At 63.2% G+C, this 115,343-nt stretch carries 98 protein-coding genes, 4 tRNA genes and 1 pseudogene (2 of these 103 running past the window's edge); 75 read left to right on the forward strand and 28 right to left on the reverse strand.

Features of this window, described 5'->3' with window-relative positions; genetic code table 11:
• Positions 1-492: the 3' portion of a stage II sporulation protein M gene (locus BLT92_RS18265; RefSeq protein WP_197679644.1), read on the forward strand. The gene continues 330 nt to the left of window position 1, outside the view; only the last 492 of its 822 coding nucleotides appear in the window; its start codon lies off the left edge, out of view; the stop codon is at positions 490-492.
• 186 nt (positions 493-678) lie between these two features.
• Here BLT92_RS18265 and BLT92_RS18270 read toward each other — a convergent pair whose 3' ends face one another.
• On the reverse strand, positions 679-1,074 hold the full coding sequence (locus BLT92_RS18270) for a RidA family protein (protein ID WP_092107909.1): 396 nt from the start codon (positions 1,072-1,074) through the stop codon (positions 679-681).
• 69 nt (positions 1,075-1,143) lie between these two features.
• On the opposite strand from BLT92_RS18270, the gene BLT92_RS18275 reads away from it, so the two are divergent.
• From BLT92_RS18275 to dxs, 3 genes are all read left to right on the forward strand, one after another.
• Complete coding sequence (locus BLT92_RS18275; RefSeq protein WP_092107911.1) at positions 1,144-1,518, forward strand: winged helix-turn-helix transcriptional regulator; 375 nt, start codon at positions 1,144-1,146, stop codon at positions 1,516-1,518.
• A gap of 202 nt (positions 1,519-1,720) precedes the next feature.
• Positions 1,721-1,897: a hypothetical protein gene (locus BLT92_RS18280; protein WP_172802630.1), complete on the forward strand. Its 177-nt coding sequence runs from the start codon at positions 1,721-1,723 to the stop codon at positions 1,895-1,897.
• Positions 1,898-2,988: 1,091 nt separating this feature from the next.
• Positions 2,989-4,929, forward strand: a complete 1,941-nt coding sequence (gene dxs, locus BLT92_RS18285; protein ID WP_092107916.1) for a 1-deoxy-D-xylulose-5-phosphate synthase — start codon at positions 2,989-2,991, stop codon at positions 4,927-4,929.
• A gap of 100 nt (positions 4,930-5,029) precedes the next feature.
• Here dxs and BLT92_RS18290 read toward each other — a convergent pair whose 3' ends face one another.
• Both BLT92_RS18290 and BLT92_RS18295 read right to left on the reverse strand, forming a co-directional pair.
• Positions 5,030-6,205, reverse strand: a complete 1,176-nt coding sequence (locus BLT92_RS18290; RefSeq protein WP_172802631.1) for a ribonuclease D — start codon at positions 6,203-6,205, stop codon at positions 5,030-5,032.
• Positions 6,202-6,816: a DUF3000 domain-containing protein gene (locus tag BLT92_RS18295; protein ID WP_092109606.1), complete on the reverse strand. Its 615-nt coding sequence runs from the start codon at positions 6,814-6,816 to the stop codon at positions 6,202-6,204. Before BLT92_RS18295 ends, BLT92_RS18290 begins: the two co-directional genes overlap by 4 nt.
• Before the next feature lie 200 nt (positions 6,817-7,016).
• Here BLT92_RS18295 and hemE point away from each other — a divergent pair, with 200 nt between their 5' ends.
• The 4 genes from hemE (at position 7,017) to BLT92_RS18315 (ending at position 11,161) form a co-directional block, all read left to right on the forward strand.
• On the forward strand, positions 7,017-8,063 hold the full coding sequence (hemE, locus tag BLT92_RS18300; protein WP_092107918.1) for a uroporphyrinogen decarboxylase: 1,047 nt from the start codon (positions 7,017-7,019) through the stop codon (positions 8,061-8,063).
• A 4-nt stretch (positions 8,064-8,067) separates the two neighbouring features.
• Positions 8,068-9,465, forward strand: coding sequence for a protoporphyrinogen oxidase (hemG, locus tag BLT92_RS18305; protein ID WP_092107920.1), 1,398 nt, complete (start codon positions 8,068-8,070; stop codon positions 9,463-9,465).
• Positions 9,466-9,536: 71 nt separating this feature from the next.
• Complete coding sequence (hemQ, locus tag BLT92_RS18310) at positions 9,537-10,247, forward strand: hydrogen peroxide-dependent heme synthase (RefSeq protein WP_092107922.1); 711 nt, start codon at positions 9,537-9,539, stop codon at positions 10,245-10,247.
• A 143-nt stretch (positions 10,248-10,390) separates the two neighbouring features.
• Positions 10,391-11,161 (forward strand): class I SAM-dependent methyltransferase, encoded by a 771-nt coding sequence (locus tag BLT92_RS18315; protein ID WP_092107924.1) that lies wholly within the window; start codon positions 10,391-10,393, stop codon positions 11,159-11,161.
• An 82-nt stretch (positions 11,162-11,243) separates the two neighbouring features.
• Here the strand turns inward: BLT92_RS18315 and BLT92_RS18320 are convergent, their stop codons facing one another.
• Positions 11,244-11,456 (reverse strand): hypothetical protein, encoded by a 213-nt coding sequence (locus BLT92_RS18320; RefSeq protein WP_231938908.1) that lies wholly within the window; start codon positions 11,454-11,456, stop codon positions 11,244-11,246.
• 128 nt (positions 11,457-11,584) lie between these two features.
• Here BLT92_RS18320 and BLT92_RS18325 point away from each other — a divergent pair, with 128 nt between their 5' ends.
• A complete protein-coding gene (locus BLT92_RS18325; protein ID WP_092107926.1) occupies positions 11,585-12,067 on the forward strand; it encodes a MarR family winged helix-turn-helix transcriptional regulator in 483 nt (160 codons plus the stop codon).
• A 17-nt stretch (positions 12,068-12,084) separates the two neighbouring features.
• Here the strand turns inward: BLT92_RS18325 and BLT92_RS18330 are convergent, their stop codons facing one another.
• Positions 12,085-12,603 carry a GNAT family N-acetyltransferase gene (locus BLT92_RS18330; protein WP_092107928.1) on the reverse strand — a complete coding sequence of 173 codons (519 nt, stop codon included), beginning with the start codon at positions 12,601-12,603 and terminating at the stop codon, positions 12,085-12,087.
• The gene (gene msrB / locus BLT92_RS18335; protein WP_172802632.1) at positions 12,600-13,025 is read right to left on the reverse strand and encodes a peptide-methionine (R)-S-oxide reductase MsrB; all 426 of its coding nucleotides are present in this window, start codon (positions 13,023-13,025) and stop codon (positions 12,600-12,602) included. Before msrB ends, BLT92_RS18330 begins: the two co-directional genes overlap by 4 nt.
• Before the next feature lie 182 nt (positions 13,026-13,207).
• On the opposite strand from msrB, the gene BLT92_RS18340 reads away from it, so the two are divergent.
• Positions 13,208-14,407 (forward strand): alpha/beta hydrolase family protein, encoded by a 1,200-nt coding sequence (locus BLT92_RS18340; protein ID WP_092107932.1) that lies wholly within the window; start codon positions 13,208-13,210, stop codon positions 14,405-14,407.
• Positions 14,408-14,415: 8 nt separating this feature from the next.
• Here BLT92_RS18340 and BLT92_RS18345 read toward each other — a convergent pair whose 3' ends face one another.
• Positions 14,416-17,124: a penicillin acylase family protein gene (locus tag BLT92_RS18345; protein WP_092107934.1), complete on the reverse strand. Its 2,709-nt coding sequence runs from the start codon at positions 17,122-17,124 to the stop codon at positions 14,416-14,418.
• A 21-nt stretch (positions 17,125-17,145) separates the two neighbouring features.
• On the reverse strand, positions 17,146-18,021 hold the full coding sequence (locus BLT92_RS18350; RefSeq protein WP_092107936.1) for a DUF817 domain-containing protein: 876 nt from the start codon (positions 18,019-18,021) through the stop codon (positions 17,146-17,148).
• Between the two features lie 65 nt (positions 18,022-18,086).
• On the opposite strand from BLT92_RS18350, the gene BLT92_RS18355 reads away from it, so the two are divergent.
• Positions 18,087-18,734, forward strand: a complete 648-nt coding sequence (locus BLT92_RS18355; RefSeq protein WP_092109615.1) for a Rossmann-fold NAD(P)-binding domain-containing protein — start codon at positions 18,087-18,089, stop codon at positions 18,732-18,734.
• Positions 18,735-18,779: 45 nt separating this feature from the next.
• On the opposite strand, the gene BLT92_RS18360 is transcribed toward BLT92_RS18355, so the two are convergent.
• Positions 18,780-19,328 carry a hypothetical protein gene (locus BLT92_RS18360; RefSeq protein ID WP_092107938.1) on the reverse strand — a complete coding sequence of 183 codons (549 nt, stop codon included), beginning with the start codon at positions 19,326-19,328 and terminating at the stop codon, positions 18,780-18,782.
• A 10-nt stretch (positions 19,329-19,338) separates the two neighbouring features.
• Entirely contained in the window at positions 19,339-20,154 is an 816-nt protein-coding gene (locus tag BLT92_RS18365) for a L,D-transpeptidase family protein (protein ID WP_092107940.1), read from the reverse strand.
• A 60-nt stretch (positions 20,155-20,214) separates the two neighbouring features.
• Here BLT92_RS18365 and BLT92_RS18370 point away from each other — a divergent pair, with 60 nt between their 5' ends.
• From BLT92_RS18370 to BLT92_RS18395, 6 genes are all read left to right on the forward strand, one after another.
• Positions 20,215-21,495 (forward strand): DUF6636 domain-containing protein, encoded by a 1,281-nt coding sequence (locus tag BLT92_RS18370; RefSeq protein ID WP_157691502.1) that lies wholly within the window; start codon positions 20,215-20,217, stop codon positions 21,493-21,495.
• Between the two features lie 234 nt (positions 21,496-21,729).
• Positions 21,730-23,502, forward strand: a complete 1,773-nt coding sequence (leuA, locus tag BLT92_RS18375) for a 2-isopropylmalate synthase (RefSeq protein ID WP_092107944.1) — start codon at positions 21,730-21,732, stop codon at positions 23,500-23,502.
• Positions 23,503-23,958: 456 nt separating this feature from the next.
• On the forward strand, positions 23,959-24,687 hold the full coding sequence (recO, locus tag BLT92_RS18380; protein WP_092107946.1) for a DNA repair protein RecO: 729 nt from the start codon (positions 23,959-23,961) through the stop codon (positions 24,685-24,687).
• The gene (locus tag BLT92_RS18385) at positions 24,684-25,460 is read left to right on the forward strand and encodes an isoprenyl transferase (RefSeq protein ID WP_092107948.1); all 777 of its coding nucleotides are present in this window, start codon (positions 24,684-24,686) and stop codon (positions 25,458-25,460) included. The genes recO and BLT92_RS18385 overlap by 4 nt, the downstream gene beginning before the upstream one ends.
• A gap of 312 nt (positions 25,461-25,772) precedes the next feature.
• Positions 25,773-26,321 (forward strand): winged helix-turn-helix domain-containing protein, encoded by a 549-nt coding sequence (locus BLT92_RS18390; RefSeq protein ID WP_157691503.1) that lies wholly within the window; start codon positions 25,773-25,775, stop codon positions 26,319-26,321.
• A 2-nt stretch (positions 26,322-26,323) separates the two neighbouring features.
• The gene (locus tag BLT92_RS18395) at positions 26,324-27,631 is read left to right on the forward strand and encodes an MFS transporter (protein ID WP_092107952.1); all 1,308 of its coding nucleotides are present in this window, start codon (positions 26,324-26,326) and stop codon (positions 27,629-27,631) included.
• Positions 27,632-27,794: 163 nt separating this feature from the next.
• Here BLT92_RS18395 and BLT92_RS18400 read toward each other — a convergent pair whose 3' ends face one another.
• Complete coding sequence (locus BLT92_RS18400) at positions 27,795-29,561, reverse strand: DEAD/DEAH box helicase (protein ID WP_092107954.1); 1,767 nt, start codon at positions 29,559-29,561, stop codon at positions 27,795-27,797.
• A 338-nt stretch (positions 29,562-29,899) separates the two neighbouring features.
• On the opposite strand from BLT92_RS18400, the gene BLT92_RS18405 reads away from it, so the two are divergent.
• Positions 29,900-31,279, forward strand: a complete 1,380-nt coding sequence (locus BLT92_RS18405) for a glycine--tRNA ligase (RefSeq protein WP_092107956.1) — start codon at positions 29,900-29,902, stop codon at positions 31,277-31,279.
• A 199-nt stretch (positions 31,280-31,478) separates the two neighbouring features.
• On the forward strand, positions 31,479-32,732 hold the full coding sequence (locus tag BLT92_RS18410) for a YibE/F family protein (protein ID WP_157691504.1): 1,254 nt from the start codon (positions 31,479-31,481) through the stop codon (positions 32,730-32,732).
• Positions 32,733-32,931: 199 nt separating this feature from the next.
• Here the strand turns inward: BLT92_RS18410 and BLT92_RS18415 are convergent, their stop codons facing one another.
• Positions 32,932-34,323 (reverse strand): aspartate aminotransferase family protein, encoded by a 1,392-nt coding sequence (locus BLT92_RS18415; RefSeq protein ID WP_092107960.1) that lies wholly within the window; start codon positions 34,321-34,323, stop codon positions 32,932-32,934.
• Positions 34,320-34,805 (reverse strand): Lrp/AsnC family transcriptional regulator, encoded by a 486-nt coding sequence (locus tag BLT92_RS18420; RefSeq protein WP_092107962.1) that lies wholly within the window; start codon positions 34,803-34,805, stop codon positions 34,320-34,322. Before BLT92_RS18420 ends, BLT92_RS18415 begins: the two co-directional genes overlap by 4 nt.
• A gap of 192 nt (positions 34,806-34,997) precedes the next feature.
• On the opposite strand from BLT92_RS18420, the gene BLT92_RS18425 reads away from it, so the two are divergent.
• A complete protein-coding gene (locus BLT92_RS18425) occupies positions 34,998-36,326 on the forward strand; it encodes a M24 family metallopeptidase (protein WP_092107964.1) in 1,329 nt (442 codons plus the stop codon).
• Positions 36,327-36,397: 71 nt separating this feature from the next.
• On the opposite strand, the gene BLT92_RS18430 is transcribed toward BLT92_RS18425, so the two are convergent.
• Positions 36,398-37,786 (reverse strand): L-lactate permease, encoded by a 1,389-nt coding sequence (locus BLT92_RS18430; protein ID WP_092107966.1) that lies wholly within the window; start codon positions 37,784-37,786, stop codon positions 36,398-36,400.
• A 72-nt stretch (positions 37,787-37,858) separates the two neighbouring features.
• Between BLT92_RS18430 and BLT92_RS18435 the strand changes: the two genes are divergently transcribed.
• The 9 genes from BLT92_RS18435 (at position 37,859) to BLT92_RS18475 (ending at position 48,879) form a co-directional block, all read left to right on the forward strand.
• On the forward strand, positions 37,859-38,407 hold the full coding sequence (locus tag BLT92_RS18435) for a helix-turn-helix domain-containing protein (protein ID WP_092107968.1): 549 nt from the start codon (positions 37,859-37,861) through the stop codon (positions 38,405-38,407).
• Between the two features lie 157 nt (positions 38,408-38,564).
• Positions 38,565-40,208, forward strand: coding sequence for an ATP-binding cassette domain-containing protein (locus BLT92_RS18440; protein ID WP_092107970.1), 1,644 nt, complete (start codon positions 38,565-38,567; stop codon positions 40,206-40,208).
• A gap of 75 nt (positions 40,209-40,283) precedes the next feature.
• Positions 40,284-41,462: a tRNA dihydrouridine synthase DusB gene (gene dusB, locus BLT92_RS18445; protein ID WP_092107972.1), complete on the forward strand. Its 1,179-nt coding sequence runs from the start codon at positions 40,284-40,286 to the stop codon at positions 41,460-41,462.
• A gap of 2 nt (positions 41,463-41,464) precedes the next feature.
• The gene (locus tag BLT92_RS18450; RefSeq protein ID WP_092107974.1) at positions 41,465-42,772 is read left to right on the forward strand and encodes a deoxyguanosinetriphosphate triphosphohydrolase; all 1,308 of its coding nucleotides are present in this window, start codon (positions 41,465-41,467) and stop codon (positions 42,770-42,772) included.
• A 3-nt stretch (positions 42,773-42,775) separates the two neighbouring features.
• Complete coding sequence (gene dnaG, locus BLT92_RS18455; RefSeq protein WP_092107976.1) at positions 42,776-44,887, forward strand: DNA primase; 2,112 nt, start codon at positions 42,776-42,778, stop codon at positions 44,885-44,887.
• Positions 44,888-44,977: 90 nt separating this feature from the next.
• On the forward strand, positions 44,978-45,616 hold the full coding sequence (locus tag BLT92_RS18460) for a TetR/AcrR family transcriptional regulator (RefSeq protein WP_092107978.1): 639 nt from the start codon (positions 44,978-44,980) through the stop codon (positions 45,614-45,616).
• A gap of 11 nt (positions 45,617-45,627) precedes the next feature.
• Positions 45,628-47,373, forward strand: a complete 1,746-nt coding sequence (locus tag BLT92_RS18465) for an MDR family MFS transporter (RefSeq protein ID WP_231938909.1) — start codon at positions 45,628-45,630, stop codon at positions 47,371-47,373.
• Entirely contained in the window at positions 47,315-48,280 is a 966-nt protein-coding gene (locus BLT92_RS18470) for a D-2-hydroxyacid dehydrogenase (protein WP_092107982.1), read from the forward strand. Before BLT92_RS18465 ends, BLT92_RS18470 begins: the two co-directional genes overlap by 59 nt.
• On the forward strand, positions 48,277-48,879 hold the full coding sequence (locus BLT92_RS18475; protein ID WP_092107984.1) for a hypothetical protein: 603 nt from the start codon (positions 48,277-48,279) through the stop codon (positions 48,877-48,879). The genes BLT92_RS18470 and BLT92_RS18475 overlap by 4 nt, the downstream gene beginning before the upstream one ends.
• Before the next feature lie 137 nt (positions 48,880-49,016).
• Here BLT92_RS18475 and BLT92_RS18480 read toward each other — a convergent pair whose 3' ends face one another.
• Both BLT92_RS18480 and BLT92_RS18485 read right to left on the reverse strand, forming a co-directional pair.
• Positions 49,017-50,444 carry a glyceraldehyde-3-phosphate dehydrogenase gene (locus BLT92_RS18480; protein WP_092107986.1) on the reverse strand — a complete coding sequence of 476 codons (1,428 nt, stop codon included), beginning with the start codon at positions 50,442-50,444 and terminating at the stop codon, positions 49,017-49,019.
• Between the two features lie 52 nt (positions 50,445-50,496).
• Positions 50,497-51,537, reverse strand: coding sequence for a YhjD/YihY/BrkB family envelope integrity protein (locus BLT92_RS18485; protein WP_092107988.1), 1,041 nt, complete (start codon positions 51,535-51,537; stop codon positions 50,497-50,499).
• Positions 51,538-51,640: 103 nt separating this feature from the next.
• Between BLT92_RS18485 and BLT92_RS18490 the strand changes: the two genes are divergently transcribed.
• Positions 51,641-52,426, forward strand: coding sequence for a DedA family protein (locus tag BLT92_RS18490; protein WP_407922864.1), 786 nt, complete (start codon positions 51,641-51,643; stop codon positions 52,424-52,426).
• A 58-nt stretch (positions 52,427-52,484) separates the two neighbouring features.
• On the opposite strand, the gene BLT92_RS18495 is transcribed toward BLT92_RS18490, so the two are convergent.
• Complete coding sequence (locus BLT92_RS18495) at positions 52,485-53,522, reverse strand: glutathione S-transferase family protein (RefSeq protein ID WP_092107990.1); 1,038 nt, start codon at positions 53,520-53,522, stop codon at positions 52,485-52,487.
• A gap of 186 nt (positions 53,523-53,708) precedes the next feature.
• A complete protein-coding gene (locus tag BLT92_RS18500) occupies positions 53,709-55,517 on the reverse strand; it encodes an AMP-dependent synthetase/ligase (protein ID WP_092107992.1) in 1,809 nt (602 codons plus the stop codon).
• Between the two features lie 190 nt (positions 55,518-55,707).
• Here BLT92_RS18500 and leuS point away from each other — a divergent pair, with 190 nt between their 5' ends.
• Positions 55,708-58,632: a leucine--tRNA ligase gene (gene leuS / locus BLT92_RS18505; RefSeq protein ID WP_092107994.1), complete on the forward strand. Its 2,925-nt coding sequence runs from the start codon at positions 55,708-55,710 to the stop codon at positions 58,630-58,632.
• Positions 58,633-58,671: 39 nt separating this feature from the next.
• Positions 58,672-59,499 (forward strand): NAD(+) synthase, encoded by an 828-nt coding sequence (gene nadE / locus BLT92_RS18510; protein ID WP_092109617.1) that lies wholly within the window; start codon positions 58,672-58,674, stop codon positions 59,497-59,499.
• 78 nt (positions 59,500-59,577) lie between these two features.
• Here nadE and BLT92_RS18515 read toward each other — a convergent pair whose 3' ends face one another.
• Positions 59,578-60,273: a hypothetical protein gene (locus BLT92_RS18515; RefSeq protein ID WP_231938910.1), complete on the reverse strand. Its 696-nt coding sequence runs from the start codon at positions 60,271-60,273 to the stop codon at positions 59,578-59,580.
• Between the two features lie 94 nt (positions 60,274-60,367).
• On the opposite strand from BLT92_RS18515, the gene BLT92_RS18520 reads away from it, so the two are divergent.
• The 5 genes from BLT92_RS18520 to holA all read left to right on the forward strand — a co-directional run bounded on the left by BLT92_RS18520 (position 60,368) and on the right by holA (position 66,959).
• Positions 60,368-61,675, forward strand: a complete 1,308-nt coding sequence (locus tag BLT92_RS18520; RefSeq protein ID WP_092107996.1) for a UDP-glucose dehydrogenase family protein — start codon at positions 60,368-60,370, stop codon at positions 61,673-61,675.
• Positions 61,672-62,547, forward strand: a complete 876-nt coding sequence (locus BLT92_RS18525) for a DegV family protein (protein ID WP_231938911.1) — start codon at positions 61,672-61,674, stop codon at positions 62,545-62,547. Before BLT92_RS18520 ends, BLT92_RS18525 begins: the two co-directional genes overlap by 4 nt.
• Positions 62,548-62,738: 191 nt before the next feature.
• A complete protein-coding gene (locus BLT92_RS18530) occupies positions 62,739-63,626 on the forward strand; it encodes a helix-hairpin-helix domain-containing protein (protein WP_092108000.1) in 888 nt (295 codons plus the stop codon).
• Positions 63,627-63,636: 10 nt separating this feature from the next.
• Positions 63,637-65,892: a ComEC/Rec2 family competence protein gene (locus BLT92_RS18535; RefSeq protein ID WP_231938912.1), complete on the forward strand. Its 2,256-nt coding sequence runs from the start codon at positions 63,637-63,639 to the stop codon at positions 65,890-65,892.
• Positions 65,893-65,975: 83 nt separating this feature from the next.
• Complete coding sequence (gene holA, locus BLT92_RS18540; protein ID WP_092108001.1) at positions 65,976-66,959, forward strand: DNA polymerase III subunit delta; 984 nt, start codon at positions 65,976-65,978, stop codon at positions 66,957-66,959.
• A 112-nt stretch (positions 66,960-67,071) separates the two neighbouring features.
• Here the strand turns inward: holA and rpsT are convergent, their stop codons facing one another.
• The 3 genes from rpsT to BLT92_RS18555 form a co-directional block, all read right to left on the reverse strand.
• A complete protein-coding gene (rpsT, locus tag BLT92_RS18545) occupies positions 67,072-67,332 on the reverse strand; it encodes a 30S ribosomal protein S20 (RefSeq protein ID WP_092108003.1) in 261 nt (86 codons plus the stop codon).
• Between the two features lie 262 nt (positions 67,333-67,594).
• Entirely contained in the window at positions 67,595-68,173 is a 579-nt protein-coding gene (locus BLT92_RS18550) for a type II toxin-antitoxin system PemK/MazF family toxin (RefSeq protein WP_092108005.1), read from the reverse strand.
• Between the two features lie 11 nt (positions 68,174-68,184).
• The gene (locus BLT92_RS18555) at positions 68,185-68,952 is read right to left on the reverse strand and encodes an endonuclease/exonuclease/phosphatase family protein (RefSeq protein WP_092108007.1); all 768 of its coding nucleotides are present in this window, start codon (positions 68,950-68,952) and stop codon (positions 68,185-68,187) included.
• 172 nt (positions 68,953-69,124) lie between these two features.
• Here BLT92_RS18555 and lepA point away from each other — a divergent pair, with 172 nt between their 5' ends.
• Both lepA and hemW read left to right on the forward strand, forming a co-directional pair.
• Positions 69,125-70,996, forward strand: a complete 1,872-nt coding sequence (gene lepA / locus BLT92_RS18560; protein ID WP_092109623.1) for a translation elongation factor 4 — start codon at positions 69,125-69,127, stop codon at positions 70,994-70,996.
• Complete coding sequence (hemW, locus tag BLT92_RS18565) at positions 70,997-72,229, forward strand: radical SAM family heme chaperone HemW (protein ID WP_092108009.1); 1,233 nt, start codon at positions 70,997-70,999, stop codon at positions 72,227-72,229.
• Positions 72,230-72,337: 108 nt separating this feature from the next.
• Here the strand turns inward: hemW and BLT92_RS21075 are convergent, their stop codons facing one another.
• Both BLT92_RS21075 and BLT92_RS18575 read right to left on the reverse strand, forming a co-directional pair.
• Positions 72,338-73,138: a DUF4870 domain-containing protein gene (locus BLT92_RS21075; protein ID WP_092108011.1), complete on the reverse strand. Its 801-nt coding sequence runs from the start codon at positions 73,136-73,138 to the stop codon at positions 72,338-72,340.
• A 107-nt stretch (positions 73,139-73,245) separates the two neighbouring features.
• On the reverse strand, positions 73,246-74,109 hold the full coding sequence (locus BLT92_RS18575; RefSeq protein ID WP_092108013.1) for a DUF3097 domain-containing protein: 864 nt from the start codon (positions 74,107-74,109) through the stop codon (positions 73,246-73,248).
• Positions 74,110-74,249: 140 nt separating this feature from the next.
• Here BLT92_RS18575 and hrcA point away from each other — a divergent pair, with 140 nt between their 5' ends.
• The 8 genes from hrcA to zapE all read left to right on the forward strand — a co-directional run bounded on the left by hrcA (position 74,250) and on the right by zapE (position 82,207).
• Positions 74,250-75,320, forward strand: a complete 1,071-nt coding sequence (gene hrcA, locus BLT92_RS18580; RefSeq protein ID WP_092108015.1) for a heat-inducible transcriptional repressor HrcA — start codon at positions 74,250-74,252, stop codon at positions 75,318-75,320.
• A gap of 94 nt (positions 75,321-75,414) precedes the next feature.
• Positions 75,415-76,533 carry a molecular chaperone DnaJ gene (gene dnaJ, locus BLT92_RS18585; RefSeq protein ID WP_092108017.1) on the forward strand — a complete coding sequence of 373 codons (1,119 nt, stop codon included), beginning with the start codon at positions 75,415-75,417 and terminating at the stop codon, positions 76,531-76,533.
• Positions 76,530-77,318, forward strand: coding sequence for a 16S rRNA (uracil(1498)-N(3))-methyltransferase (locus BLT92_RS18590; protein WP_092108019.1), 789 nt, complete (start codon positions 76,530-76,532; stop codon positions 77,316-77,318). Before dnaJ ends, BLT92_RS18590 begins: the two co-directional genes overlap by 4 nt.
• Positions 77,319-77,457: 139 nt before the next feature.
• Positions 77,458-78,399 (forward strand): PhoH family protein, encoded by a 942-nt coding sequence (locus BLT92_RS18595; protein ID WP_407922892.1) that lies wholly within the window; start codon positions 77,458-77,460, stop codon positions 78,397-78,399.
• Positions 78,396-78,884 (forward strand): rRNA maturation RNase YbeY, encoded by a 489-nt coding sequence (ybeY, locus tag BLT92_RS18600; protein ID WP_092108022.1) that lies wholly within the window; start codon positions 78,396-78,398, stop codon positions 78,882-78,884. The genes BLT92_RS18595 and ybeY overlap by 4 nt, the downstream gene beginning before the upstream one ends.
• Before the next feature lie 3 nt (positions 78,885-78,887).
• The gene (locus tag BLT92_RS18605) at positions 78,888-80,141 is read left to right on the forward strand and encodes a hemolysin family protein (protein ID WP_092108024.1); all 1,254 of its coding nucleotides are present in this window, start codon (positions 78,888-78,890) and stop codon (positions 80,139-80,141) included.
• Between the two features lies 1 nt (position 80,142).
• Complete coding sequence (era, locus tag BLT92_RS18610) at positions 80,143-81,078, forward strand: GTPase Era (protein WP_092108026.1); 936 nt, start codon at positions 80,143-80,145, stop codon at positions 81,076-81,078.
• A gap of 118 nt (positions 81,079-81,196) precedes the next feature.
• Positions 81,197-82,207, forward strand: a complete 1,011-nt coding sequence (gene zapE, locus BLT92_RS18615) for a cell division protein ZapE (RefSeq protein WP_092108028.1) — start codon at positions 81,197-81,199, stop codon at positions 82,205-82,207.
• Between the two features lie 37 nt (positions 82,208-82,244).
• On the opposite strand, the gene BLT92_RS18620 is transcribed toward zapE, so the two are convergent.
• Entirely contained in the window at positions 82,245-82,721 is a 477-nt protein-coding gene (locus BLT92_RS18620) for a PGPGW domain-containing protein (RefSeq protein WP_231938913.1), read from the reverse strand.
• Positions 82,722-82,857: 136 nt separating this feature from the next.
• Between BLT92_RS18620 and BLT92_RS18625 the strand changes: the two genes are divergently transcribed.
• From BLT92_RS18625 to BLT92_RS18705, 17 genes are all read left to right on the forward strand, one after another.
• Positions 82,858-82,930, forward strand: a tRNA-Gly gene (locus tag BLT92_RS18625).
• 26 nt (positions 82,931-82,956) lie between these two features.
• A tRNA-Cys gene (locus BLT92_RS18630) sits at positions 82,957-83,027 on the forward strand.
• 34 nt (positions 83,028-83,061) lie between these two features.
• Positions 83,062-83,133 (forward strand) — tRNA-Val (locus BLT92_RS18635).
• A 36-nt stretch (positions 83,134-83,169) separates the two neighbouring features.
• Positions 83,170-83,241: transfer RNA gene (locus BLT92_RS18640), tRNA-Val, on the forward strand.
• Positions 83,242-83,511: 270 nt separating this feature from the next.
• A complete protein-coding gene (locus BLT92_RS21080) occupies positions 83,512-84,840 on the forward strand; it encodes a DUF4352 domain-containing protein (protein ID WP_269457374.1) in 1,329 nt (442 codons plus the stop codon).
• Positions 84,841-85,025: 185 nt separating this feature from the next.
• Complete coding sequence (thrS, locus tag BLT92_RS18650) at positions 85,026-87,032, forward strand: threonine--tRNA ligase (protein ID WP_092108032.1); 2,007 nt, start codon at positions 85,026-85,028, stop codon at positions 87,030-87,032.
• Positions 87,029-87,628 carry an HIT family protein gene (locus tag BLT92_RS18655; protein WP_092108034.1) on the forward strand — a complete coding sequence of 200 codons (600 nt, stop codon included), beginning with the start codon at positions 87,029-87,031 and terminating at the stop codon, positions 87,626-87,628. The genes thrS and BLT92_RS18655 overlap by 4 nt, the downstream gene beginning before the upstream one ends.
• A complete protein-coding gene (locus BLT92_RS18660) occupies positions 87,625-89,664 on the forward strand; it encodes an alpha/beta hydrolase family protein (RefSeq protein ID WP_092108036.1) in 2,040 nt (679 codons plus the stop codon). Before BLT92_RS18655 ends, BLT92_RS18660 begins: the two co-directional genes overlap by 4 nt.
• Before the next feature lie 224 nt (positions 89,665-89,888).
• The gene (locus BLT92_RS18665; protein ID WP_231938914.1) at positions 89,889-90,368 is read left to right on the forward strand and encodes an NUDIX hydrolase; all 480 of its coding nucleotides are present in this window, start codon (positions 89,889-89,891) and stop codon (positions 90,366-90,368) included.
• Positions 90,369-90,410: 42 nt separating this feature from the next.
• Positions 90,411-91,163, forward strand: a complete 753-nt coding sequence (locus BLT92_RS18670) for a YebC/PmpR family DNA-binding transcriptional regulator (RefSeq protein ID WP_092108038.1) — start codon at positions 90,411-90,413, stop codon at positions 91,161-91,163.
• The gene (ruvC, locus tag BLT92_RS18675; RefSeq protein WP_092108040.1) at positions 91,163-91,759 is read left to right on the forward strand and encodes a crossover junction endodeoxyribonuclease RuvC; all 597 of its coding nucleotides are present in this window, start codon (positions 91,163-91,165) and stop codon (positions 91,757-91,759) included. Before BLT92_RS18670 ends, ruvC begins: the two co-directional genes overlap by 1 nt.
• 140 nt (positions 91,760-91,899) lie before the next feature.
• Positions 91,900-92,496: a Holliday junction branch migration protein RuvA gene (ruvA, locus tag BLT92_RS18680; protein WP_172802634.1), complete on the forward strand. Its 597-nt coding sequence runs from the start codon at positions 91,900-91,902 to the stop codon at positions 92,494-92,496.
• 35 nt (positions 92,497-92,531) lie between these two features.
• Entirely contained in the window at positions 92,532-93,575 is a 1,044-nt protein-coding gene (ruvB, locus tag BLT92_RS18685) for a Holliday junction branch migration DNA helicase RuvB (protein WP_092108044.1), read from the forward strand.
• Between the two features lie 81 nt (positions 93,576-93,656).
• Positions 93,657-94,256, forward strand: coding sequence for a preprotein translocase subunit YajC (locus BLT92_RS18690; RefSeq protein WP_231938915.1), 600 nt, complete (start codon positions 93,657-93,659; stop codon positions 94,254-94,256).
• A gap of 33 nt (positions 94,257-94,289) precedes the next feature.
• Entirely contained in the window at positions 94,290-96,614 is a 2,325-nt protein-coding gene (gene secD / locus BLT92_RS18695) for a protein translocase subunit SecD (RefSeq protein WP_231938916.1), read from the forward strand.
• Entirely contained in the window at positions 96,611-97,627 is a 1,017-nt protein-coding gene (secF, locus tag BLT92_RS18700) for a protein translocase subunit SecF (protein ID WP_092108050.1), read from the forward strand. Before secD ends, secF begins: the two co-directional genes overlap by 4 nt.
• Before the next feature lie 34 nt (positions 97,628-97,661).
• On the forward strand, positions 97,662-99,959 hold the full coding sequence (locus BLT92_RS18705; protein WP_092108052.1) for a RelA/SpoT family protein: 2,298 nt from the start codon (positions 97,662-97,664) through the stop codon (positions 99,957-99,959).
• 11 nt (positions 99,960-99,970) lie between these two features.
• Here BLT92_RS18705 and BLT92_RS18710 read toward each other — a convergent pair whose 3' ends face one another.
• The gene (locus BLT92_RS18710; RefSeq protein ID WP_231938917.1) at positions 99,971-100,525 is read right to left on the reverse strand and encodes a hypothetical protein; all 555 of its coding nucleotides are present in this window, start codon (positions 100,523-100,525) and stop codon (positions 99,971-99,973) included.
• A gap of 119 nt (positions 100,526-100,644) precedes the next feature.
• A complete protein-coding gene (locus BLT92_RS18715; protein ID WP_092108054.1) occupies positions 100,645-101,997 on the reverse strand; it encodes a DUF349 domain-containing protein in 1,353 nt (450 codons plus the stop codon).
• A gap of 119 nt (positions 101,998-102,116) precedes the next feature.
• On the opposite strand from BLT92_RS18715, the gene BLT92_RS18720 reads away from it, so the two are divergent.
• Positions 102,117-102,761, forward strand: a complete 645-nt coding sequence (locus BLT92_RS18720) for an MBL fold metallo-hydrolase (protein WP_092108056.1) — start codon at positions 102,117-102,119, stop codon at positions 102,759-102,761.
• Between the two features lie 66 nt (positions 102,762-102,827).
• Complete coding sequence (gene hisS / locus BLT92_RS18725) at positions 102,828-104,162, forward strand: histidine--tRNA ligase (RefSeq protein WP_092108058.1); 1,335 nt, start codon at positions 102,828-102,830, stop codon at positions 104,160-104,162.
• A gap of 27 nt (positions 104,163-104,189) precedes the next feature.
• On the opposite strand, the gene BLT92_RS18730 is transcribed toward hisS, so the two are convergent.
• Positions 104,190-104,564: an ArsR/SmtB family transcription factor gene (locus tag BLT92_RS18730; protein WP_092108060.1), complete on the reverse strand. Its 375-nt coding sequence runs from the start codon at positions 104,562-104,564 to the stop codon at positions 104,190-104,192.
• Between the two features lie 119 nt (positions 104,565-104,683).
• Here BLT92_RS18730 and aspS point away from each other — a divergent pair, with 119 nt between their 5' ends.
• The 9 genes and pseudogenes from aspS to BLT92_RS18770 form a co-directional block, all read left to right on the forward strand.
• Positions 104,684-106,468 carry an aspartate--tRNA ligase gene (aspS, locus tag BLT92_RS18735; RefSeq protein ID WP_092108062.1) on the forward strand — a complete coding sequence of 595 codons (1,785 nt, stop codon included), beginning with the start codon at positions 104,684-104,686 and terminating at the stop codon, positions 106,466-106,468.
• A complete protein-coding gene (locus BLT92_RS18740) occupies positions 106,468-108,003 on the forward strand; it encodes a replication-associated recombination protein A (protein WP_092108064.1) in 1,536 nt (511 codons plus the stop codon). Before aspS ends, BLT92_RS18740 begins: the two co-directional genes overlap by 1 nt.
• A 118-nt stretch (positions 108,004-108,121) precedes the next feature.
• A pseudogene (locus BLT92_RS20985) lies at positions 108,122-109,112 on the forward strand (cation:proton antiporter domain-containing protein); the annotation flags it as partial.
• 192 nt (positions 109,113-109,304) lie between these two features.
• Positions 109,305-109,712: an NAD-binding protein gene (locus tag BLT92_RS21160; protein WP_231939178.1), complete on the forward strand. Its 408-nt coding sequence runs from the start codon at positions 109,305-109,307 to the stop codon at positions 109,710-109,712.
• A gap of 215 nt (positions 109,713-109,927) precedes the next feature.
• Positions 109,928-110,527, forward strand: coding sequence for a 30S ribosomal protein S4 (gene rpsD, locus BLT92_RS18750; RefSeq protein WP_172802701.1), 600 nt, complete (start codon positions 109,928-109,930; stop codon positions 110,525-110,527).
• 239 nt (positions 110,528-110,766) lie between these two features.
• The gene (alaS, locus tag BLT92_RS18755; protein ID WP_092108070.1) at positions 110,767-113,421 is read left to right on the forward strand and encodes an alanine--tRNA ligase; all 2,655 of its coding nucleotides are present in this window, start codon (positions 110,767-110,769) and stop codon (positions 113,419-113,421) included.
• Positions 113,418-113,894, forward strand: a complete 477-nt coding sequence (gene ruvX / locus BLT92_RS18760) for a Holliday junction resolvase RuvX (protein ID WP_092108072.1) — start codon at positions 113,418-113,420, stop codon at positions 113,892-113,894. The genes alaS and ruvX overlap by 4 nt, the downstream gene beginning before the upstream one ends.
• Entirely contained in the window at positions 113,891-115,033 is a 1,143-nt protein-coding gene (mltG, locus tag BLT92_RS18765; protein WP_092108074.1) for an endolytic transglycosylase MltG, read from the forward strand. Before ruvX ends, mltG begins: the two co-directional genes overlap by 4 nt.
• Positions 115,030-115,343: the start of a shikimate dehydrogenase family protein gene (locus BLT92_RS18770; protein WP_092108076.1), read on the forward strand. The gene runs 640 nt beyond the window's last position; the window shows 314 of its 954 coding nt (coding positions 1-314); it begins with the start codon at positions 115,030-115,032; its stop codon lies off the right edge, out of view. The genes mltG and BLT92_RS18770 overlap by 4 nt, the downstream gene beginning before the upstream one ends.

Consider the following 115,343-nt stretch of genomic DNA (forward strand, 5'->3'; position numbering starts at 1 on the left):
CTTTTCACCGACTTGCACGCCGCCCGGCTGACCTCGACGGGACGATCGACCTGGTCGTGTCGTTGCCCGAACGCGTGGTTGTTCGCCGCGACCATCCTGGCAGTCAACACGCTGACGGTCGGCCTGGCCTCGATCCTGGTGCCTTCGATGATCGTGCCCTTCGCGGGCATCCTGATCTGCGCATACCGCGCGTTCACCGGTCTGACGCTCGCTCCGGCCGACGAGACCAGTGCCATCACCCCGATCCCGCACTTGTTGACGCTCGCCCTCGAGTTCCAGGCCTACATTCTCCTCGTGCTCAGCTCCTACCTGCTCGGGAAGTCCTGGCTGCGCCCGAGGAACATCGACGCTCAGAATCGCCGCAGGGGATACGTCCTCGGGCTGCGGCGGATGGGCTGGCTCAGCCTGCCCGCGCTGGCACTGCTCATCGTCGGCGCGATCTACGAGGCGTTCTCGCTCATCTATCTGGTTCCTCGGCTGATCGCAGGATGAGGCCCTGTCGACGGCCTGCTCGGCCGCCGTGGGCTCCGCAGCACCGCCAGCCACTGCGACCAGTTGCTCGTGGCGTGGATGCGTCGCAATCCACTCGACGGCTGCTGGATCGAGCTCGATCACCACGACGCCGGCATCGCCGGCGAGCAGTAGTTCGACGATCGCGCGTCCCACGCCGCGGCCCCTTCAGTCGATGACTGCGGTTGCCTCGACCTCGACCAGGACGTCGGGTTCGAAGAGGCACTCTACGCCGATCAGCGATGCCGGCGGCATCGGCTGGGGGAGTCCGACATCGGGTGCGACGGCGTCGATGCCTGCCATGAAGTCGTTCATCTGCTCGGGGTTCCACCGGGTGACGTAGAAGGTCAGCCGAACAACGTCCGCGAAGCCTGCTCCCGCGCCGGCCAGGCCGTGTGCGGTGTTGCGCAGTGCCTGGGCGACCTGCCCGGCGAGGTCGCCCGGGTTCGAGGAGTCGCGGCCGATCTGGCCGGCCACGTGCACCTGGCGGGTGCCGGTGGCGATGGCCACGTGGTGGTAGGGGGCCGGCTGCATCGGCTCGGGTGTCGTCAGGATTACGCTCATAATTCCTCCTTGGTTGGGTAACTCATGAATACTTGGTCACCACAGGCAACTTCAAGGAGACCAGGTGTCATGCCGGAAACCACCCGCCCACCCTCGGGGCATGTAGAGATCGTCCAACCGCACCGCGAGCTGCTTGACCAGGTCCTCGACAAGTGGTCGCTGCAGGTCCTCGACGAGCTGTGCGAACGCCCGCTGCGCTTCAACGAGCTCCGCCGGGCAATCCCAATCGTGACGCAGAAGTCGCTCTCGGCAACGCTGCGGCGGCTCGAGCGCAACGGAGTGGTCGTCAGGCTCGTCATAGACTCGAGGCCCGTCGCCGTCGAGTACCGCATCACCGCGCTGGGCAAGACGCTGCGCGAGCCGATCGACGCCATCCTGCACTGGGCTACGGCGCACCTGCCCGAGATCGAGCAGGCGCGCGACCACTTCGACACCCGGCCGTGACGGCGTCGCCGACAGTCAGTGGTTCGTCTGTCCCGCCAGGCCCTCGCTCATGACGGAGCATCGCCGCGGTCCCGCCCTGGTCCTGATTAACCTCGGTCCGCGAGCCAGTACGGCCGGGTCACTACGCCACGTGATTTAGGGGAAGAGCCTGCTGCTGATCGCCGCCGCGCCCATAGTGGTCGTGCTGGGACTGCTGCTGCGCGTGCCACTCTCCATGTGGGCCGGCGTCAGCGGCATCCCGGTCGCCGTGACCGGCGCGTCATGGGCGTTCCCGCTCGACGGCGAAGGGATCTCGGCGAGGGCTGCCACAATAGGCCCGACGGTGATCGAGGTGGCCGCGATCCTGGTGGGCGTCGGCGTCTTGGGAGCATCTCCTTGAGACGAACCCTGATCCCGGACGCTCCAGCGGAGAGCGGTCCTCGAGACCGTGTCCCTGAAATGACTCGCCCGAGACCGGCACTCCGAGACACTTAATGATGAGGACCAATGGTCGAGCATCGTCTTTGCGACCCCAGCGTTGTTCGAAGTCACAGGTACATCAACCGCGAAGCCCGGTCCTGCTGTACATGTGATGCTCGCAGTGTTTCGCCTGGCCATGCGGGGGTTGCAGCACCATGTATAACTATCGGTATCCCGTATTCCACCGGGAGGCGGCAAGACTATGCTGGCCGCGCAGCTCCATCGAGTACCGAGCTTAACGAGACTGAAAAATCGACTCGAATACCGCGAGCGAAGCATGTCGGACGTAGGTATATCGCAGCTGCAGGTAGCCCCGTCGCGCCCTATAATATGCACCTGACCAGGTGATTTGCCGACAGAGAAGTGCAACTACCGCACAGTTCAGCGAAGCATGTCTCAGTACGTGCTGCGTCAGCTCGCAACTGCCTGATCCGGATGAGTCGTCTCAGCGACGGCGCCTCTGATCAGCGACTTGCTGATCGACAGCGTGTCTGATCGATATCAGTTCCATCGCTGTCAGCACTGATCGACGAAGGCCGGTGGGTTCGCCCCACCGGCCTTCGTCGTACCCGCATGTTCTCCGCGTCGGTGTGCGTGGATGTTCAGGGCATACCGCAAGCGCCACGTCCTACCGCGAGCAGCGCCCCCTTCCGCGAGCAGCGCCTCCTTCCGCGAGCACCACGTCCTACCGTCGCGGCTGATGTTCACCATTGCTCCCAACTCAGACCTTTGTCTGTGCAATGTTCGCCGTCAGTGCCACAAACAACCTCTGCAGGGGTTGTTGTTGCGAGCAACGGTGCCAGGTGCCGTTGGGGACGGCTCGTGGCAGTGATGAGAGTCGCCAACCACCCGCTGGTCTTCGTCGTGTCCTGTGATTCGGGAGTGGATTCGGACACACCTAGAGCCCGCTGAACTCGGGGGAGGACCAACTCTGTGCCATGAAGCGTTAAGATGATTCGAGCGGAAATTGCAGTACCAGACCATCTATTTTGCATTCAGGAGCGAGGCCGAATGACATTCCTCGAGTCGATCAACTCGCCATCACAGCTGCGTGACCTCGATGACGCCGAATGCGAAGTTCTGGCGAAGGAGATCAGGGACTATCTGGTGACCACGGTCGCCGGCACAGGTGGACACCTCGGCCCCAACCTCGGCGTGGTCGAACTCACGCTCGGACTGCACCGCATCTTCGAGTCCCCACACGACACCATTCTCTTCGACGTCGGCCACCAGACCTACGTGCACAAACTCCTCACCGGTCGGATGGACGATTTCTCAAGCCTGCGCCAGCGTGACGGCCTCTCGGGATACCCCAGCAGGGCCGAGAGCGAACACGACGTGATCGAGAACTCCCACGCCTCAGCATCACTGTCGTGGGCCGATGGAATCGCCAAGGCCCATCAGCTCAAGGGGGAGAGCGACCGCCATGTCGTCGCCGTCATCGGCGACGGGGCACTGACCGGCGGAATGGCCTGGGAAGCCCTGAACACGATTGCGGCCGACAAGTCGACTCCGCCGCGCAAGCTCATCATCGTCGTCAACGACAACGGCCGCTCCTACGCGCCGACGGTCGGCGGGTTCGCCGAACACCTCGACGAGCTGCGCATCACCTCGGGCTACGAGAAGCTGCTGTCCTGGGGAAAGTCGACTCTGCAACAGTCGGGTGCACCGGGACGAGCCGCGTACAGCGCCATCCACGGGGTCAAACGAGGTCTCAAGGACATGGTCAGCGCGGAGCAGGCCGGAATGTTCGACGAACTCGGGATCAAATACCTCGGACCGGTCGACGGGCACGACCTGCCGACCGTTGAGAAAGCATTCCAACGGGCCAAGCAGTACGACGGCGGACCCGTCATCGTGCACATGATCACTCAGAAGGGTCAGGGTTACGATCCGGCTCTCAACGACGATGCCGATCAGTTCCACTCCGTCGGCGTCATCGACCCGCGGACGGGCAAGTCCACCCCTTCGAAGCAGACCTCATGGACGTCCGTCTTCGGCCAAGAGGTAGTGCAGCTGGCACAGTCGCGTGATGACATCGTCGCCGTCACCGCTGCAATGCTGCTGCCCGTGGGGCTCGCGAAGTTCGCCGAGGCGTACCCGGAACGGGTCTTCGACGTCGGCATCGCCGAACAGCACGCCGTGGCATCCGCGGCAGGACTTTCTTATGGCGGACTGCACCCGATCGTGTGTCTCTACGCGACATTCCTCAACCGTGCCTTCGATCAGCTGCTCATGGACGTTGCCCTGCACGGCCAGGGAGTCACCTTCGTCCTCGACCGAGCCGGGATCACCGGACCGGATGGCGCCAGCCACCACGGTATCTGGGACATGGCCATGCTGCGGATCGTGCCCGGACTCAAGCTCGCAGCTCCTCGTGATGGCGCGCGTCTGACGGAGGAACTGGCCGAAGCCGTCGCCATCGAGGACGCACCGACCGTGATCCGGTTCCCCCGCGGAAGCGTAGGCGCGGACATTCCGGCGGTGCGCCGCCTCGACGATGGCGTCGACGTTTTGCGGGAGGTGCCGACAGGCGCCGCCAAGGACGTGCTCATCGTCTCCGTCGGGCCGTTCGCCGGACGCGCTCAGGAAGTGGCCGAGGACTTGGCCGAACAGGGCATAGCCTCGACGATCATCGACCCGCGTTGGGTGCTGCCCGTGCCAGGCAGTGTCATCGACATGGCGATTGAGCACAGTCTTGTGGCCGTGATCGAAGACGGCGTGAAGATCGGCGGAATCGGTTCGCAGATCCGCAGCGATCTGCGGGCTGCCGACTCACGCATCGGAGTCCTCGAGCTCGGAGCTCCCGATGAGTTCCTACCGCAGGGCACCCGCGACGAGATCCTCGAATACGCGGGACTCGACGTGGCCACGATGGTATCCGAGATCGTCCATATTCTGCCTGCAGAAGTCAGGAACCGAGCTCAGCAGGGATCGCGCAGAGCTGTCTGATTCGCGGAGGAATCTGCCACTCTGCGCCATCCGAAAGCCTCAGGCCCTCGAACAGAGGCCCACACAGTGGTAGGGGACCCCACGCCGTGGGCAGGAGACATCAGGCCGCGGGCAGAGACTCCAGCGTGTCTTGGAGCACGGGTGCACTCAATTCGACCTGCCACTGCCTGGCGCCTCGCCCGACGAGGAACTCCTCGACGTCGCCCCGTGGCTGGGCTCCGAGTGCCTTGACGATGGCAGGCTGGAGCAGCACGTCGTGGGGAATCGCATGTGTTTCGGCCAGCTCTGCCATCGCAGCCTTGAGAGCGGCGACTCTGTCCTTGAGGTCTGCGTGGCTGAAGGGCGTCCGCGCCTGCACTGCGTTCGCATCCTTTCGCCTCGGCAGCTCGTCGACCGTGAGCCGAGTCGCTTTGCGGTAGGCCCGAAAGAGCCGACCGGCGTCCGCGCGGGCCAGTTTGGGCCACTTCACCATGACATCATCGCTCGACTGCAGCCGAGACTGGGCCAGGGCGACAAGATCCCGATCGCGCAGAATGCGTGACGGCGCAATGTCGGCTTCGGCGCCCATGTCATCACGAGCAGTCCACAGTTCCCGCACCTTGGCGATGTCCCTGCGTGACTTGAGTTTTGTCAATCCGTGGGTGCGGCGCCAGGGCTCGTCGTAGTGCTTGGGCTGGAAGTCGAGGAGATTCTCGAACTCCTGTCGTGCGAATTCCCATTTGTGGGCTTCGATGAGCGATTCGTGGAGAATGTCGCGAATGGGCAACAGGACCTCGACGTCCAGGGCGGCATAGTTGAGCCATTCCTTCGGCAACGGTCGCCTCGACCAGTCGGACGCGGAATGCTCTTTGGCCAGGCGAATTCCGAGAGTCCTTTCCGCCACAGCCGCCAGACCGAACTTCTCCCACCCGAGCATCCGTGCCGCGAGTTCGGTGTCGAAGAGCGCCTTCGGGCGCATGCCCCGCTCCTGCAGGCAGGGCAGGTCCTGAGTCACGGAGTGGATGACCCATTCGTCTTCGCCGAATGAGGAATTGAGCGGACTGAGGTCCGCGAGCACTTCCGAGTCGAGGAGGACGGTGCCGGCACCCGCTCGTCTCAGCTGCACCAGAAACGCGCGTTGGCCGTATCTGATGCCCGAAGCGCGTTCGGCATCGATGGCGATGGGGCCGGATCCGTGTGCGAGCTCTCGACATGCCATGGAAAACTCGTCCGAGGTGTCGACGAGGGGCGGGACGCCGTGAGCGGGTGTGGCCAAGAGCGGTAGTTCGGATGTCATCGACGTCGCCCGGGCAGGGCTGAAACTCCTTCAGGAAGCGGTGGTAATCCAGCAACTGTGCACAGCAAATCGATCCATGCTTCGAAGTGATCGCCGATCAGTTCCGGTTCCGCGATCACGGGGGTCCATGAAGCGCGCAGCTCCAAGTCTATCGTGGAGGGCCGGTCGGCGAGGGTGCCGAAACTCTCCGAGAGCACACGGGTGGTTGTGCCACCGGCGGCGGCGACGTCGCAGTCGTTGGCTTCGAGGGCCTCCTCGAGCCAGGTCCAGGCGACAGGGCCGAGCATCGTCTCGTTGCCGAGTTCGTGTTCGAGCTCGGCGCGGATGTAGGACACGACTCGGTACTTGCCCTCCCACTCGTCGGGGGAGCTGGGGTCGTAGAGGACGACGATGCGGCCGGTGGCCAATTCGTCGATCGCCTCACCACTGGCACGCAGAAAGGTGTCATCGGCGCTGACTTCCGCGCCCAGAGCATAGGAGTACGGGGCCAAGCGGGCAGGCGCCGGTATTTCCGAGATCGAGACGTTATTCGTGTTCCGCGCTTCGCGCAGAACCGAGGTCACGACGGAGAACTCCGACGGAATGCGGTTGAGAGGTGAGGTGTTGACCACACTCGCCACGATAGATCAGGCCACGGTGGAGGTGAACCGTCCACGCCGAGGCGGGGCGAAGAGATTTCGCCCCAAACCTCACATGGCCTCCCATCAGGATCCCGCGGGTCTGCCGCCAAGACGGGCCCGCCGCCAAGACACAGCGTCTTGAAACCGGAACCCGGTGGGCAGCGGTCCGTCCGGGGTGGGAGGATGGGGCCATGACATCAACCTTGTTGCCCGCCCTGCGCGGAGAGCCGATTGCGCACACTCCGGTCTGGTTCATGCGGCAGGCCGGCCGATCCCTTCCCGAATATCGCAAGCTGCGTGCGGGCACTGCGATGCTCGATGCCTGTCGTGACCCGGAGCTCGTCTCGGAGATCACTCTGCAGCCGGTGCGTCGCCATGGAGTGGACGCCGCCATCTTCTTCTCCGACATCGTGGTGCCGCTGCAGGCGGCCGGCGTCGATGTGGAGATCGTCCCTGGCACAGGGCCCGTGATCGCGAACCCGATCCGCAGCCGTGCCGACGTCGAGGCGCTGCCCGGGCTCGAGCCGGAGCAGATCCCCGACATCGCGGAATCCATCGGCCGGATCCTTGAAGAGCTGGGCCAGGCGACTCCGCTCATCGGCTTCGCAGGCGCTCCGTTCACGCTGGCCAGCTATCTCATCGAGGGTGGGCCGAGCAAGAACCACGAGAAGACCAAATCCCTCATGGCCTCCGAACCGGAGACCTTCTCACTGTTACTGAGCAAGCTCGCTCGGATCTCATCGACATTCCTCGACGTTCAGCTGGGCGCCGGGGCCTCTGCCTTTCAACTCTTCGACTCCTGGGCCGGATACCTGTCCCGACGTGACTATGAAGCCCACGTCCTCGAGCACTCCAGTGCCGTCTTCGAATCGCTGCGTCACCACGAGGTGCCGAGCGTCCACTTCGGTGTCCAGACCGGTGAGCTCCTGACTTCCATGTCACGGGCAGGCTCCACTGCCGTCGGCGTTGACTTCCGGGTCGACCTGGCCGATGCCTCGACCAGAGTCCAACCGGGTCAGCCGCTGCAGGGCAACCTCGATCCGGCATTGCTCTTCGCCCCCTGGGAAGCGCTGGCACCACGCATCGAGGAGATCGTGAGACAGGGCCTCGAGCATGAGGCAGGCTTCGTCTTCAATCTCGGTCACGGAGTCCTTCCCGACACGGACCCGGACGTGCCCGGACGGATCGTGGCCGAAGTCCACCGTGTCTCCGAAGAGATCCTGGCCGCACGGGGATGAGGCGATGAGTCACATCACGATCGTCGGGGGAGGCATCTCCGGTCTCGTCGCCGCCTATCGCCTTGCCCCCGATCATCAGGTCACTGTTCTCGAAGCCGATTCCCGCCTCGGCGGGTGCCTGAACTCGACGACTCTGGGCGGGGCAGTGCCGGTCGGTGTGGACACCGGTGCCGAAGCCAGCCTGTACCGGCGCAGGGAGACGAAGGACCTTGCCGCAGAACTGGGCTTGGACGTGGAGTTCCCCTCCACTGCGCACAGTTCCCGAGTCTTCTCGGGTGGACAGCTCCAGGCGATTCCCAAACGCACTGTGATGGGTGTGCCAGGTGACCCTGCCGAGGTCAGAGACCTTCTGGGCGCGGCAGCCAGCGACAGGATCGCACACGAGGTCATCACGCCGGCGATCGCCGGCGAGGATACGTCGTTGGGGGACTTCCTGACAGACCGCCTCGGCGCGGATATCGTCGATACGCTCATCGATCCGCTGCTGGGGGGAGTGTACGCAGGACGATGCCGAGACCTGTCATTGGCGTCCACCGTGCCTGCTCTGCTGCCGGCTGCAGAGCAGGGAACCTCGGTGCTCGAACTTGTTCAGAGTCTCCTCGCCGCGCGTGATGCACAGTCTGCGGCGCGTACAGACGGTCAGGGTCCGGAACCGGTATTCATGAGCCTCGTCGGCGGGATCAATCGCCTGGTCTCGGTGCTCGAGGAGCACATTCGCTCCCGCGGCGGTACGATTCGCACAGACACGCACGTGAGGTCCGTGCACGCCGACAACGACCGCTGGACCGTGAGCACCGACGACTCCACCGTCGAATCCGAGGCCCTCGTGCTGGCCACCCCGGCACACGTGACGAAGGACCTCATCGCCGAGGCGGCTCCCGAGTCCGCATCTCTGCTGGCTTCCGTGCCCTATGCGACCACCGCGCTGATCCCGGCTCTCATCGAGAGCGGGGATTCGGAGCTCGAAGGATCCGGTTTCCTCGTCCCACCGACGGAGAGATCCTTCATCAAGGCCTCGACGTTCGTGTCGAACAAGTGGCCGTGGCTGCGGGAGCGCATTCCCGAGGGCACCGCTCTGATCAGAATGAGCATCGGCCGCTACGGGGACGGACCCGGAGGATGGCAGGACTGCGATGACGAACAGCTCGTCGCACGTGCCTTCGAGGACTGGCAGAGGATCAGCGGTCGAGGATCGGATCGACTGATCGCGGCCGAGGCCCACCGGTGGGAACGTGCTCTGCCGCAATACCTGCCAGGGCATGGCGAAACGGTCGCGAGAATCGATGAGGAGATCGCCGGCATCGGCGGCCTCGAACTGGCAGGTTCTGCCTATTTCGGTGTGGGCATCCCCGCCTGCATCGACCGTGCCGAGACCATCGTTGCGAGAATCGCATCCACCTGAAGACGACCACCGAGAACTGACCACCGAAACACCGTGCGCAGGCACCGACAGACACAGAAGAAGGAGCAGGAATGAGCGAATACTCCAAGCCCACCGAGGAGCAGATCGAACAGGCGAACAACGAGACGCGTTATATCGCGTATTCGGTATTCGCTTCGGCAGGCGAGCTGGGCGATGCCAATCGTGCCGAGCTTGCTGACGAAGTCCATGCATCTCTGGCCCCGTTGAAGGACCAGGGCCTCGTCGTGCGCGGCATCTACGACGTCTCCGCGCTGCGCGCCGATGCCGATGTGATGTTCTGGTGGCATGCGCCGACCATCGAGCTCGTCCAGGCCGCCTATTCGGCAGTGCGTCGCAGCATGCTGGGCGGAGTCCTCGAGCCGATCTGGTCGGTTGTGGGACTGCACCGTCCGGCCGAATTCAACAAGGCTCACCTCCCAGCTCTGCTGACGGACGACGAGCCGGGCAAGTACATCTGCGTATACCCATTCGTGCGCTCCTATGACTGGTATCTCCTCGATCCGGCGGAGCGCTCGAAGATGCTGCGCGACCATGGCATGGCCGCCGCTGGCTACAAGGACATCAAGGCCAATACGATCGCCTCCTTCGCCCTCGGTGACTACGAATGGCTGTTGGCCTTCGAAGCCCCTGAACTTCATCGCATCGTCGACCTCATGCGCGATCTTCGCAACACCGAGGCACGTATGCACGTGCGCGAAGAAGTCCCGTTCTACACCGGACCGCTTCGCGAGCTCGTCGACATCATCACCGACTGGCGCTGAGTGTGACTGTGGGGCCGTGGCAGGGCACATCGCCTTGGCGCGGCCCCACTGTGGCGCACAGGCGGTTCGCTGTCAGGGAAGGCCGCTCAAGCACCACCGCAGTGAGAGCAGGCTCGAGCCGGTGGTTCGGATAGCCTGTGAGCATGACGACAGCAGATGGATCGGCCGGGGACGCCGATTACGGCGTAATCGGATCAGGCTACCGTCAGTACAGACGCCCAGAGCCGGAATTCGAACGTGCGATCGTGGCTGCGCTCGGTGACGCTCGGCGGGTGGTCAACGTCGGCGCTGGAGCTGGCTCCTACGAACCTGACAACCGTGAGGTCACGGCTGTCGAACCCTCGGCCACGATGCGAGCGCAGCGACGCGCTCACCAAGCACCGGCCATCGACGCCAGCGCAGAATCGCTGCCGTTCGCCGATAGTTCCTTCGACGCGGCTCTGTCGACGTTCTCGATTCACCAATGGCAGAACCTCGAGGCCGGTCTGTGTGAGATGCGCAGGGTCTCTCGCGGGCCCGTTGTCATCATGACTTGTGATCCTGTGCAGGTTGAGAAGTTCTGGCTCCGAGATTACGCGCCGGAAGTGATCGAGACCGAAGCCAGGCGATATCCGAGTCTTGAGCGGATCCAAGCGTGTCTTGGCGGCACTGTCGAGATCGAGACGCTGCCGATTCCCCTCGCCTGTGCCGACGGGTTCGCTGAGGCTTATTTCGGTCGACCGGAGATGTTTCTTGACCCCGGAGCTCGCAAGGCGAACTCCGCGTGGAGCTTCGTCTCACAGGATTCGGCGCTTCGCTCGGTCGAGAGCCTGCGACGCAGCCTGGACAATGGTCGGTGGGACGAAGAACACGGCGGACTGCGGGCGTGCTCGCACTTCGAGGGGTCCTTGGTCCTGATCAGAGTAGAGGACTGAGTCGGTCAGAGAACACAAGTCTGAGCCAGTCAGAGAACACAAGTCTGAGCCGGTCGGGGAGCAGGGGAGACCAGCCGGATGGTCACTCGGGTTTCTTCTTATCGACCACATAGGAGTGGCCATTGGCATCCGTGCGCATCTCCAGGCCCATGGCGTCGAGCCGCTCGTGTCGCAGGTGCTCATTCTCGTAGTAGCCGCCGGGCCGCGAATTGTCGACGTGTGCAGGCCCGACGATCTTGCGAAAGAAGCGGTTGAGCCAGGCAACGCGCCGTTGGGGGTCCTTCGGGTCTGACATGCGATTCCAATCGGGGGTGTCGGGCCGGGCACGTGGTGCTCGGCTGAGGCGATCACGATATATCCAGTGTACACTAATCATTAGTGCACTAATTGATTGGTCATTCTCGCTGAAGGGACAAGGTAGCAATGTCGACCGCTCACGATCCGCTGGCTCTGGAGAGTCAGATCTGCTTTGCCCTGGCGATCGCCTCACGGGGAGTGGTCTCCGCGTACCGCTCGGTTCTCGAACCTATTCATCTCACTCACCCTCAGTACCTGGTCATGTTGGCGCTGTGGCAGCACGAGAGGCTGTCGGTGAGGAAGATTGCCGAGATGCTGCGGCTCGAAGCCGCAACGGTATCGCCTCTGATCAAGAGACTCGAATCTTTGGACTATGTGGAGAAGCAGCGCAACGCCCATGATGAGCGGGTCGTCGAAGTCTCATTGACCGCCACCGGTGCGAAGCTGCGGGAAACGGCCGAGGCGATCCCGGGGCAGATGATGGCCAAGCTCGATATGGGCGAGGCGGAACTGCGCGATCTGCACTCGACGATGACGCGGATCATCGCCGCGGTCGACGCCTCCAACGCCGACAGTTCAGTTCCTCGCACCGACATCGCGGCGTCCTAGGAGGCGCCGGAGACTTCTCAGGCGTTCGCCGGACGTGACATCGGGGTGTGCTCGATCCCGTCTTCGAAAAACCGCGGTCCGTTGGGGCTGAACCCGAAGCTCGTGTAGAACGCCTCGAGATAGGACTGAGCATTGAGCGTCAGCAGCCCCTGCCCGTGGCCGGCGACGAGTTCGCCGATGAGGCTTCGCCCCCAGCCGTCACCGCGCACGTTTGGATTCGTTGCGACGCGACTGATGCTGCGGGCCCCTATCTCGGACGCCGGACCGTCGGGAAAATCGGGCGGCAGAATACGGGCATAGGCCTTCGGCGCAAGACTGCGACCCACCTCGGCGCCGTGGGTGTCCGGCGTGGTCCGGACGCCGTCGGGATAGAAGGCGTGCAGGGTCTGCGGAAAGGTGTCCACACCGTCCTGGTCGAGGAAGACGCAATTCTGCTCGACGACGAAGACCTGGGATCGCAGCTGCATGATCCCGTATAGCTCCTCGATCGTCAGCTCGTCGAATGTTTTGACGACGAGCCGCGATCCGTGGCTCACTCCTGGCCGTCGATGAGCCGCAGTGAGACGGAGTTCAGGCAATAACGCTGGTCGGTGGGGGTGTCGTAACCTTCACCCTCGAACAGGTGGCCCATGTGTGAATCGCAGTTCGCGCACCGGACCTCGATGCGCTCCATGCCCATCGAGGAGTCGCGGAGGTAGCGGACCCGGTCCTCGGCCAGGGGAGCGTAGAACGAGGGCCAACCGCAGTGCGAAGAGAACTTGGTGCCTGAGGGGAACAGATCCGCTCCGCAGGCACGGCACTGGTACATGCCCACCGTGGTCGTGTCGACATATTCGCCGGTGAACGGACGCTCCGTGCCGCCCTGGCGCAGCACCGCGAACTCTTCGGGGCTGAGCACATCCTGCCAGCGGACTTCGTCGGAATTGGCTTCTGCATTGACGTTCGGCGACTGACTCATCGTGACCTCCGGTACTTGTCGATTTCTGCTGCAGCCCATTGTCTCACCGCTGCCTGACACGCAGAGCCCGTGCCCGGCTGCAGCCGATGCGGCAGCACGTGGACTCAGAGAGCCCTCTGACCTGCACAACAGCGTTTGGAGACTTCTCATTCCTTGGGTGACAATGAAGTCAGGAGGTATTCATGGTTCGCGACACTAAATTCCCGACTCGCCAGCTTCTGGCTTCGGTGGGTGTCGGTGCTGGGATCGGCGCCGTGATCTCGGTGGCGTCCTCGGGGCTGGCCGTCTATTTCGCACGCAAGATCGTCGTGCCCGAGAATGCGCCGGAGGAGCTGGACATCCTCCACATCGACGGATTCCCTCCCAACATGCGCATCCATCTGCCTGCGAATGAGGAGACGACGGTGCGCGGCACCTACGGTCTCTACTTCAATCAGGGCGCCGGCCATGCCGTGATCGGCGATATCGTCGAATACGACCCACGCTCGAGAACCGTGTCCCGAGAGATCCTCTCGGTCACCCGCGGAGACATCAAACGCGCATGGCGCGGCCGCTGGACCGGAATCGTGTACCCCGAGCCGCTGGCGGCAGGAGTCAAGGCCGAGGACATCGAGATCGAATCCGATGCGGGCCGACTGCCGGCGTGGCTGCTGCCCACCGATCATCCCGAACCACAGGACACCTGGGCGATCCTCGTCCACGGTCGTGCCAGCACCCGGGCCGAGGGCCTGCGGGCCGCACCGGTGCTCAACACCCTGGGCGTTCCGGCGATCGCCATGTCCTATCGCAATGACGCCGAAGTCCGAGTCGAAAGCACCTCCCGCTACGGACTCGGCGACACCGAATGGATCGACGTGGACGCCGCGATCGACGTCGCTCTCGCCCATGGCGCCCGCAACGTCGTCCTCTTCGGCTGGTCGATGGGCGGAGCCATCTCACTGCAGGCAGCATCCCGCGGGCGGAACAGGCGGTTCGTGAAGGCACTCGTCCTCGACGGACCCGTGGTCGACTGGGTGAACGTCCTCGATGGTCAGGCCCGCCGCAACATGCTGCCGACACCGATCGCGAAACTCACTCTGGAGATGATCACCCAACCGTGGGCGCGCCCGATCACCGGACTGCAGACGCCCCTGGACCTGGGCCGGCTGGACTGGGTGACACGGGCCGCGGAGCTCGACGTTCCGGTGCTGCTCATCCACTCCGACGACGACGAATTCGTCCCCTCCTCACCGTCCCACGCTCTGGCTTCGGTGCGCCGTGATCTGGTGACGATGCCCGTCTATGACAAGGCCCGCCACACCAAGGAATGGAACATCGACCCCGTCCGCTGGGAAGATGATGTGGCGAACTTCCTCGAGGCGAAGGTCCTGCCCAAGACCTGATCCGGGACTCAGGGCCGCAGCACCAGCGTGTCTTCGGTGTGCCTCTCCAGCGCATCCGGTGTGTAGGGCCAGGGCCGGGTCGCGTTGGCGGCCCAATCATCGGTCTGATCCGCATAGTGCGGGTGGAAGGCGTGTCCCGAGGCACCCGTGAGGTTGATCCACCTGGACTGATTGAAGTTCTCAAGGTCGACGATCTGGCGCATCGACGGCACCCAGTTCGTCTCGAATCCCACAGAGGCGTCCCAACCGGTGGCATTGACTTCTCCCGACCCGCCCGAGACCTCATAGGGGCCCCGATTGAACAGCCTTTCGACGGCCTTGATCCCCGATTCGCCGAGGCTGGCGTTGCGGATGGTCAACCTGTGCAGTATGCCCCACCGCCAGGTGACGGGTTCGGGGCCGAGCAGATCCTCGGTCGTCTTCCACGCCGAGTCCATGGCCCGGGCCAGCGCTTCGTCCCGATCATCGACCTCGCCGTCGGCCCACCAATCCGAGTTGGGCTCCTTCAGCAGGTTCTTGATCACGAGGGACCAATGCGATCCGCCTGCCGGGGGCACCGCATCGGGCATCTTCGGAGCGAAGACTTCATCGAGGATCGTCTTCGAGAGCACGTTGAAGTACGCTGCGGCGGCACTGTGGGCATCATCGTGGCCGTTCCACGGCTTCAGCAGATCCTGGGCGGCTGCGATGTCGCTGCCTTCCTCGGCTTCGATATCGAGCAGCAGGGGAATGATCGTCAGCGCAAGAGGGTTGAGATCGTCGCCCTGGATGCGCGACATGTCCTCGGTCGTGACATCGCCGTCTTCGATCGTGTCCTGGAGCAGCTTCGTGATGCGCCGAGCTCGGTCCCCGTCATCGAAGTCGTTGCTCAGCTGCACCGACTCTCCCGGGCGGGTGACCGGGTTGTTCGCCGTGACGATCCACCCGCGGTCGGGGTTGTACAGACTCGGCAGGTCGTCGAAGTCGAGGTAGCCCTGCCAGTCCTCGTCGGTCTTCCATCCGTGCCGGGGCAGCATGCCGTCGCCGTCGCCCCGTTTGGGAATCTTGCCCGGCGCCTGGTAGCCGATGTTGCCATCGGTGTCCGCGTAGATGAGGTTCTGGGCGGGCACGTCGAAGAGCGATGCGGCCTGCCGGAATTCTTGCCAGTTCGTTGCCGCATTGAGCCCGAAGATCGCCGAGGCTGTGTTGCCGGGCTCCAGTGCGGTCCATTGCAGCGCCAGCTGATAGTTCTCGTCAGCCGCCCCTGATTTCGTGTCCCCGGTGTCCGCTCCGGTCGATGCGTCGAGCACATCGCGGTAGGGGCCGGTGAGGTCCGAGATGATGGGCCCGTTGCTCGTTGACCGGATCGTGATTTCACGCGGTTCCTGCTTCGCGATCTTCACTGTCTCCGTGCGCGTGGTCACGGGTTCGTTCCCGGAGTCACGGACCACTTCGCCGTCGCGGACCTTTTCGACGACGAGGTCGGCGACGTCGGGTCCCAGGTTCGTCAGTCCCCAGGCGATGGTCTGATTATGGCCGATGATGATCCCGGGCAGTCCGGAGAACGAGAACCCTGACACGTCGAAGGGGCATTCGGCGGTGACCTCGGTGCAGCGCAGGCCGATCTGATGCCACACGGAGGGCATGGCAGGGGCCAGATGCGGATCATTGGCCAGCAGCGGGGCGCCCGTAGCGGTGTGCTCACCGGAGACCACCCACGAGTTCGACCCGATGTCGTGACTGTTCATTCCCAGGAGCGTCGGCAGCGATTTCAGATGCTTCTTGAGCTCGCCGAGGTTGCCGGGAGTCTTCGTCGCCGCATCGTCTCCTGCCTCCCGCGCACTCGTGGCAGTCACCTCGCCGCCGGCCTGTGCTTCGTCCCCGTCGGCAGCGGGTTCGCCACTCGGGTCGTCGCTGTCGCCGTCGTTGCCGCCGTCCCCGTCTTTGCGCTCAGCCGTGCTGGCTTTGGCGCCGGCTTCGCCGCCGATGATCGTCGGGCGGGTGTCGTACGGGTAGTCGGGAAAGACCTCGGCCATCTGCTTGTCGTCGAGCGTGGTAGTGCTGATCGCCCGGTCGATCTCGTCTTCGACGTTCGAGCGCAGGTCCCAGGCCATAGCCTTGAGCCAGGACACACTGTCGACAGGAGTCCACTCCTCGATCTCGACGCCGCCGGTCTGGAGACCGACGATCCCATACTCAAGCGACACCTCGGTGGGGGACTTGTCCTTGAGGTAGGCGTTCACGCCCTCGGCATAGGCCTCGTAGTACGCGAGTGTCTTGTCGTCGAGTGCCGCGACCTCCTCCTCGGCGACCTTCCTCCATCCCAGTGTGCGAATGAACGAATCGGTGCCGAACTGAGACTCTCCGAAGAGCTCCGAGAGTCGACCCGCGGTGACATGCCTGCGGAAGTCCATCTCCCAGAATCGATCCTGTGCGTGGACGAAGCCCTGGGCCATGAAGAGGTCGTGGGAGGTGCTCGCCTCAATGGTCGGGATTCCCGCGTCGTCGCGAGTGACGCTGACCTCCGCATCGAGACCCGGCAGAGAGATATCGCCGTCCGTGGTGGGAAAGGACCGGTGAACGAGGAAGATTCCGAGCAGCGTGAGGATGAGGAGGAGGACGAGGATTGCCGCGACGATGCGGATGAGGACCTTTTTGCTCACGAAGCGATGCGAAGCGGACGGCGGTCGGACCGCCGCTGCCAGCGCGCCGGAATCCTCTGAATCCGCGTCTGCCATGAGTCTCCTTCGACAGTGTCGTCAGTTTAAGTTCAGATTATCAGGTGACCCGTTTTCATCAGGGGGTTTGGGCCGGTAGACGAAGGTGACGAGGACCACGGAGATCATCATCAGCAGGAACCACGCCACGAGCTTGGTCAGCGGCACCATCTGCCAGCCCTCGACCTGGGACGGGTACAGCCACGCTCCGGTGGCGGTGCCGATGTTCTCAGCGATCCAGATGAAGAAGGCCACCAGCACGAACGCCAGGAGGACCGGCATGCGCAGAGTGAGTCTGTGCACATGGAAGTGCATTCGACAGCGGAAGAAGGCCACCACGACGGCCAGAACGAGGACCAGGCGCACATCGATCACATAGTGGTGGGTGAAGAAGTTGAGGTAGATCGCTGCGGCGATGACTGCGGTGATCCACCTCGGCGGATAATGGCTGAACCGCAGGTCGAAGAGGCGATAGACGCGCACGATGTAGGAGCCGACGGCGGCGTACATGAACCCCGTGAACAGTGGGACGGCGGCGATGTGGAGGACACCGCCGGCCGCATAGTTCCACGAGCCCACCGACGTCTTGAAGATCTCCATTCCGGTGCCCACGATGTGAAACAACACGATGACCCACAGTTCCCGTCCCGTCTCCAGGCGCAGCACGAGCATCGCCGTCTGGATCAGGACGGCCAGGACCACGAGAAGGTCATTGCGGGCCAGGCTCGCGTCGTCCGGGTACCACCAGGCTGTGGCGATGATCGCCAGCAGCATGAGAGCCCCGAACAGGCAGGCCCAGGCCTGTTTGATCCCGAAGACGAGGAACTCCCGCACCCCGGCGGGAACCGAAGCCAGATGCCGATTGGCGAATCGGTCGAGGAACCGCTCGAGCCGAGTGAGTGCATGCTGGTCGGCCATGGGGTCCTTCGGCAGAGGGGAAGCGGTCGTGACAGCACCCTATCGTGGCCGAATACACTCAGAACATGCACATCCTCATCTTCGGAGCCTCCGGCCATGTCGGCACGGGCCTGGCCCACCACCTGGCCGCTGAACATCGCATCACCGGCGTCGTCCGCTCACGGCCGAACGGCGAGACCGCCTACGAGCCTGTCGTCGTGCCCGATTGGGTGGACCGTCCGCGGGCCGTCAACGAGGAGCTGGCCCGCACGGGCGCACCACCGGTCGATGCGGTCATCGCAGCCGTCGGCGGGTGGTACGTCGACGCCCCATTGATCGATCGCGGGATCGCCGCCTTCGATCAGGACTACTCCTCCTACCTACGCGGTCATTTCGCCGCCTGCACCGTGTCGGAGGCGCTCGCCGAGGAGGGAGGCGGCGGCTCTATCCGACACCTGGCTCTCAACGGCGTGGCCAGCGTCGAAGCATGCGTCGGCTCGGGGGCGATCAGTGTCTTCGGCGCCGCACAGGAGATGCTCATCAGGGTCGCCGCCGCCGAGACGAAGTCCGTGAGTCACCGCGAACTCAAGGTCATGGCACCGATCGGTGGGGATGATCGCAACGATCTTCGCGGGGCAGTGGAGACGGTCAGCCTCTCCGAGGTTGCCGATGCGGTCATCGCAGTTCTGACCCGACCCGAGGACCACGAGATCAGCACACAGCTGAGCGTCTAGGACGCATGTCGGCCCTGCCGGCGAACGGCCTGCGGCTGAGGTCGGTCAGGCCTTGACGTAGCGGACGAAGACCTGGTCATCAACGGTTCGCGCATCGATGAGCCGCAGGTTCAGGGTGGCCTCGAGCTGGGAGAAATGGCTGCCGGTGGTGCGGCTGTAGAGCGGACTGAGGCTGAGGTGCAGTTCGGCGCCCGGGACGGCGTCAAGGAGGCGATAGGCCAGATTGGGGCCGGATTCGCAGACCAGGGTGTCGCTCGTGGACTCGACGATGTCGAGCACCTCGGCGGCAGTGTCGGGAGTGAAGGGCTGCGCTCGGTAGTCGAGGCCCGCCTCGGCGAGCTGCTGGGACAGTTCGATCGGGTCCGATTCGGTGAGAACGTGCACGGGTGTGTGTTCGAGGGCCTTGCCCGGTGCGTTGATGACCGGCAATGCGGGATTGAGCGCCGTCCTGCGATCGATGATGATGGCACCTGCCTTCCTGCGCAGGGATATGAAGTAGTCGAAGTCGGCCTTCGTGGACACGCCTGTCGACCAGCCGTCCTGGGCATACGATCCGTTGATCGTCTGCACGAGGGAGATGATGAGCGTTCGCATTGTCGGGCCTCTACTTCTGCAGCTGGGACTCGGGTCCCATGGCGATGCGCGGATGGGCATCGGGGTCGATGGTCTCGAGGATCCACAGGAGATCTTCTTCCTTGAGGGTCACACAGCCGTTCGTTCCGGAATCATGATCGACGTGCAGCCAGATCCCACCGCCTTTGTCCCACCCCAGCGGGCGAGTCCCGTCGGTGGGCGGAGTACCGGGGACTCGGTTGTAGTCGATCGCGATGATGTAGTCGAAGACCCTTTCGTATTCGGAGCCATAGGCCACTGTCGCCGATGATGGAAGCCGATCATCCTGGGTGTAGGGAAGCTTCGTCCCCGGATCCTGTTTGTACCCGCCCGCATCGCTGAGGGTGAAGACCCCGATCGGCGATGTCTTGTCGCCCTCCCGGCGATCGGCCAGCCAGCCCTTCTTCCCATTGTGGATGTCGAACGTCTTGAGCTTCTTCCACTTTTCGTCAGCGTAAGCGAAGAAACTCAGCTGTCCGGAATCGGACGTCGTCTCCGGCCCGCTGGCGACGAGGACCTGAGATGTCTCGGCGGGAATCTGTGCGGCTGTCTCCGGGCCGAGCCCGGGGACCGGAACAGAATGGGCAGGACCCGTTGCAGTCGTCGTCTCTGCCTCGGGTGGAGGCATCTGCGCGGGGGCCGCGAAATCACCGATGTCGTTCTGCTGTGAGGGGGCCGCGACCACCGCGGACTCAGCAGGCGCCGCGTCATCGTCTTTGCTGTCGGACGGCGTTGCACATGACGACATCGTCAAGGCCAGGACGGCGACCGTCAGGCTGGCCCCTGTCCGGGTTCCACCTCTGAACATGAGGTCATCATCTCACGAACCTTGAGAACACCGCGGGAGCGACTATGAGAAAATGAGACCATGAGCATCCCACCTGTGCCGAACCATCCTCCGCGCCCTGGGCGCCGGAGACCGGCCGAGGAGTCTCCGGATTCAATCACAACGCAGTTGTTCATCGGCCAGGACAAGTCGCTGGCCGCGGATGGTTCGACCCAAGCACTCAGTTCCGACGAACTGGACAGACTCCGGTCGATGGTGTCCTCCGACGGGGCAGAGGCCACCGAGGTCCTCAGTCTCGAAGAGCTGCGCCAGCTTGCCGCAGCGGAGAACGACGACTCCGCTGACGGTGATCAGACACCGCGAAAAGCGAGGTCAGAGGACATCGCAGAGGCGGAAGCCGCCTCGGCGCCCAAGCAGTGGAATCCGCTGGGTGGATCAACCGGGCAGCCGCCCCCCGAAGCGCCGCATCCCGAACCGTGGGGCGGCGATTTCGGTGCGCCCGGACCTCCTGCCCGCCCGCCAGAACCCCCAGCAGGACCTGGTATGCCACCCCGGGCGCCTGCCCCGCATCCTCATCCCGCCGAATACCCTGGAAGCGAGCCGCACGTGCCCAATGGCGCATCAGCCTACGCCCCGCACACCGCAGCCGCCTACGCAGGAAATGGCGGCCCCGGACCTGGGGGCGGAGCCTATGGGCCCGGTGGCGGACACGGCGGTCCTGGCGGATACGGCCCCGGCGGACCTGGCGGGTACGGCGGATACGGCGGACCGGCAGGACCCGGGGGACCAGTAGGTCCCGGCGGACCCTACCGACGTGATCCCGAGACCAAGAAGGTCCCGGGCTGGCTCTGGGCACTGGCAGCGATCGCCCTGATCATCGCACTCGGCATTGTCGGATACATTGCGTGGGACGCAACCCAAGGTGAGGACGACACCACCTCCGGCACGTCCTCACAGGGCCCCTCCGACGGAACCGGTTCAGAGAACGACGGGCCGAAGAACTCGACGCCGCCTGTCGCTGTCGAATCGTTCAACTCTCCCTCCGGCAACATCTCCTGCACGATCGACTCCGAACGCGCCAGGTGCGTGATCGCTTCCTTCGACTACAAGGCCCCTGAAAAGCCCGATGACTGCCAACTGGAGAATTGGGGAGGAGCCGTCGTGGCCAATGAGAAAGGTGCCGGCTTCTCATGCCGCGAGGCACCAGAGTCCTCCGGCCCGGCCCGAGTGCTCGGCTACGGCGAATCGATCACTGCCGAGGGGATGACCTGCACATCGACCCGCGAGGGCATGACGTGCAAGTCCGATGAGAGCGGTGTCGGCTTCACCATGCGACGTGCCTCAGTCGACTTCCTCGACTAGAGCCGACAGCGCGTCTCGACAGCGCGGACCGCAGGCGGGCCACCTCGGCGAGATCAAGTCCACTGTCTTAGGATTTGGACAGGCGTGGGACGAATGAGGCGACCGGGGCTATGTTGAATGTGTGGCTCACAGGTTGCTCCTCCTTCCTTGCCGCGACGAGTCCTGATCGGACAGCACACTCGTCGCGGAGTTTTTCCTATGCTGAAGAAGCACACGAATAATGATTGAGGAATTATGAAACTGCAGAAGCCGACCCCCATGCCATTCGGCAAATACAAGTCCTTCCAGGACCGCATCGCCCTCGATATGCGGGACCGCACATGGCCGGACAACCTGATCCGGAAGGCTCCGCGCTGGCTGAGCACCGATCTGCGTGACGGCAACCAGGCACTCATCGATCCGATGACACCCGAGCGCAAGCGCAAGATGTTCGACCTCCTCGTCAAGCTCGGCTTCAAGGAGATCGAGGTCGGGTTCCCTGCGGCCAGCCAGGTCGACTTCGACTTCGTGCGCGAGATCATCGAACAGGACGCCATCCCTGACGATGTGCGCATCTCGGTGCTCACCCAGGCCCGCGAGGACCTCATCGAACGCACCGTCGAATCCCTCGTCGGCGCGCAGAAGCCGACCGTCCACCTCTACAACGCGACCGCACCGGTCTTCCGCAAGGTCGTGTTCGGCTTCGACGGCGAAGGCTTCGACGAGACCCGCGACATCGCGACCCGGGGCACCCAGGCGGTCATGAAGCACGCCGAGTCGCTCCTCGGGGATGCCGACTTCGGATACCAGTACTCGCCTGAGATCTTCGTCGACACCGAACCTGAGTTCGCTCTCGACATCGTCGGCAGCGTCCTCGACATGTGGCAGCCGTCCTCCGGGCGCGAAACGGTCGTCAACCTGCCCGCCACGGTCGAGCGTGGCACCCCGAACACCTACGCCGACCAGATCGAATGGTTCTGCCGGAACATGCCCTACCGCGACGAGGTGGCTGTGTCCCTGCACCCCCACAACGATCGCGGCACCGGTGTCGCCGCGGCGGAGATGGGCATCATGGCAGGTGCCGACAGGATCGAGGGCTGCCTCTTCGGCAACGGCGAACGGACCGGCAACCTCGATCTCGTGACCGTGGCCCTGAACCTCTACACGCAGGGCGTCGACCCCGAACTCGACTTCTCGAATATCGACGAGGTCATCCATACCGTCACCGAATGCAACCAGATCGGTGTCCACGAGCGACACCCCTACGGCGGCGACCTCGTCTTCACCTCGTTCTCCGGTTCCCACCAGGACGCCATCAACAAGGCCTTCGCCGATCGTGAGAAGCGGGCGAACGACCAGGGTGTGCCCGTCGACCTGATGGAATGGGACATGCCCTACCTGCCGGTCGATCCCAAGGATCTGGGCCGCTCCTATGAGGCGATCATCCGGGTGAACTCCCAGTCCGGCAAGGGCGGAGTCACCTATCTGCTCAAGAGCGAGTACGGTCTGGATCTGCCGCGCAGGATGCAGGTCGAATTCTCCCGCGCCGTCCAGGCGCACACCGAAGGCGGGGGAGAGGTCTCCGCCGAGGAGATCCGCCGCATCTTCAACTACGAGTACCTGCCCAGCGACGATCCGGACAATGCCTGGGGCCGCTTCCAGATCGTGGGACTGCGCACCGACTCCGGCACGGTCGACGACTCGGGCGCATCCGAACTCGTCGAGGTCGATCTCATCGTCGACGGCCAGGAACGCAGCTACGAAGGTCGCGGCAAGGGACCGATCGATGCACTGGTGAAGGTGCTCATCGACAACTTCGACGTCGATGTCCGTCTCCAGGACTACACCGAGCACGCCATCGGCTCGGGCGCCGACACCATGGCCGCGGCCTACGTCGAGCTCGCAGTCGAAGACCGCGTGGTCTGGGGTGCGGGACTGCACTCCAACATCACGAAGGCCTCACTCAAGGCCGTCGTCTCGGCGGTCAACCGTGCCGCCCGCGATCGAGATGGAGAGCGCGAGCGCTGATCTCGTCGAGAACGCCGTTCTTTCGACAGCGAGAGCCCCAAGACGCCAACAGTTAAGCGTTGCCCGGGCCCCGTCACGACCTCGGTTGTGCGGGGCCCGTGGTTTGCGCGGGAGTGTGGGGCTCGTGGTGTGTGCGGGTGCGTGCGGCGTGCGGTCGACGAGGTCGGCTGTGAATGGCATCGTGCTCGATCAACGCCGCGTTCGAGAATGTCGCGTCTGGCGAATGGCCGTTCGCTCGATCAATGCGGCCCGCGAATATGTCGTCCCCGGCGACGACATATTCGACGTTCGCGTTGATCGAGCCTCGGCCGGGGCACCGGCGCGCAGTGATGCCACGGGCCACCGGGCGTTGCGGAGCGCACCCCGCCGGAGCGCACCCCGCCGGGGCGCAATCTCACAACTGACTCTTAAGTGCGGCGGAGATGATTCCCCGCCGCACTCTGCGATAATGGGTGGGTGCACAATTATCGTGATGAAGGCATCGTGCTCCAAGGGCACAAGCTCGGCGAAGCCGACCGCATCGTCACTGTTCTCACCCGCAGCCACGGGTTGATCCGAGCAGTCGCGAAGGGCATTCGTCGCACCAAGTCACGCTTCGGCTCCCGTCTCGAACCCTTCATGCTCGTTGACATGCAGTGCCACGTGGGACGCAGCCTCGACATCGTCACCCAGGTCGAGCTCATCGAGCCCTTCGCCCAAGGCATCGCCGCAGACTATGACGCGTATTCCTCCGCAACCGTGATGGCCGAAGCAGCCGCCCGCATCACAGAGGTCGAACCCCAGTCGCGCACCCACTTTCTCCTCCTTGTCTCGGCCATCCGGTCCCTGTGCAACGTCGAGCACCCGCCGAGGCTGGCCCTCGACGCGTATCTGCTCCGGGCCATGTCCGTGGCCGGCTGGGCGCCGAGTCTGCTCGACTGCGCACAGTGCGGCAACCCGGGACCACACCGTGCGTTCTCAGCCTCCCTAGGCGGAGCCGTGTGCACCGCCTGTCGTCCCAGCGGCGCAGCACTGCCGGACACCGACGCACTCGAGCACATGGCTGCTCTGCTCTCCGGTGACTGGCAGCGAGCGGAATCGTCGGACCTTCACGACCAGATCGACGGTTCCAAACTCGTCTCGGACTGGGTGTCATGGCACCTGGAGCGAAACATCCGATCACTGAGAGTTCTGGAGAGCAGATGAACTATCCCGCACCACCCCCGCACCCCAGCGGAGCCCGACCCCCGAGCATCGAGTCGAAGTTCGTCCCGAATCACGTGGCCGTGGTCATGGACGGCAACGGCCGATGGGCCAACGACCGCGGTCTGCCGCGCACCGAAGGACACAAGGCCGGAGAGGCATCGCTCCTCGAAGTCATCCACGGAGCCATCGAGATGGACGTCGACTACCTGTCCGCCTACGCGTTTTCCACCGAGAACTGGAAGCGTTCGCCCGACGAGGTTCGTTTCCTCATGGGCTTCAACCGTGATGTCATCCGCCGGCGCCGCGATGAGCTCAACGCTTTGGGTGTGCGCATCGTCTGGGCCGGGCGTCGTGGTCGCCTGTGGCGCTCGGTCATCGACGAACTCGAGACCGCGGCGGAGATGACCAAGCACAACACCGGACTCGTCCTCCAGTTCTGCGTCAACTACGGCGGACGCTCGGAGATCGTCGATGCGGTCAACCAGATCACCGCCGAGGTGGCCGCCGGGAAGCTCAAACCGGGCAAGGTCAGCGAGAAGACCGTTCGCTCCCGTCTCTACGCCCCGCAGGTGCCAGACGTCGACCTGTTCCTCAGGTCATCGGGGGAGCAGCGGACCTCGAACTTCCTGCTGTGGCAGTCGGCCTACGCCGAGATGGTCTTCCAAGACGTGCTCTGGCCCGATGTCGACCGCCGCACCCTGTGGGCGGCGATCGAAGAATACGCACGCCGTGATCGTCGCTTCGGTGGTGCCGTGGACGCGACTACCGTTTGAGCTTGCCTCAGCCATTTTGCTCCAACGCTGCTCCTCTGTGCAGTCCGAACGTTTACTGCGGCATGGTGTGAAGCGGGTTCAACTTCTGATTAGCCACAGTGCGCCTCTGTAGTGAGTGAGTCGTGACATCCAGGATTGCGTCCAACTTGAGAAATATCATCCTAAAGCACTCTTGCTAAAGATGTCTTTATAAAGCACAACTTGCGCATGGATAATGAACCTGGGAGTGAATCTGCGAAACGGATCGCTGATGTTTCGTGGACTGAAGGAGCTCAACAGCAGGTGGTCAGCGACCCAGCGAGGATTAGGGCATTGGCCCATCCTGTCCGGCTGGAGCTGTTGGATTATCTCGACGATGAGGGGCAGGCAACGGCAACAGAATGCGCCGAAGCCATCGATGAGTCGGTAGCCAGCTGTTCCTACCATCTGAGGATGCTTGCCAAGCATGGCTACATTGAGCAGGTTGGCCAGCAAGGCAGGGAGAAGCCGTGGAAAGTGGTCTCACACAACAGATCACAGGTGATCGACCGCGATGCTCCAGGGGCGGCGCACGCATTATCCGCAATGGCCGGTGTCCAGGTGCATCGCCAGCTGGACCGGATCCAATCGTGGCTCCAGCGCGCTCCCCAGCTGCCGATTGATGGCATAGACGTTTCGACTATCAGCGGTTCGAGCTTTTACGCCACCTATGACGAGATTCGGCAGTTCAGGGAGGACCTGTGGCAACTCTCCCGGCGTTTTGACGGTCGTTGGCAACATCCTGAATTGCGGCCTGACGGATCTTTCCCGGTGCAGCTTTTCTCAGTGATGAACGTCGACCCTGATCGGCGGCCCGGACATTCACATGGCGAAGAAGCCTAGATGTGAGCCATGACGAATCGCCTGAGCAGCGCAGCCCGCTCCAAACAGGGGAAGGAATAGGCGCGGAGAACTCGTCGCGCAGCGACAGCCCCGATGTGGGCACCAACCGTGATGCGCTCGGAGTGCCTGCCTTCCGCCGCCTTACTTTGGCGTGGCTCTTTTCAAACTTCGGTGACTCAGCCCTTTTCCTGACGGCAGCAATCTGGGTCAAGCAACTCACGAACAGTGATGCCCCTGCCGGACTTGTGTTTGCCGCCCTTGGGCTACCTGCCTTATTGGCTCCCCTGACCGGCCAACTGGCAGATCGTTTCAAACGCAGAACGGTGCTCATCGTCAACTGCCTCTGCACAGCGGCTGTCGTACTTGCACTCCTTGCGGTCGAATCTGCCGACCAGGTGTGGCTGATCTACCTGGTCATCTTTGCCTATGCCAACTCTTCCTATATCACAGCCGCAACACAATCGGGGCTGTTGCGTGACATGCTCACCGACCGGCTACTGCCTCCAGCCAACGGTATTCTCAGCAGCCTTGACCAGGGCCTGAGAATAGTCTCACCGCTTATCGGCGCTGGCATGCTCGCACTGTGGGGTATGGATTCAGTCGTGCTGCTGACCTGCGCCTGTTTCATCGTCGCGGCCGCGGTTCTCATGACCTTGTCACCTCGCGAGACACAACATGACCCAGGGAAGGACGAATCCTTCTGGCAAGCTTCCACGGCAGGTGTGAGATTCCTTGTAGGGCACTCGCTGCTCGGTCCGGCATTGCTGACGCTGAGCATCGCGTTGGGTGTCACGGGAGTCTTTAACGTAACGATTTTCGCCACAACCGAGCAAGGCATCGACGCATCCCCGGAATTCCTCAGCGTCCTAGTAAGCATTCAAGGAGCGATGGCGGTCATCGGAGGACTGACCGCGAGCACAATCATTCGCAGAATCGGTATCCGCGCAACAGTCATCCTGGGCGTCTCCATGCTTGGTCTCGCAGTACTTGCAACTGCAGTCCCCTCGGTGCCTGTCGTCATCGGGGGCGTTGTGCTTCTTGGAGTCAGCGTCACATGGCCGGTAGTCGCGTTTGTCAGTCTCCGGCAACAGGAAACACCGGCCCATCTGCAGGGCAGAACCTCTGCAGCGACCAACGTAATGGTCAATGTTCCCCAGGTCGGTGCCTCCATGATTGCGGCGGCGCTGATTGGAGCCGTCGATTACCGAATCCTGATTGTGGCGACGGCCGTGGTGTGCTTCCTAGGCAGTATTCCTCTAGTGATCGGTCGCAACGCCAGTTCATCATCGGTTTCTACGCTGCGTACCTAGATAGTCGTAGACGACCCGCGCAATCCAAAAGAAGAGGTCCCGCAACGTAGTCGTTGCGGGACCTCTTCTCGTAGGCGAGCTCAGTGCCGACGTTGGCTATACAGATCAGTACTGTTCAGTACCTCAGCAACGGTCACTTGAGCATTCGTCGCCGAAGCGGTCATCAGCTGAACTTCTTGGCGCCTCCGCGACGATCGTTGCGGAAGTTGCGGCTGTCGCCGGGCTGCTTGTCGAAGTTGCGCTTCTTGAACGGGCGAGCCGGACGACCCGAATCCGGACGAATGTCGATCGGGCGACCCTGGATCTGGGTGTTGGAGAGCTTGCGCATGACCGAGGAATCGAGATCCTTGGGCAGATCGACCAGGGTATGGTTCGACCGGATGTCGATGTGGCCGATCTCCTTCGAGGTCAGGCCGCCTTCGTTGGCGATGGCGCCGACAACGGCACCTGGCTGCAGGCGTTCGTTGCGGCCGACGGCCAGACGGTAGGTGGTCATATTCTCGTCACGCGGACGGGACGAACGTTCACGACCGGGCTTGCCGTCGCGGTCACGACCTGGCTTGCCACGCGAAGGCTCCGGCATGGGATCGGCCTTGAGAGTGTTTGACTCGAGCACCAAGGACGCCAGCGCTGCGGCGATGTCCGTCGCTGGAACATTGCGGGAGAGCTCGTACTGTTCGATGACGGTCGCGAGCTCGGTCAGCTCGGTCGTCGCGAGCACATCGTCGATGCGCTTGGTGAACTTCTCCACACGAGTGTTTGTCAGCTGTTCGACGCTGGGCATCGACAGCGGTTCGACCTTCTGCTTCGTGGCGCGCTCGATGGAACCGAGCAGACGCTGCTCACGCGGGGTGACAAACAGAATGGCTTCGCCCGAACGTCCTGCGCGGCCGGTGCGGCCGATGCGGTGGACGTAGGACTCGGTGTCATGCGGGATGTCGAAGTTGACGACGAGGGTGATGCGCTCGACGTCGAGGCCACGAGCTGCGACATCGGTGGCGACGAGGATGTCGACCTTGCCGCTGCGCAGCATGTCGATCGTGCGCTCGCGAGCCTGCTGTGGGATATCGCCATTGATCGCCGACGCCTTGAAGCCGCGGGCACGCAGCTTTTCAGCGAGCTCCTCCGTGGCCTGCTTGGTGCGCACGAACATGATGATGCCCTCGTACTCCTCGATCTCGAGGATGCGGGTCAGGGCGTCGAGCTTATGTGAGTGCTGGACCATGTGGTAGCGCTGTCGGATGTTCGATCCGGTCTGCGACTTCGACGCGACCCGCACCTCTTTGGGGTTGTTGAGGTACTTGCCAGTCAGGCGGTGGATCGACGTCGGCATGGTGGCGGAGAACAGCGCGACCTGACGTGAGTCGCCGGACTGGCTGAAGATCTCTTCGATGTCTTCGGCGAAGCCCATCTTGAGCATCTCATCGGCCTCATCGAGGATGAGGTGACGGAGGCTGCCGAGCTTGAGGGAGCCCTTTTTGAGGTGGTCGATGACACGACCGGGGGTTCCCACGACGACCTGAGCGCCGCGCTTGAGCCCGGACAGCTGCGGGCCGTAGGCCTGGCCGCCGTAGATCGGGAGGACGGAGAAGTCGTCGAGGTTCGTCGCATAGGAGGTGAACGCTTCGGCGACCTGGATCGCAAGCTCACGGGTGGGGGTCAGTACGAGAGCGAAGGGACCGTCGTTGGCGCGACCCGCCTCGGCGAGGTCGGACAGTGCCGGCAGCGCGAAAGCGGCGGTCTTGCCGGTACCGGTCTGGGCGAGTCCGATGACGTCGCGGCCTTCGACCAGTGCGGGGATCGTTTCGGCCTGGATCGGGGTCGGGGTTTCGTAGCCCTGAGCCTGAACTGCCTGGAGGACGAGCGGGTGGAGACCCAGCTCGGAGAACTTCGGTGTTGTCGGATCGTCGGATGAGGACACATCGGTCATGAGTTTTCTCTCTCACGTCGGCACACACTTGATCGCAGATGACTGTAGTGGCGATCTACCCTGCGGCCACTTGTGCAATCATCGTGAGCAATCCGGGCCGAAACCGTATGAGATCCAAGGCTTGCTTGGACAGACTTGAAAACCGTCAGTACGGAGAAAGGTTTGGGTGTGCTTCAAGTTTACATGCTCGACGCCCGCCGAGGTGACTGATAGCTCGCCGGGGAAGTGTGAGTTCCGTCGCCCCCGAGTCGAGGCCGCCGGGCAGGGGTCGAACAGATAGGCTGTACCTGCGAGCCACGGCAGCCGGCCGTCGGCGAACTACCTCAAGGAGAATAAACGTGGCACAGTCCAAGTTGGATGCCGTCATCGCCCTGGCCAAACGCAGAGGATTCGTCTTCCAAGCCGGAGAGATCTATGGCGGTTCCCGTTCGGCCTGGGACTACGGTCCATTGGGTGTTGAGCTCAAGGACAACATCAAGGCCCAGTGGTGGCAGACCTTTGTCCGAGGTCGCGAGGACGTCGTCGGACTCGACTCCTCGGTTATCCTGCCCAAGCGCGTGTGGGAGGCCTCCGGCCATGTGGAGACCTTCGTCGATCCACTCGTGGAATGCCTCAACTGCCACAAGCGCCACCGCGAAGACCACCTCGTCGAAGCCTATGAGGCCAAGCACTCCAAGGCGCCCGAGAACGGCATGGCTGACGTGGTCTGCCCAGACTGCGGAACCCGCGGGCAGTGGACCGAGCCGCAGGAGTTCTCCGGCCTGGTCAAGACCTACCTCGGGCCGGTCGAATCGGAGGCAGGTTTGAACTATCTGCGTCCCGAGACCGCCCAGGGAATCTTCGTCAACTTCAACAACGTCGTGACCGCTGCACGGAAGAAGCCGCCGTTCGGCATCGGCCAGATCGGCAAGGCCTTCCGCAACGAGATCACTCCCGGCAACTTCATCTTCCGCACTCGCGAGTTCGAACAGATGGAGCTCGAATACTTCGTCCGCCCCGAAGAGTCCGACGACTACTACCGCGAATGGGTCGAGGCCTGCTGGAATTGGTTCCTCGACCTGGGAATCAGCGAAGACAATGTGCGTCGTCTCGACGTTCCCGAAGACGACCGGGCCCACTACTCGTCCGGCACCATAGACGTCGAATACCGTTTCGGCTTCCAAGGCTCGGAATGGGGCGAGCTCATGGGCGTGGCCAACCGCACCGACTACGACCTCGGCACTCACACCGAGGCTTCGGGTGCGAAGCTGCAGTACTTCGACCAGGCCAGCGGCGAGCGTTTCACCCCCTACGTCATCGAACCCTCCTTCGGACTCACCCGTTCGATGATGGCCTTCCTCATCGACGCCTACACCGAAGACGAGGCACCGAACACCAAGGGTGGCGTGGACAAGCGCATCGTGCTCAAGCTGGACCCGCGATTGGCTCCGATCAAGGCTGCCGTGCTGCCGCTGAGCCGCAACGAGAAGCTGTCCCCGCAGGCCAAGGAGCTCGCGGCTCGCCTGCGCAAGCGCTGGAACATCGACTTCGATGATGCCGGTGCCATCGGCCGCCGCTACCGTCGCCAGGATGAGATCGGCACCCCGCTGTGCATCACCTTCGACTTCGACTCGCTCGATGACAATGCGGTTACGATCCGCAAGCGCGATGACATGAGCCAGGAGCGCGTCCGCCTCGATCAGGTCGAGAACTACCTGGCCGAGCACCTCGGCGTCTGATAGTCCGCTGGGGTCTGACCTCCAGCTGGAGCCGGTCACCGGTGGCTCCTGAGAGTCGGACCCGGTCGGTCGTGAAATCGGTCGACCGGGCCCGACTCGGTCGGTTGTGCTCCAGCAGGCACAGCCGTGCACATCGACATTGAATTCGCGCACCCGGCCCGAGTTACAACGCGCACCGACACGAAGGTCCGCCATGCATATGACGCTCAATCGGGAGCCCACGGCCTCGCCGAGGGTCCGCCTGATCATGATCGTGTGTCTCTTACCGCTGGTCCTCATCACAATCGGTGGCCTGGTCCTGCTGTGGCCGCACGGATCGGAGCAGGACCTGCCCGGCGGTGGCCCGATGACGAATGCCGCTCCGGGAGTCTCCACCGCTGAAGCGAGGGTCACCGCCGTGGACGCATCGAGCTGCGATGCGAGTGATCCCGATCCGATGCTCGAAGCCGACTGCATGGAGTTCACGGCCGAAGTGGATGGGCAGGAGGGGAGTCTCTATGTGACTCCCGACGCCATCGTGTCCGGGGTTGGGGTCGGAGATTCGCTCAAGGTCCTCGACTTCACGAAGTCGACTGACCGCGCAGAGACCGAGACCGACTATGTGTTCATCGACTACGACAGAGACGTCCCGATCCTTGCCCTGGCGATCATCTACGGGCTCGTAGTTCTCGCCGTCGCAGGCTTTCGAGGCTTGCGTGCATTGACGAGCCTTGCCTTCGCCGGTGTCGTGCTGATCGTGTTCATGCTCCCAGCGATCCTCGCCTCGAAGCCGCCGATCCTCGTGGCAATGGTCGCGGCGAGTGCGATCATGGTCATCGCACTGTACCTTGCCCATGGTGTGTCCACGCGAACGACCACGGCACTCTTCGGGACCGTGGCCGGCATCATCATCACTGGTCTTCTCGGTGCCTGGATGACTTCCTGGGCCAATCTCGGCATCGCCTACTCCGAAGAGGGATTCCTCCTCACCGGCACTACGGACGTGTCGTTGGCTGACCTGATCGTCTGCGCGATACTCGTCACCGGACTCGGTGTACTCAACGACGTCACCATCACCCAGGCGTCGGCGGTCTGGGAATTGGCCACAGCGGCACCAGATCTCAAATCCGGGCAGCTCTTCGCCCGAGCGATGAGCATCGGTCGCGACCACATCGCCTCGACGGTGTACACGATCACGTTCGCCTATGTGGGGTCCGCGCTGACCACACTCCTCATCGTCTCCGCCCACGACCAGTCGTTCTTCGAGACCCTGACATTGGGGGAGATGGCTATTGAGGTCGTGAGCATCCTCGTGTGTTCGATCGGCTTGGTCATCGCCATCCCACTGACGACTGCTTTAGGGGTGCTCGTCGTACGATCGGGCCTGCAGCCGCCACCACGCCTTGCGCCGTCGCAGAGCAGCACCCCACCTTCGCACGAGCAGAACTCGACTGCTGATCCAGCCTTGGACTGACCCCGCCCTGGGCCGGATCAGCCAGCGATGGGATTCGGACGCGTCATCGGCGAGGGACGAAGCACTCGTGCCCACATGCGTGTGGATGCCCGACACGCAACGGCCCCGACTCCTCGAATGAGGAATCGGGGCCGCTTCGCGCTGGGGCTGCTCCTAAGTAACCGCAGCCGCAGCCTGCAATCGCAATCGCAGACCGTGATCAGAGCTTCGTCCAAGCCTCCGAGAGGACGCCGCGGATGATCTGCTCCATCTCGTCGAACTCATTCTGACCGACGGTCAGGGGAGGCGAGAGCTGAATGACGGGATCTCCACGGTCATCGGCGCGGCAGTACAAGCCGTTCTCGTACATCTTCGCGGACACGAAGTTCTTGAGGATGCGCTCGGACTCCTCCTCGGTGAAGGACTCCTTGGTGTCGCGATCCTTGACGAGTTCGATGCCGTAGAAGAAGCCCTCACCGCGAACGTCACCGACGATCGGCAGGTCTTTGAGCTTCTCGAGCGTGAACTTGAACGCGGCAGCGTTCTCGTGGACGTGGTCGTTGAGCTTCTCCTTCTCGAACACGTCGAAGTTCGCCATCGCCGCGGCGCAGGAGACGGGGTGACCGCCGAAGGTGTAGCCGTGGTAGAACGTCTCATCGCCACCGGGGCCGAAGGGCTCGAACAGACGATCCGAGGCGATCATCGCACCGAGCGGAGCATAACCGGAGGTGATGCCCTTGGCGCTGGTGATGATGTCGGGGACGTAGCCGAAATCGTTGCAGGCGAACATGTCGCCAATGCGGCCATAGGCGCAGATGGTCTCGTCGGAGACCATGAGCACGTCGTACTCGTCGCAGATCTCGCGGACGCGTTCGAAATATCCGGGAGGCGGCGGGAAGCAGCCGCCGGAGTTCTGCACGGGCTCGACGAAGACAGCCGCAACCGAATCAGCACCCTCGAATTCGATGGCCTCGGCGATGCGGTCGGCAGCCCAACGGCCAAAGGCCTTCTCGTCGTGGGCGTAGGGCTCCGGCGAACGGTAGAAGTTCGTATTCGGCACCTTGATCGCGCCGGGGACCAAGGGGGCGAACTGCTCGCGCAGGTCCGGCAGTGAGGTCACTGACAGGGCACCGTGCGGGGTGCCGTGGTAGGCCGTGGCACGTGAGATGATCTTGTGCTTGCCGGGCTTGCCCGTGACCTTGAAGTAGTTCTTGGCCAGCTTCATCGCCGACTCGACAGAGTCACCGCCACCGGAGGTGAGGAAGACACGGTTGAGATCACTTGGAGCGAAGCTTGCCAGGCGCTCGGAGACCTCGATCGCCTGCGGATGAGCGAAGGACCACAGCGGCATGAAGGGCAGCTTCAGCGCTTGGTCGTACATCGCCTTCGCGATCTCCTCGCGACCGTGACCGACCTGGACCGTGAACAGCCCGGCCAGGCCGTCAAGGTACTTATTGCCCTTGTCGTCGAAGATGTGGTGGCCTTCACCACCGGTGATGATCGGTGCTTCACCACCGTTGAACAGTGACTGGTGCGGAGCCATGTGCATCCACACGTTGTTGCGGATGGCATCCTGATAGTCGGTGCCAGCTCTGGTGACATTCTCTGTCATCGCGTCCCCCAGTTGTATTTTTGCTTCTCGAGTGAGAGGTACATGAATAGCTCCGTGTCCACGATCGCGTCGATCGAGCGCAGCTCTTCGTTGACGAATTCGATCAGGTGTCGATCCGATTCGCAGACGATCTCGACTAAGAGGTCGAACGACCCTGCGGTCACGACGAGATAGTCGATCTCGTCGTAGCCGTGCAGTCTGTCGGCGACCTTGGAGATATCGCCCCGAACCTTGACTCCCACCATGGCCTGTCGGGCGAAGCCCAGGCTCAAGGGATCGGTCACGGCGACGATTTCCATCACGCCGGAATCGATGAGCCTGGAGACCCGCTGACGCACGGCAGCCTCGGACAGCCCCACTGACTTGCCGATGGCGGAGTAGGACTTGCGTCCATCGTGCTGCAATTCGACGATGATCGCTTTCGACTTCTCATCGAGATTGCCCAGGCGGTGACTGCTTCCGCTCGGCAGCAAGTCGGCCATTCTTCACCTCCGTGATTTGAGTCTCAACACAATCTACCATTGATTCCGTCGGAATGCGCACATTCGTATGCGAATTCAGTCGAATCCGAAAAACATTCGTTCTGGATCCGTCATGATTTCGCGTTTTCACCCCTGACAACACGCGTGTCGCAGTGATTGACACCGTGTGATGCGGCTCACCACACTGTAATCATGAATGAGGGTGAGCTGTTCTACGCTGGGGAAGACAACCGGCCGGATGTCCAGGGAATGCGGCCCGGCGCCCAGCAGGGGCGGGCGGCGCAGGAAGTCGGAGCTCGCCCGCAGCCGAGGCCAGGCGAGGTCGATACGATCGGCGCGAACGAACTCTCGTTCTCTCCGGACGAATACCTGGGGCGGATCGCCTCGGTGCGCAATCGGATGGTCGACCAGGGGCTGTCTGCGCTCATCGTCACAGACCCTGCGAACATCTACTATCTGACCGGCTACAACGCCTGGTCCTTCTATACCCCGCAGCTGCTGTACGTCCCTGCGGCGGGTCCGCTCACGCTGTTCCTGCGCGACATGGACGCCAGAGGCGCCACGCACACTTCGTGGCTGCCGCCGGAGGACATCGTCGGCTATCCCGAACGCTATGTGCAGCGCCCGCACATCCACCCCTTCGACTGGGTGGCCTTCGCGCTGCGGCAGCGCTGGGAGGTCGCCCGCGCATCCTCGTCACCGGTCGGCGTCGAGATGGACTCGCACTTCTTCTCTCCGCGCGCTTTCCGGTCACTGGTCAACGGCATCCCCGAGTGGCGCCTGGTCGATTCCTTCGAGCTGGTCAACTGGATCCGGGCGGTCAAGTCCCCGGCCGAGGTGGCCCTGATGCGCAACGCCGCCGAGGTGACCACGGAGTCGATGAACGCCGCCCTGGGAACCATCGGGGCCGGTATCGCACAGAACGAGGTGGCGGCGGAGATCGCCGCCGCGCAGGCTCGCGGGCGCGGCAGCGCCTGGGGTGACTATCCCGCCATCGTGCCGATGATGCCCACGGGAGAGAGTGCCGACACGCCGCACCTGAGCTGGTCGGACCGCAAGTTCATTGCCGATGAGTCCGTGAGCATCGAACTGGCCGGAGTCCACCGCCGCTATCACGTGCCCTTGGCGCGCACCGCCGTGGTGGGAAAACCCAAGCAGGAGCTCATCCGTCTCGAAGGGGTCGTCGCCGAGGCGTTGGCCGCGGTTCTCGATGTCGCCGCGCCCGATGTGCCCACCGCCGAACTGGCCCGCACGTGGAACCGGGTGCTGGCGCTGGCCGGACTAGAGAAGCCGAGTCGCCTGGGATACTCCATCGGCATCGGGTACCCGCCCGACTGGGGCGAGCGCACGATCTCGATCAGGACCGAGGATGACCAGTTCCTCGAGGCGGGGATGACCTTCCACCTCATCTGCGGGATGTGGATGAATGGGTACGGTTACGAGCTGTCCGAATCCGCGCTCATCACCGATACCGGTTGCGATACCTTCACCACGTTCCCTCGCGAGCTCATCCGGGTCTGACTCGAACCTCGGCGGCGGGCCTGACGTGCACCTCAACGGTGTCCGGTCCGTAGCCGTTCCCACCTTGACCCTCAGGCCATGAACTGGATCCAGATCCCGAGGCAGAGCGCATTGGCGCCGGCCACGACCAATGCCCGGCCTTGAACCCAGCCGATGTCATTCGCCGAGGCGGGTGTGGAGGGCTCGGCCATCTGCACAGACATTGCCACACGTGGGGGAGCGGCGAGTGCGGCGAGTGAGCCGGCGGCGTTCCCCGCGGCGACCACAGGCAGGGCTGAGGCGTGTGAGTTCGTGGCGACTGCGTCAATGGTGCCGGTGAACATGGAATTGGCGCCGGTGTTCGAGCCGGTGATCACTGCTCCGGTGGCGGTCAGCCATGGTGTGAGCAGGACGAGGCCGGCGGGGACCAGTGATCCGATCGCGGTGCTCATACCGCTTGTCGTCATGATCCATCCCATGAGCATGAAGGCCGCCGTTCCCGCCCCGATGGGCGTCCAGGAGCGGATGGCGGAAGTGATCACGGTTCCCCGGGAAACCACCGTGAGCGCCGCGATCAGGCAGGCGACAGCCAGCCAGAACGGCGGAGAGGCGACGATCTGTGTCAACAGCGAGGGGAGGGCCGCCTGGAGGGCGCGCGCGAGGAGCAGGCCGATTGTCAGGGTGGCGTAGGGTAGCACTGCGATTCCCAATTGTCGGGTGAAGCCGGTTCTGCGGCGGCGGATGATGAAGAGGGCGCCCATCACGGCGATGACCAGCAGTGAACCGATGATGCCGGCAGGAGCCATGCCGATCACAATGCTTGCGGCCAGGATACCGGTCCACATGAGGGCAGCGGCGGCGGCGATTCCGAGGCAGGAGACGAGGCCCGGGCGCATGATGAGAATCACCGAGGCGGCCACGATGAGGACGGGGATCGCGTTGATCCAGGCCGTCGCCACACCGAGCTCGTCGACGCCGAGGCCGGCCAGCGCCGCTGCGACCGTCGTCCCCGGTCCCAATGCTCCCCACGGCACGGCGATGAGGCCCAGGAGGCCGAGTATCGCCGACTGACGCAGCGAGCAGCCGAGCAGTCGGAGCACGGGAACTCCGATCGTCACGCCGATGCCGAATCCGGTGACGGATTCGGCGAAAGGCACGAGTCCGAAGACGACGAGGGCCACGCCGAGTGCTCGACTCGGTGCCGCTGATTCGACCCAGGCGGAGATCTCGCGCATCGAACCCGCGGCTTCGAGCAGTCGCGCGAGGACCATACCGAAGAGCAGGATGAGGGCGACTTCGAGGATGAGCGGAAAGTAGTCAGCCCCGGAGGTCAGCAGAACCGACATCGGGGTCGGAAAGAAGAACACGACTGCAAGGCAGGCGGTGATGACTCCCGCAGTGGCGGCGATCCACGAGCTCTGCTTGAGAACGAGCAGCGCGATGGCAAGCATAATGGGAGCAAGCGCCAGCAGCGGCGTCATGTGAAAAGTTCCATGAGAAATTTCCTTTGATAGAATCATCTCTACTATTCAAGAATAAACTATGATGTGACAATGGCGAACACAGAGGATCTTGGAGCTCGAGTATTCGGCGCGCGCATCAGAGCCCGCCGCAAGTACAACGACTTAACGCTCAACGAACTCGCGATCCGCGCCGGGATCTCCCGGGCAGCCTTGTCAAAGATCGAACGCGGTGAACAGGACACGTCCGTCTCGAACGCCATGGGTCTCTCCCGTGCCCTCGGCGTTGAGGTGGGTGAGCTCCTCGCCCCGCCCGAGGTGGTCATCACTCCCAGCAGTTCCATCCCTGCACACAGTGCCTACGGCAGGGGCACAGTGCGACGTGACTTGCCCGCGCCGCAGGAGAATATGGACGTCGTTCACTACAAACTCGATCCGCGCTGCGAAACCGCGTCGTTCGCCGCCCACCGCAGCGGCTCGCGAGAGTCGTTCTTCGTCCTCGCCGGCACGATCGAAATCGTCACGATCGATCGTACGACCACGCTGCGAGCCGGCGACTGTGCCCAGGCGCCCGGGGACGTTCCGCATCAGCTGTCGAATCCCACCGATGAGCCGGCGGAGCTCATGCTCATCATCGTCTGAGGCACGTCGTTGCCTTGACGCGGCAAGCCGACCTCCGGCATTCTGGTTCTGACACATTCCCGGCGAAAGACAGTCATTTCGTGAAGTAATTCCTCATTTCCGAATTGCGGGTGCAACGGACCCGCAGCGCACTGCTGTGCATGAAATGAGGTCGCACATGACTGCCATATCCGTCTCGAATCTCGGATACCGCCTCGGCGACGACACCGAGATCTTCACCTCGCTCACTGCCTCGATCCCCGCGGCCGTCGTCGGTCTGGTCGGGGACAACGGTGTCGGAAAATCCACCCTCGCCAAGATCATCGCAGGACTTCTCACGCCCACCTCCGGCAGCATCACCGGCGCCGAGGGTGCCGTCTACATCGATCAGCTTCTGCCGCACACCGACGACAGCGTCGCCTCGGCGTTGGGAATCGCCCCCATCAGAACTGCACTGACGAAGGCGCTGGCCGGTGACGCCGGACTCGATGACTTCGAGATCATCGGTGACGACTGGGACATCGAGGAACGGGCGCTGGAGGCTCTGGCCGACCTCGGTCTGAAACTCGACGCCCACGCCCTGGATCGTCGGCTGAGCACCTTTTCGGGCGGGCAGGCCATGCGCATCGGTCTGGCCAGGGCGGCTCTGGCCGGCCAGCGCTGGCTGATCCTCGACGAACCCAGCAACAACCTCGACGAGGCCGGGCGCCGTCGTCTGATCTCTCTGCTCCGGGCCAGGACCGGGCCGACCCTGCTTATCTCGCACGACCGAGCGCTGCTGACGACGGTGACGACGATCGTCGAGATGACAGATCAGCTGCGGGTGTACGGCGGGAACTTCGACGACTACGAGTCCATGGTCGCAGCCGAAGAGGAGGCGAAGCTGCAGAACATCGTCGATGCCAAGAAGTCCCTGGCGATCGAGAAGCGGCAGCGGATCGAACTCGAGACGAAGCTGGCTCGGGCCGAGAGGAAGGCCGCCAAGGACAAGGAGAACAAGAGGCGTCCAAAGATCGTGATGAACGGGCTGACGAACTTCGCCGAGAAGAGTGCTGCGAAGAGGCGCGGCGACAAGGCGGCGGACGAAGCGGCGGCCCGGTCATCGGTCCAGTCGGCCAAGGACGAACTGCGCCGGGAAGCAAGCATCCGACTGGACCTGCCGGAAACGGTGGTCAACTCGGGCAAACGTGTTCTCGAGATCGCCGCGCCGGTCCTCGAGCGCCCCTGCTCCGTCGTGGGCCCGGAAAGGGTCAGACTGACCGGGCCCAACGGGTCCGGGAAGTCGACCCTGTTGGCTGCCATCCTCGGCCGAAGTGACACCGGAGCACCCATCGCTGAGCTCTTCCCCGGCATTGAGATCAATGCTCCGGTGCCGATCGCCCACCTCGACCAGCAGTACAGGCTGCCGCCGACACTGACCGTCATGGAGGCGGTGAGGGAGAACAATCCCAGTCTCAGCCCGCACCGCGTCCACGAGGTATTGGCGGCGATGGGGCTGCGGAAGAGACGGACCGATCAGCTCTGCTCGACCCTGTCGGGAGGAGAACGGTTCCGGGTGGCACTGGCGACGAGTCTGCTCCAGGACCCCGCACCACAGATGCTCGTCCTCGATGAGCCGGGCAACAACCTCGACCTGTCATCGCTGACCGCGCTCGTGACCGCTCTGGACGGATTCGGCGGTGCGATGATCGTGGTCACCCACGATGACCGTCTGGCCCAGGAGCTGGGACTCGACGTGGAATGGGACATCCGGGAATTTCTGGACCCGGGCACTGTTGATGAGGATAAGGATGCCAACGAGACGGAGGAGTCGCTTGCGTGATCGAGAAAGGGCAGCGTCTGCTTATGCAGGTGCCGCGTCATTTGACGGGCCGGGGATAATGGCATGGTGAGTGTCATGAGCCCTGCCCCAGAATCCGTGTCCCCGGCTACCGTCGAGCCGTTGCGCATCGGCCCCATCGAACTGCCGTCGCCGGTGGTGCTTGCGCCGATGGCGGGAATCACCAACACGGCCTTCCGGCGTCTGTGCCGCGAGTACGGTGGCGGTCTCTACGTGACGGAGATGGTGACGTCCCGGGCGCTGGTTGAACGCAGCCCCAAGAGTATGCGCATCATCCGACATGAGCCCTTCGAGACTCCGCGCTCGGTCCAGCTCTACGGTGTCGACCCGGTGACGATCGGACAGGCCGTGCGCATGCTCGTCGAGGAGGACCGCGCCGACCACATCGACCTCAACTTCGGCTGCCCCGTGCCCAAGGTCACCCGGAAGGGCGGCGGCTCGGCCCTGCCGTGGAAGAAGGACCTGTTCGAATCCATCGTCACCACGGCCGTGGCCGAGGCGGACCGCGGCGGAATCCCCCTGACGGTGAAGATGCGCAAGGGCATCGACAAGGATCACCAGACTTTCCTGGACGCCGGTGAGACAGCCCGCAATGCGGGTGTGGCTGCGGTCGCCCTCCACGGGCGATCCGCGGCGGACCTGTACTCCGGCCAGGCTGACTGGGACGCTATCGCCCGACTCAAGGACCACCTCGGCGACACTGTTCCCGTGCTGGGCAATGGTGACATCTTCGCGGCTGAAGATGCACTTGAGATGATGCGGAAGACCGGATGCGACGGCGTTGTCATCGGCCGTGGATGTCAGGGTCGGCCCTGGCTGTTCGGGGACCTGGAAAATGCGCTGAGCGGCAGCGACGAGCGGTTCCGACCCGGCCTCGCCGAGGTGGCCCGCGCCGTCTACAAGCATGGCGAATACCTCGCCGAATACTATGAGGACGAATTCTACGGAGTTCGTGACCTGCGCAAACACATCGCCTGGTATTTCAAGGGCTACCCGGTCGGCGGAGACCTGCGTCGGCAGTTGGCGATGGTCTCCTCCTTGGAGGAGCTCGCGGGACTGCTGGCACAGCTCGATCACGACGCACCGTATCCTGGAACGGATGCGGAAGGCTCCCGGGGGCGGACCACCCGCCCGAAGAAGCCGCATCTGCCCGAGGGGTGGCTCGATTCCCGCATCTTCGATGTCAGCGGGACGTCCCTGCTCTCCGAGGCGGAACTCGACATCTCGGGAGGATGACAATGCCATTCGAATCTCACCCACGCACATCGGTGCGCTCTGGGTCCGTAGCGGTGTACACGCCGTGGGACGAAGAACGGTGGGTGAGTGAACCGGCGAAGAATCCGCGCAGATCAGCATTTCAGCGTGATCGCGCCCGGGTCCTTCATTCCGCGGGTCTGCGACGCCTCGGCGCCAAGACTCAGGTCGTTTCTCCGGGAACCGATGATTTCGTACGCACCCGACTCACTCATTCTCTCGAGGTCGCCCAAGTCGGGCGCGAACTCGCCCGCTACCTCGGTTGTGATCCGGACATCGTCGACACCGCCTGTCTCAGCCACGACCTCGGCCATCCGCCCTTCGGCCACCACGGCGAGACCATCCTCGATGCTCTGTGCATCGACATCGGCGGTTTCGAGGGCAACGCGCAGACGCTGCGTCTGGTCACGCGGATCGAACCGAAGGTGATTGCCGATGATGGTCGCCCGGCCGGACTCAACCTGACACGGGCCAGTCTTGATGCGCTGACCAAGTATCCCTGGGCGCGAAGCGAAGCGTCCATCGGCCGGCGTGACTCAGGTGTCCGCAAGTTCGGAGTCTACGACGACGACAGGGGAGTCTTCGACTTCTACCGCGAGGGCATTGAGAACGGGAAGCGATGTGTCGAGGCCCAGGTGATGGACTTGGCCGATGACATCTCATACTCCGTCCACGACGTCGAAGACGCGATTGCGGGCGGACATCTGCATCTGGGTGAGTTCGCTGCGGAGAGTCGTCGTGCAGAGCTCTTCGAGATCACTCGGAAGTGGTACCTGCCGGTCATAGGCGATGAGGAGATGGACAAGGCGCTGTCGAGGCTGCAGGCAGCGGCATACTGGCCCGCGGAGACCTATGACGGATCCAGACGGGCCCAAGCGACGCTCAAGCATATGACGAGTCAGCTCATCGGCCGGTTCGTCGGTGCCGCGGAAGCCGCCACCCGTGAAGAGTACGGATGGGAGCCCCTGGCCCGTTACGCAGCCTCCCTCGTCGTCCCCGAACCCACGGCTGTCGAGATCGCCGTCCTCAAGGGCATGGCGACGCTGACGGTGATGGTCGCCGAAGATCGTCTGCGTCTGCATGACATCCAATCGGCTGTCATCACCGAGCTGGCCCAGTGGTATTCCGAGTCACCGATCAACCTCGATCCGATGTTCCGGGCCGACTACTTCGAGGCCGCTGACGACGCGGCCAGGCTGCGGGTCCTCGTCGACCAGATCGCATCGCTGACCGATCATTCCGCCTGGGCCCTGTACCACCACCTCAAAGCAGGGGCGGAGGACCGTCTCTAGACTATGGCCGGACTGATCAAACGCGAGGACATCGACGAGCTGCGCAGTCGCACCCGCATCGACGAGGTGGTGGGGGAGTTCGTGACGCTCAAGACTGCGGGAATCGGCTCGCTCAAGGGCCTGTGTCCCTTTCACGATGAACGGACTCCCTCGTTCACCGTTCGTCCCCAGGTGGGGATGTATCACTGCTTCGGCTGTGGTGAGTCCGGCGACGTCTTCTCTTTTCTGCAGAAGGTCGAACAGCTCAGCTTCGTCGAAACAGTCGAGTCGCTGGCCGGCAAGATCGGGATGCACCTGCGCTACGAAGACGGCAAGGGCCCCGACCGGGAGCAGGCGAGCCGGCGACAGCGGCTGCTGGAGATGCACGAGGTCGCACAGCGCTTCTTCGCCCAGTCCCTTGAAGGGGAACAGGGACAGATCGGTCGTGAGTTCCTCGAGGGCCGCGGTTTTCCCAGCAGTTCGAGCAGGGAGTTCGGTCTCGGTTTCGCCCCCAAGTCCTGGGATTCGCTGACCAATCAGCTCAAGCGGGCCGGTTTCAGCGAGGAGGAGATCCTTGCCGGTGGCTTGGCCAGTGAGGGCGGGCGCGGCATCTACGACCGCTTCCGCGGCAGGGTCGTCTGGCCCATCAAAGACATGACCTCGCGGACCATCGGCTTCGGGGCCAGGCGACTGTTCGACGACGATCAGGGGCCGAAGTACCTGAATACTCCAGAGACCGCCCTGTATCACAAGAATCAGGTGCTCTACGGGCTGGATCTGGCCAAGAAGCACATCGCGAAGACCAAGCGCGTGGTCATCGTCGAAGGCTACACAGATGTCATGGCCGCGCACCTGGCCGGTGTGTCACAGGCGGTGGCGACGTGCGGAACGGCGTTCGGACCCGAACACGTGAAGATCGTCAGGCGCCTCCTCGGCGATGATCCGACGGGACAGGTGATCTTCACTTTTGACGGTGACGCGGCCGGACAGAAGGCGGCGCTGCGGGCCTTCGAGTTCGACAGTGAGTTCACCGCTCAGACCTTCGTCGCTGTCGAGCCCGATGGGCTGGACCCCTGCGACCTGCGGATGCAGAAGGGTGATGGCGCGCTGCGTGAACTCATCGATGGTCGCAAACCGCTCTTCGAGTTCGTCATCACCACCGCGATCTCCCGCTTCGACCTCGACTCAGTCGAAGGCCGGATCGCCGCAGTCAGGGCCAGCGCCGAGGTTCTGGCAGACATTCGTGATCGCAACAGCCTCAGCCATTACTACCGTTTCGTCGCCGGTCGCATCGGAGTCGACATCGACGAGGTGGAAACCGCGGTCAGAGACGCCCGGAAACGACCGAAGAAACCGCAGGCGAACCAGGCTCGTCAGCCACAGGTCGCGCCGCCGCAGACTCCTCCCGGGGTACGGCAGTCTCCTCCTGGGGCTGCGCAGTCTCCCTCAGGAGGGCCGCAGTCTGCGCCGCACAGACAGCAGATGGGGTCGCGGGGGCAGTCTGCGCCGCACGGACAGCACCAGCATCAGTCGGCTCCGGCGACGAACAGTCAGCAGCCGAGCACGGGGTTCGCGCCTGGACCGACGGGAGGAGGCGCCGGCGGAGACGACTCAGCCATCGAGTACGTCTACGACGAGCGCCCCGACGTGTCGAACCTATCGGCACCGATCAGTCCCGCTCGGCTCAAGACGGAGAAGGGCGCCCTGATGGTGGCGCTGCAGCACCCGGAGTTCGTCAATGCCAAACTCTTCGACTCCCTCTCCGCCCGGGCCTTCGAGCACCCCGGCTACCGTCGGATCCAGGCGGCGATCAAGGCTGCCGGAGGGCTGAAGTCAGCAGGGTCCGACACCACTCGCTGGGCCGAATCGGTTCTCGCGGCCAGTGACGAGGACCTCAGGCCCTATGTCACGCAGCTGCTCGTGACTCCCTTGCCGGTCGCGGACGGAGTCAGCGCGGATGGCTTCGCCAGGGGCATCGTGGCCCGACTCTTCGACTATGACCTCGAACGCATCGCCAAGGAGCTGCACTCACGACTGCAGCGGCAGGACACTGCGGATACCGAGGCGCAGACGACGCTTCTGGGCCAGTTGCAGGTCCTCGAACAGCATCGGGCACGGTTGAAGACGCTCATGTGAAGTCCGGGATTCACGACTGAGAACGTGAAATAGTGCACAATTGCAATTTTGCAGTTGGTGAAAAGTTGCATGAGGTGCAAAAATAACCTCATGGCCGAAACCGAATCCCTGCGCTCCAAAAAGGCGCGCCAGACGCGAAATGCGCTCCATGAGGCTGCAATCACGCGGGTCCTCGATGACGGCCTCGAAAATGCAACAGTGGCGAACATCGCTGCGGACGTGGGCGTGTCCACACGCACCTTCTTCAACTATTACGCGACGAAGGAAGACGCCATCGTCGGCCTCGACGAGTCCAATATCGACGCGCATGTCGTCGACGCCTACGTCCACTCCGACTCCGGGACCAACGATCTGGCCGCGGATACGGCCTGGTTCATTCGCGAAGCGCTGCTGATGGGGTCGATCGACCCTGCTATGCCGGCCAGGCGGAGAAAGCTGTTCGCTCGGTACCCGGAGCTGGTCAGCAAACGCTTCGATCGGGCCGAGGCTCTCGAAGAGCTCGTGGCAGGGCATGTGCTCGCCCGGCTGCGCTTCCTGGGGCAGGAGTTCTCAAGCGAGGACTCGGCTTGGCGCAGCGCCCGTATGCTCACCCAACTGTGCCGAGTGCCTCTCAACCACGCTGGCCAGACGATCAAGCGATCGCCCGAGCTCGTGGATGAGAAGGGCTCGACGAAGGAAATCTACGAAGATTCACTGGAACTCTTCCTCAAGGTTCTGGATCGACTATGACAAAGGCTGAAATGAGAAGCAATCAAGGGCTGAAAACCGGCGAAATGGCCCGCCCGCCAGAAAGTGATGCGGATGCTGAGCCGATGAAGACATCGGCGATCATCCTGCTCTTCGTAGGACTGATGATCGCCATGTTCATGTTCTCCCTCAACCAGACCGTGCTGGCGACCGCACTGCCGACGATCGTCGGTGAGCTCGACGGCGTCGACCAGATGCTGTGGGTGTCCACAGCGTTCATGCTCGCCTCGACGATTATGATGCCGATCTACGGCAAGGTGGGTGACCTGTTCGGTCGCAAACCGCTCTTCATGTTCGCGATCTGCTGCTTCCTGCTGGGGTCGGTCTTCGCGCTCATCGCAGGTGACATGTCGATGCTGATCTTCGGACGTGTGCTCCAAGGCATCGGCGGTGGCGGCATGATGATTCTCTCTCAGTCCATCATCGCCTCCGTAGTTCCAGCCCGGGAACGCGGGAAGTACATGGGCATCATGGGCTCCGCCTTCGCGGTGTCCTCGGTGGCCGGTCCGCTCATCGGCGGCTGGCTGACAGAGGGGCCCGGTTGGCGCTGGGCCTTCGCCATCAACTTCCCCCTCGGCATCATCGCACTCATTGCCGCAGCCATCTTCCTCAAGGTGCCCAAGCACACCAGCGGAAAACGCCCGAAGATCGACGTCATGGGGATGGCGCTGGTCTCGATCGTCACATCCTGCATCGTCCTCGTCTCCGCCTGGGGCGGTCACGATTACGCATGGGGTTCGTGGCAGATCAACGGGCTCATCATCGTCGGCGTCCTCGCCATCGCCGGATTCATCGTCGTCGAGCACAAGGTCAGCGAACCGGTCATCCCGATGTTCCTGTTCAAGAATCGGGATTTCCTGCTGTGCACGATCGCGGGTCTGTTCATCGGAGTCGGGATGTTCGGCGTCCTGTCCTACATGCCCACCTATCTGCAGATGGTGCACGGCATCGACGCGACCGTGGCGGGACTGATGATGGTTCCTATGATGGGCACGATGCTCATCTCCTCGACCCTCATCGGCTTCGTCGTCTCCCGGACCGGCAAGTACAAGAAGTACCCGCTCATAGGTGTGCTGATCATGGCCGCGTCGCTGGTTCTGCTCTCGCAGCTCAAGGCTGACAGCGCCGCCTGGGAGACCATGGGCTGCCTGGCTCTGCTGGGACTCGGACTGGGCCTGAGTATGCAGACCCTGGTCCTCGTCGTCCAGAACGCCTTCCCCGTTGCCATGGTCGGAACAGCGACGGCATCGAACAACTACTTCCGTCAGGTCGGTGCGACCCTGGGCATGGCCTTCATCGGGTCGGTCTTCACGCAGCGCCTCATGGACAACATCAAAGAGGGCATGGGCGAACTGGCGAAGGCCAATCCCTCACAGCCGATGCCCGAGGTCTCCTCGACAGGTCTGACACCGCAGATCGTCGCCGATCTGCCCGAGCCGCTGCACACCCTCATCATCACGTCCTACAACGACGCGCTGGTCCCTCTGTTCCTGTGGGTCGCACCTCTGGCAGTCCTCGGCTTCATCTTCCTGTGCTTCCTGCCCAACACACCGCTGGCACAGACGCTGAAGACCGATCCTGCCAAACGCGAACTTGTGCGCGTCGACGCAGGTTCGTCCGCGGGCCAGGTCGACTCATCCGATAGTCTGGCAGAGAAGGCTAGGCTGAAGGAGTCGACTGATGACGGTACTGACAATACTCAACGCCCCCGGGACCCAGATCCCCGAGCAGCTGACTGACCTTGGTCGGAGAGAGGACGTCGAACTTCGGATCGTCGAGGCGGGGGAGCTGGGCTCTGCCCTCCCCGGCACCGATGTCCTCCTCCTCTGGGACTTCTTCTCGCGCGCACTGAAAAGCGAATTCGGACATGCTGACAGCCTGAAGTGGATCCATGCGGCCGCAGCCGGGGTTGACTCCCTGATCTTCGACGAGCTCTCCGCCTCGGAGGTCGTCGTCACGAATGCACGGGGGATCTTCGACCGGCCGATCGCAGAGTTCGTACTCAACTACATCCTTCTCCATGCGAAGAATTCGCTGCGCTCGCTCGAAGATCAGCGGAACTCCACCTGGAACCGTCGATCGACGAAGGATCTGGCCGGATCTCAGGCCATGATCGTCGGCACAGGTTCGATCGGTCGGGAGATCGCCAGGGTCCTGAAGGCCCTCGACGTGAATGTCAGCGGAGCCGGCAGCCATGCTCGGACCGGAGACGCCGACTTCGGGACCGTCATCGATTCCGCGCAGCTGAGCTCTCATCTGTCCGGAGTGGACTGGGTGATCAACATTGCGCCGCTGACGGACAAGACGAAGAACCTCATCGACGCCGAGGTGTTCGCCGCCATGGACCCGAGCGCCTACTTCGTCAATGTCGGCAGGGGAGAAGCCGTAGTCACCTCCGACCTCGTGGACGCGCTCTCGGCCAGCCAGATCTCCGGTGCCGGCCTCGACGTATTCGACGAAGAGCCACTGCCCGCCGACCACCCCCTGTGGCAGGCAGACAATGTCATCGTCACCCCGCACATGAGCGGCGACACCGATGGATGGCGACTGCGTCTGGCTGACCAGTTCGTCGACCTGTTCGAGAAGTACGCGGCAGGTGAGACGTTCCCACACACGGTCGACAAGGCAGCGGGATACGTGCGATGACCGAACAGTCAGACGACCATGCTGCCCAGCGGGCGTTCCTCGCTCGGGTTCTCAGCGAACTCATTGCGGTGCGCAGAGCCCGACTGCTGAGCATGCTGGTATTGGCCCTCGCGATGCTCGTCGCCGGCCTAGGCGCGGCGACGCAGGCACAGGGGACACGGGTGGACACAGTCTTGCTGTTCTCCGCGTTCAGCCTCATCATGATCGGAATCGTGTGTGCACTGGGGGCGATCGTCGCGTGGACGAGGATCAATCGGGACGTCCTTGACTCCATCGCCTCAGCGAGGCCGCCCCGTGCCCGTGCGCCCAGAACCCGCAATGCGGGAATGGCCGTGGCGATCGGCTTCGCGGTACTCGGACTACTGTGCGGATGGCTGCTGTTCTCGACGACACCGATCCTGGCAGTCGCCGTCGTCTTGGCGTGTGCCACGCTCGCCTGCCTGGGACCGATCTGGGCCAATGAACTCTCGAGCGCCGATGACCGATTCGCCGTGATTCTCGACAGTGATGACGATCTCGCCAAGCGGTTCAGCACCTACACGCCGATCTGGCTCCACGACGCGATGGAGAACGAGAAAGCGGGGCAGGACAGGGCCTGATCGGGAAACATCATTCCCGGACGAGCACGGGCGGCTCTGTGCACGTCCGGCCGGTCAAGCACCCACAGACAGAGAAGTGCCCGCAGCATGTCACGCTGCGGGCACTTCTCAGCGATCAGAGGATCGAACCGATCATGTCAGGGGAAGGCGGGAACGTCGACCCCGGCCATCTTGGCCACACAGCGGATGACCTGGCAGCTGTAGCCGAACTCATTGTCATACCAGACGTAGACGACGACTCGGTCATCATCGACGATCGTGGCCAGGCCATCGACGACGCCGGCTCGCTTCGAACCAACGAGGTCGCTGGAGACGAGTTCGGGGGAGGAGACGTAGTCGATCTGATTGCGCAGTTCCGAATTCATCGAGGTCTCGCGAAGGAATCCGTTGAGCTCATCGACGCTCGTCGCGTTCTCAAGATTGAGGTTGAGGATCGCCATCGACACGTTCGGAGTGGGAACGCGGATGGCGTTGCCCGAGAGCTTGCCCCTGAGCTCGGGGAGAGCCTTCGCCACAGCCTTGGCAGCGCCGGTCTCCGTGAGCACCATGTTGAGGCCGGCAGCGCGACCGCGACGGGAGCCCTTGTGGAAGTTGTCGATGAGGTTCTGGTCATTGGTGAACGAGTGCACCGTCTCGACGTGACCGTTGCGGACTCCGTACTTGTCATGGAGGGCCTTGAGCACAGGAGTGATCGCGTTCGTGGTGCACGATGCTGCCGACATCACCGTGTCGTCCTCGAGAATGGCCGCGTCGTTGACACCGTAGACGATGTTCTTGACGTCGCCCTTGCCGGGAGCAGTGAGGATGACCTTCGAGGCGCCGGGGCACTCGAGGTGCTTGGACAGGCCCTCCTCGTCACGCCATTTGCCCGTGTTGTCGACGATCACCGCATCATTGATCCCGTATTCGGTGTAGTCGACCTGAGAAGGATCGTTGGAGTAGATGACCTGGATCAGCGTGCCATTGGCCTGGATCGTGTTGGCCTCTTCATCGACGACGATGCTGCCGTCGAATTTGCCGTGCACGGAGTCACGTCGCAGCAGCGAAGCACGCTTGACTATGTCATCGTCGCTGCCTTTGCGGACGACGATCGCACGCAGACGCATACCGGTACCGCCGGCGCGATCGATGAGAATGCGGGCCAGCAGACGGCCGATACGGCCGAAGCCGTAGAGCACGATGTCGCGTACGGCGCCGTCCTGTCCATTGGTGCCTGCGACCGAGGCGAGCTCCGTGGAGAGGAAGTCCTCGACGGAGTCGGACTGATTCTGCTGTTTCTGGATGAGACGGCCCAAGTCGATCCGGGTGGGGCCCAGGTCGAGTTCGGTCAGTGCTCGAACGATCCGCAGCGTGACCTCGATGTCGAGATCTTCGCCGAGGAAGTGGCGGGCATAGCGGTGAGCCTTGATCATCCCGATCACCGACTTGTTCAGCAGCGAACGGCCGAACAGCGTCAGCAGCACATCGTTCTCGCGGTACAGGCGTCCGGTCAGTGGAATGAGTTCTTCGGCGGCAGTCTGCTTGTTCGCCCATTCGTTCAGGCGAGCCGTCGTTGCGTCAGTCAAAGGTCGTGTCTCCTCGGTCAGTTGGCGAATTCGTCCCAGTGTATCGCTTCGCCTACTCGCGATTCGTCTGGTGTTCGTCGAGTCGTCTGAATCCGAGCAGTGTGAGGGTGACGATGCCCGCGCCGGCCAGCAGTGCGCCGAGGCTCTGTGCCTGGACCTTGGGCTCGACGAAGCGGTATTCGGGTGACGTGTCCTCCTGCGGACGGGGTGGCTGTGCCGTCCCGATCCAGGCCGCTACAAAGAGGATGATTCGGGCGAAGATATTCATCGTCAGCATGATCGCAATGATCGAACCGAATACGCCCGCGGCCTTATTCCCGGAGAAGATGTCGACGAGGACCGTGGCGAAGTTGAGGAGGACGGTGAAGGCCACAGCACCGAGGATTGAGCCTCTGATCTTGGCTCTTCTTCCCACCGGATGATCGGGCAGCATCGAGAAGAGGAACATGAAGATCAGCCATCCTGCGACGAGAGTGATCATCGGCGGGATGATGATCAATAGGCCCCTCGCCCACCCGGGGAGGCTGAGAAGATCGCTGATGACGGACCCCAAGCTGGCGCCGACGACGGTCAACGCCACTGTCAGCAGCAGTCCGATGATGAGCCCCAGAAGGGTGGCGACGTTGTTGAGGATCTTCTTGATGAAGGACTTGTCGGGGACCACATCATCGAAGTCCGCGTGCAGTTGAGCTCGCACTGCGGCTCCGAGATTGCCGATGAATCCCTGGCCCGTGTAGAGAGCGGCCAGGATGGCGATGATGCCGACTGACTGCCAACTGGTGAGGAAGCTCTCCAACTGATCTGTCAGGGACGAATTTTCGCCTACTTGGGCTTCGATCTGGGCCACGACTTTCGGAAGGAGATCCGGACGCGCGACATCGAGAACGAAGCCCAGACTTGCGAAGGTGAACATCGCAATCGGCATGACCGCGAGAACGAGGAAGTAGGTGATGGCCGCGCCGAACTGATTGCCCAAGCGATCACCGAAACGTGTGACGGCCCGCATGAGATGAGCGGGTCCCGGCTGGCTGATGGCGTTGTGGCCGACTTCGACGACCGTGTTGCGTGAGGCCAGTACTTTGGCTGGTGCCACTTCGTGCTCCTTCGATCTTGACCCGCAGGTGTCTGTTTCAACACTAACCGCTGGGAGGGGCCTGAGCGTGGTGGGCCGCGCCTGACGAACTAGACTTTCGACCATGCCGATTCTATTTTCGACGGTCCAGTCCACCGATCTGATGCTGTCCGCTGGCGCGTCAGCAGCTCAGAACCTCAGCGGATTCTCCGGCTGGGCTGTGACGCTCATGGAGACACTGGGTCCGCTCGGAGTTGGCTTCCTGGTTTTCTTGGATAACATCTTCCCGCCTATCCCCAGCGAATTGGTGCTGCCGCTGGCGGGCTTCACCGCCAGCCAGGGGAGCATGAACATCGTCGTGGCGATCATCTTCGCCACCCTCGGCTCCGTCGTGGGTGCGGTCGTACTGTGGGCGGTGGGCAAATGGATCGGTCTTGAACGCATTGCTCGAATTGCAGTGAAGATGCCGCTGGTTGATGTCGACGACGTGCACAAGACGGTTGCCTGGTTCGACAAGCATGGTGACAAGGCCGTGTTCTTCGGACGGATGGTCCCCATCTTCCGGTCTCTGATATCCATCCCCGCCGGCATGCGGGACATGTCGATCATCAAGTTCCTGCTGCTGACCACAGCCGGCAGTGCGATCTGGAACACCATCCTCATCGTCGCCGGCTTCTACCTCGGCGAGAACTGGTCGGTTGTGGAAACCTACGCAGGCTACTTCCAGACTCTGGTCATCGTGGCCGTGGTCGTCTTCGTCGCGGTGTGGATCGTATTGAAGGTCCGTAAGCGCAGGAGGGCAAAGGCCGCGCGGGGCACCGAGGCCAGCGGTGTTCACACCGAAGGCCGCGAGGACTACACCGAAGGCATCGAGCGCACCGAAGGCTCAACCGGTCTGGGCGAGGGGTGAGTCCTCGGTCTGGAAGCTGTGCCTTCGGCTCGCCGCACTGCATGACCCACAATCATCATCACAGCCAGGCGGCAGCGGTGTGTTCCTCCGGAACTTCCTCACCGGCGCGGACAGGTCCGGGGGCGGTGCCGTCGCCGAAGGGCGAGCCACCCAGCTTCTCTCGGCCATGAGGCGAGAGCCAACCGGCGAGATCGGGACCCTTGGGAACGATCTGCGTCGGGTTCACATCGACGTGGACGATGTAGTAGTGCTGTTTGATCTGAGTGAAGTCCACGGTGTCGCCGAAGCCCGGTGTCTGGTAGAGGTCGCGTGCATAGCCCCACAGGTTCTCGAAGTCGCGCAGAGTCTGTCGATTGCACTTGAAATGTCCGAAGTAGACCGGGTCGAAGCGAACCAGGGTGGTGAACAGACGGACATCCGCCTCGGTGATGGAATCTCCCATGAGGAATCGGGAATGGCTCAGGCGTTCCTCAATGGTGTCCAGCGCAGTGAACAGGCGGTCGAAGGCAGCCTCGTAGGCTTCCTGAGAGCCGGCGAAGCCGCAGCGGTAGACACCGTTGTTGATCTCGGTGTAGATCAGGCGCATGACCTTGGCCATCTCCTCACGAGACTCCTCGGGCCACAGGTTCGGCGCACCCTCTCTGTGATACTGCTTCCACTGGGTGGAGAAGTCCTCGGTGATCTGCGGGAAATCGTTCGTCACGACAGCACCGCTGGCGATCTCGACCATTGCAGGGACGGTGATTCCGCGGGGGTAGTCCGGGAAGCGTGCGAAGAACGCCTGCTGCAGGCGCTCGATGCCCAGCACTGGGTCGACTCCGCCGGGGTCGAGGTCGAACGTCCAGGACCGAGCATCGTGCGTGGGACCTGGCATTCCGATGGAGATGACGTCCTCGAGGCCCAGCAACCTGCGGACGATGATCGTCCGGTTCGCCCATGGGCAGGCGCGAGCGGCGATGAGCCTGTAGCGGCCGGGTCCTACCGGCCACTGTGAGTCGGGATCAGCGAGGATCCGATCTTCGATGTAGTTCGTGTCCCGGTCAAATGCCTCGCCCTTGGCCACGTAGCTGTTCATCTGGCTGCTCTCGTCGGACATGGTCTGCTCCTTAGGAAAGTTCTATTTTCAACTATCTAAGTACCAGTTTACGTCTTGGCTGGAGATCGCAGGACACCAGTGGGGTCCTGGGTGAAGAACCGATTGACGAGATCGCATTGATGTCTCGGTCGGATAACCGGCCGAGCGCTGAACAGCCCGCAGTCTGATCAGCGCTCGCAGCAGGGGTCAGTCGGCATAGAGCGCGTCGATGTCGGCGGCGAAGTCCTTGCCGATGAGGTGACGCTTGACTGACTGCTTGGCCGATAGGTATCCGTTGTCTTCGCTGAGCTCAACGGGCAGGATCGAGAACTTCTTGATGCCCTCCGCCCGCGACACCGTCCTGTTGACGCTGTCGACGGCCTGCTCGATGGCGGCTATCACGGATTCGTCCGAGGAGGCCTGGCGCAGGTCCATCTCCGGCAGGTCCTGATTCTTCAGCCACGTCGGCAGCATCTCCGAGTCGAGGAAGATGAGGGCAGAGATGTACTTCCGGTTGTCGCCGACAACCACAGGCTGGCCGATGATGGGGTGGCGACGCAGAGCATCCTCGAGCGGAGCCGGTGCAATGTTCTTCCCGCTCGAAGTGACGATGAGCTCCTTCTTGCGACCGCTGATCGTGAGGTAGCCCTCCTCGTCGAGGGAGCCGAGATCTCCGGTGGCAAACCAGCCGTCGTGAAACTCCTTGTCGGTCGCGTTCGGGTTGTTCCAGTACTCCTGGAAGACAGGGACGCCCTTGGCCAGGATCTCGCCATCAGGAGCGATCGCCACGCTCACACCGGGCAATGGAACGCCGACTGTGCCGATTTTGGCCTTTTCGGGCACATTGACAGTGATCGGGGCAGTTGTTTCCGTCAGGCCGTATCCTTCGAGGACGACGAGGCCGACTCCGCGGAAGAAGTGACCGAGGTGAGCGCCGAGGGGTCCGCCGCCGGAGACAGCGTGGCTGACGTTGTTGCCCATGACCGCGCGGAGCTTCGAGTAGACGAGCTTGTCGAAGAGCGTGTGCTGCAGTTTGAGCGCAAGCGGGACCTTTCCGGCATCCATGGCTTTGGAATAGGCCACCGCGACCTGCTCGGCCCGGCGGAAGATCTTTCCCTTTCCGCCGGATTCGGCTGTGGCCAATGCGGAGTTGAAGACCTTCTCGAAGACACGGGGTACGCCGAGGATGAACGACGGGCGGAAGCTGCCGAGCGCATCGGTGAGCTTCGTCAGATCGGACTGGTGAGCCAGAAGGGCGCCGGAGCTGATCGAGAGGACCTCGATGAAGCGGGCGAAGACGTGAGCCTGCGGCAGGAAGAGCAGGCACCGCATGCCTTCGGTGAAGACCTCAGGTATCTGCTCCTGCGCGGCCTGCACGGTCTGCACGAAGTTCCCATGTGTGAGGACGCAGCCCTTGGGTTTTCCGGTTGTGCCGGAAGTGTAGATGAGAGTGGCGACCGATTCGGCTGTGACCTGCGAACGCTGAGCTTCGAGGGCGTCGTCGCTGATCTGTCGTCCGGTGGTTTCGAGCTCAGCGAAGGCTCCCTGATCCCAGACCCACAGGTGTGGTGCCGCGATTCCAGCGGCGGCAGCGGCGGCTTCGACCCGGTCGGCATGCTCACGTGTGCTGACCAGTCCATGGCCGACGGACGCATCCTTGATCATCCACCCCAGCTGATCTTCGGAGGAAGTGTCGTAGAACGGCACGGAGATCGCTCCCGCGTACCACACTGCGTAGTCGCTGAGGGTCCACTCGAATGAGGTGGGTCCGAAGATCGCGATCCGGTCTCCGACCTCGACTCCTGAGGCGATGAGTCCCTTGGCTGCGGTCCGAACCTGGGTGAGGAACTCACCGGCGGTCACCTCTGCCCAGCTGTCGTCGACGGGTTGTGCCAGCAGGGGACGGTTCGGATTCTCTGCGGTCTTCGCGAGGAAGATGTCGGTCGTCGACGATGTCGTGTCGACCTCGAAGCCGACGACGGGAGTTGTTGACTGGGGCATTGTCGTTGGACTCATGAGGTCTCCTTTGAGGCGTAAGTTACTGCCCGGTTATCCTACTGGTTGAGGGCTGAGAGGTGAAATCGCTCACGTTTGGAAGCTCAAACCCTCTGTGCGCGTCTATCTGGCAGTCTAGCCAAGTCGAAGCGGGGAGTCTTCAGAGTACGATGGTCGAAACCCGCTCACGCCCAGTCAGTGAAGGAAGGTAATGACGACGAATCCTGAAGAGACCGGTTTCCGCTACGATGCGGTGCTGGCCGAGAAGATCGAGAAGTCGTGGCAGCACACATGGGAACAGGCGGGAACATTCCACGCCCCGAATCCCACCGGTGATCTGAGCCAGGCTGCGCTCGGTCTTGGTCGACAGGATGAAAAATCCCATTACAGCCCCCCACGGGACCTCAGTGAGCGTGAGTCCCTCTACATCATGGACATGTTTCCCTACCCTTCGGGAGCGGGACTGCATGTCGGTCATCCTCTGGGATATCTGGGCACGGACGTCTACGGCCGGTACCAGCGGATGCGGGGGCGCAATGTCATGCACGCGTTGTCCTATGATGCCTTCGGCCTGCCCGCCGATCTGTACGCGGTCCAGACGGGGCAGCACCCGCGCATCACAACGGATGCGAACATCACGAACATGACGCGTCAGCTGCGTCGGCTGGGCTTGGCCCACGATGCTCGCCGCAGCTTCGCGACCACCGACGATGACTTCGTCAGGTGGACCCAGTGGATCTTCCTGCAGATCTTCAACTCCTGGTATGACCCGGAGGCGAGGACCGAGGGCGAAGACTCTGTCGGTGCCGCACGACCGATCACCACGCTGATCGAGGCATTCGAACAGGGAACCAAACAGACCCCCGACTCCCGCCCCTGGTCCGAGCTGAGCCCGGCTGAGCAGGAGAGCATCCTGCAGGACTATCGATTGGCCTACGTCTCGGAGTCCCCAGTCAACTGGTGCCCGGGACTGGGCACCGTGCTGGCGAACGAGGAAGTCACGTCCGAAGGCCTGTCCGAACGCGGCAACTTCCCCGTCTACACACGCCGTCTGCGGCAGTGGAACATGCGCATCACTGCCTACTCCGACCGTCTCATCGACGATCTGGACGACTTGGACTGGCCCTCGGCGGTGCGCAGCATGCAGATCAATTGGATCGGTCGCTCCAAGGGTGCCCTGCTGCGCCTGCCGGTGGCGGCGTCTGCGTCCCAGGTCGAGGTCTACACGACCCGACCGGACACGCTCTTCGGTGCCACCTATCTCGTACTCAGCCCCGAACATCCGCAGGTCGCCGAGCTCACCGCGGCCCAATGGGACGAGCAGACCCCCGATGGCTGGCGCGGTGGAGAATCCACCCCCGCCGAGGCGATCGCCGCCTACCAGCGCGACGCCGCGGCGAAGACCGATGCGGACCGTCAGCAGAGCAAGGACAAGACCGGAATCTTCACCGGTTCCTACGCGGTCAATCCCGCGACCGGTGACCAGATCCCCGTCTTCGTCGCCGACTATGTGCTGATGGGCTATGGCACCGGTGCGATCATGGCCGTGCCGGCAGAGGACGCCCGCGACTGGGACTTCGCGAAATCGTTCGGACTGCCGTATGTGCGCACGGTGCAGCCACCGGCCGACCACGATGAGGACGCCCCCTTCACAGGGACCGGCGTGATGATCAACTCCGCCAACGACGAGATCGACATCAACGGTCTCGAAGTCGACGCGGCGAAGGCGACGATCACCGAATGGCTGTCCAGTCGAGGCTTGGCCACAGAGTCGACCCAGTACCGTCTGCGGGACTGGCTGTTCTCACGCCAGCGCTATTGGGGCGAACCGTTCCCGATCGTCTACAACGAAGCGGGCACGCCCATCGCCCTGCCGGACTCCATGTTGCCGGTGGAGCTGCCGGAGGTCGATGACTTCGCCCCTCGGACGTTTGCCGCCGATGACGCCGACAGCCACCCGGAACCAGCCCTGGGCCGTAACCGGGACTGGGTCGAAGTCGAGCTCGATCTGGGTGATGGGCCGCAGAAGTACTACCGCGAAACGAACACCATGCCCAACTGGGCTGGTTCGTCGTGGTACCAGCTGCGTTACGCCGATCCGCACAATTCCGAGCGTATCGTCGATCCTGCCAATGAAAGCTACTGGTTGGGTCCACGTGAGTCCAAGCCGCGCGGTGGCGCCGACCTCTACGTCGGCGGTGCCGAACACTCGGTTCTGCACCTGCTCTACTCGCGGTTCTGGCACAAGATCCTCTTCGATCTGGGCCACGTCTCATCGTCAGAGCCGTTCCACCGTCTGGTCAATCAGGGCTACATCCAGGCCTACGCCTACACCGACTCCCGTGGGATCTACGTTCCCGCGGCCGAGGTGAAGGAGAAGACCGATGACAACGGCGAATCGACCTACTGGTTCGAAGGCGAGCAGGTCAATCGTGAGTACGGGAAGATCGGCAAGTCGCTGAAGAACTCCGTCTCGCCCGATGAGATGTACGACGCGTATGGTGCGGACACGTTCCGCGTCTATGAGATGTCCATGGGACCGATCGAACAGGCACGCCCCTGGGAGACTCGTGCCGTCGTCGGTGCGCAGAGGTTCCTGCAGCGTGTGTGGCGCCTGTTCGTGGACGAGACCACAGGGGAGTCCGTGATCAGGGACGGCGCAGCCGATTCCGCGACGCTCAAGGTCCTCCATCAGGTCATCGACGGCGTCCGCGAAGATATGGACCACCTGCGTTTCAACACCGCGATCTCGAAGCTGATCGTGCTCACGAATCACGCGACGAAGCAGGGCGGAGTCACAGCCGATGTCCTCGAGCCGCTGGTCATCATGCTCTCGCCCTTCGCGCCGCACCTGGCCGAGGAGCTGTGGACGAAGCTCGGCCACACGTCGACGCTGACCTACGCAGCCTTCCCCGCAGCCGATCCACAGCATCTGGTCGCGGACCAGGTCACCTGTGTCGTCCAGGTCAAGGGCAAGGTGCGTGCGCGGCTCGAGGTCGACCCCGACATCTCGGCCGAGGAGCTGGAGAAGCTGGCACTGGAGTCGCCGAATGCGCTCAAGGCGCTCGACGGCGCCGGAGTCCGTAAGGTCATCGTGCGTGCGCCCAAACTGGTCAATATCGTCCCTGACGCCTGAGACACGGCGTGTGCCCGGAAGGGTTGAACACATATGACAATGGAAGCCACTCGGGATGAGATTCGGCACACCTTGGGTGTGAGACCGACGATCGACCCTGCGACGGAAGTCGCCCGCCGAGTCGAATTCCTCGCTGACTACATTCTGACCACCGGTGTCAGGGGACTGACCTTGGGCATCAGCGGAGGGCAGGATTCCACCCTGGCCGGACGACTGTGCCAGTTGGCGGTCGAGGAACTGCGGCGACGTGGAGCCGTAGCCGAATTCTGGGCGATCCGCTTGCCGCATCACGTTCAGACCGATGAGAGCGACGCTCAGGACGCGATGGAATTCGTCCGCGCCGACCACGAGATCGTCATCAACATCGGAGCGGCGACAGACGCGGCGGCGACCGAGTATGAGACCGCCACCGGCGAGGCCATCACCGACTTCGGCAAGGGCAACGTCAAGGCACGGATGCGGATGATCGCACAGTTCGAACTGGCGGGGGAGAAGCGGCTCCTCGTCGCCGGCACCGATCATGCTGCCGAGGCTGTGACTGGCTTCTTCACCAAGTTCGGTGACGGTGCCGCCGATGTCGTGCCGCTGGCCGGACTGAACAAGCGGCAGGGGCGAGCACTGCTTGACCACCTCGGCGCTCCTGAGCACCTCGTGCGAAAGGTTCCGACGGCGGACCTGCTCGATGACGAACCGGGCCAGACCGATGAATCTTCGCTGGGTCTCAGCTATGACCAGATCGACGACTTCCTCGAGGGGAAGGACATCGCCGAGGCTGCGGCCGCGGCACTCGTCGAGAAGTACCGTGCCTCCGAGCACAAACGTCGGACCCCGGTGACCCCGACCGATTCGTGGTGGATTCGCCACTGACGGCACGGCCCTGCACGCACTGATGGCGACGGACTCGAAATGAGTCCGTCGCCATCGTGGTTTTCGACGATGCTCGGTTCAGGCGACGAGCCCGAGCTCCAAGGCCGTCTGGTTGAACTCCCACCGGGCGGAGACGAATCGGTCACCGAGGCTCTCACCTCGGCTGCGCGCCTCCGTGTACTCTCTCCAGCCGCCCTTGCGTGAGTCTCCGGGACTGATCTCTCGCTTCGTCCGGTCGGCGGCGAGCTGCCGTGTCTCCTCGTTGACCCAGATCGACAGGGCTTCGGCCGCACGATAGAGATTCATGAACGCCGTGTGGGAACGCGGGTTGTCGAAGCTGGACTTCGCGAATTCCTTCCGGAAGGTGTGCAGAGGCTCGAGCTCGTCGACTTCGAGAGTCCCGTAGGTCGCATCAAGACGCAGCGACTGCACCAGGCCGGCAGAATCGGGGAGCAGGTCCAGGATCCGATGTGCTCGCACTTCATCGGGCAGCGCAGTGACCTCCTCGTCGACGGGGGTCAGCCCCAGGGTGTCGAGACGACCGCGCTCCGTGCTCAGCGACTGGCGCAGAGAATCGATCTGTTTCTGTGCCCGCCGCCACTCACCATGGAACATGAGCAGGGCGCCGATGACGCCCAGACACAGTATCAGGCCGATGATCCAGGCGTAGGGGTGCAGTCCGGGCACGGCGAAGACCACGATGCCCAGCACGCTGAGCACCGCGAATGTCACCGCGGCCGGTGAGTTGGTCAGGAAATCCAAGAAACGCTTCACATTTCCAAGGGTACTGTTTCAACCTGCAGATATCGTGGAACCTAGTGGCATATAGTGTGGCTGAAATGCTGGGACGAAGCAGGGAGAACACGGGTTGAAGATTTCAGTCATCGGGTGCGGGTACCTCGGCGCTGTACATGCGGCGGCAATGGCATCACTGGGACATGAGGTTGTCGGCGTCGATGTCGACGCAGACAAGGTTGCGGCGCTGACGTCGGGCCAACCGCCCTTCTTCGAGCCGGGGCTGAGTGAATTGCTGGTGAAAGGTCAGGATCTCGGCAGTCTCGAGTTCACCACCGATGTCTCGCGTGTCGCGGACGCGCGGATTCACTTCGTGTGTGTCGGGACTCCGCAGAAGCCGGGAGAGTTCGCCGCCGATGTCACCTATGTCGATGCCGCTGTGGATTCGCTTGTTCCCCATCTGACTTCGACGTCGGTGGTTGTGGGCAAGTCCACCGTTCCTGTGGGGACTGCTGAGCGTCTGGCTGCTGTTCTGGCTCCCACGGGGGCGAGCGTGATGTGGAATCCGGAGTTCCTGCGTGAAGGCCATGCTGTTGAGGACACGTTGCACCCGAATCGTCTGGTCTATGGAGTCGCTGACGGTGCCGCCGGTGAACAGGCCACAGCTGGCCTCGATGAGGTGTATGCGACGATGCTGGACGAGGAGACGCCGCGGCTGGTCACGGACTTCGCAACGGCTGAGCTGGTCAAGACCGCGGCGAATTCGTTCTTGGCCACGAAGATTTCGTTCATCAATGCGATGGCTGAGCTGTGTGAGGCCTCGGGCGCGGACGTGACTCAGTTGGCGGATGCGATCGGGATGGACGATCGGATCGGGCGGAAGTTCCTCAACGCGGGACTCGGATTCGGCGGCGGGTGTCTGCCCAAGGACATCCGTGCGTTCATGGCCCGGGCCGGTGAGTTGGGTGCCGATCAGGCGGTGGCGTTCCTGCGAGAGATCGATTCGATCAATATGCGTCGGCGTGTGCGTATGGTCGACATTGCTCGGGATACTTTGGCCGGGTCGTTCATCGGGAAGAAGATCACGGTGCTCGGTGCTGCGTTCAAGCCCAACAGTGATGATGTCAGGGATTCGCCTGCTCTGGCGGTGGCCCGGTTAATCGCGACGCAGGGCGGTGTGGTGACGGTGACGGATCCGCAGGCGATCGGCAATGCGGCGAAGGCGTTCCCTGAGCTCAACTATGTGGCCGATGCTTCGCAGGCTCTGGCCGGTGCCGATGCTGTGCTGCTGCTGACGGAGTGGCAGGAGTATCGGGATCTTAATCCGGTGGCCACAGCGTCGCTGGTGGCTGGCAAGGTCCTCATCGATGGCAGAAATGTGCTGACCCCCGAGGTGTGGCGCTCGGCCGGCTGGACGTATCGGGCGCTGGGCCGTCCATGAGGGTCGGTCTGGTCACCGATTCGACGGCACAGCTCTCGGCCGCGGAGGAAGCCACGCTGCGCGAGGTCACCGGTGATCTCTTCGCAGTCGTTCCGCTGACGGTGCTCGTCGGCGGGGTCGCTTTCGCTGACGGGGAACTGGACCCTGGAGAGCTGTGCCAGAAGATGGACGAAGGCGCCGAGGTGTCGACTTCCATGGCGACCCCGGCCCAGTTCGCGAACGCCTACGCCACGCTTCTCGACCATGGGGCCGAGGAGATCATCACGGTGACCATGTCCGGCGAACTCTCCGGGACCCGGGACTCGGCCGTCGCCGCAGCCCAGAACGAGGAATCGCTGATCAACGTCGTCGACTCCCGGACCACTTCGGCGGGTCTGGCGGGGGCTCTGTCGATCGCGGCCGCCGGGATCTCACAGGGTCACGACGTGGCATCGATCGCCGGCACGGTCGCCGACTGGTGCGCCGCAGAGACCCGAACCGCATTTGCTCCAGAGACCTTGGAACACCTGCGCCGAGGCGGTCGCATCGGAGCCGCATCCTCGTTGCTGGGCCGGGCACTGCAGATCGTTCCGGTGCTGGGACTCAGCGCCGGTGCCGTGGCTCCCCTCGGCAGAGTCCGCACCCGCACGAAAGCACTTGAGCGTATGGTTGCCTTGGCCGGTGACGCCGCGGCAGAGATCGCGACCGACGAACAGGAGGTGTACGTGGAGATCCAGCATGCGGATGGACAGCCCTCCCACCCTGACGTGGTCACGCTGCGCGAGAAGATCGAGGCGGCCGGCCTGCAGACGACATTTCGAACACTGTCGGCCATCATCACGGCCCACGTCGGTTCCGGCACGATCGGAATCACGGTCCAAACCAGACCCTGAGCTCTCGCACCACCGCGTGCATGCGCCCGTGCATCCACCCGTCGACGCTGCGAGGCCGGGCCCACTCATGTCTGCCTGACTGTGGGCGAGCGATTCACTCATGTGCGTTTGGGCTGTGGACCGGCGAACGGTTTCCACAAGCGACTTTTCGGTCCTGGTGTGTTCGGGACGACCGGGCCTAGCTTGTCGACATGGCTGTCTCTCCCGATGATCGCTTCGCAGGCCTCATCAACTCCAGTGCCGAGCGCGGCGGTTGGGTCCCGGGAGATGTGTTCGAAAGCGACAGCGAGGGAGAGGAAGAGGCGGTCGAACCGCGTCGCGTGCGCCCACCCGTGCTCGTGGCCCTGGCAGTGGCGACCATTGCTGTGCTCGTCATCGCCTTCCTCATCGTCCGACCGGCCCCGCAGCACGCTGCCTCCGACGAACACGTGGGCTCTGCCGAGGGCGGCGGCACCGAGTCCGACCAAGCTGATCCCAACCAAGCAGACCCCGACCAAGCAGACCCCGACCAAGCCCAGGCCCAGGCCCAGGCCGAGGCCGCGTCTGCAACCCAGAGCACCGAGTCCGGCGCAGTCATCGTCCATGTCACCGGGGCGGTGCACCGGCCCTCCGTCGTGAGCCTGACCGCCGGTGCCCGAGTCCATGACGCGGTGGAGGCAGCAGGCGGGCTCAAGGAACAAGCGGATGCGGAAGCGATCAACCTCGCCCGCGTCCTCCACGATGGTGAGCAGATCCACATTCCCGTCCGGGGAGAGACACCAGAACCCGCCGGTCGGGGCGATTCGACCGCCGGTGCGTCGAGCGCAGCAGGGGGAGATGGGGCCGGCAGTGCGGCAGACAGTGCAGCAGGCGCCTCGGGCAGTGCTGCTGCAGATCCGAACCCGGGCGCGAAGGTCGATCTCAACACGGCCGATCTCACGGCGCTGCAGACGCTGCCGGGCGTCGGACCGGTGACCGCGGAGGCGATCATCGCCCACCGCGAAGAGCAGCCCTTCGCCAAGGTGGAGGATCTGCTGCTTGTCCAGGGCATCGGTCCCAAGACCTTCGAGAGTCTCAAAGACCTTGTCGTCGTCGGATAGGGCCGAGCCGGTGAGAGACCGGGGGAAGGCCATTCTCGGCCGGCTGCGTTCGGTGGCCAAGGTCTGGCCCGGCTCCGTTCGTCTGCTCATCTGCGCGATGAGCCTGTGGGCCACCGCGCTGGCGGCACCAGGACCATGGGCGCTCGTCGCCGTCCCCGTCCTCGTCGGTCTCGGGTTCCTCTGCCTGCGCAGACACCACCACCTCGGTGTTCTCCTCATCGTCTTCGCATGCCTGTTCACGGTGCAGACCACGATGCTCAGCGCCGCCCACGGCACGGGTGAAGTCACCGACGTGGACGGCATCGTGGTCGGGCACAGCCAACCGGGAGGCTCGGGGTGGTCACGTCTGACGGTGCTGACCTCGTCGGGCATCACAGAGGTGCTCAGCCCTTCCGTCCCACCCGCGGGTTCGCACATCTCGATGCGCACTGAAGCCCTCGACGACGTGCGCCTCAGCAACGCCGACCCGACGATCCTCCGTGCACCGAACAGCCTGTGGCAGTGGCGAGGAGACCTGCGCATGCAGCTGCGACACGAATCTTTGGCGTCGGGGCACAGCGGGGGAGCACTGCTGCCGGGACTCGTCGTCGGAGACACCGAACCTCAGGACGCACAGATGAAGGACGACATGCGCGTCGTGTCCCTGACTCACATCTCCGCCGTCTCCGGAAGCAACGTCACGATCGTCAGCCTCGGCGCCGGACTGCTTGCCGGACTGTGTCGGGCCGGGCCCAGGACCCGTGTCGCCGTGGGGGTGCTCACCTGCGTGGGGTATGTGTTCGTCGTCGGGTTCGAACCCAGTGCCATCCGCGCAGCCGGTATGGCGATCGCGGTCGCCCTCGTGTTCCTGCGCGGGGGAGGGATCTCACCGGTGGCGGTGATGAGTTCGACCGTGTGCATCCTGCTGAGCTTGGTTCCCGTGCTGGCATCCTCGGTGGGGTTCGTGCTCTCCGTCGTCTCGACTGCCGCAATCATGTTCGTCGTTCCGATCATTCTGCGGCGTCTGAGCCTGCGTCTGTCGATGGTCCCCGCCATCGTCATCAGCGCCCTCATCGTGCCCCTGGTTGCCCAGCTGGCGTGCACGCCCGTGCTTGTGGCGATCGACCCCCGCATCGGGCTGTGGTCGGTGGCGGCGAATGCCCTGGCCGCCCCCGCGGTGCTGCCTGCCACGATTCTCGGATTCCTGTCTCTGGTGTGCGCCGGCATCGGACTCGTCGGCGTCCCCGGGCTCCTGTGGTGCGCTCAGCTGCCCGCCTGGCTCGGTTCGCTGTGCGCATGGTGGATCGTTGCCGTGGCCAAAGTCTGTGCCGGACTGCCCGGGGCGGCCCTCGACTGGCCGAAACCTCCATGGGGGACACTGGCGGCGCTCGGACTCCTCATCCTGTTGGCCGCGGGGCTATGGCTGTTAGTCCGCAGAAAGCTGTGGGGAGTCCCAGTCGTCGTCCTCTGCATCTGCCTGACCGCACTGAACATCGTCGTCGGCCGGACGAAGCCACCAGCAGACGACTGGCTGGTCATGATCTGCGATGTGGGGCAGGGATCGGCAACGCTGATCAACCTCGGCGATGACCGTGGACTCGTCATCGACACGGGGGAGGACCCGAAGCCCGTCGACGTGTGCCTCGACGAGGGCCGGATCGAGAACGTCGATCTTGCCATCTCCCACTTCGACGCCGACCACAGCGCCGGTTATGCGGGAACCACCTGGTCTCGGACCCTGCACCGACTGTGGGTGTCTGCCAACGTCGTCGGGTCAGACGAGGTCCGAGACATTGTCGAAGACACCGGCGCCGAGGTGGTGCCGACGACACGGGGACGCACGCTCGACGCCGGCGGGGCTCGAATCGAGGTGTTGTGGCCACCACCGCAGACAGTGCAGGAACGAGGTTCCGCTGCGGAGTCGGGAGAAGTGCGCAACGAGGACTCACTGGTCCTGCGGGTCGAACAGGAGGGCCTGAGCTACCTGGTCCCCGGGGACATCGGCGAGGACGAACAGTTCATCGTCGCTCAGAGCCTTGAGCCCGTCGATGTGCTCATCGCGCCCCACCACGGCTCCTCCGACCTGTCAGAGGACTTCTTCACGGCCGCAGGCGCTCGCCTCGGAGTGATCTCCGTGGGTGAGAACAGTTACGGCCACCCCACGCCACGAGCTCAGCGAGCCTTCGGCCCCGTCCCGGTTCTGCGCACCGATCTCTGCGGCACCGTCGCCGTGTATGCCGATGCGCAGTACAGCACAGGACGGCACTGCGAGTCCGTTTCCGAATGAGTGCCCGGTTGAGTGATCGAGTGCGGGTGAGAGTGCTGGTGACTGCCGCGCAACGTGTCCATGGCACACGATAGGCTTGGCACATGGCAGTCAAGAAGACCCCGGTTCCGTGGAGTTCCGCAAAGCCCGCGCCCGTTGTGATGATCTCCGGGAATGAGCCGGTGCTCATCCGCATGGCCAAGGATCGGATCGTGGCTGCTGCCCGGAAGAAGGACCCGGAGGAGATCGAGTTCGACGCCGCCGGATATCAGGGCGGAGAGCTGCTCATGGCCGCCTCGCCGTCACTGTTCTCCACGTCGAAGCTCATCGTCGTCGACAGCGTCGAGAAATGCTCGGAGGCTTTCCTGGCCGATGCGCTCGCCTACCTCGACGATCCCAATGACGATGCGGTCGTCCTGCTCCTCCACGGAGGAGGCAATCGCGGAGCGAAGCTGGTCAAGAAGATCGAGGCAAGCGGGTTCCCCCGGGTCGATGCGGCGGCACTGAAGAATGAGAGCGACCGGGCCAAGTTCGCCCAAGGCCGGTTCAAGGCCGCGAAGAGGCAGATCGACGAATCCGGAATGGCCGCGCTGATGTCGGCGTTAGGCTCCGACCTGTCCGAACTCAATGCCGGGGTCGAACAGCTCATCGAGGACACAGACGGAACCATCACCGCTCAGGTCGTCGACCAATACTATGGCGGTCGGGTCGAGGCCACAGGCTTCAAAGTTGCCGATGCCGCTGTCGGCGGCGATGCGAAGAACGCACTGAGCCTGCTGCGTCACGCCCTGTCGACCGGATCCGATCCGGTGCCCCTGGTCGCGGCGGTCGCAATGAAGCTGCGCTCGATGGCCAAGGTGCAGGGCTTCTCAGGATCGAGCGGTGAGCTGGCCTCAGAGCTGAAGATGGCTCCGTGGCAGGTCGACCGCGCCAGGCGCGAGGTCCGGCGGTGGAACGAAGTCGCCCTGGGGCACTCGCTGATCGCCGCAGCCGAAGCCGATGAGGCTGTCAAGGGCGGAGGACGCGACCCCGTCTACGCCGTCGAATGGTTCGTCTCCGAAGTCTGCCGACTGGCCCGCCAGCGCTGAAGGGCCAGTCGGCAGACTGAACAGTGAGCGCACCGCGCAGCATGTCGTGAATGCAGGAGGGCCCCGATCCATACGGATCGGGGCCCTCGAAGCTATAGCCTCAGTGATCGACTCAGAGAGCGTTGATCTGCGTGGCCATGCGCGACTTGCGGTTCGCAGCGTTGTTCTTGTGCAGAACACCCTTCGAAACAGCCTTGTCGAGCTTACGGGCGGCAACAGCATATGCCTGCTGTGCTTTGTCCTTGTTGCCGGCAGCAATGTTCTCGCGGACGACGCGAACGTGTGACCGAACCTCGGACCGCACAGCCTTGTTGCGCTGGCGAGCCTTCTCGTTGGTCTCGATCCGCTTGATCTGTGACTTAATATTAGCCAATTTCAACACTCTTTCGTGTTAGTGGAACATGGTCGTGAGGGCACATCCGACCGACATACTCATCTCCGCGGGGAAACACATCGATGATATCGAGTCTGATGGCATCTTCACCCGACCTAGACGAGACACACGCCATTGATGAAGATACTCGATCAACGATACAGGCTGATCTCGTCAGGCAGAAATTCTGACTCCCTGGTCACAGCTCGGACCCACCTGGAGCTCGGTCTCGGTGCGGGCCCGTCGCGGTGCGGGCCCGGGGTCAGCCGGCGTCGACGTTGCCCGCGACCTGTTCGAAGATCTCGCGGGGCATGACCGAGCCTTCGCGGCGGATGGACTGCGGATCGAGGCGGATCACACGGTCGAGACGTATTTCAGAGGGCCTGCCCTGCGAGTCCCAGTCTCCGCTGCCGATATTCATCCACCGGGCGTGACGGTCTTCGCGCACCTCGCCGACTCCGCCCGGGATGTGGTCCTGGCTGGTGAGCATGAGTGCCAGCACCCAGCGACCGTCCTTGCCGACGATCAGGGACGGGCGGTCCTTGCCTTGGGAATGGTCCTCTTCGTAGGGGACCCATCCCCAGACGACTTCACCCGGATCGGCATCGCCGTCGAGGTCGGGTGCATAGGAGACGTTGACCGGGCCGCGGTAGTCGCCCGGATAGTCGCCGCCCCTCGCCGCAGCGGGTCCCGACGACCGTCCATCGCCCTGTGAGGGACCGCTTGGACGGGGGCCCGAACCCTGCGAACCTGCCTTGTTCCGCTGTGATCGCTTGTAGTACTTGACGCCTTCTCTGACGCCGATCTTGACGACGCGACTGACCAGTGATTTCCAACTCATGTGCACTGATCCTAATCGACGTAGCGCAGAACCGCTTCGACCGGGAAGTGGTCGGAGGGGTATTCGCAACCAACGGAGAAGGTGTTGATCCTGGTCGACACGGTCTGCAGGTCCGATGAAGTCAGGATCCAATCGATGCGAGGGTCGCCGTCCTTCGGTCCCCTGTAGCGGTGGAAGGTGCCGATGTCCTCGCTCGGGACGACCGCCCCGGTGTCGGTGAGTCCCAGCTCTGTGCAGAAGAAGTCGTAGACGGGGGAGCCAGTGGCGACATTGAAGTCTCCGGTGACCACGGATGAGCCGGTCGCCTCGGCGAGGTGGCCGGCCATGAGCTTCCCGGACTCCAAGCGGGCATGCTCGGACTTGTGATCGAGGTGCGTATTGAGCAGCCGCAGCGAATACCCGGTGAGAAGATCACGAAAATCGACGACGGTGAGAGTCCGGGCGTGGGAGACGCCCCATGATTCGGAGGCGACTGTCTCCGGCTGTTCGGACAGCCAGCTGATATCCACGGCGTCGACGTCGAAGCGAGACGAATCGTAGATAACCGCGGTGAACTCACCCGAGTTGCCGCCCGAATGCCCCTCACCTAACCAGATGTACTCATCGGGAAGCAGGCTGATGAGCGTCTCGAGCTGATCGAGCTCACCCTCCTGCGTGCCGATGATGTGGGGATGGGCCTGCGTGATGAGATCGGCGGCGATGGGCAGCCGTGTGGACACCGGGTGCCCGTCCATTGCGGGATACCTGAGGTTGAAGCTCATGATCGAGAAGTCGCTCATGATCCAATCTTCGCCGATCCGTGCCGAAAGTGGCGATCGGCGCCCGGAATCTCAGGGAGTCCGAGCGGCTGTGAAGATGTGCGATGCGCACGCATCGGGACGTCGAGGATTCCAGTCTGGTGCGCAACCCATGGAACAATGGAAGTTCTGGTCTGTCGAAGAAAGGGCGTTCATGTCACCTCAGGTGAAGCCGCAAGCACTCGAACGGATTTCTCCGTCCGCTACATCACCCGAGTTGATCCGCAATTTCTGCATCATTGCTCACATCGACCACGGCAAGTCGACCCTGGCCGACAGGATGCTCCAGGTCACCGGGGCAGTCCAGCCGCGCGATATGCGAGCTCAGTACCTCGACCGGATGGACATCGAACGCGAGCGCGGAATCACGATCAAATCCCAGGCTGTGCGCATGGCTTGGGAGAACGAGACTGCTCCCTATGCGCTCAACATGATCGACACCCCGGGACACGTCGACTTCAGCTACGAGGTCTCCCGGTCACTGGCCGCCTGCGAGGGCGCACTGCTTCTCGTCGACGCCGCACAGGGCATCGAAGCCCAGACCCTGGCCAATCTCTACATGGCCATGGAAAACGATCTGACGATCATTCCCGTTCTCAACAAGATCGACCTCCCCGCCGCACAGCCCGAGAAGTACGCGGAGGAGCTCGCCAACCTCATCGGCTGCGAACCTGAGGACTGCCTGCTCGTGTCGGGCAAGACCGGCGAAGGCGTCGAAGAAGTCCTCGACCGCATCGTCTCGGACATTCCGCCTCCGGTCGGCGACGCCGATGCTCCGGCACGGGCGATGATCTTCGACTCCGTGTACGACACATACAGGGGCGTCGTGACGTACGTCCGCCTCGTCGACGGTGCGCTGCATCCCCGTGAGAAGCTGACGATGATGTCGACCGGCAGCACGCACGAACTCCTCGAAATCGGCGTCTCCTCACCGGAGCCGCGCGCCACCAAGGGACTCGGTGTCGGTGAGGTCGGGTACCTGATCACCGGTGTCAAGGACGTTCGCCTGTCCAAGGTCGGCGACACCGTCACCTTTGCTCCGAAGCCTGCCGAACAGGCGCTCGAGGGCTACCAGGAACCCAAGCCCATGGTGTACTCCGGTCTCTTCCCGATCGACGGATCGGACTACCCAGTGCTGCGCGACGCCCTCGACAAGCTCAAACTCAACGATGCCTCGCTGGCCTACGAGCCGGAGACCTCGACGGCGCTGGGCTTCGGCTTCCGCTGCGGCTTCCTCGGTCTGCTCCACCTCGAGGTCCTGCGGGACCGTCTCGAGCGCGAATACGACCTCGACCTCATCTCCACCGCACCCAGCGTGATCTACGACGTCACCATGGAAGACGGATCGGAGCTGGAGGTCACCAACCCGAGCGAGTATCCGACGGGCAAGATCAAAGAGGTCAGAGAACCCATGGTCCGGGCCACCATCCTCACCCCGAGCGAACACATCGGCGCGGTGATGGAACTGTGCCAGACACGTCGCGGCAGTCTCCAGGGGATGGACTACCTGTCCTCGGACCGCGTCGAGATCCGGTACCGACTTCCCCTGGCAGAGATCGTCTTCGACTTCTTCGACCAACTGAAGTCGAAGACCAAGGGCTACGCCACCCTCGACTACTCCGACGACGGCCAGGACGCAGCGGACCTGGTCAAGGTCGACATCCTGCTCCACGGCGATCAGGTCGATGCCTTCTCCGCGATCGTCCACCGCGATAATTCCTACTCCTACGGCGTGCTCATGGCCGGAAAGCTGCGCAAGCTCATCCCGCGCCAGCAGTTCGAAGTGCCGATCCAAGCGGCCATCGGTTCGCGCATCATCGCCCGCGAGACGATCCGCGCCATCCGCAAAGACGTGCTGAGCAAGTGCTACGGCGGCGACATCAGCCGTAAGCGCAAGCTGCTCGAGAAGCAGAAGGAAGGCAAGAAGCGGATGAAGGTCGTCGGCAACGTCGAGGTCCCGCAGGAGGCCTTCATCGCCGCACTGTCCTCGGATGAACCGGATCCCAAGAAGGAACCCAAGAAGTAAGTGCCGACACAACCGACTGGTGAGACTCCACCGCTCGATGGTTCGCTCCCGGCCTCGGCCGGGACCGGCGCGGATGCTCGCGGGCTGAGTCTCTACGTCCACGTCCCGTACTGTCGAGTCCGCTGCGGCTACTGCGACTTCAACACCTATACGGCAGAGGATCTGGGGCCCGGTGCCTCCCGCGATGACTACCGCAGCAATCTTGCCCGGGAGCTTGATCTGTCGACCCATGTCCTCGCCGAGGCGGGCGCGGGCGACCGTGAGGTGACGACGGTCTTCTTCGGCGGGGGAACCCCGACGATGCTGGCCGCCGAGGTGCTGGCCGGGGTCATGGACGACATCCGAGACCGCTATCGCTTGGCACCGGACGTCGAGGTCACGACCGAAGCGAACCCCGACACCTTGGATCCGGCCTATATCGCGACCTTGGCCGCCGCCGGGTTCACTAGGATCTCCCTGGGTATGCAGTCGGCTGTGCCTCATGTGCTTGCGACACTGGATCGCACACACGACCCGGAGAAGATCCCTGATGTGGCGAAGTGGATCAAAGAGGCCGGTCTGGAGCTCAGCCTCGACCTCATCTACGGCACCCCAGGGGAGTCGATCGACGATTGGCGCCGGTCACTGGACGTGGCACTGATCAACGACGTCGACCACATCTCAGCGTATTCGCTCATTATCGAACCCGGCACGAAGATGGGTGCCATGGTGCGCCGGGGCGAACTGCCGATGCCCGACGAAGACGATCTGGCCGACAAGTACGAGATCGCCGATTCCGCCATGACCGCCGCCGGTCTGCACTGGTACGAAGTCAGCAACTGGTCGACCTCGGCCGAAACCCGCTGCGACCACAACATGGCCTACTGGCGCAACGCCGACTGGTGGGGATTCGGACCCGGAGCCCACTCGCACATCGGCGGAGTGCGCTTCTGGAACGCCAAGCACCCTCGCGCCTGGTCCGACCGGCTGCTGGCAGGTGATTCACCGGCCATCGGACGTGAGGTCCTGGGGGAGTCGACGCAGGAGATCGAGCGGATCATGCTCGCTGCCCGGATCGATTCGGAACTGCGTCTGGACTCGTTGGGTCAAGGCAGCGACAGGGCAATCAGAGGATTCGTGAAGCAGGGACTCCTCGATGCAGCGGCCGTCGACGAAGGCCGGTTCGAGCCCACACTGCAGGGTCGGCTGATGGCCGACTACATGGTCCGCATCCTCACCGATTACGTGGACTGAACGAAGACCCAGCGTACTGAACCTAACGCGAAGAAGCCGCTGTCATCGAAATCGATGGCAGCGGCTCCTTCATGCTGAAACGACGCTCAGCTTATGGGGTGGACCCGATCACTTCACGAAGTCGAAGACGAGCGGGAACTTATAGCCCTCGCCCTTGCTCCCGGCCACGGCGGCGATGATGTAGAGCACCGTGTAGACGAGTGGGACGAGGAACGCCAAGAAATAGACGAAGAAGCCGAGACCGAAGGTGACGATGGCGAGGACGAAGGCGATGACCATGAAGACGATGGCGGCTGCGAAGGTGGCGATCCAATTCGTGATCATCGCGTTCAGTCCCTGCCGGGAATGTTCGCGCACGTACGGCGACTCATCCTTCTTCACGAGGAACATGATGAGAGGGAGGAACCAGACGACGATCGAACCGATGTGTGTCCACAGGACCGTGGTTCTTTCGTTCTCGCTGGCCTGCCAGAACATCTCGGAGCCGGGTCCATAGGCGTTCTCCGGCAGCATCCGCGAATCGAACATGGCCGGATTGCCGACAGGTTGCGCCTGACCGTAGCTGTGGGGCTGCTGACCGTAGGGCTGCTGCGGGTACTGCTGTTGGGAGTACTGCTGCTGACCGTACTGGGGTTGCTGCTGAGAACCGTAGCCCGGCTGCGAACCATAACCCGGCTGGGAGCCATAGCCTTGCTGAGAGCCATATGGCTGTTGGTTCGGCTGCTGCGAACCGAAATCCTGTTGGGGATCCTGACTCGGCTGGGAGCCGTAGTTCTGCTGACCCGGCTGCTGGGAGCCGTAGTTCTGCTGGCTGTATGGCTGTTGTGGTCCAGAGGCCTGAGAATAGTTCGGTGGCATGGGACGCGACTGATCAGAGCCGTTATTGGGCATCTGGGGGTTATAAGACATGCGGGTCCTTTCAGAGCTTCTGAGTATTCACCTTAGTAGAAAGGCCATCAGGCCGAATTGAGGAAAGCCCTAATCCTGTAGCAGATCGATCACAATCGTCGACAGCCTCAGCCGACCGTGACGAAGTCGATGAGCTCTTCGACCCGACCCGACAGGGTGGGTTCGACATCGGCGATGGTGCTGACCTTGCCCAGAATGCGCACCCAAGCTCTGGCCACGTCCCTGTGATCGGCATGCGGCCAACCGATGCGCGCCAGGATTCCCGTCTTCCAATCTTCGCCCCGGGGGACGACGGGCCATTGCCTGATGCCGACGATATGGGGCTTGACCGCCTGCCAGATGTCGACATAGGGGTGGCCGATGATGTGCACGACGTCGCGGTAGCGCGGATCGGCACGCACCGCCTCGGCGATCTTGGATTCTTTCGTGCCGGACACGAGGTGGTCGGCGAGAACACCGACACGGTGGTCCTTGTCCGGACCGAAGGCGGCGAGCTTGTCGGCGACGTCGTCCAGACCGCCCAGCGGTTCGACGACAACGCCCTCGATGCGCAGATCGTCCCCCCAGATCTTCTCCACCAGCTCCGCATCATGTTTGCCCTCGACCCAGATGCGAGACCCTCGGGCCACCCGCGCCTTCGCGCCGGCGACCGCCCGCGACCCTGAAGCCGTGCGCCCTGGAGCCGACTTCTGCTTGGCCGGCAGTCTGATATCGACGGGGTTGCCCTCGAGCAGAAAGCCGGGTCCCAGCGGGAACGCACGGACTTTGCCCGTGCGGTCCTCGAGATTGACGACGACCCCCGCGGCGGTCTTCTCGGCACCGACGACGGCACCGACGTATCCGCTCATCGCGTCTTCGAGGACCATTCCGAGACCCAGTTCGACGGGTGTGGACTTCTTGGGCCGGTGCGACGAGGGCGAGGAGCCCGCCAACACATCGGACCCGTAGCGATCAAAGGTATTCACGGACAACCACCCTAATCAAGGTCTCGGCGCAATGGGCGATGACCCGCTGGGGCAGGGCCGAAAGTGAATTCGGAAACCAAGAGGCGTAGAATTGGCACTCAAACGAGTTGAGTGCCAAATGCAGGTCGAGCACAGGGAGGAGACGAATGAACGACAGCAGGCGAGCACAGGTTCTGCGTGCGATCGTCGAAGACTTCGTCGCCACCAATGAACCTGTCGGGTCGAAGGCCATCGTGCAGCGCCACACGCTGGGCGTCTCCCCGGCCACGATCCGCAACGATATGGCCCACCTCGAGCAGGAGGGCTACATTGCACAGCCCCACACCTCGGCCGGTCGCATCCCGACCGACCTCGGGTATCGGATGTTCGTCGACCGCATCGACGACTTCAAACCGCTCACGCACGCTGAACGGCGCGCGATCCTCCAGCTCATCGACAGCCACGGGGATCTTGACGACATGCTCGATCGCACGGTGCGCGTACTCTCCGGCCTGACCCACCAGGTGGCGCTGATCCAGTACCCGACCGTGTCCCGGGCCACGATCAAGCACATCGAGGTCGTGGGCCTGGGGCCCAACCGGATCCTTGTCGTCCTCATCACCGACGCAGGTCAGGTCGAACAGAAGATCGTGATCACGCCGGGCACCGTTGACGACGAGGCACTGCGCGGAATCCGCGATGAGGTCAACACCGAATTCGCCGGCCAGAAACTGTCGCGGGTGGTGAGTACCATCGCGCCGAGAACCGCAGCTGGGCACATGAACGGTGCTTCGACCGAACCCGCTGCGGAGCTCGGCCCTGTCGGGGCCGACGTCGACGCGGCGCTGACACAAGTCCGCTCCGCCGTCACCGATCTCGTCATGGCGACGCGTGAAGAGCGCATCATCATGGCGGGCACAGCGAACCTGGCTCGCTCCGGCAGTGAGTTCGGTGAGAAGATGGCTCCGATCCTCGAAGCCTTCGAAGAGCAGGTGGTGCTGCTCAAGCTGCTGACGTCGATGGCTGAGGATCGAGAGGAGATCAGCGTGCGGATCGGTCGTGAGAATACTCACGAGTCATTCAGCTCGACATCCCTCGTGGCCGCCGAATATGGTCATGACGCGGGGTCCTCCGCGCGTTTGGCTGTGCTCGGGCCGACCCGAATGGACTATCCGACCACGATCTCAGCTGTGCGGGCCGTGGCGAAGTACGTCTCCTCGGTCCTCGAACAGGGATAGATGCACCGGCACGACAGCAAGCAGCGCAGCTCGTACAATCACCACAGTGCGAACAGGCACGACAACGCAAACCACCAGGGAGAGAGAAGTTTCTGTGGCCGATCACTATGAAACACTCGGAGTGTCCAAAGACGCTTCGGCGGCTGAAATCAAATCGTCCTACCGAAAGCTGGCCCGGAAGTATCACCCAGATGTGAACCCCGGACACGAGGACGAATTCAAAGCCATTTCCCTCGCCTACGACGTCCTCTCCGATTCGGAGAAGCGCCGAAACTATGACATGGGCGGCGGCGAAAACGGTCAGAGCGGCTTCCCTGCCGGTGGCGGCTTCGGCGGCTTCGGCGACATCTTCGAGACCTTCTTCGGCGGGGGAGGCGGCTCAGCCGGTGGCCCGATGCCGCGCACACAGCGCGGCAAGGACGCCCTCGTCGGAGTCAACATCGATCTCGAGACCGCCGCGTTCGGTGGCAACATCGACCTCGACGTCGCCACCGCAGTGGTCTGCGACACCTGTTCGGGTGCCGGAACCCAGCAGGGCACTTCCGTCGAGACGTGCACCCTCTGCCATGGTGCGGGCAGCGTTCAGCGCATGACCCGAACACTGCTCGGCCAGATGGTGACCAACCAGACGTGCAATTCCTGCCACGGCTTCGGCACAGTCATCCCGAATCCCTGCCTCAACTGCCAGGGCGACGGCCGTGTGCGCAAACAGCGGACCATGAAGATCCGCATCCCCGCCGGAGTCTCCGACGGAACGCGCATCCAGCTCTCCTCCCAGGGCGAGGTGGGTCCCGGCGGCGGCCCTGCCGGTGATCTCTTCGTCGAGGTCATGGTGGCCCGCCACGAAGTCTTCCAGCGCGACGGTGACAACCTGCGCGCCTCCGTCTCCGTGCCGATGACCGCAGCCGCGCTCGGCGCCTCAATTCCCTTCGACACCTTCGACGGGTCCCAGGAACTCTCGATCGAACCCGGCATCCAGTCGGGCACCGTCGTCAAGCTTCCCGGACTCGGCGCCACCCGACTGCGTTCGGAGACGCGCGGCGATCTGCTCATCACCGTCGACGTGGTGACCCCGGACAAGCTCGACGATGCGCAGAAGGACCTGCTGTCCCAGTTGGCGAAGCTGCGCGAAGAAGAGACTCCACGTGCTCAGATCACCACCCAGAACCGTGGCATGTTCTCGCGCATGCGTGAGAAGTTCGCCGGTCGGTGAGTCTTCCCGTCTTCTTCTCGCCCCGGGCCGCCGAGGCGGTCGCCGGTCGGGTGCTCACTTTCGGTGAGGACGTGGCCGGGCATGCGATCCGAGTCCGCAGACTCGGGCCCGGGGACGAGCTCGGAGTCGTCGACGGCTCCGGTACCCGCGTGCGCGGAACCGTCTCGAGCGCGGCAGCGAACGAAGTGGGACTGGCTGTCACGGAGGTGACACACACCGAAGTGGACCAGCCGAGGTTGGTCCTGGTGCAGGCCCTGGCCAAGGGCGATCGCGATCTGCAGGCGATCGAAGCCGCCACAGAGATCGGAGTCGACGAGGTGGTTCCCTGGGCCGCCGAGCGCTCGATCGCCGATTGGCCGGCGAAGAAGCGCGACAAACTCGCAGCCAAATGGGACAACGTTCTGCGGGCGGCATCGCTGCAGGCCCGACGCTCCCGCTTTCCGTTGCGTCACGACCTCGTCCGCGGCACTGGCCTGGCAGCGACCTTGGCCGAGAGCGACACCGTATACGTCCTTCATGAGGCGGCCGAGCGGAAACTGTCGCAGGCGCTGGCGGCCTCTGCCGCCGTCGCCTCGGCCGCAGCGGATTCCGCCACCGCGAATTCTTCGGCCCCTGGCCGCATCGTCCTCGTCGTCGGTCCCGAAGGCGGCATCAGCGACGCCGAGCTCGACGCATTGACGGCCATCGGCGCCGAGGCAGTGCTTCTGGGCCCCACGGTCCTGCGTTCGTCTTCGGCCGGAGCGGCCGGCCTCGTCATGGCTCAGAATTCATTGGGCCGTTGGTGACGAAGCGGACTACGATGGAAGCACACAATTGCAGTACTCCCACACGTACTCATAGTCACTAAGGATCATTCTGGACACCTCCACTCAGCCCACGAACTCTGTGAACAACACACCTGCCGACGACTCAGCATCGGACACAGTGCGTCTCGTGATTCCCGACTCCATCGATCTGGTCGAGTTCTTCGGGCCGGGTGAGACGAACCTGCGGAAGCTCGAGAACGTCTTCACCGACCTCGACCTGCATGTGCGCGCCAACCAGGTGCAGGCCAGCGGTGATCCGAAGCGCGTGGCAGCATTCGTCGCCGTCATCGGCGAGCTCAAGAAGCTGCACACCTCCGGCCACCGCATCAACGACGAGACGATCGACCGGGTGGCGTCGCTGTCTTCGGAAGGGACGGCCGCCTCGGCGGTGATGGGCACGAACGTCCTGTCCGCCCGTGGCAAGTCCATCCGTCCGAAGACGATGGGCCAACACGACTACGTCAAGGCGATCCGCAACCACACGATCACCTTCGGCATCGGTCCCGCGGGTACGGGCAAAACGTATCTGGCCATGGCCATGGCCATTAACGCCCTCCAGCACAAAGAGGTCTCACGCATCATCCTCACCCGTCCGGCGGTCGAGGCGGGAGAGAGCCTGGGCTACCTGCCCGGTACCCTCAACGAGAAGATCGACCCATATGTGCGGCCCCTCTACGACGCCCTGCACGACATGGTCGACCCCGAGTCGATTCCGCTGCTCATCGAAACGGGAACCATCGAGGTGGCTCCGTTGGCCTATATGCGCGGACGCACCCTCAACGATGCGTTCATCATCCTCGACGAAGCGCAGAACACGACCGGTGAGCAGATGAAGATGTTCCTCACCCGCCTGGGCTTCGGAGCACGGATGGTGGTCACCGGTGACGTCTCCCAGATCGACCTGCCGGGCAAGACCCGCAGCGGTCTCAACGTCGTTCAGGATATCCTGAACGGAATCGAAGACCTGAAATTCTGCCACCTGGGCAGCAAGGACGTCGTCCGCCACTCGCTGGTGACGAAGATCGTCGACGCCTACGACCTGTGGGGAAGCAGCGAATGAATACCGAGATCTCCAATGAGACGGACGAAGCGATCGACCTGGATGAGGTCGTGGCGCTGACCGAATACCTCGGTCAGGCTCTGCACATGCACCCCGGAGCGGAACTGGCGGTGACGATGGTTGATGTGCAGGCGATGGAGGAGCTCCACATCACCTGGATGGACCTCGACGGTCCCACCGATGTGATGTCCTTCCCCATGGACCAGCTGGCACAGGGCCGCGCCGATGCTCCCACCGAGGGTCAGATGGGCGACATCATCGTCTGCCCCGAGGTGGCCGCCGCCCAGGCCTCATCATCGGGACATTCGACGATGGACGAGGTGCTTCTGCTGACCGTCCACGGGTTCCTGCACCTGCTCGGCTACGACCACCAGCAGTCGGAGGAGAAGGAGGAGATGTTCGCCCTGCAGCGCCATCTGCTGCTGACCTTCTTCGCGGCTCGCTACGACGGACGCACCGACATTCCCTCACCCACAGAGGTCTGAGCCGTGCTCTGGCTGTTCCTCGGTGCCGCACTGTGCCTCGTGATCTCGGCGACGCTGTCCGCGGTCGATGCCGCTCTGCTCAGCGTGTCCCATCAGGCCATTCAGGATGCGAAGGACGAGGGCAAGAAGGCTGCGTTCCGGGTCGAGAAGATCCTCATCGACCTGCCCACCAACATCAACGTCATCATCTTCGTCCGCAACTTCCTCGAAGCGCTGGCGACCGTCTTCATCGCACTGGCCTATGACTCGATCTACTCGGTCGGACCGCTCATGGTCGTGCTCACCGTCCTCACCGCCTCGATCGCGGTCTTCGTCGTCGCCGGTGTGTCCCCGCGGACCATCGGCCGCAGACGTTCTCTGGCCGTGTGCCTCAACCTCAGCTGGGTCGTCGGTGCCGCACTCGTGGTGCTCAAACCTCTGACGAAGATCCTCGTCCTCCTCGGCAATCTGCTGACCCCGGACCGTGTGTACAAGGACGGCCCCTTCGTCACCTCGGATCAGCTGCGCGACCTCGTCGAGAGGGCCAGCGAATCCGACGTCATCGAAGACGGCGAACGCGAAATGATCCAATCCGTGTTCAACCTCTCGGACACCTCGGCGAATGAGGTCATGGTCCCACGCACCGACCTCGTGACCGTCAATTCCGGCACCCCGCTGTCCAAGGTCATGAATCTCTTCTTCCGTTCCGGGTTCTCCCGCATCCCGGTCAGCGGTGAGGACCTCGATGACATTCGCGGGGTCGCCTACCTCAAGGATGTCGCCAGACGTCTCCACCTCCACCCGGAGGACGCGGAGCGACCGGTCGACATCGTGGCTCGGGGAGTGCTGTTCGTCCCCGAAACGAAACCCGCCGATGACCTGATGGAGCAGATGCAGCTCGATTCGACGCATCTGGCGATCCTCGTCGACGAATACGGCGGAACTGCCGGTCTGGTCACCATCGAGGACATCGTCGAAGAGATCGTCGGTGAGATCGAGGATGAATACGACTCCAACGATGACGAACTCGTTGAGGTCGACGATGGCTCTTACGTCATCAGCACCCGAATGACGATCTCGGACTTCGCCGACTATTTCGATGTGAAGATCGACGAGGACGACGTCAACAGCGTCGGCGGTCTGCTCACGAAGCTCATCGACCGCGTTCCCATCGACGGATCGAGCGCACAGATCGAAGGGCTGAACATCGAAGCGATGGAGGGTCAGGGCCGTCGCCACCGCATCACCCACGTCAGGGTCACGAAGGAAGAGAACTGAGATGGAATTTCGCACGGACTATCCCGAGGACTACCGGGCCGGCTTCGCCTGCTTCGTGGGCCGACCGAACACCGGAAAATCAACACTGACGAATGCCCTGGTGGGGGAGAAAGTGGCGATCACCTCGGCGAAGCCTCAGACCACCCGGCACACGATCCGCGGCATTGTGCACAAAGATGATCACCAGCTGATCCTCGTCGACACCCCGGGACTCCACAAGCCGCGGACCCTGCTGGGCAGCCGCCTCAACGATCTCGTGGCCTCGACCTTGAGTGAGGTCGACGTCATCGGCTTCTGCCTGCCTGCTGATGAACCCATCGGTCCCGGCGACAGGTACATCGCCTCCCAGCTCGAGCTGCTCGACGGGCGCACCCCGATCGTGGCCCTGGTGACGAAGACCGACAAGGTCCCACAGGACAAGGTCGCCGAGGCTCTGCTGGCCGTGGGAGCCCTCGCCGACTTCGCCGATGTGGTGCCGGTCTCCGCCGTCGACGGATTCCAGGTCGACACGGTCGACTCCGTGCTCACCGGCCACCTTCCGGTCTCTCCGCCGCTCTACCCTGAGGGGGAGCTGACGGACGAGCCGGAGGAGATGATGATCGCCGAACTCGTCCGTGAAGCCGCGCTCGAAGGTGTCCGCGACGAACTTCCGCACTCCCTGGCCGCGCAGGTCGAGGAGATGTATCCCCGTGAGGGCCGCAGCGAGGACAACCCACTGTGGAACGTCCACGTCAACCTCTTTGTCGAGCGTTCCAGCCAGAAGGCGATCATCATCGGCAAGGGCGGCAGTCGACTCAAAGCCATTGGAAGCGAATCGAGGCGCGGCATCGAGGCTCTGCTCGGAACCAAGGTCTACCTCGACCTGCACGTGAAGATCGCCAAGGACTGGCAGCGTGACCCGAAGCAGCTGGGGCGTCTGGGCTTCGACTTCAGCTGATCTGGTTGCGGCTGTCTGATTTCGGCAGCCGCGATCTCGGGTGAAATTGTCCGTTGAGAGGACTCTCACGTCGCGGGCGGTTGCTGGGCGAACTGTTGCCTGCAATAGACTAGGCCGAGTGAATGCCGAGCAGACTCTGGTCGCACTGAGCGACCGTTCCCCCCAGGTCGCACCCGATGAACTCATTGCGGGTCTTGTCCCGCCCCCGCAGTTCCACGACGTGTCCTTTGCCAGCTACCGCACCGACGACTCGGAGCCGTCGCAGGCTCAGGCACGGGACAAGCTTGAGGAATTCGTGGCATCCTCGACGTCGAAGGGGTTCCTAGACAAGCTGTTCTCGAGGGGCAAGTCCGGACCCAAAGGCGTCTACCTTGACGGCGGCTACGGCGTGGGCAAGACGCACCTCCTGGCCTCGGCATGGCATGCCAACGAAAAGCCCGCGACCTTCGGCACCTTCGTCGAATACACGAACCTCGTCGGTGCGCTCGGCTTCATCCGTGCTCGCGACGATCTCTCACAGATGAAACTCGTCTGCGTCGACGAGTTCGAACTCGACGATCCCGGTGACACGGTGCTCATGTCGCGACTCATGCGGGAACTGACCGACGCAGGTGTGAAGATCATCGCCACCTCGAACACCCTGCCGGGGTCGTTGGGGGAGGGCCGCTTCGCCGCACAGGACTTCATCCGCGAGATCCAGGCGCTGGCCGACCAGTTCGACATCTACCGCATCGAGGGCAAGGACTACCGCCATCGCGGGCTGAGTGAGCCTGCCGAGCCCGTGCCCGCAGAGAAACTCGATACCGCAACTGCCGAACTCGCCGGCACCGTTGCCCGCGACGACTTTCCGACTCTGCTGCGGCATCTGTCCACCGTCCATCCTTCTCGGTACGGCCGCATGGTCGACGGACTGGACGCAGCGGTGTGGGAAGACGTGACGACGATCGACAACGAGGGAGTGGCGTTGCGCTTCGTTGCTCTCGTCGACCGGCTCTATGACCGCAATGTCCAGATCATCAACTCGGGACAGGCTCTGGACAAGGTCTTCACCGACGAGTCATTGGCCGGCGGTTACCGGAAGAAGTACATGCGATGTCTCTCACGTCTGACTGCGCTCTCCTCGCAGTAGAGACTCCCACCCATCAGCCGACGCCGATTCGTCGGCGCTATTGCAGCTCGAGGTACTTGAAGACCTCGAGCTCGGGCACCCAATCGGGCAGCCCTATGATCGCGAAGACGGCCCAGACGATCACGGCCACGAATGCCGCAGTCACAGCCCCGATCGTCCAGCGCACCCATAGGGGTTGGGCGATGACCCAATGCGTCCAGTTCTCGACGTTGACTCGGACGAAGTGCAGAATCCTCTGTGCCCAGCGGAACTCGCTTGAGATGACGAAGAGCCCGATGATGACTGTGAGCCACCCGGGGCCCGGCAGCGGTACGGCCAGCAGACCGATGATCACGATGAGCGTCCCCACTCCACCGACGATGAACCGATAGAGACGTGCCGTGTGCGGGTTGGTCGTGACCGTTGCGCGCCAGCGCAGGAAGCTCAGTCGTGTTTTGCGCCAGGGTCGCACTCCCTGTTTGTGATGGCGCGACAGCCACCCTTTGGGGCGCTCGTCATGGTGGTCGTCGTTCACCCCTCCAATATAAGTCGATGAGTCTGAAAGCTCGATCTGCGTGTGTGAGCACGATCACTCCGATCTGATTTTGCATGGACCGGCACCTGCGTATAGAGTTGTATCTCGTTGCCAGGGAAACCGGGCAGCGAGAAATGCGGATGTGGCTCAGCTGGTAGAGCATCACCTTGCCAAGGTGAGGGTCGCGGGTTCGAATCCCGTCATCCGCTCGGAGGCGTCATGGCACTGCCTTGGCGGTGGCGTGGCCGAGAGGCGAGGCAGCGGCCTGCAAAGCCGTTCACACGGGTTCGAATCCCGTCGCCACCTCGGATTCGTCCAGCGGTTCGCTGTTGGTGAGTCGGCGCGATTGGCGCAGCGGTAGCGCGCTTCCTTCACACGGAAGAGGTCACTGGTTCGATCCCAGTATCGCGCACAGGGACCTTGTGTTCCGGTGCAACAAATGAATAGGGCGCGATTGGCGCAGCGGTAGCGCGCTTCCCTGACACGGAAGAGGTCACTGGTTCGATCCCAGTATCGCGCACGGAAGAAGCCCCGAGTGACTCACTCGGGGCTTCGTGCATTCATTCCCGGCATCATCTCAGTCGCGGATGTCTCTGCGCCGGGTTGACGAGGGTGTCCTGCGGTCGTGTACCGGGCACACTTTCTGACCACTGACCCGAACGCGGGGTGCGCTTGCCCGGCTGGATGTGTCGGCCGTGTGTCAGGACTGCCACGTCGTTGACATGGGGAATGCGGCAGATTAACTAGTACGCTAGTGACCGTAACCATCGACAAAGACTTCGGAGCACTCATGTCTACTCCTCAGAACCCGTACGAACCGAATAACGGTTCTGGAAATCAGAACCCCAACGGTCAGGGTCCGGACAGCCAGCCGCCCAATCCGCCAGATTATTCGGGTGACCAGAACAACGCACCCCAGTACGGCTCGCAGAACGACGGCCAGCCGCCCCAGTACGGTTCCCAGGGCAATGGGCAGCAGCCGCCCCAGTACGGTTCTCAACCCCAGTATGGTTCGCAGAACGATCCGAACCAGCAGCCCTACGGTTCGCAGCCGCAGTACGGTCAGCCGAACGTCGGGGGTGCTCCGGGCTATGACCAGAGCCAGGGCGGTTACGGCCAGGGCTATGACCCCAACGCTCAGGGATACGACCAGAATCCATACGGCCAGGATCCGGGTGGCTACGGTCAGGGCTATGATCCCAACGCGCAGGGCTACGACGCCAACCAGTACGGCCAGCAACCGGCCTATGCCGGTGCCGACGGTTCTTCGGACCAGTTCATCCCGGCCAACCCCAACGCGAGCTACGGATCCTATTCGGCCGGCTCGGGTAACAACACATCGAAGAACATCTGGGGCATCCTCGCGCTGATCGGCGGCATTGCCGGCATCGTGCTGTCGTTCTTCTTCGGGATCGGGTTCCTGTTCGGCGCTGCCGGCTTGATCTTCGCGTTCGTCGGTCTCTCCGCGATCAAGAAGGGGCTTGCCAATAACAAGGGTATGACGATCACCGGCATGATCCTCAGCTTCGTCGCCATCCTGTTCTCGATCATCTCGGTCATCGTGACCCTGATATTCGGCGGAATGTTCATCAGTGCGTTCGACGAGGCCAATGACACGCAGTCCTCGTCCGCGGCACCCGTCGCCGATCCTTCCGATCCTGCCCAGGACCCCAGCCAGGGTGCAGGCTCATCTGACGGCGGTGAAGGAGCAGCACCTCCTGTCGAAGCCGGAGGAGTCGAGATCGGCACCGGTCTGACTGCTGCGGTCGCCGTGAAATCGGCCACCGCATCCGACACGGCGTCTGGTGCGGACGACACCAACGGCCAGATCGCTGTTGTGACGGTGACTTTGAAGAACACTTCCGGCTCCGATATCGATACGAGCAGCGCTCAGATGTCTGCGACCGATGGTGCCGGCAAGGAATATATGGACGTCTTCCAGGCTGACCAGTACAAGGCCAGCCTCGTATTCGACACAACAATTCCTGCCGGCGGCGAGAAGACCGTTCAACTCGCATATGGTGTTCCTTCGTCTGAACTCGACAAGGTCCACCTGAAGCTCGCACTGGGCGAAGACCTGGGCAAGGGCAAGAACTTCGAATTCAGCAAGGCCGCGTGATGCAACTCGGGACGATGCTCCGATCCCGACAGACATAACCGGTAACAGCGCAAGCATCGACATTTGCGTATAATTCAGCAGTTGGGTGGCAGTCGTATGACTGCCACCCAACTGATTTCGCACCGCCGAATTGGTATTAGACTCGAGGTGCGAGGCACCCCAACACAGACGAACGGAGAAGATCAGTGGCAGACAGCATTGACTGCGCGGGAGAGACCATTCCTTGGAAACAGGGACTGACCGGCACGGAGATCTTCTCCACGGACCGCACGGTCGTTGCAATGTGGCTCGACGGACAGCCTGTCGACCTCAGCCGCGAACTCGCCGCAGGTGACCAGATCGCACCGATCTCCATTGATTCCCCGGCAGGCCTCGACATCTTGCGCCACTCGGCCGCGCACGTTACTGCTCAGGCCGTCCAGGACCTCTTCCCCGAAGCGAAGCTGGGTATCGGCCCCTACATCACCGACGGCTACTACTTCGACTTCGACGTGGCCGAGCCCTTCACCCCTGAGGACCTCAAAGCGATTCAGAAGAAGTCTGCCCAGATCGTCAAGGCCGGCCAGACCTTCAACCGTGTCGTCGTCACCGAGGGCGAGGCGAAGGCGCGCATGGCCAACGAGCCGTACAAGCTCGAGCTCATCACGGACAAGGGCGCAGGCTCCGACGATTCGGCCTCCGTCGAGGTCGGCACCGGCGAGCTCACCGTCTACGAGAACGTCGACCGCAAGGGTGAAGTCGTCTGGCAGGACCTCTGCCGTGGCCCGCACCTGCCCACCACCAAACTGATCGGCAACGGGTTCGCCGTGACTCGCTCATCTGCGGCCTATTGGCGCGGAGATCAGGCCAATGCGAGCCTGCAGCGCGTCTACGGCACGGCCTGGGCTTCGAAAGAGGACCTCAAGGCCCACCAGGACCGTCTCGCAGAGGCAGAGCGCCGCGACCACCGCAAGATCGGTGCCGAACTCGACCTGTTCTCCTTCCCCGAAGAACTCGGCTCCGGTCTGCCCGTCTTCCACCCCAAGGGCGGAGTCATCAAACGCGAGATGGAGGACTACGTCCGCGCCCGCCACATCGAAGAGGGATTCGAGTACGTCGGCACTCCGCACATCTCGAAGGAGGCTCTCTACTACACCTCCGGGCACCTGCCGTACTACGGCGAGAACATGTTTCCGCCGATCTCCGTTGACGAGGTCCACGACGAGAACGGTGAGATCGTCAAGGAGGGCACCCCATACCGCCTCAAGGCGATGAACTGCCCAATGCACAACCTCATCTACCGTTCACGGGGCCGTTCGTACCGTGACCTGCCGCTGCGCCTCTTCGAATTCGGCACCGTCTATCGTGACGAGGCCTCCGGAGTCGTCCACGGCCTCACCCGCGTGCGTGCCCTGACTCAGGATGACTCCCACTCCTACGTGGCGCAGGAGGACGCCGGGAAGGAGATCCGTCACCTGCTCGAATTCGTCCTCAGCCTGCTGCGTGACTTCGGACTCGACGACTTCTACCTCGAACTCTCGACTCGCGATGAAGAGGGGAAGAAGAAGGACAAGTTCATCGGCTCGGACGAGCAGTGGGCCGAAGCCACGCAGGTCCTCGAAGAGGTCGCGTTGGAGACCGGCCTCGAACTCGTCCCCGATCCCGGCGGAGCCGCGTTCTACGGACCCAAGGTCTCCGTCCAGGCCCGCGATGCCATCGGCCGGACCTGGCAGATGTCGACCGTGCAGCTCGACTTCAACCAGCCGGAGCGCTTCGGTCTGGAATATCAGGCCGCCGACGGTACGCGCAAACAGCCGGTGATGATCCACTCGGCGAAGTTCGGATCCATCGAACGGTTCATGGGTGTGCTCATCGAACACTATGCGGGCGCATTCCCCGTCTGGCTGGCTCCGGTCCAGGTCACCTGCATCCCGGTGGCCGAGGAGTTCAACGACTACCTCGCCGAGGTGGCAGCTCAGCTCAAGGCTGCCGGCGTTCGCGTCGAGATCGACGACAGTGACGATCGGTTCCCGAAGAAGATCCGGAATGCCTCGAAGTCGAAGGTTCCCTTCGTGCTCATCGCCGGTGGAGAAGACCGCGACGCCGGCGCCGTGTCGTTCCGTTTCCGCAACGGTGAGCAGGACAACGGCGTATCGGTCGCCGAGGCTGTCACCAGGATCGTCGAATCCGTCGAAACCAAGGCCCAGGTATGACCCAGGACCCACACAACCACCTCGGCGAGGGCGGCTCCGATCATTTCGGAGGCATGCCCGAGCCCGAGGCGGCTGCGGGCTTTCCGGGTGAGCCCGATGGCTTCCAGAGGCTGTGGACACCGCATCGGATGGTCTACATCGGGGGACAGGACAAGCCCAAGGATTCGGGAATCTCCGAGTGCCCGTTCTGCAGCGCACCGACGAAGTCCGATGAACAGGGCCTGATCGTCGCCCGCGGTGACGAGGTGTACGCGGTGCTCAACCTGTACCCGTACAACCCGGGCCACCTCCTCATCTGCCCCTACCGGCACGTCGCGGACTACACGGACCTCAGTGAATCGGAGACAGCGGAACTCGCGCGTTTTTCGCAGAAGGCGATGACCGTGATCCGCGCCGTCTCATCCCCGGACGGATTCAACCTGGGAATGAACCAAGGACCCGTTGCAGGTGCCGGAATCGCCGCGCACCTGCATCAGCACATTGTGCCCAGATGGGGTGGGGACTCGAACTTCCTCCCCGTCGTGGCACAGACCAAAGCTCTGCCGCAGGTGCACGCCGATGTGCAGGCAGCGCTGTCAAAGGAATGGAACAGATGAATCCCGAAGATCTCGACTCCCTCGCCGAATACTCCTCCCCACTGCTGCGCGGCAGCGAAGCCGTCATCACGATCACCCGCCCCGACCTGGAGTCCAACAGCTACCTCTCGCAGCTGTTCGCGCTGTCGGGGGAGTCCTCAAGGCGGCTGACCCACAATTGGCGGGACTCTGCCCCCGAAGTTCACAGCAGTTGGTCCGGCTACCTCAGCGCAGGTAAGAAGGAGTCCGGGCAACTGTACGTCGGCTCCTGCCTCGAAACGGCTCATCGGATCACGGACAATCACCTCGGCGTCTCCGAGTTCGCGCTCGATGACGCAGGCGCACGGGCGCTCTATGTCGCACGGGTGGCCGAGCCGGGACGCTACGGCCAGGACGACGACATTCCCGCCGGTGAGGAAGCGCCACGGCGAATCACCTCGGCGGCCTATCTCAGCAATGGGCTCGGGTACACGAATGACCGTCCGGCACGGGCCTTCCTCGTCGATCTCGTCGAACCCGGACTCGGGAAATCCGGCATCACCGGAGGTGCCGAAGTTCCGTTGTCGACGCTCCTGGAGACCCCGGAGTCCGATGTCCGCGACCCCCAGTTCTCGCCGAGTGGAGACCGGGTCAGTGTGATCTCCTCACTCGCACCCGACCAGGGTGAGCCCGACCTGCGCTCGACCGTGTGGGTGCTTGGCGGCTCGAGTCCGGAGGCCCTGACGCTGCCGCGGATGAGCGTGAACCTGCACCGATGGATCGACGACGAGACAGTGCTGCTCGTCGGCAACGAACTGACCCGGGACGAACTCGACTTCGTCGGGCAGATGCCGGGACTCTTCGTCCACGATACGACTCAGGGCACGACACGGCGCCTGACCGACCCGGAGACCGTCGCGGTCGCCTCGATCCGGCCTCAAATCGTCGGCCACGGCATCGACGGCTCAGTCCTGGCCGATGCTTGTGTCATCGCTGCGGTGGACACGGATGGTGCCTGTCGGATCATTTCGATCGACCTGGCGGCTGAGAACCGTGTGCTGGGCGAACTGGATTTCCTCACCGACGACACGGCCGTCGTCAACGGCTTCGACGTCGACGGGGGCAGCCTCGTCTGGACAGGGGAGACGCCCACGAACCCTGCCGTCCTCAACCGGGTCCGGATCTCCGACAGCGGCGCGCCAGTCACGGACAGTGGCGCCGCAGTCACGGACGGCGCGACGGTCAGGGCTCATCCGGCGCCCGCGAATTCCGTCCTCCCGCAGCTCCTCCGCGTCGACGGTGAGGGTGGGTCCATCACCGGGTGGGTGGCGAAGCCGACTGGTCAGGGACCGTTCCCCGTCATCCTCAATATCCACGGTGGGCCGTTTGCCCAGTACACGCACGGGTGGTTCGACGAAACCCAGGTGCTCACCTCGGCGGGATATGCCGTGGTCTACGCGAACCCGAGAGGCTCCGGCGGCCGCACCCGTGCATGGGGGACTGCGGTGCAGGGGAACATGGCGGCCCCGGCGATGGCCGACGTCCTCGCGGTGCTCGACCACGCGCTGGCCGGCGATTCCCAGCTCGACCCCAGCCGCCTCGGCGTCCAAGGCGGTTCCTACGGTGGTTATCTCACTGCGATGATCACGGCCAATGATCATCGTTTCCGGGCGGCGATCGTCGAACGCGGCTACCTCGATCCCGACAGCTTCGTCGGCACCTCCGATATCGGCCGGTTCTTCACTGAGGAATACACCACACGTGACCGGCAGGCCATTGCCCAGCAGTCCCCGTTGGCGCACGCCTCGCAGGTGCGCACACCCAGCCTGGTGATGCATTCGGAACTCGACTTCCGCTGTCCGCTCGAACAGGCTCAGCAGTACTATGCCGCACTGCAGCGGGCCGGTGTGGACACCGAGCTGCTCATCTTCCCGGGGGAGAACCACGAGCTGTCCCGTTCGGGCCAGCCTCGGCATCGTCGGCAGCGCTTCGAAGCGATGCTCGACTGGTGGGATCAGCATCTGGGCGGGGACGTCGATGCGAATCTCGACGATCCGACCACCTCGGGGATCCGCTGAACCGATGACCAGCTCATCCGCCTCCGAGGCGTTCACCCTGCCCCACCTGACCCGGGCCAGATCTCGGCGCCGGTCGGTGATTCGTCACAGTGCATCCCACCGGCTTGGTCGCTTGGGCACTTCCCGATATTGTTCTGTCGGTGACGATTGCGGTCTTGCCGATTGCTTGCCGCTTCACTATTCTGCACAAACTGCGTCCGTCCATCGTCAACTCCTGGAGAACCATGAAACCTCGTAAAGCCTCACGGGTCGTATTACTCAATGAGCGCGACGAGGTTCTCCTGATTCGAGCGCGTGACCTGCTCACGCCCACGCACCAGTGGTGGATGACGTGCGGCGGCGGTTCCGAGCTGGGTGAGTCGGCGGCTCAGACCGCGGCCCGTGAACTCGCCGAGGAGACCGGACTGGAATGCGAACCCGGCGAACTCATCGGCCCGTTGGCGACTCGCGACGAAGTCTTCGAATTCACGGAGAAATCGCTGCATCAGCACGAGACCTACTTCGCATTCCGCACGAATGAGGACATCGAACTCGAGGACGCTGTCTGGACGGACATCGAGAAGCGCAGCCTGCTCGAATTCCGGTGGTGGTCCCGCGAAGAGCTGATGGCCACGACCGAGACGATCTATCCGAAGGATCTGCTCAACCTCATGGATCTCGTCACGGCGGGCTCTGTGCCCGACGTGCCCCTCGTCATCGACTGAGCGTATAGACTCTAGGGGCTGTATCTATAGGAAGGAACACCAGTGTCAGGTCATTCCAAGTGGGCAACGACTAAACACAAAAAGGCCGCCATCGATTCGAAGCGGGCCAAGCTCTTCGCCAAGCTGATCAAGAACATCGAGGTTGCCGCTCGCAACGGTGGGGCTGATCTCGAAGGCAACCCGACGCTGTTCGACGCCGTTCAGAAGGCGAAGAAGAACTCGGTTCCCGCCGACAACATCACCCGTGCGGTCAAGCGCGGCGGTGGCCTCGACGGTTCCGCCGTGAACTACGAGAACATCCTGTACGAGGGCTACGCAGCCGGCGGTGTGGCCCTGCTCATCGAGTGTCTGACCGACAACCGCAACCGTGCAGCCTCAGAGGTCCGTGTGGCCGTCACACGCAACGGCGGCACCATGGCAGACCCCGGATCGGTGACGTACAACTTCAACCGCAAGGGTGTCATCATCGTTCCCGCAGAAGGGACCGATGAGGACTCGATCGTCATGGCCACCCTGGACGCCGGTGCTGAAGAGGTCAAGGACGAGGGCGAGACCTTTGAGATCATCTGTGAGGCAACCGACCTGGTGGACGTGCGCACTGCACTCGTCGATGCAGGCATCGACTACGACTCGGCAGAGGCATCCTTCGTACCCGGAATCGAAGTCAGCTTGGATGCGGACACTGCCAGCAAGGTCTTCAACCTCATCGATGCGCTCGAAGACAGTGATGAGGTTCAGAATGTCTACTCGAACGCTGACGTCAGTGACGAGGTTCTCGCCGAACTTGATTCCTGATGAGAATCCTCGGTGTTGATCCCGGTCTGACCCGGTGCGGGCTCGGTGTCATCGACACCCTGTCCGCCCGCAAGGCCAGAATGATCTCCGTCGACGTGCTGCGGACACCGTCCACGGACTCGGTGGACCTGCGTCTGGGCGCCCTCGCCGAGGCGTTCGACAGCTGGATGGACACCTATCGTCCCGATGTCGTGGCGATCGAGCGCGTATTCGCCCGCAACGACGTCTCCACGATCATGGGCACCGCCCAGGTCTCCGGCCTGACCATGGGACTTGCCGCCAGGCGCGGACTGCCGGTGGCGATGCACACCCCCTCAGAGGTCAAAGCCGCCATCACCGGCTCGGGACGAGCAGACAAGAAACAGGTCACGAACATGGTGACCCGGATACTCGAGCTCGACGCGCCGCCGAAACCAGCGGATGCGGCCGACGCCCTGGCGATTGCGATCTGCCACTCGTGGCGCGGAGCACTCAGTGCACAGTCGACCCCCGGTGCGAACAAAGACCTGAATGAACGCAAGAGCGGCGGACGCCAAGGCACAGGTCTGACGAAGGCACAGGAGCAGTGGGCCAAGGCCCTTCGCAACGCTAAGTAGGCATGCTCGCATCTGCCGGCTGGCCGGCGACATCACCGCGACGGGACTGAGCCTTGGTATCGTCGGTATGTCGAGTCGGGCGCTCCGACACGAGCTGATAGCCTGGATTCGTACATGTGTTCCCACTTGAAAGGCAGACCGTGATCAGTTTTCTCAGCGGTACGGTCCATCGCATCGCAGCTGACCACCTCGTCATTCTCACCTATGGTGTCGGACGCAAAGTCAACGTCACACCGGATACCCTTTCAAGCACTCGTCACGGTGCGGATATCGAACTCGTGACCACCCTGGTCGTCCGTGAAGACTCCATGACCCTGTTCGGTTTCGGGACCGAAGACGAAAACCATACCTTCGAGGTTCTGCTGTCGATCTCCGGAATCGGTCCACGATTGGCGATGGCGATTCTGTCGGTGATGGGGCCGGACGAACTCGCTGCCGCGATTTCAAATCAGGATGCCAATGCGCTGACTCGCGTCCCGGGTATCGGCAAGAAGGGCGCTTCCCGAATCATCCTCGAACTCGAGAACAAACTGCCGAAGCTCGCCGCATCTGAGCCGGGGCCGCAGCTGTCGTTCGGTGGGGCGAATCAGCAGGTCGTCGATGCGCTGGTCGGTCTTGGATGGAAAGAGGCTCAAGCCGCTGACGTCGTGCAGGAAGTGGTCAAGGATCTCGGCCAGAATGCTGGCACATCGACGCTGCTGAAGGCCGCTCTCAAGGTTCTGGGTGCCAGGAAGTGACGAGTTCTTCTGACGGCGGGAACGCCTCCTACGAAATGGACTTCGGCGATCAGAACCTGACGGGTGCCGAAGAGGAACGCTTGGTCTCGGGCCGCGCCGAAACAGCTGAACAGGACGCGGAAGCCGCCCTTAGACCCAAGGGCCTCCAGGACTTCATCGGCCAGCCACAGGTCCGCGAGCAGCTTTCACTGGTCCTCGATGCTGCGAAGGCGCGACACAGGGCCCCTGACCACGTGCTGCTCTCTGGACCTCCCGGACTGGGCAAGACGACCCTGGCAATGATCATCGCGCATGAGATGCAGTCCAGTCTGCGCGTGACGTCCGGTCCGGCAGTGCAGCACGCGGGGGATCTTGCAGCGATCCTCTCCTCCCTGGAGGAAGGCGAAGTCCTATTCGTCGACGAGATCCATCGGATGGCTCGCGCCGCCGAGGAGATGCTCTATGTCGCGATGGAGGATTTCCGTGTCGACGTCATCGTCGGCAAGGGACCCGGTGCCACAGCAATCCCACTGGACCTTCCCCATTTCACGCTGGTCGGAGCGACAACTCGCTCCGGGCTCCTTCCTGCCCCTCTGCGAGACCGTTTCGGCTTCACCGGACTCCTGGACTTCTACTCCAGCAGCGATCTCCTGACCGTTCTGAAACGGTCGGCGCACATGCTCGGAATCGAAGCAGACCTTGCGGGCCTGAAAGAGATCTCTACCCGCTCTCGCGGAACTCCGCGCGTTGCGAACCGGCTTCTGCGCAGGGTCAGAGACTGGGCGCAGGTACGCGGCACGGGCGTCATCGACGAAGCCGCAGCACTCGCTGCGCTCACGGTCTACGAAGTCGACGAACTCGGCCTGGATCGTCTTGACCGTTCTGTGCTGCAAGTGCTGTGCAAACGCTTCGCCGGAGGGCCGGTCGGTCTCGGAACCATTGCAGTGTCCGTCGGAGAAGAGGCCGATACCGTCGAAACCGTATCGGAACCCTACCTTGTGCGAGAAGGACTGATCAGTCGCACGCCGCGGGGTCGGGTCGCGACGTCCGCGGCCTGGAAGCACCTGGGAATGCAGATCCCAGCAAACTATGAGTTCTGATCCGGGCAATTGAGTTCGCCTTGAGTACTGACGACGAACTAAGGTAGTGGACTGGTTCATTCTTATGAAAGGTAGATACCTGTGGATTTATTGATCCCTCTCGCGCTTGCTGCGCTGCTTATTTTTTTCCTGTTCAATTCTCGGCGTAAGCAGAAGGCGCGTGCAGAGGAGATCAAGACCGGACTGGTTCCCGGCGCAACGGTGATGACGACATTCGGCGTCTTCGGCACCGTTCTGTCCATCGACGATGAGAACAATCAGGTCACTCTCGAGTCGGGCCCCGGCACCGTTCTCCGCGTTCACCGCCAGGCCATCGGTCAGATCAGTAATCCAGAGGCTGGGGGCGCTGCCGCTGATGGGGCTGTCGCCGGCTCTGCAGGTGCCGCCGATGACGCCCAGAGTACCGAAGCTCCGGCAATCACCGATGCGGAACTCGATGCCATGAATGAACGCAAGCGGGCTGAGGGCAGCACTGACGATTCAGAACTCGCAGCCGACGACATCGACGCTGAACTGAACGCCAACGATGAGCAGGTTGACGCAGACGACGCAGAAGCCGCCAGCTCCGACAAGACGGCCGGGTCCCCGCCCGACGACGAAGTTGCGGATGACTCCGGTGACACCGATGCAGGCGCATCCGACGCCGATTCCTCCGACCCGGATAACAACAAGAAGAACTGACTTCGCTCACTGCACTCAATCGAAAGCTGAAACGTGTCCGATATTGAAGAAAAGCCACGTCCTGGTTTGCGCTTCCTGTGGCTGTCGATCGTCACTGCGGTGCTCCTGGCCGTCATCGGCGGCGGCGTCGTGTGGTCCGATGCCACAACCACTCCGAAGCTCGCTCTGGACCTCGAGGGCGGAACCTCGATCATCCTCGAGCCCCAGGTTTCGGAGGACACGGATATCAGCCAAGAGCAGCTTGACCAGGCCGTGTCGATCATCCGACAGCGCGTGGATTCGACCGGTGTGTCCGAAGCTGAGATCACGACTCAGGGTGATCGCAACATTGTTGTGAACCTGCCGGGCAACCCGGACGAGGAGACACGCAACCTGGTTCGCTCGTCCGCCCAGCTCGTCTTCCGACGAGTCGCTCTCGTGGGTGACCCTCGGTCTCAGGAGCAGATCCAGAAGGAGCAGGAGAAGAGCGGCGGGGGAGAGCAGCAGCAGGATCCTTCCGAAGGTCTCACTGATGAGCAGAAGAAACGGCTCGAGGACCTGACCGGCGGCAGTTCCGGAGCCCAATCGGATGCTGGTGCCCAAGGCGATGCCAGTGGACAGGGCAGCGCCGGAACACAGGGCCAGGACAGCGCAGACGCACCTGCAGGCGGCGGTGAAGTCTCCAACGCAGGTGGAAACGTTCCTGGACCGGCAGCTAAGGACGCCGAGAAGTCAGCCCAGAAGAGCGGCGAGCAGGCATCCGGAGAGAGTGGTTCCGGCACAGGCGAGGACACGAAGGTCACCGACACGACACCGCGGCCACTCTTCGATCCCGAGAAGGACACCGACAAGTGGCAGACCGACGCCATCATCAAGAAGTACTCGGAACTCGACTGCACCGATCCGAAGAACCGGACCGGCGGACAGCAGAAGCCATCTGATGAACCCGTCGTCGCCTGTGGCACGGACGGACAAGCCAAGTACATCCTGGGTCCCGTCGAACTCTCGGGCGAGCATCTCGCAGATGCCAGCGCCGGCTATGCGGCCGGCGCAAACGGCGTCCAGACCAACCAGCCTGCAGTGAACCTCGAGTTCGACAGTGTCGGGCGTGAGATCTTCAAACAGATCACGTCGGACATCACCGGAAAGCAGCAGCCCTACAACCAGTTCGCCATCACGCTGGATGGAAACGTGCTGTCGGCACCGTCATCAAATGCGGCGATCACCGACGGCAATGCCCAGATCACGGGTCAGTTCACTCTCGACGAGGCGCAGACACTGGCCGATCAGCTCAAGAACGGTTCTCTGCCGTTGAGCTTCCAGGTCCAGAGTGAAAACCAGATCTCACCGACGCTGGGCACGAACTACCTCAACATCGGTCTGCTCACGGGTCTCGTCGGACTCCTGCTCGTCGTCGTCTATTCGCTGTTGCAGTACCGGGTCCTCGGCCTCGTGACTGTCTCGAGCCTCGTTGTCGCCGGTGTCCTGACATACCTCCTGCTGCTTTTGGCATCATGGAGGTACGGCTACCGGCTGTCCCTGGCAGGTGTCGCCGGTATCATCATCGGCATCGGCATGGCAGCCGACTCGTTCATCGTGTACTTCGAACGCGTCAGAGACGAATTGCGCAGCGGGAGAAAACTGCTCTCCGCTGTCGAAGTCGGATGGGATCGTGCCAAACGCACGATCTGGGCGTCCAAGGCAGTGAACATGCTCGCCGCGGTCATCCTCTACGTCTTGGCTGTCGGATCCGTGCGCGGGTTCGCCTTCACGCTGGGCCTGACAGTGATCATCGACGTGCTCATCGTCTTCCTGTTCACACACCCGATGCTGGAAGTGCTCGCCCGCACCAAATTCTTCGGTCAAGGGCACCCGATGTCGGGCATGGATCCTCGATTGCTGGGCGTCAAGCCCGCTTCGTATCGTGGCGCTCTCAATCTCAGCATCGATGACTCCGAGAAGTCGGCAGAGGGACGTCGCCGGGAGAAGGCACGAACCCGGAAGGCGGGAATGTCCGCCGATGCCGAGGCGGAATCGGCCGAGGCATCGACCGTTGCGTCTTCGGCTGCGGCGCAAGAAGCTCCAGAGTTGTCCTCCGTGTCCTCCGACTCGGCGGTCAGCTCAGATGAAACGGTCTGGGGTCAGTCACGTGGCACCACCACGACGGCTGAACGCTCGAAGGAAGAACGTTCCTCCGATCCCGACGATGGAACAGATCCGAAGGCATCGAAGCCGACCAAGGCTGAGAAGAAGTCGAAGAAGAAGCCCAAGTCCCCGGCCGAGTCGGGACGAAACGGCAGCACGATCGCAGAGCGAAAGGCGGCTGCGAAGAAGGCCGCCGAGGATTCTGCCGACAAGGGCAAGGAGGCAGACAAGTGAAACGGTTCTTTGCCTGGGGCAACCGGCTCCACAACGGTGAGTCGTCCATTCCCTTCGTGGGAAAGGCCAAACTCTGGCTGATGATCACCGGCGTTCTGGTGCTGCTGTCGCTGCTCGTGCCGCTGATCGCAGGATTCAACTTCGGCATCGCCTTCAAGGGCGGGTCACAGTTCCAGATCGACCACGTCTCGGACACCTCGCCGAAGAAGGGCGAGGACCTCGTCTCTGATGTCGTCGCCGATTCCGAACCACGTCTGACTCCCACGGGCGACACCGCTGTGAAGATCGAGACGAACCAGCTCAGCGATGACCAGATGCAGGAAGTCCGTGACGCCCTCGTCGGCGGATACGACGTCAAAGTCGAAGACGTCACCTCGACGTTCGTCGGCCCCGAGTGGGGCCAGGACGTCACTGAGAAGATGCTTCGGGCGTTGGTGATCTTCGTCGGCATCGCGATGATCGTGATGGCGCTGTACTTCCGGACCTGGAAGATGTCGTTGGCCGCGATCGTCGGATTGTTCGTCGTGATGATCGTGACGACGGGCATCTACTCCGCGACAGGATTCGAGATCACCCCGGAAGCCGTGATCGGTTTCCTCACGGTCTTGAGCTTCTCTCTCTACGACACAGTGGTGGTCTTCGACAAGATCAGGGAGAATACGACTCGGTTCAAGGACAAACGCAACCTCAAGTTCTCCGAATTGGTCAACCTCGGCGTCAACCAGACAACGGTTCGTTCGATCAACACATCGGTGGTGTCGGTGCTGCCGATCGCGTCGATTCTGTTCATCGGTGTGTTCCTGCTCGGTGCCGGAACCCTGGTCGACATCTCTCTGTCGCTGTTCATCGGTACGATTGTGGCAGCAGCGTCGACATTGTTCGTCGCCAGCCCTCTCTACGCGTTGCTGCGGGCCAACGAACCTGCGGTCAAGGAGCAGGAAGAGGCTGTTCGTGAATTACGCTTGAAGAACGGAGCAGAAGATGTTCCACCGGTGATTCACGCTGAAGTCTGAGTAGAATTCGAGGACTGAGCAGAAAGGGGATGTCATGGCTTCTTCCGCCGATTCGCGCCGCCCGCGAGGCATCTCCCGCTTAGCCTGGTGGGCGGCCAGGGCGCAGAACAACCCTGGCTACCCACGTGTCCTTGGTCCGATGATCAGGGCGCTGCAGTCCAACCACCCCAAGTCCGACATCGACCTGGTCGTCCGGGCCTATAAGATCGCCGAGCAGGCTCATCGGGGTCAGACGCGGAAATCGGGCGATGACTACATCACCCACCCCGTGGCGGTGGCGACGATCCTGGCCGAGATCGGTATGCTGCCGGTCACCCTCGCTGCTGCGCTGCTCCATGACACCGTCGAAGACACCTCGTATTCGCTGAAGGAGCTGACGGACGAGTTCGGTCCCGAGGTCGCAGGAATGGTCGACGGGGTGACCAAGCTCGACAAACTCACCTACGGGGAATCCGCGCAGTCCGAGACCGTGCGGAAGATGATCGTGGCGATGGCCAAGGACATCCGGGTCCTCGTCATCAAACTCGCAGATCGTCTGCACAACGCCCGCACCTGGCGTTTCGTTCCCGCTTCGTCAAGCACGAAGAAGGCTCGGGAAACCCTCGAGATCTACGCCCCATTGGCTCACCGCCTAGGCATGAACACGATCAAATGGGAACTTGAGGACCTGTCCTTCCAGGTCCTCCACCCCAAGGTCTACGACGAAGTGGTGCGGCTCGTCGCCGATAGGGCGCCCGAGCGTGAGAAGTACTTGGCCACGGTCTCCAATGAGCTCCAAACGGAGTTGGTGCAGTCCAGCATCGAAGCCGCGATCACCGGGCGGCCGAAGCACTACTACTCGATCTATCAGAAGATGGTCGTGGCCGGGCACGAATTCGCTGACATCTACGACCTTGTCGGGGTACGGGTTCTCGTCGAGACTGTTCGGGAATGCTATGCCACACTCGGCATCGTCCACGCCCGTTGGAACCCCGTGCCAGGTAGGTTCAAAGACTACATTGCGATGCCGAAGTACAACATGTACCAGAGCCTGCATACGACGGTGATCGGCCCGAACGGGAAACCCGTAGAGATCCAGATTCGCACCCATGAAATGGATCGCCGAGCCGAATTCGGTGTGGCCGCCCACTGGAAGTACAAGGATCGGCGCAATCCGTCCAAGGCTGTGACATCGAACACCGCACGTTCGGTCAAGGTCTCCGACGCCGGTGAGGTTGATGACGCAGCATGGCTGCGCCAGCTGCTGGAATGGCAGCGCGAAGTCAGCGACCCCGACGAATTCCTCGACAACCTGCGCTACGAGGTGAATTCGAAAGAGGTCTACGTCTTCACCCCCAAGGGGGACGTAATGAGCCTGCCGGCAGGAGCAACGCCGGTCGACTTCTCGTATGCGGTCCACACCGAGGTCGGTCACAAGACGATGGGCGCACGGGTCAACGGACGCCTGGTCGCGCTGGACACCGAACTGAAGAACGGCGACTCGGTCGAAGTCTTCACCTCGAAAGATGAGAATGCGGGTCCCAGCCGTGACTGGCTGGGCTTCGTCAAGAGCCCACGCGCCCGCAGCAAGATCCGCCAGTGGTTCTCCAAGGAGCGCCGTGAGGAAGCGATCGAGAACGGTCGCGAACAGCTGGCACGTGCGATGCGTCGGCATACCCTCTCCGCCTCGGCGCTGATGAGCCAGGAGGCGCTGCAGGTGGTGGCCACAGAGCTGCGCCTGCCCGATGTCACCGCCCTCTACGCCGCGATCGGCAATGGAGTGAGCTCGGCTGCCCATGTTGTCGATCTGTTGGCCAAGGAGGTCGCAGGCGAAGAAGATGAGCCGGTTCTGCCGCCGTCGCCGCGCAATCGCACCGGACAGTCCTCGGGGCACCATTCCTCGTCCGGGGGAGTGACAGTCAGAGGCGTCGACGACGTCCTCGTGAAGCTCGCTCGATGCTGCACACCGGTGCCAGGCGACGAGATCCTCGGATTCGTCACCCGCGGTTCGGGCGTGTCCGTGCACCGAGTCGACTGCCCCAACATCGGCTCCCTCGAACGGGAGCCCGAACGGATGGTCGACGTCTCCTGGGGCGAGAAGACCAGCGGCATCTACCTTGTCCAGATCCAGGTGGAGGCACTCGATCGCTCCGGTCTGCTCTCAGACATCACCAAGGTCCTCACCGAGACCCACGTCAACATCCTGTCCGCCACGGTCGCCACGTCCCGAGCCCGAGTTGCTCAGTCGAAGTTCGTCTTCGAGATGAGCGACGCCACCCACCTCGATACAGTGCTCTCAGCAGTTCGCAAGGTCGAAGGTGTCTTCGACGTCTACCGCATATCCGGCGGCTGACTGATGCTGCGTCAGCCACGGTCTGATGCGGCACAGATGCGCTCGAAGACGCTTCGCATCTGGGCCACATACGGTCTGCGAGAGACCTCTGCCAGATACAACCGGAACCGCTGTCTGGCTCTGCCGGGAAGTTCATCGATGAGATTCTTCACAGCCTGGGCCGAGCGATCGTCGGGGCAGTGCAGGTGGGGAAGCAGCAGGTCGTAGAGCGTTCTCTCCGCAGTGGTGATGGGGTGATCGTTGATGAGCTCCCATTCGTCCTGCGCAATCGTGAGCTCATGGACGACGATCTCGCACCCGTCGACGTAGCGCCGCCTCGGATAGGTGATGAACGTCAGCGGACTCGGGGCCCTGCCGAGACCGCTGTGGACCCACCAGGCGATGTCGTGGGAGAGCACAAGGCGCGGCGGGATCTGCGCATGCAGTGCAGCCATGCGGTCCTCCGAGCTGAGAACAGCACCCTTGCGGACCCACGTGGACTCGGTCAGTCGCGTCAGCAGACCGTCCAGTGTCAGCTCGGTGAGGTGCTCGTAGCTGTAGTCACGCAGATGAAACATCGCCTCCATACAGCCACTATTGGCTGTATGGAGGCGATGTTCAAGACCGAGGAATCAATCTGTGGATAAACCGCGACTCATGCTCGGTTGTCTGTGGAAACCGAGTCTGCTCGTCTCGGCAGCCGTCATCAGCTCAGCTCGGCGGCTGTCTGAGCCAACTGGTCTCGCCAAGCGCGACGCGCGTCGAGAGCCGACTGCGCCTCTGCAACGGCCTTCTCATCACCGCTGGACTTGGCCTTCTCGAACTTCTGCTCCAACTCGGCGATCGAATCATCGAGTTGGCTCAGCGCACCGGACGTGCGAGCCTTGGTCTCCGGGTTGCTGCGCTTCCACTCAGCGTCCTCTGCGTCGGAGAGTGCGCGTTCGACCTCACGCAGTCCGTTCTCCATACGAGAGACATCGGCACGAGGCACCTTGCCGGCAGCTTCCCATTCGTCCTGAATGACGCGCAGCTCCTTCTTCGCCACGCCGACATCACCGATCGGCAGCAGGCCCTGCGCCCTGGCCAGGATGGCCTCTTTGACCTCGAGGTTGCCCTTGTACTCCTCGTCGACCGCAGCATTCTCTGCATCTCGAGCGGAGAAGAAGACGTCCTGGGCTGCACGGAAGCGAGCCCATAGAGCGTCATCGTCCTTGCGTGAGGCCCGGGGAGCCTTCTTCCACTGGCTCATCAGGTCCTTGTACTTCTGGGACACCGTGCGGAAGTCGGTCGAATCCGACAGAGATTCCGCCTCGGCCACGATCTTCTCCTTGATCCGCTTGCCCTCGGAGTTCTGTTTGTCGAGTTCAGCGAAGAATTCCTTGCGCTTGTGCTCGAACGTGTTCCGAGCCTGTGAGAAGCGGCCCCACAGCTCTTGGTCCACGGCGCGCGGCAGCCGGGGGCCGCTGCGCTGCATGTCCTTCCACTGGCCGAAGAGCTCACGCAGACGTGCCCCGGACTGCTTCCACTGGATCTTCGCGGGATCGCGCTTGGCCAGTGATTCCGCCTCGGCGACGATCTCTTCGCGTTCCTCAGCCGCTTCGAGTTTCGCTGCCTCTGCGCGTGCCGCCTGCTTCGACTCGGTGGCCTGCGCATCCGAGATCAGGGTGTCCAACGTGGCGGAGAGGCCCTTGAGGTCGCCGACGACATTGGCTTCGGGCAGAGTCTGCTGCAGAGTCTTCGCAGCGGAGACCACCTCGCGACCTGGGGCACCGGCTGAGAGACGGTTGCGGAGAAGCGCCGCGTTCTCGACGAGTTCGACGTATTTCTTTGCGAAGTACTCCAGGGCCTCGTCAGGGCTGGCATCGGGGTACTGCCCGACCGCACGCTCGCCGTCAGCAGTGACGACGAAGACATTGCCCTCCTGATCTGCTCGACCGTGCTCCGTTGCGCGCCGGACTTCCGCATCATGATCAACGGTGGTCCCGGTCACGGTCTGGGCCGCCTGCGGGCGGGGCAGAGAGGACGGGCGCGGGACCGGCTTCGGGGTCGGGGTCGACATGATTCTCACCTTGTTTCCATCGGTCGAACCTGCAGGGCTCTGTGCCGGCAGATCACTCGATTTCCTGATTGACGTTATCCCAGCATAACCAAGCCCCAGGCTCTGGATAGACTTTGAGCATGGATGTATTTGCAACCCGTGCCGAATTCCTCGAAGTCAACTGCTACGCCGTGCGTGCCGAAGGCCATGACGACGCCATATTCGTCGACTCGGGATTCGACTGCGCACCCGGTCTGGCTGAAATCGTTGAGGAGGAGAATCTGGTGCCTCGCGCCGTCTTCCTCACCCATGGTCACCCGGACCACATCCTTGGCCTGACAAACGTCCTGTCCCGTTGGGAAATGCCCGTCTACCTCGGTGCTCCCGACCGCTACCGTCTGGACAGACCCGCCGAGACCTTGAGCCCGCAGTTCGCACCGATGCTCGAACCCCTCGTCAAGGACTGGACAGCACCCGAGGTCAACGCCCTCCTCGACGCACAGACAGTGGAAGTCTCCGGACTCACCATCACGGCTGTGGCCGCACCCGGACACACCGAAGGCTCGACCCTGCTGCGGGTGCAGGCCGATGGGGAAGAGATCATCTTCACCGGTGATGTGGTCTTCGCCGGGGCGATCGGCCGGGTCGACCTCCCGGGAGGAGACGCCTCGGCGATGGCGGAATCGCTGCAGGCGTTCACGACGCTGCCCGACGTTCCCATCTATCCTGGACACGGCCCAGGCTCCCGAGTCGGTCACGAACTGGCGACGAATCCGTTCTTCTAGAGCAGACGAACCGACCGCAGTCAGCACCCCGAACACCATCAGAGACAAAGAGCACCAAGGAGAACAATGGCGAAGTCAGCCCGACTGTCCGGATTCCCAGAACGGCTTCCCGCGGAACGCGTGATCGAGACGTCGATCATCGACGTCCTCGCACACACCTTCGCACTGCATGGGTACTCGGCCCTCAACCACCGGGCAGTCGAGCCGATCAGCCAGCTGGCCAAGGACGGGGAGATCGACAAGGAGATCTTCGCCGTCAGCCGACTGCACTCCGAAGGCACGGAGCGCAACCCCCTGGGACTCCATTTTGATCTGACGGTGCCGCTGGCCCGGTTCATCGCCGATAACGCGAACGAACTGAGCTTTCCGTTCAGAGCCGCTCGCGTCCAACCGGTGTGGCGCGGTGAACGCCCGCAGCAGGGCCGATACCGCGAGTTCATCCAGGCCGATATCGATGTCATCGCCGAGGCGGAGCTGCCCAGCCACTTCGAAGTCGAGATTCCGCTCGCTGTCGCCGATGCCTTCAGCCGGTTGGCTCCGCTGGGCGTGCCCGGAGTCAAGATCGTGGTCAACGATCGCCGACTGCTCGAAGGGTTCGCCCGCGGCATCGGACTGACCAACATTCAGGCCGTGCTGCGCTGCCTCGACAAGTACGACAAGATCGGCCCGGCCGAGGTGGGCAAGCTGTTGGCCGCCGAAGCCGGTGCGAACGAGGAACAGCAGCGACTGTGCCTGGAACTGGCCGCGATCGAATCGGATTCACCTGACTTCGCCGATGATGTGCGTGCACTCGGAGTCGAGCACCCCCTGCTCGATGAGGGGCTTGCGTCACTGACCACGATGCTTCGCGCCGCCCATGAGAGGGCACCGGGCGTGGTGGTGGCACAGCTGAAGATCGCACGCGGACTCGACTACTACACCGGCGCCGTCTACGAGACGCAGCTGATCGGGCATGAAGAACTGGGCTCGGTCGCCTCGGGCGGTCGCTACGACTCGCTCGTCACGGTCGGGAAGAAGAGCTACCCCGGCGTCGGTATGTCGATCGGCGTCTCCCGGCTGATGGCCTTCATCCTCGATCCTGACAGCGGCATCAAGGCCACTCGCGGGACCCCCTCGGCAGTGGTCGTCGCGGTGACCGATGAGGACAAACGCAGCGAAGCCGACGTGGTGGCCACGGCTCTGCGTGGCCGCGACATCGCCTGCGAGGTATCACCGAGTGCTGCGAAGTTCGGCAAGCAGATTCGCTATGCGGAGCGTCGCGGGATCCCCTTCGTGTGGTTCACCGATGGTGAGTCCGGTCACGAGATCAAGGACATCCGCTCCGGAGACCAGGCTCCTGCAGACCCGGCGACCTGGGAGCCTGTCGACGCCGACCGCAGTCCACGGGTCTACAGAGACTGACCACCCTGACCCCAAGACTGCCCTGACTCAGGAGCCGTTCGCGGGCGGGTCGGGTGCCAGGGAGCCGTCCGGGGCGATGTGGTCGAAGATCTCTCGCACCATCGAGACCACGTGCGGGTCATCGACGGTGTAGAAGATCCGGCGCCCGTCCCGACGGGAGGAGATCAGGCCCGCCAGTCTCATCTTCGCCAGGTGCTGGCTCACGGTGGGCACGGCCGCACCGATCGCCTCGGCGAGGGACGAGACGTCGAGTTCTTGATTGACCAGCGTCCAGACCAGACGCAGCCGCGTGCCGGAGGCGAGCATGCGGAAGGTTTCCGCCGCCACCTCGACCTGCGCCGAGGTGGGGTCGGCTCCCGCATCGGAGTCGGGATCGCCTGTGCCCATGCCGCCAATGCTCATGTCATCCTCTTCCTCGTCCCGCGCGGCAGGTGACCTGCAGTGGGCCATGCCGGTAATCGAGTGGCGAGCGACTATCATTGTTCACGCGCTGCCACATAAACATCGTAAAGGAGCCCTAGGTGCTGCGAAGCCATGAAACCGGAAGCCTGCGAGCCACACATGCAGGACAGACCGTCACCCTGACCGGGTGGGTCGATCGTCGTCGCGATCACGGAGGTGTCGCCTTCATCGATCTGCGTGACGCATCGGGGATCGTTCAGGTAGTCGTCCGCGAGGACGATGCGCATGCACTGCGAAACGAGACAGTGGTCAAGGTCACCGGCACCGTGTCCCAGCGGCCCGAGGGCAACACCAACGCCAATCTGCCCACCGGCGACATCGAGGTCATCGACACCAGCGTCGAGGTCCTCAGTCCGGCCGAGGCTCTGCCCTTCCAGGTCTCCGACCACGCCGAGGACGCCGGCACCGTCGGCGAGGAGACCCGCCTGCGCTACCGCTACCTCGACCTGCGCCGCTCCGGGCCGGCCGCGACCATGCGTCTGCGATCGGCGGCGAACAAGGCAGCACGCTCGGTCCTCGACGAGCAGGACTTCCTCGAGATCGAGACCCCGACCCTGACCAAGTCGACCCCTGAAGGTGCCCGCGACTTCCTGGTGCCCGCGCGTCTGCAGCCCGGTTCCTGGTATGCCCTGCCGCAGTCCCCGCAGCTGTTCAAGCAGCTTCTGCAGGTGGCGGGCATGGAACGCTACTATCAGCTGGCCCGCTGCTACCGTGACGAGGACTTCCGCGCCGATCGGCAGCCCGAGTTCACTCAGCTCGACATCGAAGCCTCCTTCGTCGAGCAGGCCGACATCATCGCCCTGGCGGAGAAGATCCTCGTGGCTCTGTGGAAGCTCATCGGTCACGAGATCACGACTCCGATCCCGCACATCACCTACGCCGAGGCGATGGAGAAATACGGCAGCGACAAACCTGATCTGCGCTTCGACCTCGAGCTGCACAACCTCACCGAGTTCTTCGCCGATACTCCGTTCCGGGTCTTCCAGTCCGATTACGTCGGCTCCGTCGTCTACCCCGGTGGCGGCTCCCTGCCCCGCCGTCAGCTCGACGCCTGGCAGGACTGGGCCAAGCAGCGCGGCGCCAAGGGCCTGGCCTACGTCCTCGTGGCCGAAGACGGCACCCTGACCGGCCCCGTGGCCAAGAACATCTCCGATGCCGAAAAGGCCGGCCTCGTCGCAGCAGCAGGAGCCACCCCCGGCGACGCGATCTTCTTCGCCGCTGGTGATCCTGGCAGCTCGCGGGCTCTCCTGGGCGCTGCCCGCAATGAGATCGCCGAACGCACCGGACTCATCAAGGAAGGCGACTGGGCCTTCGTCTGGGTCGTCGACGCACCCATGTTCGAGTCCGCCGCCGATGCTCAGGCCGCGGGCGACGTCGCCGTCGGTGGGGGCCAGTGGACCGCCGTCCACCACGCCTTCACCGCTCCGAAGCCCGAATTCCTCGACACTCTCGAATCCGATCCCGGCGCTGCCCTGGCCTACGCCTACGACATCGTCTGCAACGGCAACGAGATCGGCGGCGGTTCGATCCGCATCCACCGCAAGGATGTCCAGGAACGAGTGTTCAAGATTATGGGCATCTCGGAAGAGGACGCCGAGGAGAAGTTCGGCTTCCTCCTCGAAGCCTTCAAGTTCGGTGCGCCCCCACACGGAGGCATCGCCTTCGGCTGGGACCGCATCGTGTCCCTGCTCGCCGGAGTCGACTCGATCCGCGAAGTCATCGCCTTCCCGAAGTCCGGTGGCGGCTATGATCCGCTCACCCAAGCACCCGCACCAATCACCGACGCCCAGCGCGCCGAAGCCGGTGTGGACTTCGAACCGGAAGCCGACGTCGTCGAAGCCTGATGACCGACGGTCCTGACCTCTTCTCCTCCGATGGCCCGGACCAGGGTATGCCTGGTCCGGGCGTCGGCGGTTCGCGTGCCGATTCGGGTCGTGCCCTCGATCCGCTGGCCGTGCGGATGCGTCCGCGCACCATCGCCGAGGTGGTCGGCCAGGACCATCTGACGTTCCCCGGCTCACCCTTGGTCCAACTCGTCGAGGCCAGCGGGGGAGACCGGGCCGGAGCCTCCTCGGTGATCCTGTGGGGCCCTCCCGGGGTCGGCAAGACCACGCTGGCCCATGTCATCTCCCACGCACCGGGACGGACCTTCGTCGAGCTCTCTGCCATCACCGCCGGCGTCAAGGATGTGCGGCAGGTGATCGAGAACGCCCGGCGTGAGCGCGACATGTACCAGCGCACGACCGTGCTGTTCCTCGACGAGATCCACCGGTTCTCGAAGGCACAGCAGGACGCGCTGCTGCCGGCAGTGGAGAACCGCCTCGTCGTCCTGGTGGCGGCGACGACCGAGAACCCGTCGTTCTCCATCATCTCTCCGCTGCTGTCCCGTTCGCTTCTGCTCACGCTGCGACCACTCGACGACGCCGCGATCGCCGATCTGCTCGACCGTGCCGTGGCCAGCGAACGGGGCCTGGCCGGTCAGTTCGAACTCGAGCCGGCCGCGAAGGACTTCGTCGTCCGCATCGCCGGTGCCGATGCCAGACGGTCCCTGACGATCCTCGAAGCGGCTGCCGGAATCGCCACCGCACAGGCTGAATTCGCCAAGGTCGGCGGAATCGGTGCGCACGATGACCCGGCGGACTCCGATGACGCCGAGAGCGCCGACGAGTCCGGCGCCACGGGTGACTCAGGCGACACGGATGGCTCCGGCGAAGCGACGGATGGTTCGCAGTCCGAGGACCGCCCGATCATCATCACCGAGGCCGCCTGCGCCGAGGCCAGCTCCGAAACAGTGCTGCGCTACGACAAGAACGGCGACCAGCACTACGACGTCGTCTCCGCCTTCATCAAATCGATCCGCGGCTCAGACGTCGACGCCGCACTGCACTACCTGGCCCGGATGATCGTCGCCGGGGAGGACCCCCGGTTCATCGCCCGCCGCGTCGTGATCTCGGCCGCCGAGGACATCGGGATGGCCGATCCGCAGGCATTGCCGATCGCGGTGGCGGCCTCCACAGCAGTGCAGAACATCGGCATGCCCGAAGGCCGCATCCCCCTCGCCGAGGCGGTCACCTACCTGGCGATGGCACCGAAGTCGAACGCCAGCTACCGCGCTCTCGACGCGGCGATCGCCGATGTCAAAAACGGCTTTTCGGGTCAAGTGCCGACCCATCTGCGCGACGCGCACTATCCCGGTGCCAAGGAAATCGGACACGGTGAGGGCTACAAGTACTCGCACGACCATCCGCACGGTGTCGCAGCTCAGGAATACCTGCCGGAGACACTGCGCGGGAAGCGATACTACGAGCCGACCGGCAACGGCATGGAGCGGTCCCTGGGGGAGCGGCTCGAAATGCTGCAGAGACTTCTGCGACCCTGAGGCCAACGACGGATGTCTTAGCGCTGAGCCCGCAGACACGGTAGTTCTATGCACAGGGTGAAAGCGCGCCGCAGCCACGGTCGGTGACTCGGCGCAGTAGTGGCCAAGGAGGGGCGGCGTGCAGGAGATCATCGTCACCATCGCGGTCGCCCTCGCGCTCGGTCTGGTCGCACATGAGCTGCGCATTCCACCGCTCGTCGGCTTCCTCGGCGCCGGGTTCCTGCTCCACCTCCTCGGCGCCACCGCCTTCTCGGGTCTCGGCCTGGTCTCCGACCTCGGTGTGATCCTGCTCCTGTTCACCATCGGGCTGAAGTTCGATCTGCGTTCCCTGATCCAACCCGAGGCCTATGGCACTGCCGCCCTCCATATGCTGACAAGTGTCCTCGTCGGGGCTGGCACGATCGGGCTCGCCGCGGTCATCGGGGTCGTCACCCTCGGCGGTGGTCTGCGGACCGTGGGCCTGCTCGGGTTCGCACTCTCGTTCTCGTCGACGGTCCTCGTCGTCAAGGTGCTCGAAGATCGCTCCGATGACGGTTCATACTACGGTCAGATCGCCATCGCCATCCTCGTCTTCCAAGACATCGCCGCGGTCGCCTTCATCACCGTCGCGGGGGAGGAGCCGCCGAGCCCGTGGGCCTTCGCCCTGGTTCTCCTGGTTCCCGCCTCATGGGTGCTGCGCCGCATTCTCGATCGCGTGGGACGCGGTGAACTGCTTATGCTCTTCGGCGTGGTCATGGCGCTGGGGCCGGGCTACGTCGCCTTCGAGTCCGTGGGCATCCACGGCGACCTGGGCGCCCTGGCGATGGGTCTGCTCTTCGCCAGCCATCCCAGGTCCACCGAACTGTCCAAATCCCTGTTCAGCGTCAAAGAACTTCTTCCTCGTCGCCTTCTTCGTCGAGATCGGTCTCCAGGCGGTACCGACCTGGGCCGATCTGGCACTGGCGCTGATCCTGTGCGTGGTTCTCATCCCGTTCAACTTCATCAGCTTCTATCTCATGGGCCGTCTCTTCGGTCTGCGCCATCGGACCAGCGTCCGGACCAGTCTGGCATTGAGCAATTTCTCCGAATTCGCGCTCACCGTCGTCGCCGTCGGGGTGGCCAACGGTGTCTTCGCAGACAACTGGCTGACAGTCACGGCATTGGCCGTAGCCATCGGCATGATCATCTCCTCGCTGGCCAACGCGTACAGCCTGCAGATCCTGGCCCGTCTCGACGAGATCCTGCCAGACGAGAACGAAGCCCGTCTGCGGCCCACCGACCGACCGATCGATACGGGGGCCGCCGAGGTGGTGGTGCTGGGTATGGGACGCATCGGCCCTGGCGCCTACGAACGGCTCGTCGATCGCGGCGGTCTGTCGGTCATCGGCATCGACAACGATCACCTGGTGGTGGAGGAGCTGGAACGCGAAGAATTCAATGTCCTCGAAGGCGACGCCACCGACCACAAATTCTGGCATCGACTGGTGGTCGGCGGAACGGCCCGCACGGTCATCCTGGCCATGGCGATCCACGACTCGAACACGTTCGCTCTCGACCAACTGCGGATCGCCGGTTTCGACGGCACCATCGCAGCGGTGGTGCAGCGCCAGGATCAGGCGCAGCAGTCGCCGATGCGGCAATGGAACCACCTGACGGTCGAGGACCCGAGGAAGCCGGTCACACCGAAGTGTGACCCGCAGCGCACCTGCCGGAGCCCAGCTCTCCACTGACATCTGCATTGCGCCGGGGGCTGGACTTCGGCTAAGATAGGTTGCTGTTGTGCCTGCACGCTAAAGGCGGTCGGTGCGAGCGGATCTCGACGCTCAATCCCTCTTTCCCATCCTGGGAAACAACCGTTTCGACTAGGGCGAGAACCTATGGCCGGTCGTGACACACCATATTGATGAAAGGTAATACAGTGCCAGCACCAGCACGTAACCGCCGCATGACGCGCGTCTCGCGCGCCCTCGGCATGCCGCTGACTCCGAAGGCGGAGAAGTACTTCGAGCGTCGCCCGTATCCTCCAGGCGAGCACGGCCGCGCACGTCGTCGCAATGACAGCGACTACTCGGTCCGTCTCAAGGAGAAGCAGCGTCTTCGCGCCCAGTACGGCATCCGCGAAGCTCAGATGCTCAAGATCTACAAGGAGTCCAGCCGCCTCTCCGGTCTGACCGGTGAGACCATGGTCGAACTTCTCGAATCGCGTCTCGACGCCCTGGTGCTGCGTTCGGGCTTTGCCCGCACCATCGCTCAGGCGCGTCAGTTCGTCGTGCACCGTCACATCACCGTTGACGGCCAGCGCGTCGATCGTCCTTCATTCCGCGTGAAGGAAGGCCAGACCATCCAGGTTCACGACCGCAGCGCAACGATGGATCCGTTCCAGGTTGCTGCCGCCGGTGGACACAAGGATGTTCTCCCTGCAGTTCCGGGTTACCTCAACGTCAACCTCGAAGGTCTGCAGGCCACACTGCTTCGTCGCCCCAAGCGCGAAGAGGTTCCAGTGACCGTCGACGTTCAGCTGGTCGTCGAGCACTACTCGCGCTGATCACCCCAGAGGGATCGCACGGCAGCAACTGCCCGGAACGTCGAGTTCCGGGCAGTTGTGCATTCACCCCTCAGATCGCTCGGCGGGTCACTTCGCAGACCCGGGCCTCGACTGCTGATCTCGCCTGCGACCCGCGGGTCGCAGGCGCGCGGCGTCGGCACCTCGCATAATGTGGACGAGCCACTAAACTAATCCCTGATGAGTGCAAGAGTGCACACGCAACATGTGAAAGGCCTTGGATGAAGACGGCAGAGATCAAACAGCGCTGGTTGGACTACTTCGAAGCGAATGGGCACGCGGTCGTCCCCTCAGCGTCGGTGATCAGCTCCGACCCATCGATCCTGTTCAACATAGCGGGAATGGTGCAGTTCATCCCGTACCTCACAGGTCGTGAGCCTGCCCCGTTCAATCGCGCCACGAGCGTACAGAAGTGCGTGCGCACCGGCGACATCGAAGAGGTCGGCAAGACCACCCGCCACGGCACCTTCTTCCAGATGAATGGCAACTTCTCATTCGGTGACTACTTCAAACGCGATGCCATTCGCTTCGCCTGGGGTCTGCTGACGAACTCCGTGGAAGACGGCGGGTTCGGCTTCGATAAGAATCTGCTGTGGGCGACAGTCCACGAGGACGACATCGAAACCATCGACCTGTGGCTCGACGAGACCTCGATTCCACGTGAGCGCATCCAGCCGCGCGACAACGAGGACAACTTCTGGCACACCGGACAGCCCGGCCCCGGCGGCTACTGCTCCGAGATCTACTTCGACCGCGGTCCCGAATACGGCCTCGAGGGCGGACCTGTGGCCGATGAGGATCGCTATATCGAGATCTGGAACCTCGTGTTCATGGAATTCGAACTCAGCGAAGTCCGATCCAAGGTCGACTTCGACATCGCCGGCGAACTCCCCGCGAAGAACATCGACACCGGCATGGGACTCGAACGCGTCGCCTTCCTGCTCCAGGGCGTTGAGAACATGTATGAGATCGACGAGGTCTTCCCCGTCATCGAGGCCGCCAGCCGACTCTCGGGGCACCAGTACGGTGCCGATCACAATGCCGACGTGCAGATGCGCGTCGTGGCCGATCACGTGCGCTCGTCCCTCATCATCATCGGCGACGGCGTCCGACCCGGCAACGAAGGCCGCGGCTACATCCTCCGCCGCCTGCTGCGCCGTGCAGTGCGCGCCATGCGCCTCCTCGGCGTGACCAGCGAAGTCCTGCCCGAACTGCTGCCGGTGTCCATGGAATCGATGAAACTGTCCTACCCGGAACTGGAGGTCGACTTCGATCGCATCTCCCGCATCGCGTATGCCGAGGAGAAGGCATTCCTGCGGACTCTGGAATCCGGCACTCAGCTGTTCCAGAACGCTGCGGCGTCGCTGCCCGAAACGGACAGGACACTCAGCGGCGACGTCGCATTCGCCCTGCACGACACCCACGGTTTCCCGATCGACCTGACGTTGGAAATGGCCTCCGAACAAGGTGTCCACGTCGACGAGGAGGGCTTCCGGGCCCTGATGAGCGAACAGCGGACCCGCGCGAAGGCCGACGCAAAGGCGAAGAAGGGCGGGGGACATGCCGATCTCTCCGCCTATTCCGCGCTGCTCGACGACGGCGCCTCCGAATTCGTCGGCTACGACAGGCTCGAAGCTGACTCCCGGGTGCGCGGAATCGTCGTCGACGGGCTCGCCCGGGAAGTCCTGTCACCAGGTCAGAGCGCCGATCTCATCCTCGACCTGACCCCGTTCTACGCCGAGGCCGGCGGACAGCGTGCCGATATCGGCCTCATCAGGGGCCATGGCTTCACCGCCCGTGTCCTCGATGTGCAGAATCCCATCAAGGGGCTCCCCGCACACCGGGTGGAAGTCATCGACGGTGAGATCCACGTCGGGGCCGAGGTCCTGGCCGTCGTCGACCACGACCACCGGTTCCAGGGTTCGCAAGCCCACACCGCTACGCACCTCGTCCATGCCGCACTGCGGGAGATCCTCGGAACTCACGCCGTCCAGGCCGGTTCGATGAACCAGCCCGGCTACATGCGCTTCGACTACTCGTTCCCCGAAGCCCCGAGCGCCCAGATGCGGGCGGAGATCGAAGACGTCGCCAACCTCGCCGTCCGCTCGAACTACGAGGTCGGCACCGAATTCCTGCCGTTCGAAGACGCCCGAAAATCTGGTGCGATGGCACTCTTCGGCGAGAAGTACCCGAACATCGTGCGCGTCGTCGACATCGGCGGACCGTTCTCCCGTGAACTCTGTGGAGGCACCCACGTCGGAGCCTCGTCCGAGGTCGGACCGATCTCCGTGCTGTCCGAAGCCTCCGTGGGCTCGGGCGTACGCCGCATCGAGGCGGCCGTGGGCATGGATGCCTTCCGCTCACTGGCCGCAGAACGCAGCATCGTGTCCTCGCTGTCCGACATGCTCAAAGTGCCGGGAACAGACGTGAAAGAACGCGTCGGGGACCTGATGAGCAAGCTCAAGGACGCGGAGAAGGAGATTGCACGACTGAACTCCCAACAGCTCCTTGCCTCGGCCGGAAAGTTCCTCGACAACGCCCAGACCGTGGGATCGACCCTGTTCGTCGTCGCCGAACTCGGTGCGGTCTCGAACGCCGGAGACATCCGCACCGTCGTCACCGACCTGCGCAGCCGAGTCTCCGATCGCAGCGCCGTCGTCCTGGGAATCGGGACGAGTAACGCAAAACCCGTCGTCGTCATCGCCACGACCTCTTCCGCACGGGAGGAAGGTCACCAGGCCGGCAAGCTCGTGTCCCTGGCCTGCGGCGAGCTCGGCGGAGGTGGCGGCGGAAAGCCCGATCTCGCCCAGGGCGGCGGCAGCGACGAATCCGCAATCCCCGCTGCCATCGGAGCGGTCAAGGCAGCTCTCCAATGAGTTTCCGCCGAGGCCGACGCTTGGGCCTCGACATCGGTTCGGTGCGCATCGGGGTGGCCAGCAGCGACCCCGACGGCATCCTCGCCACGCCATTGACGGTGGTCCGTCGGAGTGACGAACCCGCGGCGCTGAAGGCGCTGCGAGAGATCATCGACGAATACGAGCCGATCGAGCTGCTCATCGGCGACCCGAAATCCCTAGACGGAGCAGCCCGGGCAGCGGCGGCCACCGCACTGGAGTTCGCCCGGCGGATCAGCGTTGCCACCGCGACGCCCATCCGCCTCGTCGATGAGCGCTTCACCACGGTCGAAGCCCATCACGCCCTGGCAGCCGCCGGGAAGAACTCCCGCCAACGCCGTGAGATCGTTGATGCTCAGGCGGCCGTGATCATCTTGCAGAACGCCCTCGAATTCGAACACAACACCGGTGCACCCGCCGGTCGAGCTATGCCCGACGAGGAGAGTGAGCAATGAGCCCGTTCCCAGGTGAGTTCTCGGAGAACGAAGGGCTGACCCGGTCCGACCTCAAAGCCAGGAAGCACCGGCGGATGATGCGCAGGCGCCGGACGACGGCCATCGTCGTCATCTGCGTGCTCGTCTTCGGCATCGGAGGATTCTTCGGCGTCAGAGCCGCTGGCGGAGTCTTCGACGATCTGTTCGGCCCCAAGGGCGATTACGAAGGCGCGGGCACCAGTGAGGTCTCCATCGAGATCCCGCCGGGGGCTTCGGCACGCTCCGTGGCCAACCAGCTCGTCAAGGCCGGTGTGATCATGAACTCCGAACCGTTCCTCGACGAGGTCGAACGTCGCGACGTCACGATCCAGGCCGGACCGATCATCCTGCGGGAGAAGATGAGCTCCAAGGCTGCTGTGGAAGCGCTCGTCAATCCGATCAAGCCTCCCAAGATCACGATTGCCGAGGGGCGGCAGATCAAACAGATCAAGGCCAAGATGGTTGAGTCTGGGATGAAGGCCGAAGAGGTTGACAAGGCCATCGACGACAAGACTCCGAAGGACTACGGTCTCGACGTCGAAGCCCCCAGCCTCGAAGGATATCTGTATCCGGCCACCTACAACCTCAACCAGAACAAAACCGCCGAGGACATCGTGTCCGAAATGGTCGACAAAACGAAGCGGGAGATCGAGAAAGCCGACATCGACCTCGATGACGCCAATCGGATCATGACATTGGCCAGCCTCGTCGAAATCGAATCGCCCGGTGACGAAGAGGTGCGGAAGAAGGTTGCACGAGTCTTCCTCAACCGTATTTCGGAGGAGTCGAGGACCGGCAGACTGCTCCAATCCGATGCGACCGTGGCCTACATCCACGGTGCCCGCAGCGACCTGACGACAACGAAGAAGGAACGCGAATCCGACAGCCCGTACAACACGTACAAGAAGAAAGGGCTGCCTCCGGGGCCGATCAATTCACCCAGCTCCGGTGCCGTCGACGCGGCACTGAATCCGACCAAGGGAGACTGGCAGTTCTTCGTGGCCACGAACCCGGACACAGGCGAAACCAAGTTCGCCAAGACCTTCGAGGAACATAAGAAGAACGTCGAGATCTACCGGGAGTGGCTCAAACAGCACGGAGAGGACAACGGCGACACATGACGATCTCGGCTGCGGTGCTCGGATCCCCGATCGCCCACTCCAAGTCGCCGCTGCTTCACCGTGCGGCGTTCCGGGCACTGGGACTCCACGGCAGCGAATACGCCAGCTTCGACCTCGGCGCCGACGATCTCGAAGCCTTTCTCGCAACTCACGGGACGCAAGTCGGATTCTCCCTGACGATGCCGTTGAAGGAACGGCTCGTCGAACTTGCCCGCGCCCACGAATGGGAACTCGATGACACGGCCGGACTGACCGGAGCGGCGAACACCCTTGTCCGCAGGGACGGAGCGACGTCGGTGGCCAACACCGA

Origin of the sequence: Brevibacterium picturae (assembly GCF_900105045.1) — a bacterium.
In the GTDB taxonomy this organism is placed as follows: Bacteria; Actinomycetota; Actinomycetes; order Actinomycetales; family Brevibacteriaceae; genus Brevibacterium; species Brevibacterium picturae.

Coding starts and splice junctions, on each gene's coding strand:
- BLT92_RS18270 (WP_092107909.1), bottom strand. CDS start 1,074: ATGAGCGTAATCCTGACGACACCCGAGCCGATGCAGCCGGCCCCCTAC.
- BLT92_RS18275 (WP_092107911.1), top strand. CDS start 1,144: ATGCCGGAAACCACCCGCCCACCCTCGGGGCATGTAGAGATCGTCCAA.
- dxs (WP_092107916.1), top strand. CDS start 2,989: ATGACATTCCTCGAGTCGATCAACTCGCCATCACAGCTGCGTGACCTC.
- BLT92_RS18290 (WP_172802631.1), bottom strand. CDS start 6,205: ATGACATCCGAACTACCGCTCTTGGCCACACCCGCTCACGGCGTCCCG.
- hemE (WP_092107918.1), top strand. CDS start 7,017: ATGACATCAACCTTGTTGCCCGCCCTGCGCGGAGAGCCGATTGCGCAC.
- hemG (WP_092107920.1), top strand. CDS start 8,068: ATGAGTCACATCACGATCGTCGGGGGAGGCATCTCCGGTCTCGTCGCC.
- hemQ (WP_092107922.1), top strand. CDS start 9,537: ATGAGCGAATACTCCAAGCCCACCGAGGAGCAGATCGAACAGGCGAAC.
- BLT92_RS18315 (WP_092107924.1), top strand. CDS start 10,391: ATGACGACAGCAGATGGATCGGCCGGGGACGCCGATTACGGCGTAATC.
- BLT92_RS18320 (WP_231938908.1), bottom strand. CDS start 11,456: ATGTCAGACCCGAAGGACCCCCAACGGCGCGTTGCCTGGCTCAACCGC.
- BLT92_RS18325 (WP_092107926.1), top strand. CDS start 11,585: ATGTCGACCGCTCACGATCCGCTGGCTCTGGAGAGTCAGATCTGCTTT.
- msrB (WP_172802632.1), bottom strand. CDS start 13,025: ATGAGTCAGTCGCCGAACGTCAATGCAGAAGCCAATTCCGACGAAGTC.
- BLT92_RS18340 (WP_092107932.1), top strand. CDS start 13,208: ATGGTTCGCGACACTAAATTCCCGACTCGCCAGCTTCTGGCTTCGGTG.
- BLT92_RS18345 (WP_092107934.1), bottom strand. CDS start 17,124: ATGGCAGACGCGGATTCAGAGGATTCCGGCGCGCTGGCAGCGGCGGTC.
- BLT92_RS18350 (WP_092107936.1), bottom strand. CDS start 18,021: ATGGCCGACCAGCATGCACTCACTCGGCTCGAGCGGTTCCTCGACCGA.
- BLT92_RS18355 (WP_092109615.1), top strand. CDS start 18,087: ATGCACATCCTCATCTTCGGAGCCTCCGGCCATGTCGGCACGGGCCTG.
- BLT92_RS18360 (WP_092107938.1), bottom strand. CDS start 19,328: ATGCGAACGCTCATCATCTCCCTCGTGCAGACGATCAACGGATCGTAT.
- BLT92_RS18365 (WP_092107940.1), bottom strand. CDS start 20,154: ATGTTCAGAGGTGGAACCCGGACAGGGGCCAGCCTGACGGTCGCCGTC.
- BLT92_RS18370 (WP_157691502.1), top strand. CDS start 20,215: ATGAGCATCCCACCTGTGCCGAACCATCCTCCGCGCCCTGGGCGCCGG.
- leuA (WP_092107944.1), top strand. CDS start 21,730: ATGAAACTGCAGAAGCCGACCCCCATGCCATTCGGCAAATACAAGTCC.
- BLT92_RS18385 (WP_092107948.1), top strand. CDS start 24,684: ATGAACTATCCCGCACCACCCCCGCACCCCAGCGGAGCCCGACCCCCG.
- BLT92_RS18400 (WP_092107954.1), bottom strand. CDS start 29,561: ATGACCGATGTGTCCTCATCCGACGATCCGACAACACCGAAGTTCTCC.
- BLT92_RS18410 (WP_157691504.1), top strand. CDS start 31,479: ATGACGCTCAATCGGGAGCCCACGGCCTCGCCGAGGGTCCGCCTGATC.
- BLT92_RS18415 (WP_092107960.1), bottom strand. CDS start 34,323: ATGACAGAGAATGTCACCAGAGCTGGCACCGACTATCAGGATGCCATC.
- BLT92_RS18420 (WP_092107962.1), bottom strand. CDS start 34,805: ATGGCCGACTTGCTGCCGAGCGGAAGCAGTCACCGCCTGGGCAATCTC.
- BLT92_RS18425 (WP_092107964.1), top strand. CDS start 34,998: ATGAATGAGGGTGAGCTGTTCTACGCTGGGGAAGACAACCGGCCGGAT.
- BLT92_RS18430 (WP_092107966.1), bottom strand. CDS start 37,786: ATGACGCCGCTGCTGGCGCTTGCTCCCATTATGCTTGCCATCGCGCTG.
- BLT92_RS18435 (WP_092107968.1), top strand. CDS start 37,859: ATGGCGAACACAGAGGATCTTGGAGCTCGAGTATTCGGCGCGCGCATC.
- BLT92_RS18440 (WP_092107970.1), top strand. CDS start 38,565: ATGACTGCCATATCCGTCTCGAATCTCGGATACCGCCTCGGCGACGAC.
- dusB (WP_092107972.1), top strand. CDS start 40,284: ATGAGCCCTGCCCCAGAATCCGTGTCCCCGGCTACCGTCGAGCCGTTG.
- BLT92_RS18450 (WP_092107974.1), top strand. CDS start 41,465: ATGCCATTCGAATCTCACCCACGCACATCGGTGCGCTCTGGGTCCGTA.
- dnaG (WP_092107976.1), top strand. CDS start 42,776: ATGGCCGGACTGATCAAACGCGAGGACATCGACGAGCTGCGCAGTCGC.
- BLT92_RS18460 (WP_092107978.1), top strand. CDS start 44,978: ATGGCCGAAACCGAATCCCTGCGCTCCAAAAAGGCGCGCCAGACGCGA.
- BLT92_RS18465 (WP_231938909.1), top strand. CDS start 45,628: ATGAGAAGCAATCAAGGGCTGAAAACCGGCGAAATGGCCCGCCCGCCA.
- BLT92_RS18470 (WP_092107982.1), top strand. CDS start 47,315: ATGACGGTACTGACAATACTCAACGCCCCCGGGACCCAGATCCCCGAG.
- BLT92_RS18475 (WP_092107984.1), top strand. CDS start 48,277: ATGACCGAACAGTCAGACGACCATGCTGCCCAGCGGGCGTTCCTCGCT.
- BLT92_RS18490 (WP_407922864.1), top strand. CDS start 51,641: ATGCCGATTCTATTTTCGACGGTCCAGTCCACCGATCTGATGCTGTCC.
- BLT92_RS18495 (WP_092107990.1), bottom strand. CDS start 53,522: ATGTCCGACGAGAGCAGCCAGATGAACAGCTACGTGGCCAAGGGCGAG.
- BLT92_RS18500 (WP_092107992.1), bottom strand. CDS start 55,517: ATGAGTCCAACGACAATGCCCCAGTCAACAACTCCCGTCGTCGGCTTC.
- leuS (WP_092107994.1), top strand. CDS start 55,708: ATGACGACGAATCCTGAAGAGACCGGTTTCCGCTACGATGCGGTGCTG.
- nadE (WP_092109617.1), top strand. CDS start 58,672: ATGGAAGCCACTCGGGATGAGATTCGGCACACCTTGGGTGTGAGACCG.
- BLT92_RS18525 (WP_231938911.1), top strand. CDS start 61,672: ATGAGGGTCGGTCTGGTCACCGATTCGACGGCACAGCTCTCGGCCGCG.
- BLT92_RS18530 (WP_092108000.1), top strand. CDS start 62,739: ATGGCTGTCTCTCCCGATGATCGCTTCGCAGGCCTCATCAACTCCAGT.
- holA (WP_092108001.1), top strand. CDS start 65,976: ATGGCAGTCAAGAAGACCCCGGTTCCGTGGAGTTCCGCAAAGCCCGCG.
- BLT92_RS18550 (WP_092108005.1), bottom strand. CDS start 68,173: ATGAGTTGGAAATCACTGGTCAGTCGCGTCGTCAAGATCGGCGTCAGA.
- BLT92_RS18555 (WP_092108007.1), bottom strand. CDS start 68,952: ATGAGCGACTTCTCGATCATGAGCTTCAACCTCAGGTATCCCGCAATG.
- lepA (WP_092109623.1), top strand. CDS start 69,125: ATGTCACCTCAGGTGAAGCCGCAAGCACTCGAACGGATTTCTCCGTCC.
- BLT92_RS21075 (WP_092108011.1), bottom strand. CDS start 73,138: ATGTCTTATAACCCCCAGATGCCCAATAACGGCTCTGATCAGTCGCGT.
- hrcA (WP_092108015.1), top strand. CDS start 74,250: ATGAACGACAGCAGGCGAGCACAGGTTCTGCGTGCGATCGTCGAAGAC.
- ybeY (WP_092108022.1), top strand. CDS start 78,396: ATGAATACCGAGATCTCCAATGAGACGGACGAAGCGATCGACCTGGAT.
- era (WP_092108026.1), top strand. CDS start 80,143: ATGGAATTTCGCACGGACTATCCCGAGGACTACCGGGCCGGCTTCGCC.
- BLT92_RS21080 (WP_269457374.1), top strand. CDS start 83,512: ATGTCTACTCCTCAGAACCCGTACGAACCGAATAACGGTTCTGGAAAT.
- BLT92_RS18655 (WP_092108034.1), top strand. CDS start 87,029: ATGACCCAGGACCCACACAACCACCTCGGCGAGGGCGGCTCCGATCAT.
- BLT92_RS18660 (WP_092108036.1), top strand. CDS start 87,625: ATGAATCCCGAAGATCTCGACTCCCTCGCCGAATACTCCTCCCCACTG.
- BLT92_RS18665 (WP_231938914.1), top strand. CDS start 89,889: ATGAAACCTCGTAAAGCCTCACGGGTCGTATTACTCAATGAGCGCGAC.
- ruvC (WP_092108040.1), top strand. CDS start 91,163: ATGAGAATCCTCGGTGTTGATCCCGGTCTGACCCGGTGCGGGCTCGGT.
- ruvB (WP_092108044.1), top strand. CDS start 92,532: ATGGACTTCGGCGATCAGAACCTGACGGGTGCCGAAGAGGAACGCTTG.
- BLT92_RS18705 (WP_092108052.1), top strand. CDS start 97,662: ATGGCTTCTTCCGCCGATTCGCGCCGCCCGCGAGGCATCTCCCGCTTA.
- BLT92_RS18710 (WP_231938917.1), bottom strand. CDS start 100,525: ATGGAGGCGATGTTTCATCTGCGTGACTACAGCTACGAGCACCTCACC.
- BLT92_RS18715 (WP_092108054.1), bottom strand. CDS start 101,997: ATGTCGACCCCGACCCCGAAGCCGGTCCCGCGCCCGTCCTCTCTGCCC.
- BLT92_RS18720 (WP_092108056.1), top strand. CDS start 102,117: ATGGATGTATTTGCAACCCGTGCCGAATTCCTCGAAGTCAACTGCTAC.
- hisS (WP_092108058.1), top strand. CDS start 102,828: ATGGCGAAGTCAGCCCGACTGTCCGGATTCCCAGAACGGCTTCCCGCG.
- BLT92_RS18730 (WP_092108060.1), bottom strand. CDS start 104,564: ATGAGCATTGGCGGCATGGGCACAGGCGATCCCGACTCCGATGCGGGA.
- BLT92_RS18740 (WP_092108064.1), top strand. CDS start 106,468: ATGACCGACGGTCCTGACCTCTTCTCCTCCGATGGCCCGGACCAGGGT.
- BLT92_RS21160 (WP_231939178.1), top strand. CDS start 109,305: ATGGGACGCATCGGCCCTGGCGCCTACGAACGGCTCGTCGATCGCGGC.
- rpsD (WP_172802701.1), top strand. CDS start 109,928: ATGACGCGCGTCTCGCGCGCCCTCGGCATGCCGCTGACTCCGAAGGCG.
- alaS (WP_092108070.1), top strand. CDS start 110,767: ATGAAGACGGCAGAGATCAAACAGCGCTGGTTGGACTACTTCGAAGCG.
- ruvX (WP_092108072.1), top strand. CDS start 113,418: ATGAGTTTCCGCCGAGGCCGACGCTTGGGCCTCGACATCGGTTCGGTG.
- mltG (WP_092108074.1), top strand. CDS start 113,891: ATGAGCCCGTTCCCAGGTGAGTTCTCGGAGAACGAAGGGCTGACCCGG.